Genomic DNA, 115,343 nt, shown 5'->3' with positions numbered 1-115,343 from the left:
CCGAGACGGACTCGCTTTGGTTCCAGCCGATGCTTTCATAGATATCGACAAATTCACCGACCGTTTCATAGGTCATGTCGATTTCTTCGGCCTCTGCCGCCGCCAGATGTGCCGCACCGTCAGTTCCGTAATCAATGAACTCGATCCGGTCCAGATAGGCGCCTTCACCCCACCATTCGTGGTCTGTGTTTTTTTCTAGCACGACCTTTTCGCCAACTAGGTATTCAACAAGCTTGTAAGGTCCGGTGCCAACCGGATCGTTCGCGGGATCACCGGACCAGCCATCGGGAACGATGGCGGCGGGGTATTCGGTCACGGCCGGAATAATGGTGATATCTGGTCTCGTGAGCTTCAGTTTCAGCGTCAGATCATCGACAACTTCCAACGCACCCTCTGCCGGACCGTCCCCGGCTTCATTTTGCAAGGACCCCATACGCGCGGCCATGGAGTTGCCTTCCCAACTGCCGTCGCACCAACGCTTGAAATTATACGCGACATCCTTGGCCGTAAGCGTTCCGCGCCCGTCATTCCAGTTCACCCCCGGACGTACACGCAAAAGATATTCGGTCGCGTCATCGTTAACTTCCCAGCTTTCCAGAAGTCGCGGTTCGAACGTACCGTCAGCGTTGTATTGTACGAGATACTCCAGAAATCCCCGCACCACGTTACCAAGTTGTGGCCAGTTATATAGTGGCGGATCAAGCTGGGCGCGCACGACTTGCTGGATTCGAATTGTCCCTCCGGGCTGGATATTCGCGGCGGCTTGCGCCGGTTGCGCCAAGCCAATCATCGAATAAGCGGCCGAAGCAGATATGCCGAGCGCTGTGGCGCGGGTCAGGAACTCGCGCCGACTGAGGGTGCCACTTGCCACTTCTTCAGCATGCATATGTACCGCGGGGTGAATGATATCTTTGCGACTGTAGTTCATCAACTTCGGCTCCAATAATTCTCTCGCAAGGCTGCTTACGCGGCCCTTGCCGCAATTTTTGGTACAAATCTGATCCATTTTGCAGTAGTCGAGTGTTTATGGATGACATTAACAGGGTTAATACCAACCTCAGTCGCAACCTGGTGGCGCTTTATGCGTTTGAGTTGGTCGCTCACCACGGAAATTTCACGAGTGCCGGGGAAGCCCTGGGTCTGACACAATCCTCGGTCTCTCAAAGGATCAAGGGCTTGGAGATCGATCTTGGGGTTGTTCTGTTCAAGCGAGAGCATCGCGGCGTCTCTCTGACAAATGAGGGTCTCAGGCTTTTGAACGTGGTCCGGCCGGCAATGACGCAGATGGGCTACGCTGTCGGCAGTTTGATGGAACGCAAGTCAAAACCCCGGGTCCGGATATCAGCCGATTTCGCATTTTCAACCTTTTGGTTGCTGCCGCGTCTGACTTATCTGCGCGAAGAAATCGGCGACGAGATTGAAATTCAGATTCTGGCGTCCACCGTTCCACCGAGCTTTGATGACGAAGACTGTGATATCAAGATTCACGTTGCTCACAAAAGTCGGATGAACCGAGGCGACATATTGCTGTTGGAAGAGACTGTTGCTGCTGTTTGCAGTCCACAGCTATTAGAAAAAATAACGCCAATGCGGTCTTCCGCCGATCTTTTGGACGTTCAGCTTCTTAGTCTTTCAAAGCCTGCGGCAGCCGAGTGGCAAACTTGGCAAGGTTGGTTTGATAGCCTGGGAATTACGGGTGAAAGAAAGAAGAACTACATCAGTTTCAATAACTACGACATGATCACTCAAGCTGCTGTGGCCGGCGATGGCGTCGCCTTGGGCTGGATCGGGCTTATTGATGACCTGATACAAAAGGGAAGGCTGGTGACTGTTACGGATGACGTGGTTGTCAGCAACGCCGGATACATCATGTCAAGGGACCAAACCAATTTGGGCAGCGGTCCTCGTCAGGTATTTGAATGGATAGCCGATCAGGTTTTTGCGGCGCCTTCCGGCTAGCAATCATAGCCGTCTCAAGAGAAGGGTTTGACGTTGGGGACGATGCAGCACTGTTGGGAGGCTTCGAAAACCTGCTGGAAAAACGGCAAAAGACTGCATTTTGCGTAAGTCTTCGAAAAGGCATCAGGAATTGCGCCGACCAGAAAGAAGACCAAAATTGGTACACGGTGAAACTACTTAACGCTTTCGTCTGAAATCGCTTCAGCACCGGGGTTTGCATTGATTTCGCTTAACATCTTCAGAACTTCGACCTTCCACCCTGCCTTTATCTTAAGGGCTAATTGTGAAGGTGGCCGATGGACGGGCACGAGGATCGCATATTCGTATCTCAGCGGCTCCTTGAAGGGCACGAAGACCACTCGGCCATTGGAAAGGTTCAGCTCCGCTTCGGTAGCAACAGTTAACGGATCTACGATGGTGCAACATTGTCCAGAACTGACAAACGGGATCAGCGGTAGAAAATACTGACACGTGACGGTTGGATTGTAATTGGCTGACGCTTTTTGGAATTCCTGCCTGATCTTTCGCTGGAAAGGGTGAGTGGCATACAAACCGCCCATCGGAATGCCGTCCAGATCAGAAATCGTGACACTCTTTTCCGCAGCCAGTCGGTGGTCACGGTCCACGGCGCAAAAACAATCTCCTCTGACAATCTCGGCTGAAAATTGAGGCTGTCTACCGGTCGCATGTTCGAAATCAGCAAATCCAAAGTCGATGTTCTGAGTACCTGCCAGCTCCATGATCTGCGGTGAACTGCGTGTAGAAAGCGTAATCCGGATATCCGGGTTTTCGCCAACTGACTCGCTGATAAAGCGAGGGAACAGAAAGGCAGATGGGCCAGGCATTGTGGCGATATTCAAACTACCCAAGTGACCTTTGAGCAAACCGTCCATCGTATTGGAAATCGTTGAAATCCGGTCCAATATTCCTGTTGCTTCGGCAAGCAGGTATTGGGCTTCGGGCACCGGTACCAGTCGCCGCCCTCGACGCTCGAACAGAGTCAGGCCCAAGCTTTTTTCAAGGTTCTTAATCGCCAGGCTGATCGCTGGTTGCGTGCGATTCAACTTTTTTGCGGTCTGAGAGATGGAGCCGGTTTCCATCACCTCACGAAAAACGGTGAGCTGCGAAAGGTTCATTTTCTCTATATAAGGTAAACTTTAGTTTTGTGAAATATAACAAATTTGTTTTTATGAAAATTGCCTCTACGCTTGGGAGATCGAAATTCGGGCAAACCGAATCCAACGATTCCTAACTGGGAGATGACAATGAAACTCGTGAAATACCTTACTGGAATTGCCTTGGCCGGCGCGCTTGCGGCGCCTGCTCTGGCGCAGGACCCGACATTCTTTCGCATCGGCACAGGTGGCGCAGGCGGAACCTATTTCCCCATCGGCGGGACTATCGCTAACGGCATCTCGGCGCCTCCGGGATCGCGCCCCTGTGAAGAAGGCGGTCAGTGCGGCGTACCGGGTTTGATTGCAATTGCGCAATCAACCACCGCCTCAGTATTCAACAACGCAGCCGTTCAAAACGGCGAGTTGGAAGCTGGTCTTGCTGCAGCTGACGTTACCCGTTCTATGTATCTGGGGGAGGGGAAGTTCGACGGAAAACCTCATCCTAAGCTGCGTATCGTGGCAAATCTGTTCCCCGAAGACCTACACTTGGTGTTGCCCGCCGGATCAACGATCAACGATCTGAGCGACTTGGAAGGCAAGCGCGTTGGTATTGCGCAAGCAGGTTCGGGCACACAGGTTGCGGTTCTGCAAATGCTGGACGCCTGGGGCGTAAACCGTGACAACATGGATGAGGCGGAGCTGAACAACAGCCAAAGCGCTGAGCGCTTGGCGGATGGTCAGTTGGATGCGTATTTCTATGCGGCTGGTTGGCCGGTCGCCGCGATGGTTCAGTTGTCCTCGACCAAGGGCATGAACCTGCATTCCTTCTCGGACGATGACCTCGCCAAGATCAACGAGATCATTCCGGCATACATCCCCTCGGCCATTCCGGGCGGCGTTTATGAAGGCATTGATGCCGAGACCAAAACCCCTGCGGTCAGCGCTATGCTGGTGGTATCGTCGGATCTGTCGGATGATCTGGTCTATGAACTGACCAAAGCCTTGTGGAACGATAATACCCGCAAATTGCTGGATAACGGTCATGCCAAAGGTAAACAAATAACTTCGGATACTGCACTTGACGGTGTCGAAGCCCTCGGCGTTCCGCTGCACCCTGGCGCTGAGAAGTTCTACAAAGAAGCTGGTCTTCTTCAGTAGCCTGATCACAGCGCTACCTAAGCACTCGGTGCCCCAAAGGGGCACCGTATTCTCGAAACTTGCGAAATCAGGGGGCCATCATGTCCGATACTCCGAATCTTGATGACCACGAACTCACAGCCGAAGAATTGGCAGCTATCGAAGAACAGTTCGACGAAGGTGCCGCCGTACGGCAGGTTACGCCGACAACCGGCAAGGTCCTGCGCGTTGTAGCCCTGATCTTTGCGTTCTACGAATTCTTTACTGCGGGCTTCGGCCTGCCAGCTGATCATTGGCACATGGGCATCTACCTGGCCCTGCTGTTCATTTTGGTTTATGCTACGATCCCGATTATCGGAGTCAAAAGCCTTTATGCGCTTAAGGTCAGCCGGTTCCGGATAGGCAACATCCCCCTTTACGATCTGGTCTTCATGGCGCTTGGCATCATTGCAGCGCTTTATGTCGGCCTTGCCTGGCGCGGCATTCCGTTTCTGGGCATCGAGGAACAGACGTTCCGAATGGGTAACCCGAACAGTTATGACGTGGTGCTGGGTGTTGTCATCATTCTGCTGGTGCTCGATATCGCGCGGAGAACACTGGGCTGGGTGCTGCCTCTGATCATTTGTGGGTTCATCTCCTATGCATTGCTCGGGCCATATTTCCCCGGCTTGCTGCAACATCCCGGCGTGAACTTCAAAACCTTCGTGTCTTCGATGTATTTCCCGCAGGAAGGCATTTATGGGGTCACGTTGTGGGTCGTCTCGACCATAGTCTTCCACTTTGTGCTGTTTGGCGTGATCGCGCAGCGCACGGGGCTAGGTCAGTTATTCATCGACAACGCAACCATTCTTGCCGGGCGCTATACAGGTGGGCCTGCGAAGGTATCGGTAGTATCCTCTGCCTTTTTCGGCACAATTTCCGGGTCATCGGTCGCAAACACCGTGTCGACTGGTGCGCTGACCATTCCGAACATGAAGCGGCTCGGGTATCCCGGCCACTTTGCGGGTGGCGTTGAGGCCGCGTCCTCAGCCGGCGGGCAGATAACGCCTCCGATCATGGGGGCAGCAGCCTTCATCATGGCAGAGTTCCTTGAGGTGCCCTATACGACTATTGTAATTGCGGCGATTTTCCCTGCTCTCCTGCACTATGTCGGCGTATTTGCGGTTGTGCACCTGATGGCGCGCAAGCTGAACCTGAAGGGTTTGGCCAAAGAGCAACTACCGCAACTTAAAGCCGTGTGGAGCGAAGGTTGGGCCAACATCGTGCCCCTGATTGGGCTGCTTGTCGTGCTGTTTACTGGCTATACGCCTTTCATGTCCGCATTCTGCGGCATCTCGCTGGCAGTGATTGCAGGAATGTCACGCCTGAAACAGCCACCAACGCTGATCTACGCCGCGGCGTTCCTGGCGTTTGTTTTGTGGAAGTTCTCAGATGGCGGGTTTGATCTGACTATGACAACCATTCTGTGCGCACTGTCGGTGGTTGCAACGCTGAACCCGCAGAAACGCATCGAAGTTCCCGAAATGCTTCAGGCGATCGAGTTGGGCGTGAAATACTCGCTGGCGGTCGGCGCTGCTGCCGCTGCTGTGGGCATTGTCGTCGGTGTGATCAACACGACGGGCATCGGGTTCCGCATCGGCTTCATGGTGACGCAGGGGGCGGGAAACCTGGCGTCGGATATGTATAACCTGTTGTCCTTTGACAGTTTCCAGCTGTTTGCGGTCGAAGACCTTCAACTGTTCATCTCGCTGATCTTTATCGCAATCGTTTGTATCCTGATGGGTGCCGGTATCCCCACAACCGCGCTTTACATTATGCTGGTCTCTGTTGCACAGCCCGCGTTGGCACAACTGGGCGTACCGCCGATCGCAAGCCACTTGTTCGTGCTCTACTATGGTGTCGTGTCCGAAATTACGCCACCGGTCTGCACTTCGGCCTACGCGGCAGCGGCCATCGCAAACTCGAACCCATTCCGAACTGGATTGTCCGCCTTCACGCTGGGCTTGGGGAAAGTCATTGCCCCTATGGCATTTGTCTACGCTCCGGTTCTGCTGTTTGTGTCCTCAACCGGGTTCAATCTGTGGGAGTTCACCTATACTGCGACCAGCTGTATCGCAGGGGTCATTGCGTTGTCGGCGGCTGTGGTCGGGTACTGGCTGACACCCCTGAACGTGGCTTCGCGGATACTGATGGCCATCGCAGGCGTAATCTTCGTGGCGCCGACTTTGACCGCCGATTTGGTCGCATTGGTGGTCGCGTCGCCAGTGATCGTCACCCAGTTGCTCGCCCGCAACCGCAGCCATTCCACGGTCTGACAAGATGGCCGAACAAGTCACCATAATTGGCGCTGGTATCGTCGGCATCTGCTGTGCTTTGTCGTTGCAGGAACGCGGTATCCCGGTTCGGCTGGTCGACAAGGGGGAACCTGGTCAGGAAACGTCGTTCGGAAACGCGGGCGTCGTTTCACCGTGGTCGATTATTCCACAATCCTTGCCGGGCATTTGGAAAAAGCTGCCAGCAATGTTGCTGGACCGAAAAAGCGCCCTGTCGGTTCGGTTGTCCTTCTGGCCAAAAATGGTGCCGTGGGGGATGCGGTTTCTTGGGAATTCCCGTGAAAAGACCGTTCGCGAGATTGCGGACGCGATGGAGCTGTTATGCAGGCCGTCTATCGATTTATATCGCCGGCACCTGCAGGGTACAGGGCAAGAGAACCTGATCACCGACAGCTACTACGTTCACGCTTTTCGCCGACCCGAACAGGCCAATCTGGACGGGTTGGATTATCTTATCCGGTTGGAAAAAGGCGGTCAGTTGGAGCGCATCAATGGCGACGAGCTGCAGCGCATAGAACCTGCTCTGACGCGTGAGTATAAAGCGGCGGTTCTGATCAAAGGGCAGGCGCGGATTACGTCACCGGGGCGGATTGGCGCGGTTCTGGCGGAAAAAGCGCGCAGTCAGGGTGCCGAGATCATAAGGACCGAGATTACTGGTTTGACCCGCGCAGAGGCCGGCGGTTGGCACCTGGCCACGCCCGGAGAAACACTCCACGCGGCCAATGTGGTTCTTGCAGCAGGCGTCTGGTCTGCGGACCTTCTCAAACCACTGGGCATTTCCGTTCCGCTGGTAGCAGAGCGCGGATACCATGTTGAATTCCCAACCCCGTCTGTCTGCTTGAACAATTCGATTATGGATGTGGATGCAAAGGTGGTCGCAAGTTCAATGCAAGATGGCCTCCGGGTCGCGGGAACGGCTGAATTCGCGAGTATTGACGCACCACCAGACCCCCGTAAGCAAGCGACCCTGACGGGGCAGGCAAAAGCAATGGTGCCGGACCTCGATACCAGTCAGGCACTATTTTGGATGGGGCGGCGCCCATCCTTTCCTGACAGCCTGCCAGCGATTGGGCAACTTGATGGGGAATCTGGCCTTTATAGCGCCTTTGGGCATTCGCACTACGGGTTAATGATGGCGCCAAAAACGGGGGAATTAGTGGCGGATCTTTTGTCTGGTCGCCACCTTAATATCAACCTGGACCAGTTTTCTCTGGCTCGGTTCTGAGCTTCACCGCGTTTACATCTGAAGGACTTGGGTAATATGCCGATATACAATGGCGGACAGAACATCTGCGGGGCATCGATCGGTGTGCTGTGTCTAGAGAGCTATTTTCCGAAACCCCCCGGACACATAAAGAACCCGTCGAGTCTGCCGTTTCCGGTTCTCTATGAAATGATTGACGGGGTCACGGTTCCTGCCTTGTTGAATAACCCCACGCCTGATCTGTTGGTGCCCTTTATCAAGGGGGCTCAACGATTGGAGGCTGAGGGCGTACGAGCCATCACCGGCAGTTGCGGTTTTCTGGCCTTGTTTCAAAAAGAGCTCGCGGCCGCCGTTTCCATTCCTGTTTTCGCGTCAAGCCTGATTCAGGTGCCCTTGGCCTATCACATGACCGGTGCCAGCGCGCCGGTTGGAATACTGACTGCCAACGCTGCTGCATTGACGTCTCGGCATTTTGAAGGTGTGGGCGCAGAAGGCATCCCGGTGGCGGTAAAAGGGCTGGAAGATACCAGTGAATTTGCCGATGTGATCCTGCGAAACACACGAACAAGGATGGATACAGACCTGATCGAAGCCGAAGTTCTGAACGCGGCTCGCAGCCTTAAGCGCGAAGCGCCGGAAATACGTTCTCTGGTTTTGGAGTGCACGGATTTGCCGCCTTATGCCGCGCGTATTCAGGAAGAGCTCAAACTGCCGGTTTTCGACCTTACAACTCTGGCGCAAATGGCTCATTCAGTTGCAACTCGAGCACCATATTCGGGGCTGATGCCCTGGGCTTAGCCTGCCGGCTTATCCGGGACGGATCATTGGGGCGTATTGAGAGTTGCCAATACAAGCTGGGCCAAAGCTTGCTTGATTGGACACTTTAGCCTTCGCCCGGTACGAACGTGCCAATGGGAGTTTGAATTGTCCGTAGAAATATCCATCCTTTTGATAGCTATCTGCCTGGGCGCAGTACTTCAGGTTGGAGTGGGAATAGGCTTCAGCATTGTTGCAGGTCCACCCATGATGATCTTGCTGGGTACGGCGGCCGCGGTCCCTCTGTTGCTATTGTTAAATACAATCGTTTCAGCAGTCGCTACGGACAGGCGCATTCTGGCAGTCGAACGAAAAACGATTGGCACTGCAATCACCGGATGTTTGATCGGTGTGGTGCTTGGATTAGCCATCTATCCATATTTAAGCGAGCCTTTCGTGTTGGCATTGACTGGGTGTCTTTTGCTGATTGGCCTGTTGACGACAATGATCCCGACGCATACCGCAATGGGAACCGCTGGTTTTACTGCCGTGTCAGGCTTATCCGGGTTGGCCACTGTCTGGGCCGCGACACCGGGGCCTCTCATGGTTTTCGGGCTGATTGCGAAAGGTCGAACTGCTCGGGATGTAGCCAAGCTGGTTCAACCCATAGCTCTTGTTGCTTACGGCGTCGCCTTTCTGCTGCATAGTTTCTCGGATTGGCAGTCTACTCAATTTGGACCGCAGGTTTGGGCCTTTGTTGGTGTCACAATGATCGGCAGCCTGTGCGGGCGTGCCGCCCGGGCATACCTGCCCCAATCTCTAATAAAATCCACAATACGCTTAATTTCACTTGTGGCTTGCTATGTTCTTTTCCAACGCGCCTATGTGATGGCGTAATTCCAATGGGCGGACGATGACACGCATGGATTTGCTTTCCAAGTTTCCACGGGCCCAGCTCATGTCGGGTATAACTCCGCTAGAGCGCTTAGACCGGATATCACAGGAGTTGCGAATTGATCTCTGGCTCAAACGTGATGACCTGACCGGACTAGGCTTTGGCGGCAACAAGACAAGGCAGCTTGAGTTTTATCTCGGCGATGCGCTTGCGAAGGGGGCCGACACCATACTGATCACGGGCGCTGTTCAATCCAACTTTGTACGCTCCGCGGCGGCAGCAGCAGCGGCCTTGGGCCTCAAGTCGGTCTTGCAGCTGGAAGAGCGCGTTCCGGATATGGGCAAAGATTATTACACGTCTGGCAATGTCCTGCTGGCCAAAATTCTGGGTGCCGAACACATGAGCTATCCTGTCGGCGAGGACGAAGCCGGCGCGGATGCCGCGCTACATGCGCGTGCGGATAAGTTGAGAGCGCAAGGCCGCAAGCCGTATGTCATACATCTGGGGCTAAATCACCCGCCGCTTGGCGCGCTGGGCTACGTTGAAGCAGGCCATGAGCTTTGCCAACAGATGCCGGATTTTGATGCTGTAGTCGTTCCATCCGGCAGCGGTGCGACCCACGCTGGATTGCTAGCAGGGGTTAGGCTGTCAGGGGTTTCCGCTCCTGTGTTTGGCGTTTGCGTGCGTCGGAGTCGTCAAATGCAACATGAACGGTTGAATGTTGTTTTGGAAAAACTGTCGGACCTGTTGAGCATTGATCCGGCTTTGGTTCTGGGAGATATCAGTGTTTCAGACGGAGCATTGGATCCGGGCTACGGTAAGTTGGGGCATAAGGCTCGGTCCGCATTGAAGATGATGGCTCGGAAAGAAGGTGTTTTCCTTGATCCTGTCTATAGCGCAAAGACTTTTGCGGGACTGCTGGATCTGGTTCGGGAAGGCCGCATCCAAACCGGTCAGAAAATAGTGATGATCCACACTGGTGGATTGCCTGCGTTGTTTGGATACCAAAGCGCGCTAGAAGATATCTAACGAACGAATGCCAAAGTCGTTTTGTTGGTCTGAGCCGCGAATTTGAAATCGACAATACTTGGTTATTCAATGCTGGGCTATAAGTGGTTCGAGTATCCCTATGAATCGCTGCGCCTCGCCTAGGCGAGGCAAGTAGCTATAGACCCTGAAGCGTCTTGCAGTTTAGGGAACTGGGTTGCCAGGACGGATGCCGCACTGGATGTCTGGCAATAATTGGTGGCAGTTGGTTCAAGCAAGGTGTTGCGGCGGTAATACGGCTCCAGTTCACCTCGCCAAGACGACGCGGCATCAGATGAAAAGTCGCGATTGACTGAGGTATGTAATTCGTGTTGCGTGACTAAACCAATCAATTCTAGAATGTAGCATGACAATTTGGTTTCCTAACCCCGACACGTTAACTTCGCCGTTACATGCCAGTCTGGCCCAGGCTATTGCTAAGGCTATTTCAGATGGGCGATTGCCAAAGGGTACGCAATTGCCGACGCACCGGAAGATGGCTGAGAAGCTGAACCTTAGCATCCATACGGTCAGTAAGGCCTATGACAGTCTGCGGCGGCAACGGCTGATTGATGGACAAGTCGGCCGTGGCAGTTATGTCCTGGATCCCGATACGGCCAATGACCAGCCTTTCAAACTGAGCTCGGACCGAGATGGCGGGTTTGATCTGTCGATTTCCCGTCCCGCTTTCTCGCAGGAACATGTTGATCGGTTTCGGCAAGTTCTGAAGGAACTGCCTGAAGGTTTGGACCCTAGCTATTTCCTGTCTTGTCGGCCGAATGCAGGACATGATGCGCATCGCAAGGCCGGGGAGATTTGGTTAAAACACTGCGGGTTGGACGTCGGGTCCGAGCGGATCATTATGACCAATGGGGTCAGTCACGGTATGTCGGCGGCACTATCTGCGCTGGCGCGCGCCGGTGACACTGTGGTGACTGGCAAGACGACCCATCATTTGTTGGTTTCTGGTTGTTCCTATCTTGGTCTGAACCTCGAAGGTCTGGATGTGGACGGCGAGGGCATTGTGCCAGACGCCCTTGAGAAATTTTGCCGTGAGAATACAGCCAAAATATTGTTTCTGCTGCCATCTTTGGCAAATTCTACGGTGGAGATGATGTCAGAAGAACGCCGGAGAGCGATTGTCGAGATTGCGCGGCGGCACGACCTTCACATCATCGAAAATGATGCTTTCGGACCCGTGGCCGAGGATCGCCCGACACCTGTCGCTGCGCTCGCCCCTGAGCGTACGATTTACCTCACAACATTTACTAAATGCACAGTGTCGGGATTGCGTGCCGGATATATGGTTGCGCCCGAACATCTGCTTCCGGCTTTGACCGGTAGAATTGTCGTGTTTGGCTGGATGGCCACTCCGCTGATGTGCGAGATTGCAACGCGCTGGGTGCTGGACGGCACAGCGCTGGAGCTCGCAAAGTGGCAACGCAATGCGTTGAGAAAACGCTACGAAGTTGCCTGTGAGGCGCTGCGAGGTTTGCAATGGCGCGGCCATCCGTCAGCCCTGCATCTATGGTTGTCTTTGCCGGAAGGGTGGCGCACAGATGCATTCGTTCAATACGCTCGGCAGCTAAAAGTGTCTGTCTCACCAGACACGCCGTTCCTTACGCCAAAGACACCCTCGCAAAACGCTATAAGGATTTCTCTTGGAAGCATTCAGGACCCCGACCGTTTCCGGCAGGGGTTGGATTTGATTTCAAGCTTGGTGACTCAATCCGCCGAAGCGCTGGCGCCGCACGAATATTGATATTGTCACGCGACAATAAAAAAATTGACATGCAGTACAATTTTTCCCAATACCTGTCGCAGCGGCGTTCACAAGCCGACGTGACATGGAGGAAATCATGGCTCAATCAGTCAAATTTACGCTCGGGGCCATTACGGCTGCCGGAATTGCACTTACTGCCGTAACAGCAGCACAAGCGGATACCTGGCGATACGCTTTTGAAGAGGCGATGGCCGACGTTCAGGGGGTTTACGCCCAAAAGTTCAAAGAAGAGATCGAGGCGAACTCGGATCACGAAATCCAACTGTTCCCTTATGGTACCTTGGGTGAATCCGCTGACATTATGGAGCAGACCCAGGACGGTATCCTGCAATTCGTTGACCAGTCCCCAGGCTTCACCGGCTCACTGATCCCCGAAGCTCAAGTGTTTTTCGTCCCATATCTTCTGCCCACCGATCAGGATCATCTGGCGCGTTTTTATAAAGAGAGCAAAGCCATCAACGATATGTTCAAACCACTTTACGCCGATCAAGGGCTGGAGTTGTTGAACATGTTCCCCGAAGGTGAGGTCGCGATGACGACCAAGACGCCGGTTGCCACCTGTTCCGATCTTAACGAGGTCAAGTTCCGCGTCATGACCAACCCGCTGCTGGTGGAAAGCTACAAGGCCTTTGGCGCAACGCCGACCCCGCTGCCTTGGGGCGAAGTCTACGGTGGTTTGCAGACCAACGTGATTCAGGGGCAGGAGAACCCGACTTTCTTTCTGTACTCGACCAAGATCTACGAAGTTACCGATTACATCGCCTATGCGGGTCACAACAATTTCACGACCGCAGTGATGGCAAACAAAGACTTCTATGACGGGTTGAGCGCCGAGGATCAGCAAGTGGTCCAGAATGCTGCAAAAGCTGCTTATGACCACGTGGTGGTCTACCAGCAGCAAGCGGCAGAAACCGAGTTGGCGAAAATCATGGAAGCCAAGCCCGAGATGAATGTCACCGTGTTGTCTGACGAGCAGCGTGCCTGCTTCAAAGAAGCAGCCGCCGAGGTCGAGGCGAAGTTCATCGAAATGACCGGGGACAATGGTGCAGCTATCCTTGAGCAGATGAAAGCGGATCTGGCTGCCACTGCAAACTAACGATCTTTGATGAAAATGGCGGGCCAGATCATTGACTGGCTCGCCATCAGGTGACGGGGAAGATCATGGACAATCCGCACGACACGGCCCTTCCGGGCTTTCTGGGCGTTCTGGACAGTGCAATCAGTCGCATTGAATCGTTTTTGCTGGCGGCAGGCGTGTTGCTTATGGCGGTCAACACTGTGGCGAATGTCGTTGGCCGGTTTGTACTGGGAAACTCGATCTTCTTTTCCGAGGAGCTGAACCGAATTCTGATTATCCTGATCACATTTGCAGGGATCAGCTATGCTGCACGGCACGCAAGGCACATTCGCATGTCGGCAATTTACGACGCGCTGCCCGCCAAAGCACGCAAGGGCCTGATGGTGGCGATTGCCGTGATCACTGCCGCGTTTATGTTCCTGCTTTGCTATTACTCCGTGAAATACATCGGGGCACAGGCTGCGCGGGGCAGGGTGCTGCCTGCGCTGCAAATCCCTGTCTGGATCATTCTTGTGTGGGTGCCTGCCGGGTTTTTCATGACCGGAACACAATACCTGCTGACCGCAATACGAAACTTTACGTCATTCGGCATCTACCTCTCGACCCATGTCCAAGAAGGGTACGAGAGCGAAGAAGAAATCGAAATCTGAGGGCAATCCGATGGCTGCAACGATCTTTCTGACCATGATTGTCCTGCTTCTGCTGGGCTTCCCGATGATGATCCCCCTGATTGCGGGGGCGCTTGTGGGTTTTCTGATGCTGTTTGGCGATCTGGGCCGAACCGAGACAATGGTGCAGCAGATGATGGCGGGCATACGTCCAGCCTCGCTGATTGCTGTGCCAATGTTCATCTTCGCCGCCGACATCATGACGCGCGGCCAATCGGCAGGTCGGCTGATCAATGTGGTGATGGCTTATGTCGGTCATATCCGTGGTGGTCTGGCGATTTCAACCGCCGCGGCTTGCACCATGTTTGGCGCGGTATCGGGTTCAACTCAGGCGACAGTTGTGGCGATCGGTTCACCTCTGCGGCCGCGCATGCTGAAGGCGGGTTACAAAGACAGTTTCGTACTGGCGCTGATTGTAAATGCCAGTGATATCGCCTTTCTGATCCCTCCTTCGATCGGCATGATTATCTACGGCGTGGTGTCCAGCACTTCGATTGCCGAGCTTTTTATCGCCGGTATAGGGCCTGGCCTGCTGATATTGTTCCTGTTCTCTGTCTACAGCTACATCTACGCGGTCCGAAATAATGTGCCGACAGAACCTAAAGCCAGCTGGTCTGAGCGGTTGAAAACAATGCGCGAGGCGCTGTGGCCAATGGGTTTCCCGGTAATCATCATCGGTGGCATCTACGGGGGCGTTTTCAGCCCGACCGAAGCAGCGGCAGCCTGTGTTCTGTACGCGCTGGTACTAGAAGTGGGCGTATTCCGTTCGATGACGATTGCCAACGTGTATGACACGGCCAAGTCGACGGGGCTGGTTACCGCCATCGTCTTCATCCTAGTGGGCGCGGGCGCCGCGTTTTCATGGGTGATCTCCTTCGCACAGGTGCCGCAACAGATCCTTGGCGCAATCGGAGTGGCGGATATGGGAGCTATTGGGGTTCTCTTCGTGATCTCAATCGCTTTCTTCATTGGCTGCATGTTCGTGGACCCGATTGTCGTCATCCTTATTTTGGTGCCTGTCTTCGCGCCGGTCGTTCAGTCCGTTGGTCTGGACCCGGTACTGGTTGGCACGATCATCACGCTGCAGGTCGCTATAGGTTCGGCCACGCCACCGTTCGGATGCGATATCTTTACCGCAATCGCCGTATTCAAGCGCCCGTATGCCGAAGTGGTACGTGGCACGCCGCCATTTATCGTGATGCTGTTGGCGGTGTCCGTGGCGCTGATCTTCTTCCCGCAGATCGCCCTGTTCCTGCGTGATCTGGCCTTTGCGAAGTAATGGAGAGAGGCCGCTGATGTTCAACTCAATCCTTGTTCCCTTCGACGGTTCAAAAGGGGGCGAAGCTGCCCTGAAGAAGGCTGCTGAACTGGCTAAGTTGTGCAGCGCCGAACTCACCTTGTTGACGGTCTACAGGCACCACTCGCTGCTTGAGGCATCGATGCATGTGGTGCGTTCGGATACACCAGACGATCTGGATGACATCATGTGTGGGCACGCGAAAGAGGTAGCCGAACTCGGTAAATCCATCGCATCGAAGGTTGGCGTTCAGAACTTGCGCGCTTTTGTAAAAGCAGGGCCAGTTGCGCGCACCATTACCAAATTCGCAAATGAGCATGGCAACGACCTGATCGTGATCGGCAGTCGAGGGCTGGGCTCGCTTGAAGGGGCGTTGTTGGGCAGCGTGTCCCACAAAGTTACAAGCTTGGCGGAAACGCCAGTTCTGATTGTTTAAGGAACAAAGATGGCACTCGATATCTCCTCAACCCCGTCGCGCGTGTCCGCCCGGTTGGATGACCGACCGGTCCGTAAGCGGATTGCTCTGGTCGCGCTGGCAACCGATCACACGTCCGAGCGTGATTTTTCCCGCATTTGCGACCCTGACCGTGTCGGCGTGTATGTAAACCGTATAGGGTTCGAGAATCCGACGACCAAGGAAACCCTCATGCGAACCGGCCCCCGGTTGACTGAGGCGGCGGCGCAGATTTTGCCAGGTGAGGATGTGGACGTGATCGCGTATTGTTGTACTGCGGCGTCAATCGTGCTTGGCAATGACGCGGTCACCCGACACCTGAACGCAGCCAAACCAGATACACCTTGCGTTACCCCTAGTTCAGCCGCTTTCGACGCTTTCAAGACCTTGGAGGCCAGCCGTGTGTCGGTGCTTACACCTTATAGCGCCGAGGTGACTGATGAGCTGGCACAGTATTTCGGGACCTACGGCCCGGACGTGATCAACGCCAGCCATTTTGGTCTGACGGATGATCGTGAAATGGCACGGATTTCCGAGGACTGCATCATCGAGGCAGGTATCGCCGCTTGCGATCCGCGCGCGGATGCCCTGTTTCTGTCCTGCACCGGCTTACGCGCCGCCACCTGCGCGCAACGGATCGAAGACCGGTTGGGCAAGCCCGTTGTCACGTCAAATCAGGCCATGGTCTGGCGTTGTCTGCGTCTGGTCGGGCTAAATGAACCAGTGCCAGGATATGGCAAGCTTTTTGAACTCTAATCAGGCAAGATACACCCAATGACACCGAAACTCACGCTTCAGGACAGTTTCTGCGCGCGCGCCCTCATCGACAGGCGTGTTCGGCGGACAGCAACGATCAGCTCACCGTCTCTTAGTGCGATCACCGGCGGAAAAGTATCGCTTAAACTGGAGCAAACGCAGATCACTGGCAGCTTCAAACTACGCGGTGCAACGAATGCGATACTGTCGCTAACGGATGAACAGCGTGCTGCGGGTGTTGTTGGCGTTTCCACCGGCAATCATGGCCGAGGTCTGGCATATGCAGCTGCACAGGCCGGGGTGCGTTGCATCATCTGCATGTCCGAGCTTGTGCCTCAAAACAAAGTCGAAGGCATCAAATCTCACGGGGCCGAAGTGCGCATTGTCGGCCAGTCGCAGGACGACGCGCAGGTTGAGGTCGACAAGCTGGTAGCCGATGGAATGGTTATGCTGCCCCCCTTCGACCATCGCGACATCATTGCGGGTCAAAGCACGATTGCACTGGAGCTGCTGGAACAGACGCCGGATCTGGACACGGTTTTGGTGCCCCTGTCAGGCGGTGGTCTGATTTCCGGTGTGGCCATTGTGATGAAGGCGGTTAACCCTGATATCCGTGTCATCGGCATCTCGATGGAACGTGGTGCGGCCATGTACCAGTGTCTGCAGGCGGGCAGGCCGATCCTGGTTCCCGAGGAGGCAACGCTAGCCGACAGCCTTGGCGGCGGGATTGGTCTGGACAATGCCTACACGTTCGAGATGACGAAATCTCTGGTCGATGACATCGTTCTGGTGAGTGAGGTCGAAATCGCCGACGCTATCCGTCACGCATACTTCATAGAGCGGCAGGTGATCGAGGGCTCCGGCAGCGTTGGAATTGCAGCGCTTCTGTCAGGTAAGATCGGCCCGTTTAATCATTGCGTATCCCTGATCACTGGTCAGAATATCGACATGGCCCTCCACAAACGCCTGATCGACGGGGAAAATGTCGACGTGGCAGCGGAAGCTAAGGCTTAAGGAGGCGCAGATGCCAGATATCAACATCCTGACCGAAGCGGAATTGCGCGCGCTGATGCCATTGGACCTTTCCGCGATCGATTGTGTGGAAGGCGGGTTCAAGGTGCTGGCCGGTGGGCAGGTCCAAATGCCGCCCATTCTTTCGATGCCAATCCCTGACCACAACGGAGAAATTGACGTTAAAACCGCCTATGTGCCGGGATTGGACAGTTTCGCGATCAAGATGAGCCCCGGCTTTTTTGACAATCCAAAGCTGGGCCTACCCAGCACATCCGGCCTTATGGTGCTGTTTGCTGCCAAAACCGGGATGTTAGAGGCTCTCTTGTTGGATAACGGTTATCTGACAGATGTCCGTACTGCGGCGGCGGGGGCTGTGGCCGCGCGCCATCTGTCGCGTGAAGATGCAAAATCCGCCTGTATCCTGGGGTCTGGTATGCAGGCACGTTTGCAGCTCAAGGCGCTGTCGCTGGTTCGCCCGATCACAAAAGCGACCATCTGGGCACGGGACTTTGCTAAGGCCCAGCAGTGTGCCTCCGAAATGAGCGCAGAGCTGGGATTTGAGGTTAACGCCAGCAAAGATGCTGCGGCCTCGGTTTCCTCAGCGGATGTCGTCGTTACCACGACTCCGTCCACTTCTCCGATTGTTCAGGCAGATTGGTTGCGCCCCGGTCAACATATCACGGCGATGGGGTCGGACCAGGACCACAAAAACGAACTGGAGCCCAAATGTTTGGCTCGGGCGGACTTATACGTCCCGGATCGCCAATCACAGACGGAAAGGATGGGGGAATTGCGTAGCGCTATTGCCGCTGGTCTGGTCAAGGCAGACCTCAAGTTCGCCGAGTTGGGCGACATCGCAAGCGGGCAGCGTTCGGGCCGAAAGTCGGACACTGACATAACCATCGCTGATCTAACCGGAACCGGTGTCCAGGACACTGCAATTGCCACCTTCGCCCGACAGCGCGCACAGGACGCGGGTCTGGGAACGATTTTCACCAGCTAAGAGAGTCAAAGATGCCGACACCCACGTTGCATTTCTCCACATCAGAGTTTCAGGCCCGGATCGACAAGACCCGTTCTGAAATGGCCCGACGGGGTATCGACACGCTCATCGTGACCGATCCGTCGAACATGAACTGGCTGACCGGCTATGACGGCTGGTCTTTCTACGTGCATCAATGTGTCGTTCTGACCATGAATGGAGAACCGATCTGGTTCGGGCGCGGTCAGGATGCCAACGGCGCCGTGCGAACCTGCTTTATGGATCCGTCGAATATCATCGGCTACCCTGATCACTACGTCCAATCGACAGAGCGGCATCCGATGGATTACCTGTCCGCTCAATTGACGGATCGGGGTGCAGGTGCCGGCACAATCGGTGTGGAGATGGACAACTACTGGTTCACTGCCGCTGCCTATGCATCACTGCAAAGGAACCTGCCGAATGCTAAATTCAGCGATGCCAACGCGTTGGTCAACTGGCAACGCGCGGTAAAGTCCGAAGCCGAGCTGACCTATATGCGACAGGCCGGGAAGATCGTCGAACGGATGCATCAACGCATTTTCGATAAAGTTGAACCGGGTATTCGCAAGTGTGATCTGGTGGCCGAGATTTACGACGCCGGATTGCGCTATGACGCAGGGATGGGTTTTGGCGGAGACTACCCCGCCATTGTGCCTCTGCTGCCTTCCGGGTCAGATGCGGCGGCACCGCATCTCACCTGGGACGATCAGAAGATGAAGTCCGGCGAGGGCACGTTTTTTGAAATTGCTGGAGCTGTTCATCGTTACCATTGCCCACTGTCTCGCACTGTCTTTCTAGGCAAGCCAACGCAAACATTTCTGGACGCAGAAGTTGCTGTATTAGAAGGCATGGAGGCCGGGCTTGAGATGGCTAAGGCCGGAAACACCTGTGAAGATATCGCTAAGGCGTTTTTCAAAGTGCTGAAGAAATATGGCATCGAAAAAGACAACCGTACGGGTTATCCGATTGGCGTCAGCTACCCGCCCGACTGGGGCGAGCGCACTATGTCTTTGCGCCCCGGCGACACTACGATTTTGCAGGAAAACATGACCTTCCATTTCATGACCGGTCTTTGGATGGAAGATTGGGGTTTTGAGATCACCGAAACTATCCGCATCGGGGAAACAGGTCCCGAATGCCTGTCGAACGTACCTCGCAAGATGTTGGTGAAGGACTGATTGATGAAAGCGAATCCGATTTCACCAACCATTCCGCTGGAACAGGACGGCGTACATCATGGCTTCCTGAAGCTGTCCTACAGCCGGGACGACAGCGCCTGGGGGTCCGTAATGATCCCGCTGACGGTGATTCAGAACGGCAACGGCCCGACCGCACTGTTGACCGGCGCCAATCACGGCGACGAATACGAAGGCCCGGTCGCGCTGCATGAGCTGGCCGCGAATACCCGTGCCGAGGAGGTGACAGGTCGGCTGATCATCGTTCCGGCATTCAATTACCCTGCGTTCCGGGCGGGCACTCGCACTTCTCCCATCGACAAAGGCAACATGAACCGGTCTTTCCCCGGTCGCCCCGATGGCACAGTAACCGAGAAGATTGCCGACTATTTCCAGCGCACGTTGTTGCCGATGGCGGATGTAGCCGTGGACTTTCACTCCGGTGGTAAAACGCTCGACTTTGTGCCCTTTGCGGCTGCCCACATTTTGGATGACAAAGAAACGCAAAGGGCGTGCTTTGCCGCGATGAAAGCGTTCAATGCGCCGTATTCCGTGGAGCTGTTGGAAATCGATAATGTCGGTATGTACGACACTGCTGTGGAGGAAATGGGCAAAGTTCTGGTCACCACCGAGTTGGGGGGCGGAGGGTCATCCACGGCACGCAGCAATGCGATCGCCAAGAAAGGCCTGCGCAATGTGCTGATCCACGCCGGAATCCTGCAGGGAGAAATGCAGCTGGATGAGACCGTGAACCTGACGATGCCGGATGACGATTGTTTCCTGTTCAGCGAAGGTGACGGGCTATACGAGGCAATGATCGATCTTGGTGACCCGGTTTCAAAAGGTGATCTAGTTGCACGGGTCTGGCCATTGGATCGCACCGGACAAGCGCCACAGGAATACCGCGCCCTCCGCGATGGTCTTTTGATCAGCCGCCATTTTCCCGGCCTGATCAAATCTGGCGATTGTGTCGCCGTGCTCGGCGTGACCTGAGCCCATGCAGTTGGACCAACGCGATCTGGACATTCTGCGTGTGCTGTCAACCGAAGGCCGCATCACCAAGGCTGCATTGGCCGATCAGATTGGTCTTTCGGCTACACCCTGCTGGGACAGGCTAAAGAAACTGGAGCAGGCCGGTCTGATCGAAGGATATGGCGCCCGGATCAATCTTAAGAAACTGGCGCCTCACGTGACGGTGTTTGTCGCTGCCGAAATCGCGGACCACACCGCCGCCAGCTTTCGCGCATTTGAAGCTGCAATGCAGCGGTACGATGAGGTTGTGGCCTGCTGGGCGCTGGGCGGCGGCTTTGACTATCTGTTGCAAATCGTCACCCGCGATATCGACGCCTATCAACGCTTGATCGATGAGATGCTGGACGCCCGGATCGGGCTGTCGCGGTATTTCACTTATGTAGTGACCAAGCCGGTGAAAGGCGGCGGTGCACCACCGTTGGACTTACTACTAAAAGGCAGTTGATTCCTCTGCGATCAAAGCAATGTTCAGTCACATCTTCTGCACAGGATAGGCAGATTCTCTTGTAAATACAGGAGAGGAATCATGTTGGATACAGCTCTGTCCGCACGTGTGAATATTCAGGATAAGGCTTTGGTGCGTTCGTTTTCCTACGTAAATGGGAAATGGTGCGCGTCAACAACCGGTGACAGTTTCAGTGTGACTGATCCAGCCAGCGGCGACTATCTGGGCGACGTGACGGCGATGACCGCAGAGGAATCTTCTGCCGCAGTAGACGCGGCAGAGGCAGCCTTTTCGGCTTGGTCCGGTTTATTACCGCAGGAGCGCGCAGCCATCCTGCGTCGCTGGTTCGAATTACAGATCGAACATAAGGAAGATCTGGCCCGCATCATGGTGCTAGAACAAGGCAAACCGATTTCGGAAGCCCGCGGTGAAATCGACTATGGCGCAGCTTTTGTCGAATTCTATGCAGAGGAGGCAAAACGCCCCAATATCGAAGGCATCACCAGTCATCTGCCGGATGCCGAGGTTGAGCTGTGGCGTGAACCAGTAGGTGTCGCAGCTCTGATTACTCCGTGGAATTTCCCGTCGGCTATGTTAACACGTAAGGCCGCGGCGGCACTGGCGGCTGGCTGTACCGTGGTTGCACATCCATCGGGTGAAACACCATTCAGCGCGCTGGCGTTGGCCGAATTGGCTGAACGCGCCGGCATACCCGCGGGCGTATTCAATGTGGTGACAGGATCCGCACCAACCGTGGTGGAGCCATGGACGCGCGATCCACGCGTTCGTGCGCTGTCTTTCACCGGGTCGACGGAGATTGGCAAGTTGCTCTACCGACAATCGGCCGAGACGGTTAAGCGGTTGGTGATGGAACTGGGCGGCCACGCGCCGGTTATTGTATTCAAAGGCACTGATTTGGACGTAGCTGTCGCAGAGACAATTAAAGCCAAGTTTGCCACGTCGGGTCAGGACTGTCTGGGTGCAAACCGAATATTTGTAGAACGTCCTGTTTATGACGAGTTCTGCGTCAAATTCACCGAGGCTGCGCAAAAGCTAACTGTTGGATTCGGGGTGGATGACCCGGATATTGGCCCGCTGATGAATGAAAATGCGGTTGCGAAACAGGAAGATCATGTGGCCGACGCGCTGGACAAAGGCGCGAAACTGGCTTGTGGTGGCAAAAGGCATTCGCTTGGTCCGCTGTTTTATGAACCAACAGTACTGGTCGATGTACCGGCCGATGCGCGCATCCTGTCCGAGGAAACATTTGGCCCGGTCGCCCCCATCACTCCGTTCGATACCGAGGACGAGGTGATCGCCCGTGCAAATGACGGCGAATATGGTCTGGTTGCCTATCTCCACAGCCATGATCCGCGTCGCATCTACCGTGTGAGCCGCGCGCTGCAATTTGGCATGGTGGCCGTCAACCGTACCAAAGTGACCGGTGCGCCCATTCCTTTTGGTGGCACCAAGCAATCCGGGCTGGGCCGCGAGGGCGCGCGCCAGGGAATGGAAGAATTCACCGACATCAAATACGTCTGCCGTGATTGGGCGTGAGAAAGGACTAAAACATGCTTAGGAACGATCAACTCGACCAATGGGACCGCGAGAATTTCTTTCATCCGTCTACTCATCTGGCACAACATGCCAGAGGCGAAAGTCTGAACCGGATCATTAAGACCGCTAGCGGTGTATTCATCGAAGACCGCGACGGTACCAAACTGTTGGATGCTTTCGCCGGCCTTTATTGCGTCAATGTTGGCTATGGTCGTCAGGACATCGCCGATGCCATCGCGGATCAGGCACGTGAACTGGCTTATTACCACTCTTATGTAGGTCACGGCACCGAAGCCTCGATCACGCTGTCGAAAATGATCCTCGACCGGGCGCCTGCGAACATGTCCAAGGTGTATTTTGGCCTCGGCGGATCGGACGCGAATGAGACCAACGTCAAGCTGCTCTGGTATTACAACAACATACTGGGACGCTCTGAAAAGAAAAAGATCATCTCGCGCTGGCGAGGATACCATGGGTCTGGGTTGGTGACGGGATCGCTGACAGGGTTGGAGTTGTTTCATAAGAAGTTCGACCTGCCTGTGGAGCAAGTGATCCACACCGAGGCACCATACTACTACCGCCGCGTAGACCTTGATCAGACTGAAGAGCAGTTCGTAGCCCACTGTGCAACTGAGCTTGAAGCGCTGATTGAGCGTGAAGGGGCTGACACAATTGCTGCATTCATCGGAGAACCCATTCTGGGTACCGGCGGTATCGTTCCTCCGCCCGAGGGGTATTGGGCCGCGATCCAGGCCGTTCTGAAAAAGCACGACATTCTTCTGGTCGCTGACGAGGTTGTGACTGGGTTTGGACGCCTCGGGACAATGTTCGGATCGGATCACTATGGAATAGAGCCCGATATCATTACCATCGCCAAGGGCCTGACGTCCGCATATGCTCCACTTTCGGGGTCAATCGTCAGTGACAAGGTCTGGAATGTGTTAGAGCAAGGCACTGATGAGAACGGACCCATAGGGCATGGCTGGACCTATTCGGCGCATCCAATCGGGGCCGCCGCCGGTGTTGCGAACTTGAATCTGATCGACGAGTTGAACCTTGTCAGCAATGCAGGCGATGTTGGGGCTTATCTGAACACCACCATGACCGAAGCGCTGGCGGATCATCCACAAGTGGGCGACGTGCGCGGTGAGGGTATGCTGTGTGCAGTAGAATTCGTGAAGGACAAGGACAACCGTGCCTTCTTCGATGCGGCGGACAAGATTGGACCACAAATCTCTGCGAAACTTCTGGATCAGGACAAGATCATCGCCCGAGCCATGCCTCAGGGCGACATACTCGGGTTCGCACCGCCCTTCTGTCTAACCCGAAAGGAAGCCGATCGAGTGGTAGAAGGCACGGTACGCGCCGTTAACGCCGTATTGGGGTAGAGGATTATTCCTTTAAGTAGTTTGACCGGGTTCTCTCGCAACCCGGTCAAAATCGACTGTCAGCTTTTGCAAGGCGACAGAAACAGCATTTAGGCTTGGCAATTGGTGATCTAAGTCTGAGATGATTGGCGACCGTTCTGAGCCTGAGTTTTTGCCAAACGTGAAAATCTGTCGTTTCCGAATTTAATTCTGTCCGAAACAACGAGTGAATAACGCACCGGGGTGCGCGCAAATTGGAGGCTGCTGTGAACAGGAGCTTTCATGCGATACTCAGCTCTGAAGATCTTAAAAGAGGCGGTGACTGGCCACAAAGGTTGGACCCCGCAATGGCGTGACGTCGCGCCTGGCAGAGCCTATGACTATGTCATAATCGGCGGTGGCGGCCACGGGTTGGCGACAGCCTATTACCTAGCCAATGAATTCGGAGCCGCGCGCATTGCGGTTCTGGAGAAAGGTTGGATTGGAGGCGGTAACGTCGGGCGGAACACGACGATTATCCGGTCGAATTACCTGCTGGACGGGAATGAGCCGTTTTATGAGTTTTCCCTCAAACTGTGGGAAAATCTTGAGCAGGAACTCAATTACAATGCGATGGTCAGCCAGCGCGGTATCCTGAACCTCGTGCATTCGGATGCGCAGCGGGATGCGGCGCGGCGGCGGGGCAATGCGATGATCCTGAACGGGTCCGATGCCGAGTTGTTGGATGCCGAAGGCGTACGCGCGATGTACCCGTTTCTGAATTTCAATAATGCGCGGTTTCCGATCAAGGGCGGGTTGTTGCACCGGCGTGGAGGAACCGTTCGCCACGATGCGGTCGCTTGGGGGTTTGCACGCGGCGCGGATATGCGCGGCGTGGATATCATTCAGAACTGCGAAGTCACAGGCTTTCGGATTGAGGGCGGCAAGGTTTTGGGCGTCGAGACCACTCGCGGCTATATCGGCGCGAAAAAGGTGGGCGTCTCTGTCGCGGGCAATTCCAGTCGTGTGATGGCGATGGCGGGAATGCGCCTTCCGATTGAAAGTCACGTTTTGCAGGCGTTTGTCTCAGAGGGGCTCAAGCCTTTCATCCCTGGGGTGATCACCTATGGCGTGGGTCATTTCTATTGCAGCCAGTCCGACAAGGGTGGGTTGGTCTTCGGTGGCGATCTGGACATGTACAATTCCTACGCTCAACGCGGAAACCTGCCGGTGGTCGAGGATGTAGTCGAAAGTGGGATGTCATTGATACCAGCTCTTGGGCGTGCTCGTCTGTTGCGCAGCTGGGGCGGGATCATGGATATGTCCATGGATGGATCGCCCTTCATCGATAAAACGCATATCGACGGGCTCTATTTCAATGGTGGCTGGTGTTATGGCGGCTTCAAGGCGACGCCAGCGTCCGGCTACTGTTTCGCCCATCTTCTGAAGACTGACCGCCCGCATGAAACCGCGACAGCCTATCGGCTGGACCGGTTCATGACCGGGCACATGATCGACGAAAAAGGGCAGGGCGCCCAACCGAACCTGCACTGAGGGGTTTATCAGATGATTATCAACCATCCTTTGCTTGGCCCGCGTGACGCGCAGGAATTCACCTATCTGGGCGACGCGTCCCTCATCAACCGCCCCGACTGGCAGGCTGAGAATGCGGCGCAGGCGTTTCACGATTACCTCTACCTACGCGACAACCCGGCCGGCGAACATCGCGAATTGTGGTTCCACGAACAAGGCGACCGGTCGTGGCTGGTGGTCACTCGCAACACGGTGACGCACGAAATTCTGAAAGTCGAGCTGGCGCGAGATGTCGCCAAAGCCGCAAGGAAGGCTGCCCAATGATACAACACAATCGTCTGAATGGTGGCCTGATCAACCGTGACGCCAGCCTGAGCTTCAAATTCGACGGCAAGTCTTATCAGGGGTTTGAAGGCGACACACTGGCCTCGGCCCTGCTGGCCAATGGCGTGCGGCTGATGGGCCGGTCGTTCAAATATCACCGTCCGCGCGGGCCGCTGACAGCGGGTAGCGAAGAGCCGAATGCGCTGGTCGAGCTGCGCTCGGGCGGGCGGCAGGAACCCAACACGCGTGCCACCGTGGCCGAGCTTTATGACGGGTTGAACGCCAACTCGCAGAACCGCTGGCCGTCGCTGGAACGCGACTTTATGGCGATCAACGACCGGTTCTCGAATTTTCTGACCGCGGGCTTCTATTATAAGACGTTCATGTGGCCCAAGGCGTTCTGGGAAAAGCTGTATGAGCCGATCATCCGCAAGGCCGCTGGTCTGGGCAGCCTGACCGGAGAGGATGATCCGGATGCTTATGACAAAGGGTTTCTGCACTGCGATCTGCTGATCGTCGGGGCTGGGCCGACAGGTTTGACGGCAGCTTTGACCGCAGGGCGTGCGGGCGCGCAGGTCATTCTGGCCGATGAAGACTTCCGCTTAGGCGGACGCCTGATCGCTGAAACGGGGTCTCTGGCTGACATGTCCGGCGCAGATTGGGTTGCGCAGACGCTGGCCGAGCTGGCGTCGATGAAGAATGTGCGAGTGATGCCGCGCACGACAGTTTTTGGTGCTTATGACCATGGAATTTACGGTGCCGTTGAACGCAATGCGGATCACGTGATCGCGCCCGATGCATATAAACCGCGTCAAACCTTGTGGCGTATCTACTCCAAACGCGCGCTTATCGCGACCGGGGCTATTGAGCGGCCCATCGCGTTCGAGAACAACGATCGGCCTGGCATTCTGCTGGCCGGAGCGGTGCGGGCCTATGCCAACCGTTGGGCCGCAACGCCCGCACAATCGGTTGTGGTGTTTGCCAACAATGACGATGCACACCAGACGGCGCGCGATTTGATGGCGCAGGGCGTCCAGGTCCCGGCTATTGTGGATACGCGACCCGATGCACCTGACGGTGAAGGTGCCGAGGTCCTGAAAGGGGCCGAGATCATTAACACCTCGGGTCGTCTGGGGCTGACCTCGGTGCAAGTGCGCACCGACAAAGGCTATACCCGCGAACTGCATTGTGAGGCGCTGGCGATATCCGGCGGTTGGAACCCGAATCTGGGCCTGACGTGCCATCAGCGCGGCCGCCCGGTCTGGAGCGGTGATATTCATGCCTTTGTTCCGGGAGAGGGCCTGCCCGTTGGCCAGATCGTGGCCGGGGCTGCCAAGGGTGACCTGACCACGGATGCGGCGCTGCAAGGTGGCGCGGCGGTGGCTGTGAACGCGCTGGAGGAACTGGGGATCACCGCAACGCCTGTTGACTTGCCCACAGCAGCGGACGCGCCTGTTTCGATCACGCCGTTCTGGCATGTCAAAGGCGCCAACCGCGCGTGGCTGGATTACCAGAACGATGTGACCGTCAAGGACGTCAAGCTGGCGCATCAAGAGAACTTTACCTCGGTCGAGCATCTCAAGCGCTATACCACGCTGGGCATGGCAACGGATCAAGGCAAGACATCCAACGTCGGTGCTCTGGCGGTGATGGCCGAGCTGACAGGTAAGTCAATCCCGGAAACCGGTACGACGATTTTCCGCCCACCCTATACGCCTGTGGCAATGGGGGCCCTTGGTGGTCGCGCGGTCGGCAAGGATTTCCACCCGACCCGCCTGACACCCAGCCACAAATGGGCCGAGGAACAGGGCGCGGTGTTTGTCGAGGTCGGCAATTGGCTGCGCGCCCAATGGTTCCCCCGTAAGGGTGAGACCCATTGGCGGCAATCGGTGGACCGCGAGGTTCTGCAGACCCGCAATTCGGTCGGCGTGTGCGATGTGACAACGCTGGGTAAGATCGACGTGCAGGGTGCAGATGCCGCTGCTTTCCTCAACAAGATCTATGCCAACGGCTTTGCCAAACTGTCCGTCGGCAAGGTGCGCTATGGCCTGATGCTGCGCGAGGATGGCGTGGCCTATGACGACGGCACTGCCGCACGTCTGTCCGAAGACCATTTTGTCGTGACCACGACCACCGCTAACGCGGTTCTGGTCTATCGCAACATGGAATTCGTGCGCCAATGCCTGTGCCCGGATATGGACGTGCAACTGATTTCGACCACCGAGGCCTGGGCGCAGTATGCGGTCGCTGGTCCCAACAGCCGCAAGCTGCTGCAAAAGATCGTGGATCCCGAATTCGACATCTCGAACGAGGCGCTCCCCTTCATGGCCTGCGGTGAGATCACCGTCTGCGGCGGCCTGCGAGCGCGGCTGTTCCGTATCTCATTTTCGGGCGAGCTGGCTTACGAAATTGCCGTGCCCACGCGTTACGGCGATGGCTTGATGCGTGCGCTGATGGAAGCTGGTGAAGAGTTCGATGTAGTTCCTTACGGCACCGAGGCGTTGGGCGTCATGCGGATCGAAAAGGGCCACGCTGCGGGCAACGAGCTGAACGGGACGACAACGGCGCTGAACCTCGGCCTTGGTCGTATGGTCAGCACAAAGAAGGACTGTATCGGCAATGTGCTCAGCCGCCGTGAGGGGATGAACACCCCGGATGCGCTGGCTTTGGTCGGGCTGATGCCGGTGAACGCCAAAGATAGCGTTCCGGCTGGGGGGCACCTGATGAACAAGGACGGGCCAATCGATGCGGGCCATGATCAGGGCTATGTCACCTCGGCGGCCTTTTCGCCGATCCTGAACAGCTCCATTGGTCTGGGCTTTGTCAAAGGCGGTTTCGACCGCATGGGAGAGCAATTGCGTCTGGTCAACCCGCTGGAAGGCCAGGAGGTACTGGTCGAAATTGTCAGCGCTCATTTCGTGGACCCGGAAGGGGAGAAGCTTCGTGCATAAACTGAAACCTATCACCGCGCTGGGGGGCGACACGCCGCGCAGGGATGAAATCGGGGCGATCACAATCACCGAGGTTGCGGATCAAGCCTTGGCCTCGATTGCGGTGCGCGCAGGTCAGCTAGATACCGTGAAGCAGGTGCTGGCTGATAAGATTGGTCTGAACTTGCCGGTGGTCGGCCAATCCGCACAGGCTGGGCCATACGCCGCCTTCTGGACCGGAGCAGAGCAATGGATGATCACGGCCTCGCATGACAGCCACGAACTGTTGGCATTGGAATTGAAGCAAATCGTTGGCGACAATGCATCAGTTGTCGAGCAGACAGATGGATGGTGCCGGTTCGACGTCGCAGGGGAGGGGCTGTGCGATCTGTTTGAGCGTCTGAGCAATGCGCCGGTACGCACAATGGAGACAGGCACCGCGTTGCGTACCACGGCAGAGCATCTGGGTGTGTTCCTATGGCGTCTGGCCGAAGACCGCATAGCGGTCATCGCCCCCCGATCTTCGGCCGGGTCATTGCATCACGGGATGTTGGCCGCAGCCTGGTCGATTGCTTGACCTTCAGCCCGAGGGCAGAACGTCATCGCTGCCGACCCGCATCGAGTTCTTGGCGCGCCGGTCACTAATCGGCGTCACACCAAAAGTTTCGCGATAATGTCGCATAAACGCACCGGGCGTGGCATATCCGACCATATAGGCAACTTCGGCGATCGGGTCGTTGGTGTATAGAACCAGTTGCCTCGCTTGGTTCATCCGCATCTTACGGTAGTAGCTTAGCGGGCTTTGGCCTGTTGCCTTTTTGAATCCGCGTTCCAGTGACCGCGGTGACAGGCCGACTGCCTCGGCCACTTCGCTGATCTGGATCGGGCTTTCGATATGTTCGGCAAAATGCTGAATGGCGCGTGCGACCTGTTTTGGCAGCAAGTCCTGGCTTTTGGCGGTAGAGATTGCGGGAACCTTCTGCGACATGGCCGCGCTGCGGATGAAAGGATGCTGAAACCAGCAGGCGACCTCGGCCATGATGTCGCCACCAAGCCGTTCTTCGATCAACGTGAGCATATGGTCAAACACGGCGGATGCACCGGAAATGGTTGTGAATGCGCCTTCATCGTGAATGACGGTGCCCTGTATCGGGATTTCAGGAAACTCGGCCCGAAAGGCGGCCTCGTAACACCAATGAACCGAGAGCGGGTGAGCTCCGGTCAGCTGCGTTCTGGCCAACGGAAACACGCCGCCGCTGATCGCACCGAGGCGCGTTTTGTTGCGCAACATTCTTTGAAGAGCAGCGTTTGCTTTGGAGGGTTTGGTAAATTTACCGTTGGGGCTGGAGGCAAATAACAAGTGATCTAGCGATTGTAACTCTGCCAAGGTGCAATCAGGTGCAAAGGTAACCCCAGCAGAGGATTGCACTGGCTCGTTGCTTTCAGCAATCACTGTCCAGCTGAACGCGTCCTGACCCGAGATCTCATTGGCTGCTCGCAATGGTTCGATGCAAGAGGTCAGACACGCCATGGGGAACCCGGGAAAGACCAGGATGCCAAGCGATGTGGTGTTTGTAGCTTCTGACATTTTCAGATCATTACCTCTTTGTGCCTATTCCCGATGGGCGCATCAGGTGATCGAATGGAGTCATCTTGTCCGCAGTCATTTTTACAGATTCAGCAGATGTTTTCATTCAATTGAAAGGCGTACCCGATGTAGTTTCCTTGCACATAGCCAACGGCTGCAATATTGTTGCGCACCTGTGCTTCTGCAAATCCGAAGTCTGCTTGATCAATGCGTCACATACTTCTGGCCCCACTATATGTTCCAAGCGGCGCCAAACGCTGGATGCTTGGACGTACGCCAGTTTCCAGAGTTTCCACAGCGACGTGACCAAGGATTGCAGGCGCTGGTTCAGTTCCACGTACTGCTGAGACTCAGGACGTTCTCTCAGGACCAGAGCACGTTTATGGATCGAGAGCACTTCGTCGCGGTGGTGAGTTTCAGCAGCGACCGGTGACAGCTCTCCGATCATATTGGCCAGTACCATTCTCATTTCGCAAAGGTGCCGTTTGAGCTCGTCCGAAAGCTTGGTAACCACCGTCCCGACACCGTTGCGTGTTTCGTCCAGCCCAAGATGACCGACGTGTGCGATCGCATCTCTGGCAGGTTTTCTGCTTACGCCAAATTCCTTGGCAAGCACAGCCACTTTCAAACGGTCGCCAAGCCGGTAGAACGCAAAGCGGATAGGTTCAAGAGTTTGCTCCTGAATCTGATCTACAGTCGATTTATCGGGTGAATCGTTTCGCAATTCCGCAGGGGTCAAGGCTTTGGACCTTCTGTGTTAGCAGGGGCTGGTCTTTTGATCTCAGATCAGGGTTCCTTCAACAATCTCAGCCTTTCTTACCATGATTGGATTTCAGACCCGGACCAAAGCAGCAATGGCAAAGGCAAGAGCTAATTCTACATTCAACGTTTCTCAATTCGGAAGCGCCAGGACGCTGGTGAGCGTCGATGTCGTGATCAGTACGAATAGAATAATTACTGCTTCGATCTCGACCGAGCGCGCGAGTTGACGCGCCGCCTCGGCTTCTCCGGCCTGTATGGCTGGAACGAAACGGAGCTTGTTTACAGCGGCCAAGCTCAGGACCGCTGCCACAAGCAGAACTTTGACCAACAAAGCTTGACCATAACCAGTCAGGAAGAGGGCATTCAGAGTACCCAATAGTGACCAGGCCATCCAAAGCCCTGCCAAGATCAGGGCCGGGACTATCAGGGAAGCGGCTTGCCCGAACCTGTATCCCAGCAGCCCTGCGTTTTCCGATTGCTCAGGCTGGCGAGACATACCCCACAGCGGGCCAAGGACCCCAATCCAAAATGCTATACCCAGAAGGTGCAGCAGGAGGAGGAGACGGAATCCGGTACGGTCCAACGCAGGAACGTGCCCTATCTGCACAAAGGACCATAGGGCCAAGATACCGCCAGCAAGGGCAATCCAATGGCCAAAGCGTGGGATGAACAGTCCTGCAATGATCAATGCAGAGCCAGCAACACGGTAGATTAGGGCGTCACCAACTGAGGTTTGCCACAGCAATCCAAGCATCTCCGGATCGGTCAAACCGTGAATTTCGCCCGCCAATGCGGCTCCGCGCAACATGAACCCAACGATTGTCGCAGTAAGCGCAAGCGCTGCCAGGAAGATGGCCAGCTTCCGCATTCGGCTAAACTGCGGAGCCACTAAGCCGGGATACACGCATCTGATGATCATAAGCCCCGTCGACCCCGCGAAGCCGACATGAAGCATCGTCTTCACGAGGATCGCGGCCATTCCCCAGAGGTCTGGCATTTTCATTGTACAGTAAGGGAGAATTCGCCCTACATTACGTGGCCGTCTTCACCCAAACCGCGCCACTCAATGAGATAAGTCCCAGCGCCGCGTCCCTGAATAGGTATCATGAACACCTGATCAAAGCTCGTCTGACCGATCAAATCGAGTTGAACAGGTGGGTCATCTTCATGGGCTAACTCTACTCGGGTCAGACGAATGTTCTTCGTAAAGTTGAGAGCAATTTCACTCGGTGCATTCGCAATCTTTGTACCGTCGGCCGGTGTTGTTGTTTCCACACTGGAATGTGCAAAAGCGGCACTGGCAAACCCCACTATCAAGGCAAATACGACGACCTTTTTCATGGTGTTTTCCTTAGTTTATTCCGTTGGCACGCTGGATTTCACGAATGTATGCGATCACCATGGCCACGTCACCACGTGTCAGGCCTTCTACGGGCAGCATATCTCCAAATTGCCAGTGATGGCTTCTGACACCCACGGCGACAGCACGCTGAAAGGCCTCATCAGCGTGATGGTTTGGTTCGTAGATGATGTGGATCAACGGTGGTCCAACTCCTTCTTTACCAACTGCGTTGGTTCCGTGGCAGGACGCACAGGAATTTTCAAAGATGCGCTGGCCAATCGCGGCATTGCCTTCAATGCTTGGCAATTGAATTTCAACCATGGCGCCGTCTTCAGATGGTGCGGATTGCGTGATTAGCTTAGCGGGTTCGGGGCGAAGGGCCGCGTATGCAGCCGCGGCGGCCGCGGCGAAAGCGCCAAGTATGAGGATTTTTCGGTTCATGGAGTGATCCCAACCTAATGAAAACGGAATAGGCCGCAATTTTTCAGCGACCACATTTTTAGCTGATCACATTCGTGAACAGCGAAGTTCATTCGGTTTAAAAGTTAGGCGGCTTAAAAGGATTATCTGTGCCAGTCCGATGTGCGAGGGCCTGGAAACGGAAAGCCAAATCAATCTCGATCAGGTTCAGAACCGCATCTGGACTCAGAGGGGTAACTGCCAATACGTGGCACAAAGACGGGTTGCACTCGTCGTGATCTGCGCTGTTGGGCTCGTTTTGATTGCCGTGGTTGAGCCCCACATGAAGGCCATCGACCGACGCGGAGATATGTTCATCACAATGTGCGCCAACGCAATCGTTTGACAAAGCGTGCGCAACGCCGCCGATCCCGGTCAAGATGACTAGAATACCAACCAAAAGCGCCGATGTGATTTGGCGTATGAACATAGGCGGGGAAACTATTGCACTAACCGGGGCAATACAATGCCAGTATCACGTGTCCAACCAAATTACGGCGATTGCGTTTTGAAGAACGTGTAAACCATACACGTGTTGCAATGGCCGAATTGCCAGTTCACTTTTCTGCAAGGATTTTTCGGATATTTCACACATTCAACGCTACGACTGATGACGCTGAATGGTTTCACTATTCCCGGAACTGGAATGCTGGCGCAGTATCAATTGTCGCAAAAGGGGGGGCTCGGCCCGATCCTTACTTTGGTGTAAGCCGAGAGAGGGTCTGCCATGGACGACTCAGCAGTCGTCGCAACCGGTTTCTTTGCGTTGGTAGTCCACGATATTGCCCCTTGCATCCACTGAAAAGTCGCAGCAGTTTTCAAAGAGCTTACGCAATTGTCGCCGGCTGGCTTGGACTTGGGACTTGAGAGTTGAGTAGCTTACGCCAAGCTCTGCCGCATAGTCCTTTTGCGATACGCCTTGCATATCTATCCGGTGTAACAATTGACCCATACCAGGCGGCAGTGCGTCAATGAATGGGACAACACAGTTTTCCAGGACATGTTGGTCGCTCTTACTCAGATCGTCGTACCACAGATCTTCTGGGTGAATCGCTGCAGAACGCCCGTTGCTCCGATAGAAATCAGTGATTGTGTTGTTCGCGATCTGAAAAAGCCATGCTTTCAAGTTTTCGACTTTGTCGAGGCCGCTGATGCCCTTGTGAGTTTTTAGCAGGATACTCTGAAGCAAATCGTCAGCGTCATCAGGGTTGGATACCTTCGAACGAAGGAATGCCAGCAAACTGGTGCGGTACTCTGACCATATTCTCTCAAGATCCGGGTTCGCTTGTTTCATTGGTACAGGTTCCTTGAGTTCCGTGTGCGTCTTCAAAACAAACAACAATATCAGCGATTTTTTTCCTGAAAGGTTCGTCTTTTCGCGTCGACGCTCGTCTTACAAGTCAGATCAACCAAGAAGGACCACAGACATGATCAAGATCGTTAGTTTCAAAATCTGCCCATTCGTTCAGCGCGTTACAGCATTGCTGGAGGCCAAGCAGATTCCCTATGATATTGAATATATTGACCTGAAGAACAAGCCCGAGTGGTTTCTGGACATGTCCCCTACAGGCCAGGTGCCACTGCTGATAACCGCGAGCGGTCGACCGCTGTTCGAGTCAGACGCGATTGTAGAATATATAGATGAAGTCACTGCCCCGCTACAGGATGGTTTGACACCGGAGCAACGCGCGATAAATCGGGCATGGAGCTATCAAGCCACCAAACACTATCTGACGCAGTGCAGTACAATGCAGAGCGCAGACAAAGACCTGTTTGACGAACGTATGGCGAAACTCGGCAAGTCCTTTGACAAGGCAGAACGTCAATTGGGACACGGCCCTTTTTTCTCAGGCAAAACTTTGGGGAACGTGGATATCGCCTGGTTGCCACTGTTGCATCGCGCGGCCATTGTTGAGAAGCACAGTGGTTACGACATGCTCACCAATTACCCGAAGGTAAAAGCCTGGCAGCAAACTCTGTTGAACAGCGGCATCCCCGTGAAGTCAGTGCCGGAAGACTTTCATCAAAGGTTCTCGGACTTTTATTTGGCTGAACGGACCTGGCTGGGGCGCGGAGCCAATCTGAACGAACCACCAGGCGAGCCCTCACAATCCAATACGAGCGGGTGCTGCGGTTGACCCTTTCCGTCAAGTCCCGCCCATTTGCCATGTGCAGGTGGGCGGGCGCATAGTTGGACAAATGACAAGACACAAAACCGAGGGAAAAATGGACAAATGGGTCGTGGGTGCTATCACCAAGATCAACGCAGACGCACACAGGTCAGCGGATACGCACCTGTTCAAGCTGTCGGTTCCAAACCTGGATGGGGTGGATATCTACCTAAAGGATGAAAGCACCCATCCGACCGGTAGCCTGAAACACAGGCTAGCTCGGTCTCTTTTTCTTTACGCCTTGTGCAACGGCAAGATCAAAGAAGGCACGACGATCATTGAGGCATCTTCGGGCAGCACGGCGGTTTCCGAGGCTTATTTTGCACGCATGATCGGTGTGCCATTCATCGCAGTCATCCCCAAAAGTACAGCTCACAGCAAAATTCGACTGATTGAGTTTTATGGTGGTCAAACGCATTTCGTGGACACGGCGTCCGAAATGCACGGTACATCGGTCGAACTGGCAAATTCTATCGGCGGGTACTTCATGGATCAGTTTACCTATGCCGAGCGCGCAACTGATTGGCGTGGTAACAATAACATTGCCGAAAGCATTTTCCGGCAAATGGAATGCGAGCCGCATCCCGTACCAACGACGCTGGTGATGAGCGCAGGCACCGGCGGAACTTCAGCCACGCTGGGCCGGTACCTCCGGTACCGTGGATTCGATACTGCCCTGACGGTCGTCGATCCTGAGAATTCTGTGTTCTACGACAGCTACCAGACCGGAGATCGAACTCTGACGTCAGACCGGTCCAGCAGGATTGAAGGTATTGGTCGACCCAAAGTCGAAAATTCTTTCCAACCGGATGTCATTGACCGGATGATCAAAGTACCCGATGCGGCGAGTGTGGCCACGATGCTTTGGCTGGAAAAACAGATTGGCCGGCGGCCAGGTGCCTCAACCGGGACCAACCTTTGGGGGACACTCCAGACCGCCAATGAGATGATGCGTAACAACGAGAAGGGGTCGATCGTCTCGCTGCTGTGTGACAGTGGTGACCGATATCTGGACACCTACTATGACCCGGATTGGGTCAGTGCACATATTGGAGATATCCGGCCTTTTTCTGAAGACCTGGAATGCTGGTCTACTCCTAGGTGATGATCTTATTAAGTGTTCGTGCGCTTTCAGAAAACGACACAGCCCTTTGCCCTATGAAAGAAGGAGTATTGTGGGATACGGTTGTTGGCTGACGGGCTGGTCACGGACATCGAGACTGGCCTTGACGGTGCCGATACTCTCGGTTGATCAGTTGGACGTTATGCTCAAGCGCATCGCGATTGACTATTTTGACTTGCTTCACGTTTCTCGCAATGCCGAGGACTTCATTTCAGGGATTACTGCATCAAATCAGTTAGAGCTGGAGCTCGGAGCTCGCCGAAAAACAATAGTTCTCTCCGGGATCGAAAAGCCAACGCGAACCAGATCAAAGGACGGGTCCGGCCGACTGTCAGCTATGGGGGGCAGATCGCAATTCGATCCGAACGCACTTTTACTTAAGCGCCGCGATTTGTTGGGTTGAAGCATTCGTTTGATTTTTTTGTTGCCGAAACCGGTTTCGGAGCAAACAAATGAACAAATGATGACGAATCCCAAGATGCAGAAATACGATACACCACTCCGGCGAACCTCTGTTGCCCAGAGGGTGAAGCTGGACGAACTGGCGGACCATCTTGGTTTGTCAAAGAGTACTGTGTCCCGCGCATTGAACGGATACTCGGACATTTCGGATGCAACGCGAAAGAGAGTAGAGACCACCGCGCGGAAGATGGGCTATCGGCCGCTGAGCCACGCGCAGGCTATTCGAACAGGCAAAGTGCGGGCCATTGCCATGGTCATCAACAGCGAAGAACCAGACCGGCACAATCCGTTTCTTCAGGACTTTCTTGCGGGCGCCTGTGAAGCGGCAAGTTCATTTGATTGGACCATGACGATATCTACAGCAAAGTCCGAAAAGGACATGCTCACGGTGTTGGGGCGACTTGTAGAAGAACGCAAGGCTGACGGGTTCATCCTGCCTCGGACAGAAGTTAGCGACGCGCGTGTCGAATACCTTAGGGAGTTGAAGGTTCCTTTTATCCTCTACGGTCGGACAGGATATGGGCAATCGGATCCTCAGGATGACACATCCTGGTTTGATATCTCCGGCGAAACGGCAATCCGTAATGCGGTCGATCGTTTGGTCGGTTTTGGCCATAGCCGCATCGGTTACGTCGGAAGCGATCCGAAGTTCAACTATAGCCACCTGCGCCGTGACGGTTATGTCGAAGGATTGCGATCCGCCGGCTTACCTGTCGATTCAAAGTTGGTTCGGGATGGTGCGCGTACGCGCGAAGAAGGGGCAGTGGAAGCAAAGGCGCTATTGAAGCTGAAACACCCACCGACTGCCATAGTATTTGCGACTGATTTGGCAGCACTGGGTTGTTATCCGGTTTGCGCTAACCTGGGCCTCGAAATCGGACATGACGTTTCCGTCATCGGATATGACGGCATCCCTGAATGCCAATACGTCAATCCGAGGCTGACAACCTTCAGTGTAGACTCTCAGCGGGCAGGCGAACGCCTTGCCACGCTGCTTATCCGCCAGACACGAGGCGAAGAGCCTGCAAACTTACGCGAACTCAGCGACGCTGTCCTAATCGAGGGTGAATCTGATGGGCCACCGCAGCTTACACCCGAGGAACTGGCGCGAAAGGCTGAACAATTCAATGATCATTAGCGGGGAGGAGACCGACTATGAAGCTTACACATAACGCGTCCAGACTGATGCTTGGAACATCTCTGGCGCTGATTTTGACAGCCGTGTCCGCTCAGGCGGATACAATTCGGTTTTGGACGACTGAGGAACAGCCCGAGCGACTGGCAAAGCAACAGGAAATGGCGGACCAGTTCAAAGCGGAAACCGGAACATCTGTTGAGGTAATCCCGGTTACTGAAACCGATCTCGGTACACGCGCAACAGCGGCCTTTGCGGCCGGTGATTTGCCGGATGTGGTTTATCACCCGTTGCAGTACGCATTGCCGTGGGCAGAAGCAGGGATTTTGGACACCGAAGCAGCAACCGAAGTGGTCGAGGACCTTGGCGCCGACACTTTTGCGCCCGGCGCGTTGGCCATGGCAGCATTTAACGGCGAAACGGCTTCCGTACCCGTTGACGGCTGGACCCAAATGGTCGTCTACCGCAAGGATTTGTTTGACGAAAACGGGTTGGACGCGCCCAGTTCCTTTGCTGCAGTCGAGGCTGCGCTTGAGGCGTTGCACAACCCACCGGAGATGTACGGTTTCGTTGCTGCCACAAAAGTGGACGAGAACTTTATGAGTCAGGTGCTGGAACACGTCTTTCTTGCGAACGGCGTCAGCCCGGTCGGTCCGGACGGATTCCAACCGCTTGACGAGGCAAAGACCGCTGAAGTCCTGGACTTCTACAAGGCCATTGCCAAAGCATCGCCTCCGGGTGAGCTGTATTGGAAACAGTCACGCGAGTTGTACTTCGACGGCAAGGCGGCGATGATCATCTGGTCCCCGTTCATTCTGGACGAGTTGGCTGGTCTGCGCGACAGCGCTCCGCCGACGATCAACGACGACCCTACTTCGCGCGACCTGGCCGCCAAGACGGGGATTGTGACCAACTTTTCAGGCCCGTCCAACCCGGATGGCGCGGCTTGGGGTGACGTACGGTACTTTGGCATTACCAATGATGCAGATACCGATGCGGCCATTGATTTCGTCAAATACGCCATGGATCAGGGCTATACCCAAACATTGGCCATCGCGCCCGAAGGCAAATTCCCGGTTCGTCGTGGTAATGCCGACAACCCGACCGCATTCTCCGAGGCCTGGGCAGAACTGCCTGTTGGCGTAGACCGCAAGGCGCCTCTGGGCGAACTCTATGACCAGACGATGATCGACGAAATTGTCGGTGGTCTGGATGTTGCTCAGCGCTGGGGTGTGACCGAAGGTCAGCTCTCGCTGGCGTCTAAAATGATTAACAGCCAGGCGATCAACCGCGTTGTCCGCCAGTACATTGATGATGAAGTCGACGCTGCCGCCGCTGTTGCTGCGATGAACGAAGAACTCGCCAAGGTTCAGTAAACCCGGCCCGTTTTTCACGCGGCGGCGTTCGCGCCGCTGCCCCAACCCTTTGAGGTATCCCATGTCTTCGGCCATTCCCCCGACCGGCACGGGAGCGCTTGCGAAACGCGAGGCACGTTTGGCATGGGCGCTTCTGGCTCCGACCGTGATCAGCGTGTCACTTGTGGTGATCCTGCCCCTGTTTGCCATCATCTGGATTAGCTTCAAGCCCTTTACCCTGTCCGACCTGCGTCCGCCTGCACCAGTTGTTCGCGAAAGCTTGCGTGGATCGGGGGATGACTTGCGGATCGAGTACCGCTTGCGCAACTCGAGTCAGGAGATTGCCATCGCGGGCGTAACCATCAGCGACACACTTCCAGAGGGCGTGACGCCAACAGCAGAAATAGTGGCACCTTGCCAGTTGGAGGGTCGGAACCTATTCTGCGACTTCGGCAGTCTCGAGGGCGGTCAACGCGAACGCATCCGTATTCCGGTTGCAATTGATGGCGACACTGACACCTTCGAGGAGTTGGTTGAAGGGTCGGAACCGACACTTACTGGCAGTGGCCCCAGCATACTGACCAATTTCGAATTCAGCCTTGAGAACTTTGCACGCGTCTTTGATGGCTCGGAATTCTGGGGCGTTCTGTGGGTTACTTTGTTCTATACCGTCTTTGGCACCATCGGGGCTTTGGTTATGGGGTTGTTCGCGGCCTTGCTGCTGAACAAAAGCTTCAGGGGGCAGGGGGTCATCCGCGGTCTCTACCTTTTCCCCTATGTTGCTCCGGTCATCGCCGTTGCATTCACCTGGGTCACGCTGTTTGATCCGTTTTCAGGCTCGGCTAATGCATTGTTGGTTCAAATGGGGCTAAGCAGCGACCCGATCAACTTTTTCGGTGAACGTCCACTGGCGCTGATCATGGTCACAGTCTTCGAGATATGGCGCTATTTTCCACTGTCGTTCCTGTTCATCCTGGCGCGGATGCAGTCCATCGACTCGAGCATGTACGAGGCGGCAGATATGGATGGTGCCTCTCCATTTCAAAAGTTCTGGCTGCTGAGCATTCCGCAATTGTTGGGCATCCTATCGGTATTGTTCCTGTTGCGCTTCATTTGGACGTTCAACAAGTTCGACGACATTTTCCTGCTGACTGGCGGCAATGCAGGCACTCGCACTTTGACCGTGAATGTCTATGAACAGGCCTTCGCGATCTCAAATATCGGTGCCGGCGCCGCTGTGGCCGTCGTGATCTTGTTGTGCCTGATTGCGTTCAGCTTTGTCTTCTTTCGGTTCATCAGCCGTGAGGAGGGTTTGTGATGCGCAATGGCTTTGTAACTGGGCCGGTTCTGGGCGCACTGTGGCTGGTGGTGATTGCCACTACCGTCGCGGTCACCATGTCTTTTGCCACCGGCGCGGCATTCCGCCCACAAGTTTTGATGAGCCTGTTGTGGGGCGCGATTATCGGCCTGACTTCTGTCCGGTTCCCGGCCCGATATGCGCCGGTGCGACTTGGCGTAGCCGCGTTAGCTGGCCTGTCATGTCTGACTGGGTTCGGCCCAGTATTGATCGGACCCGAAACCTCGGTTCAGGCGACACTAATCACGGTAATTGCGATCGCAGCGGTTATGCAGGTTTCTATGGCTGAAATCCTCAAAGAGGTACCTTTCGGGGAACTGACTCGGCATGAGTTCGAAGATGCGGTGATCCGCTTTTGCACCGGCTTCGGCTACATCTTCTTCACCGCAATCGTGGTCATCCCGTTCTATGTGATGGTGATGACCAGCTTGAAATCTCAGCAGGCTTTGTTGCAGAACCCGCTCGATTTCTCGGTCGACTTTAGTCAGGGAACAGCTCTGTTCCGCAGCTATACCGAGCTGTTTCGCGACTTCAATTTCGGAACGTACCTGTGGACTTCGTTCTATGTTTCGGTCCTGACGGTATTCATAACACTGCTGTTCAGCGTACCTGGGGCCTATGCGGTGGCTCGGTTCCGGTTCCAGGGGCAAAAGGCGTTCTCGCGCTCGATCCTGTTGATCTACATGGTGCCGATGATTGTTCTGGCGCTGCCGATTTATATCGCCTTCTCGTTGACTGGGCTGCGCAACTCGATCCTGGGTATCGTAATGATCTACCCGGTCACGACGATCCCGGTGGCGCTTTATATGCTGCAGGGTTACTTTCGCGGCCTGCCAACCGAAGTGGAAGAGGCCGGCCTTATGGATGGCCTGTCGCGCCTTGCCGTGATCTGGAAGATCACTTTGCCACTCAGCCTGCCGGCGCTGGCCTCGGTATCGCTATATGTCTTCATGATCGCATGGAATGAATTCCTGCTGGCCTTCATGCTGCTGGATGACCCGTCGAAATTTACCCTGACCCGAGGCGTCACGATGCTGAATTCCTCAGAAATTCCCCGTCAGCACCTGATGGCCGGTGCCGTCATTGCCACTGTCCCGATCATGGCGCTGTTTCTGGGGCTTGAACGTTTCATGACAAAGGGCCTGACTGCGGGGTCCGTCAAAGGATGACACAGATGAACCAGCATACGAATCCAGATCGCGAAGCGCGCAATATCCTGATTGCCAATGATCGCGGCGGTTACACTATCCCGACCGAGGGGTTGTATCCGTATCAGTGGAACTGGGATAGCGCGATCGCCGCGCTTGGCTTTGCCGAGTTTGACATCAACCGGGCCTGGACCGAAATCGAAACGCTGTTTACCGGCCAATGGGATGACGGCATGGTGCCGCATATCTTGTTCCACCAGCAGGACGACGGGTACTATCCCGGTCCGGATGTCTGGGGCTGCAGCGGTCCAATCCCGTCCTCCGGTATCATCCAACCCCCCATTGCCGCGACGATGGCGCGTAAGATCTGGGAGCAGGATACCGAGGTTGGTGACGCGCGCCTTCGGGCACTGTTTCCTAAAATGTTGGCATGGCACCGTTGGATCATGAAATGGCGCCTTGATGATCAGGGGGCTGTCTGCACAACCCATCCTTGGGAGGCAGGTCGTGACAATGCGCCCGATTGGGACAAGGCGATGGCGCGGGTGGATGCCTCTGATGTGGGTGAGTATCAACGCCGCGACACAAGTCACGTGAACAGTGAAGATCGACCGACAAAGTTCGACTATGATCGCTACATCAAACTGGTTCAGATCGGCCGGCAGGTAAAATGGGATCAACAGGCTCTTTTATCCCGGAATCCGTTTCGTGTAGCCGATCCGACGATGACATTCACAACGCTTCGCGCCGCGAGGGACTTGCTGGCAGTCAGCGAACAACTTGGTCTGGATGCAGGCACTTTGAGCATTGATATCTCAAAACTCGAACAAGGTGCACATTCACTTTGGAACGAGGATCTGGGCTTTTTCGACTCCCGCGACGCACACACAGGGGAATGGGCCGGCAGCATCTCGAACGCTTCATATCTGTGTTGGTACGCGGGTATTGAATCCGCAAAGATGCTGGAGCGTTTGCAATCGGTATTGGCAACCGTTCCCTATCCAGTTCCAAGCTACGATACGTCCATGCCGAATTTTGATGCGCGCAGATATTGGCGCGGTCCGACATGGGCCTTCATGAACATGATGATTGCGTTCGGATTGGCCGAAATGGGCCACGTGCAACAAGTAGAAGAGCTTCGCCGAAAGACCGCAGATCTGATCTCGATCTACGGGTTTGCAGAGTATTTCGACCCCATTTCTGGAAACCCCGCCGGGGGCAATGCATTCACCTGGACAGCCGCGGTCTGGCTTCACTGGGCAGGGAGGAACTAATGGGCAGCATTGAACTTAAGTCCGTCGAAAAATGGTTTGGCTCTGCGCAGGTCATCAAAGGCATCGACCTCAAGATTGAAGAGGGAGAATTTGTTGTCTTTGTCGGCCCATCGGGCTGTGGGAAATCTACTCTGTTGCGCATGATCGGGGGTCTCGAAGACATCTCGCGGGGGGCATTACTGATCAACGGCAACGATGTTACGGATCATCCACCCTCCAAGCGAGGGCTGACAATGGTGTTCCAATCCTATGCGCTTTACCCACATCTGACCGTTGCCGAAAACATGGGCTTTTCGCTCAAGGTTGCTGGTGTCCAGAAAACGGAAATAAACGAGCAGGTCAATAAGGCGGCCGATGTCCTTAAACTGGGACCATTTCTGGAACGACGACCGAAAGATCTTTCCGGCGGGCAGCGGCAACGGGTTGCCATTGGCCGTTCTATCGTGCGTGACCCCACGGCTTTTCTATTCGATGAGCCGCTCTCGAATCTTGATGCGGCTCTTCGCGTCGAGATGCGCTACGAAATTGCAAAGCTGCATCAGAATCTGAAGCGTACGATGATTTACGTGACGCATGATCAGGTTGAGGCAATGACACTTGCCGATCGGATCGTCGTTCTGGAATTTGGTAAGATTGCGCAGGTGGGTACGCCTCGTCAGCTTTATGAAAGCCCCGCCAATCTATTTGTGGCACAGTTCATTGGCAGCCCGAAAATGAACATCCTGCCATGCACGACACAAAATGGCAGGTACAGCCTAAAACAAGGTGGCAGTGGTGATTTCGCTCTGCCCGGTGAAGCCACTGATCTCGGTATTCGACCCGAGCATATCGGCGTGGTCGCGGCTGGCGAAGGTCAAAGCGATGGTGTCATCGAGGTTATCGAATATCTGGGGGCAGACACGTTTCTGATCGTTGATTGTGGTGTGGAGGAGAAAGTAACGGTTCGCCTTAACGGGGATACGAATCTTGAGCCTGGGGCTAGGATTGGCCTGCAATTTCCTTCGGAAAAACTACATTTCTTTGATGAAAACGGGCGGGCGCTGGTATCCGCTGACTAGCTGGTTCCGTTGGTTTGAAACTCCAAAAGAAAGAAAAATGAGGTGCGCCATCTGCGGTTTGGACGTTAGGTCGGGAATCTGAGTGCGGGCAGCCTGCAAACCCTGCGGTCTTAGCGATGACTTCTTGCGTCAACTATGCTCCGGCTCTCGGGTCGTGGCTTACGACAAACGGAACAAGTTAGGATATTCAGCCTGCCAATGAGGCTGAGCGTCGTAATAAGGTGCAAATCACAACCGGCGAGGAAGGCTGAGCGTCAGACTTGCGCCTTTGGAAACGTTGTTAATTGACAGTTGGCCATTGTGGCGTTGCGCAACGGCCAAAGCGATTGAAAGCCCAAGTCCACTGCCTGCTGAATGGTCCAGCTGAGTGAAGCGACGAAATGCCATTTCACTTTGTTCTGGTAAAAGGCCTCTGCCGTCATCTGTTATCGTAACTGATGCGCGATCCGGGTCACCAGTCAACACTACTGAAATTTTGCTAAGGGGCTCGCCGCCATGTTTCAATGAGTTGTCCAACAGGTTCTTAATCGCCTCGCTCAGAAATACTCTATCGCCAGGCACAAGTATCCTCTCAGCCGGTATCGACACGTCGAAATCGACGCCCATGGCGAGTACCTGTACACCCATATCTGCGCAGACCTCTTCGACAACTCTGCAGAGATCCACTTCTTCCAAACGGTCTTGATGGGATGGTTGTCTGAGCCGCTCAAGGGACAAAAGCTGCTCGGCGACAGTTGCCGAGTTCTTCGCGGCCTTCACCAGTTCGGCGATGCGCTTTTCCTTGTCATCATCGGTATTTGCATCCTGCAATGCTTCGGCCATTGATTGCACGGCCGCCGCCGGATTGCGCAGCTGATGTGCAGCTTCTGAGATGAAGGTTTGGTGGTCGCTGATACTCTTTTCCACCTGGCCGAACAATCTGTTCAGTGTTCTTACGACGCCCTCTACCTCGGATGGGACAGGCCGCCGGATCACGCTGAGATCGTCCGGCGAACGCAAAGCAATTGCGCTCTGCAAGTCGAGCAGGGGACGCAGGCCGCGTTTGACGCCGAACCACACGACAAGAGCAAGGGTTATTAATAGTGCACCCATCAGGATTGCGGCGCGTATCGACAATTGATTGGCGAAGGATTGGCGGTCAGCCATCAGTTGCCACACGGTGACTGTCGCATCACCCACCAGATTGTCCAAAGTGACGCGCTCGGTCATTCGGAGGACGCGGACAGGTTCATTGCGGTAGATCGCTTCGAAAAAATCGGGTTTGTATGGGTCCTGAGATTCACTGGCCCCGGACACGGGCGGGTAGGCATATCCCGTAACGTAGTATCCTCCGGGTCCCGTGACGTGATAGAAAACTTCGCCTCCAGAGGCGTCGCGGATCATGTTGCGCGTCGACGGTAACAGAGCATCGCCGCCAGATATTGCCACGTCGCGCGAAATCGCGAGGCCTGCTGCCAGCAGGCTGTCGTCAAAAAGCTCTTCGGTCGTGTTTTGCGCCACCATGACGCGCCAGAAGCCCAATACCACCGACAGCAACACCAATGGCGTCAAAATAAGAAGAAAAAGACGCAGTCTGAGTGATCTGGTCCTGATCACTTCTGTACCTCGAGCAGATAGCCCAGCCCGCGCGCGGTTTTGATTCCGATGCCGAATTCCTTCAGCCGCTTACGCAAACGAGAGACATGCGGTTCAACCGCCGTGTCGTCCACATCTGCACCAACGCCGTACACATGATCGGTCAGTTGACCTTTGGACACAATGCGACCGCGCCGTTCCAGTAGGCATTCCAGCACCGCCATCTCGCGTCGTGGAACGTCAAGAACCGTACCCTGCGAACTGACCTGACGGTTGGCACGGTCAAATTCCAGCCCACCCACTTGTTCTCGCACACCGTAGTCAAGGTCCTTGCGGCGTGACAGAGCACGAATGCGCGCTTCAAGTTCGTCCATCTCGAAAGGTTTGACCAGGTAGTCGTCGGCGCCCATATCCAGCCCGGTGACCCGGTCGCTTGTTTCTGACCGTGCTGTCAACAGGATGACTGGTGTACTTTCGCCGCGCTGACGCAGCGCATGCAGGATATTCAGCCCTGAACGGCCGGGCAGGTTGATGTCCAGCACAATCAGATCGGCGCCTTCGTGCATCAGGAACGTGTCCGCCTGATCGCCATCGTGCAGGACATCCGCAGAATGCCCTCGATCCCGCAGGCGATAGGCAATGGCGTTGGCAAGGGTTTCGTTGTCCTCGATGATGACGATCCGCATCCGTGCTCCCGCAAGTTTCACGCAAGGTTGGCCCCTCATGATTGCCAGATGGGAGGGGGAATCAACCCCACAGTTTCATTTGCGATCACGGTGGCGCGAAAGGCACCGTCGTGGTTGTTTGGTCAACAGGGAGGAACCAATGACCAATTCCAACTTCACCCGCCGTGCCGTCGTGGGGCTGATCGCCGCCGCAGGTCTCGCCGCGCCCGCTGCCGCTGAGGTCGATTTCTCGGGCAAGACCGTCGAATGGGTCATTCCGTTCTCGGAAACAGGGGGTTCAGCAAAATGGGCAAATTTCTTTGCCCCGCTTCTGTCCGAGGCGCTACCGGGCCAACCGACCGTTGTCGTGAAATTCATGCCGGGTGCCGGGTCGACCAAAGGCGCAAACTGGTTCCAAGAGCAAAATCATGAGGATGGAACCCTACTGTTCGGGACGTCCGGATCGACTCAATTTCCTTACCTTCTGAGCGACCCGCGCGTGCGTTACGAATATAATGACTGGATACCGGTTATGGCATCGGGGACGGGTGGTGTTGCTTATATCAACCCTGAAGATGGCGCCAAATTTGATGGCTCTGCAAACGGGCTCAAAGACACCAGTTTTATCTATGGCTCGCAGGGGGCAACCCGTCTTGACCTGGTGCCGCTGCTGGCCTGGCAAATGCTGGGTATGAATGTAGAACCGGTTTTCGGTATCAAAGGTCGGGGTGACGGCCGTCTGATGTTCGAGCGTGGCGAGGCCAATATCGATTACCAGACCTCATCCGGCTACCTGGGGGGCTCAGTGCCTCTGGTCGAAGCGGGCCAAGCTGTACCAATGATGACCTGGGGCGCCCTGGACGCGGATGGCAACATCGTACGCGACCCGACATTTCCAGAGATCCCGACATTCAAGGAAGTTTGCGAAGCCACTGACGGTTGCGAAACCAGCGGCGAGGCTTGGGACGCTTGGAAGGCGTTCTTCGTCGCCGGTTTCCCTGTTCAGAAACTTGCATTCCTTCCGGGCGACACACCTCAGGACGTCGTCGATACATACACAGCTGCATTCCAGGCTGTCACAGAGCGCGCGGATTTTGGCGAGATTTCATCTAAGCGCGTAGGTAAATACCCCGTGTTTGTCGGTGATGGCTCTAAAGCCGCACTGCAGACTGCGACCAACGTTGATGACAATGCCAAGGCCTATGTCCTGAACTGGCTCAAAGAAGCCTATGGCGTGGAATTAAACTGAGCCGAACGCTCACGGCGCGTGCCCTGAACTCAGGGCGCGCTCTTTTCAAATAATATCAAAAGATATGAAAGGCGGCCGCTATGGAGGTTTTCGCCACAGCTCTTCCTGCGCTTGGTGATGCGTGGAGTCTGATCCTGCAACCTGTTGTTCTGGGTTATCTGGTTCTCGGAGTCGTCATGGGGCTAGCCGTTGGGGTTTTTCCGGGGCTCGGTGGTATTGCAGGATTGTCCCTGTTGCTGCCTTTCATGTTTGGAATGGACCCAATCCTGGGTCTGGCGTTGATGATCGGGATGGTCGCGGTTGTTCCGACATCCGATACGTTCGCGTCGGTTCTGATGGGCATACCGGGCAGCTCGGCTTCTCAGGCCACTGTCCTGGATGGGTTCCCGATGGCCAAAAAAGGTGAGGCCGCGCGGGCCCTGTCAGCGGCCTTTGCGTCATCATTGTTTGGCGGGCTGGTCGGCGCAACTTTCCTGACAATGTTTATTCTGGTCGCAAGGCCGATTGTCCTGGCATTCGGTCTGCCAGAGATGTTGATGATCACAATCCTGGGCCTTTCAATGGTTGCCATTCTCGCTGGTCGCATTCCGCTGAAAGGAGTAGCGGCTGCCGGACTTGGCTTGATGGTCGGAACAATCGGCGAGGCGGATGCCGGCGGATCGCTGCGTATGGCGACCTATGACATTCCATACCTCACGGATGGGTTGAAGCTCGTCATCGTGGGTTTAGGCATTTTCGCCGTGCCTGAAATCGTCTCGCTGCTTAGGCAGGATCGTTCAATTGCCAAAGGGGCTTCACTTGGAGCCGGTTGGTTGGACGGCGTCAAAGACTGGTTCGCCAATATCTGGCTTTCAGTTAGGTGTTCAATCATTGGCGTAGTCGTCGGCGTCATACCTGGGCTGGGAGGATCGGTCGTCGACTGGATCGCTTATGGTCACACCGTTCAATCAACCAGAGACAAGAGCAATTTCGGCAGCGGCGAAGTCCGTGGCGTGATCGGCCCGGAAAGTTCGAACAATGCGAAGGAAGGCGGTGGTCTGGTGCCAACGCTTCTGTTCGGTATTCCCGGGTCGGGTTCGATGGCGATCTTTATTGGTGCGGTTGCCCTGCTGGGGTCAGGCGATATTGAAGTCGGACCGAGCATGCTTCAGGACAATCTCGACATCACGTATTCGATTGTCTGGCTGTTGGCTCTGGCCAATGTCGTCGGCACAATTCTTTGTATTGCAGCCTCGGGCGGTATCGCAAAGCTGACCACAATCCGTTTCACGTATCTGGCGCCGTTCCTGTTCATGCTGATCAGTTTCGCTGCCTTTCAATCGGGTCAGAACTTCGAAGATTTGCTGGCCCTTTTTGTCATCGGGTTGATTGGCATTTTCCTACGCCGCTTTGATTGGTCGCGTCCGGCCTTTCTGATCGGCTTCGTACTTTCAAACCCGGTGGAAAAATTCACGAACCAAGCTTTCCAAATCGCATCGTTCCGTTTCCGCAAGAGCTTTGAAGAGGGAATGGAGTACGTTTTCAGCCCCATCGTAATTGTGCTTATCGTCGTCACCGTCATCTCAGTCATTCTGGGCATCCGCCAGGCAAAAATGATAATGGCCGAGGGCGATGTGCAGTCAGGTAGCAAACGCGCGCCATTGATCTTCCTATTGTCGATTATGGCGTATCTGATTGTCGCCCTGGTCAACGCTAATGCGATCCCCGATTACAACATGACTGACAAGATCATACCGCTGGTGATCGGAGGCGTTTCGCTGCTTTGTTGTGTGATCCTGCTGATCCAGATGATGCGGCGGCCTGAAGGCGATGCGATATTCGCCGACAAGGAAGTCGCTGGTGAAGACGCCAGTGCACCCCATGGTCTCTGGTCTACATTGGCTTGGTTTGCAGCGCTGATTGCGGCCACTTGGGTCGTGGGCTTTATCCTCGCTCTGATCGGATTCCTGATCGGGTTCCTCCGTGTTCGCGCCGGATCCAGCTGGCAGATGACGCTGATCCTGACTGCCTGTGGCATCGGATTCATGTGCTTCATGGCGGGTGCGTTGAACCGGGACTTCCCTCCAGGGCTGCTGCAGGACATGGTGAGCTTGCCGTGGCCCCTGAAATGAGTGATCCCCTCAAGTTGCGCTGCCTCGAAGGTGACGGCGTAGGTCCAGAAATCACGGCCGCATCACTGGCGTTTCCGCATGCGGCCAAACCCAACCTGTGTCGGGACCTCGAGATCGAGCATCAGGAATTAGGTATCGCGGCTCTGGCGGCGAACCGGTCGACAATTCCGAACTCTGTTTTCGCTGCCGCAAAAGCGGAAGATGGCTTTATTCTTGGATCCGTTAATCACAACGATTATCCGCCGGTAGAGAAAGGCAGCCGTAACCCTTCGGGCGTCCAGCGCAAGGAATTGGAGTTGCACGACAATCTCTGCCCAGTCATGACAGGGTTTGGGGTGGATGTGCCGTCGAATAAATCGTTCGATCTCGCGGAAACTTGTTCAGCTCAACATGTGACAGCGTTCCACGAAACAAACGCAATGCGTTTGTTCGACGAGATTTTCCTGGACTGTACCCGGTCCATAACGGCCGAGTATCCCTGCATCGCCTGCGATGAATTGCATGTAGATGCCACCGCCGCTGATCTTATTCCCTCATCTGTGGGCACCGCTCTAACCGTGCCAGAAACGCGACATCGCGATCTGCATGGCGGACTTGAGGCGCGTGAAATCACCGAAGTTCACATAAAGCTCATCACGGAGGTTACGCGGTGACACAAACAGCAATCCCTTATGTTTTCATACGCGGAGGCACCTCGCGCGGTCCGTATTTTCATCGGCCCGCTCTACCGGTCGATCTGGAAACTCTGACTGAAGTACTGATCGCAGCGGTAGGGGCCGGGCATCCACTTAACATCGATGGGATCGGTGGTGGCGCGGCAGTTACGACAAAAGTCGCCATGCTGTCTGTCAGCGACGACGACTGGGCCGACATCGACTATTTCTTTGCGCAGGTTTCAGTGGAAGACAAGCTTGTCGATTTCAAACCTACCTGCGGGAATATACTTTCTGGGGTCGGTCCGGCGGCGATCGAAATGGGTTTGATTAAGCCACAAGGCGACGAAACCGAAATTCGTATTCGTGCAGTCAACACAGGCGCACAAGTCGTGGCCAAGGTGCAGACACCGGGTGGTGACCTGACTTATGATGGCAACACCGAGATTGCAGGGGTTCCGGGGCATGCGGCACCGGTGCAACTGAGCTTCATGGGGGTTGTAGGGTCATCCACGGGCGCCTTTTTACCCACTGGAAAGCTGCGCAACACTATTCAAGGGATTGAATTAACCTGCATGGATGTCGCGATGCCCATGGCTATTGCGCGCGCTGCGGATTTTGGTTTGACAGGCCATGAGAGCGCCGAAGAACTGGATGCCAACCGAAGTTTCTTTGAACGTATGGAAACCGTGCGGATCGAAGCAGGGCATTTGATGGGTATGGGCGATGTCTCGCAATCCGTGACACCGAAGTTCGGATTGTTCGCGCCAGCCAAAGACGGTGGGACCGTTGCGGTGCGGTACTTCATGCCCTGGAAAACGCACCCGACAATGGCGGTCACCGGTGCTCAATGCATGGCGTCGTGTGCCCTGACTCCGGGAACTGTCGCAGATGGCCTTCTGGATCGAATGGATTCACGCCCAGCCGAAGTCATACTAGAGCACGCATCTGGAAAAATTGACGTCCTTGTGGACTATGAAACCGACAATGGGTTTGTCCTGAATGCGGCAGGTTTGGTTCGTACAGCGCGTAAGCTTGCAGATGGGCAAATTTATGTGCCGCGCAGCGTGTGGGGCGGGCATTGATCGGATTTCCTAAAAATAGTATACCTTGGTATACAATTTGGGAGGCCACAATGGACACGTATTCTGAATGCATAGACATTGCCCGGCAGGAACTTAAGTTGGCTCTGGCCGCATTGCGGCGCGACATGGCGGAATACCCGACACCAATCGCCGGATGTGACGAGCAATTCAACTATTTGCTGGACCAGAGCCAGCGTGTTCGCAATGCGCTGGCGGCACTTGAGGCTCCGCATTTCGTACCAACGCCCAGGAAGCTGGAACTAGGGCGGGGCATCGAAAACCGATGAAGGTGCACATTCTTGATGATTGGTTTGACACCCTGCGCAACTTGCCTTGTTTTGCGAAGCTATCTGGTCAGGATGTCACGGTTTGGACAGATCACGTCGAAGACACGTTTCAACTTGCTGCGCGCCTTCAGGATGCGGACGTGCTCGTTCTCTTTCGTGAGCGAACAAAGGTTACCCGCGACCTGCTCGAGAATCTGCCGAATTTAAAGCTTATCAGTCAGCGCAGCGTATATCCGCACGTGGATGTGCAAGCTTGTACAGATCACGGCGTCCTGCTGTGTTCGAACATGCATAGCGGCACACCTTCTTATGCTGCGGCAGAGTTGACTTGGGCTTTGATCATGGCGGGGATGCGCGATTTGCCGGCTCAGATGGCGTCGGCCAAAGCCGGACGATGGCAGGCAGGTGTCGGCAAAACGCTAAGGGGTCGGCAGTTGGGCCTGTACGGCTACGGCCGAATTGCGCGCGCAGTTGCGGGTTATGCCGAGGCGTTTGGAATGAAAGTCGTTTGGTGGTCGTCTGAAGAGGGGAGATCGCGGGCGAAAGGAGATGGTGCATGCGTCGCCCGCAACCGCCAAGCCTTCTTTTCAGAAAGTGACGTCGTTTCTGTGCACGTACGACTCAAACCGGAAACAATGGGTATAATCACTCCGGTCGATTTTGCAGCCATGCAACCCGCATCTCTTTTCGTGAACACTTCGCGAGCCGGATTGATCGCTCCCGGTGCACTGCTTGACGCGCTCAATGCCGGGCATCCAGGTAAAGCAGCAATTGATGTATTTGACACGGAACCGATGACTGAGCCCAGCGACCCGCTGTTGTCTCATTCAAACTTGATTGCGACGCCCCATATCGGCTTTGTCACAGAAGACGAGTTCGACCTGCAGTTCGCGGACATCTTCGATCAGGTCATCGCCTATGCGAAAGGAGCACCGACCCATATGATCAATCCCGAGGTTTGGACCAGCGCAAAATGAGATTGGCAACAATTGGTGCGCCGATGATCACCAGCACAATCCGTGTCAGGTGGTGGGTGATCACAAAGCCCAGATCCGCACCGGAAACGATAGCCAGCACTGTCATTTCTGCCTGACCGCCCGGAGCAAAGGCGAGGAAAGCTTCGACCGGGTGGCCAAGCCCAAGCGTTGTGACAACCGCTGTGAAAGCTGCCGCAAGAATAGCCAGCACGACCACGTATGCGACGCCTGCTGCAACAATCCGCCGTAATTCTGCCAGCGTCACACCCACGAACTGAACGCCAATTCCGCAACCGATGAAGAACTGGGCCATGAGAATCGCCTCACGCGGCGGTCGTGAATGTATGAGATCCGAAAGCGACAAGGCAGCAGTCAGGATCATAGGGCCTAGAATAGACGCGCCAAACAGTCCAATTTTCTCTCCGCCCTTCCATCCAGCGATCGCTGCCATGATCATCAATAACAGTTCGTGAACCGGCAAATCGCGTGCGGGTTCACCAATGGGGTTCGTCAGCTCGGCGCCGTAAAACACCGTTAGAAACAGGGGTGCTAATGTGACAATGATCAGAACGCGTGTGCCATGAATCAATGACAAAGTCCGCGGGTTCGCACCGGCCTCGGTGCCAAAGATGACCATATCCTGTAACCCGCCGGGCATCGCCGCATAAAACGCGGTTTTGTCGTCAAATCCCCAGATCTTGCGAAAAAATGGCACGCCAACCAGCCCGATCAGGATGATGAAGAACGGGACCAGCGTGATCGACGCCGCCATCTTCGGCAGCTCCGCAAATAATGCAGGTGTGATCGAAGCCCCTACGGCGACGCCAAGGATTGTACGGGCTCCGACTGAAACCTGACCGAACCCTTTAAGTGGAGCATGGGCCAATGCTGCGATCAGGCAGGCGGACATCGGGCCAAACAAGAACGGCAAAGGCAGGTCCAGCGCCCAAAACACCAGTGTGCCCAATACCGCAAGACTGATGGTGAACAACCTCTGCAACACCTGTGTTTTTTGGGCGGACAAAATGGGGTTTCCGTTTCGGTTGACTCGCTATGTATCCAAGTGTATACAATTGGACGCAATATGCAAGTGTGAGTGCCATGACCCTCCAGGACGACCAGATTCAGCCGGGCCCACAAGGGAATTCTGCGTATCAACGGATGCTGGACGAGATTCGAGCCGGTGCCTTGCTGCCAGGGGATCGGCTGCGGGAAATTGAATTGTCCGAACGGCTGGGTGTCAGCCGCACACCAGTGCGTGAGGCGATCCGGCAGCTTGAGGCAGACGGGCTTGTCACGCATGTCCCGAGACAGGGCGCTACGGTTCGCAGCCTGGATTATGCCGAGGTCATGGAGCTGTATGAGATGCGTGCTGTGCTTGAAGGCACCGCAGCGAGGTTGGCTGCGAGGGCGGCGTCGGATGTAGAGATGGATGAGCTGGAAGTTCTGAATGATCGTCTGGCTGAAGCAGGTACAGGGCCGGACGCGGCGCAGATCAATCGTATTTTTCATGCCACGCTACTGGACGCTGCCAAGAACCGATTTCTCGCAAAATCGATGTTGTCACTTCAAAAGGCTCTCCTGATCTTAGGCCCTTCGCAACTGTTGGATGGTGATCGTGCCGAGGTAGCCGTGACTGAGCATCGACGTGTCATGACGGCACTGAAGGCACGAGACGGAGCGACAGCAGAGACAGAAATGCGCGCTCACATTCAAGCCGCACAGCGGATGCGTATTCGCGCCCTGCAAGAGCGTGATCGCACAATCGACCAGAACTGACAGAAAGACCGGACATGTCCACCAGAATGGAAGCTTACGATATCGCGGTCATAGGAGGCGGCAATGCCGCGTTGTGCGCTGCTATGACCGCGGCTGAAGCCGGGGCAAAAGTCTTGATCCTCGAAACGGCACCCAAGCCGTATCGGGGTGGAAACTCCCGCCATACGCGCAACTTTCGTTGCATGCATGCTGGCCCGCTGGGTCCGCTGGTCGAGGAATACAGCGAAGACGAGTACCTCTCGGACCTGATGAAGGTTACCGGCGGCAAGACTGAAGAACATCTGGCGCGACTTGCGATCCGAACCTCAGAAGAATGCCTGCCCTGGATGGAGAACCGAGGTGTCCGTTTCCAGCCTTCTCTTTCAGGTACCCTTTCTCTTGCGCGAACCAATGCGTTCTTCATGGGCGGCGGTAAATCGCTGGTAAATGCTTATTACCGGACGGCCGAAGGCTTGGGCGTGGATGTCCTGTACGAAGCAGCTGTTACACATCTGGAGTTGAACGAAGACCAAGTGGAATGGGTCGACTATTCTTATGAGGGCGAGTCACATCGCATAACACCCAAGGCCGTGATTGTCGCCTCGGGCGGGTTTCAGGCTGACACCGATTGGCTGACCCGTGCCTGGGGACCTGCCGCACAGAACTTTTTGATCCGAGGTACACCCTACAATCGTGGCGTTGTACTGGCGGATCTTCTGGATCAAGGTATCGAGAGCGTCGGTGACCCGACCCAATGCCACGCCGTGGCGATTGATGGGCGGGCTCCAAAATTCGACGGCGGCATCGTGACCCGTCTGGACTGTGTGCCCTTCTCTATCGTTGTGAACAAAGACGCTCAGCGATTTTATGACGAGGGCGAAGACGTCTGGCCCAAGCGCTATGCGATTTGGGGACGTCTCGTCGCAGCACAACCCGATCAGGTAGGCTATGTTATCATCGATGCCAAATCGCTGAACCTGTTCATGCCATCGGTGTTTCCACCGCTCAAGGCGGATACGCTGGACGAACTGGCGGATATGATGGGACTGCCGGCCAACAAACTGAATGCTACTGTTGCGGCATTCAACGCGGCCTGTGGAGAAACCAGCGCCTTCCATCCGACCGAGCTGGATGGGGTTGCGACAACCGGGTTAGAACCACCCAAAACCAATTGGGCCCGTCCGATCACTGAACCTCCATTTTATGGCTATTCGCTGCGCACTGGCGTGACCTTCACCTACCTGGGGTTGAAGGTCGACGACACCGCACAGTGTTCAACACCTTCGGGCAAAGTCAGGAACCTTTGGGCCGCAGGCGAAACCATGGCCGGATCGATTCTGGGGCAGGGGTATCTCGCTGGTTTTGGCATGACCATCGGAACCGTTTTTGGACGTATTGCAGGACGTGAGGCCGCTGCTTATGCAAACTGATCTCATACAGGAAGCCCGTCGTCAGGCAGAAATCTGCAATGCCTGCCGTTATTGCGAGGGCTATTGCTCAGTCTTCCCCTCCCTTCACGCCGAACGCGCATTCTCGGACGGCGACATCACGCAGTTGGCCAATCTCTGTCACAACTGCCGAGGGTGCTATTATGCGTGCCAATACACGGCTCCGCACGAATTCGATCTTAATCTGCCCAAAGCGCTTGCCGAAGTGCGTCGGGACAGTTGGGAAAACCTTGCGTGGCCCCAAACACTGGCGCACAAGTTTCACACGCACGGTGCTGCCATCGCTTTGGCGCTGGTCATCGGCTTTGCTGTCCTGTTCTGGGCAATACATGCGATTGGTTCGACCGGCGGCCGTGGTTTCTATGCTGTCCTTTCTCATAACGCGATGGTGGCGATATTCGCGCCGGCATTCCTTTTGCCGCTGTTCAGCATTGCCATCAGTATGCGCCGTTATTGGCGCGCTGTGGGCGGCGAACCCATTCAATTGACCGATCTATTAGCGGCCTTTAGGCGGGCAAGCAAAATGCAGGATCTGGCAGCAGGGCACGGAGAAGGCTGCAATTTCGAGGACGAGGATCGGTTCAGCCAAGCGCGCCGTCACGTGCATCAGGCAATCATGTACGGCTTCCTTCTCTGCTTTGCCTCTACATCGGTGGCCACGGTAATGCACTATTTCTTTGGGTTGCATGCCCCTTACGGATTCTGGTCACTGCCCAAGCTCTTCGGGATATCGGGTGGTATTCTCTTGACCGTTGGCTGCGTCGCGATGGTCCTGCTGAAACAGAGGTCGGATCGCGAGCTTGGCGACAGTTCGGCATGGGGTGGTGATATCGGGTTCACTCTGCTGCTGGGTTTCGTCGGTTTCAGTGGACTTGTTTTGTACGGTCTTGGGCACACCGCCCTTATGCCAGAAATGCTGGCGATTCACCTCGCGTCTGTCCTGGCTTTTTTTCTGCTGACGCCGTTCACAAAGATGGCTCATGGGTTCTATAGGCTGGCAGCGCTTGTAAGAGATGCGCAACGGAAGAGGAACGCCTAAACAGGCATGTTTGCTTCAGCTTCTTTTGGTAAAACAGGTTCGCGGCTTCCAGCCGGGATTAGTCAGCAATAAGAACAACCTCTAAAACTGTGTAGGTTACGTGCCGTGCGTGCTCCAAATTGGGCTCAGAAAGACGACTTTCCGGTTCGAACACCTTCCAACTGTGCTAATTGTTGTCCCACAGAAGGCACCGATCACCACGACCGGTTCTTCCCCATGCTGCGCTGCCAAGTCAGTCATGACCGTCGGAAATCCACCCGTATCAACCCGACGCTTCCAGCGATTGTAGAACAGCAGCGCGGATTGGAATGCCGCCAATTGGTCATCGACAAGTGCGAATTCGCTGCAACTGCATAAACGACACCTAACCGGGCAATGATTTGGTGGTCAAAATTTTGGGCGTAAGCAACATAGCTCTACATGCGATCAGAATATCTGATGCCTTTGGCTAGCCTCCAGATTGCGCTTGCACTCAGGCTCAGTCGTCGTATGACGATAAATGAAGTTGCCGCGAGGGAAGTTTGTAATGCAAATGCTTGGCACATTCATCAAGCCGATGCACCCCGAGGGCATCAAGTTTGTCGGGATTTTCGCACTGGTCACCTTGGGGCTGTTTCTGCTTTCGCCTGTTTTGGGTTGGGTTGGTATTGGCCTGACGATCTGGTGTTACTATTTCTTCCGCGATCCCAAACGCATTACACCCACTCGCCCCGGACTGATCGTAAGCCCGGCGGATGGTATCGTATCACTGATCGAACCCGCGGCTCCGCCAGCGGAGCTTGGCATGGCGGAGACGCCGCTCACGCGTGTCAGCGTTTTCATGAGCGTTTTCAATTGTCACGTGAACCGGAGCCCGGTTGCTGGCGAGATCACGTCCGTCGCCTATCGCCCCGGCAAGTTTTTCAACGCCTCTTTGGACAAAGCCAGCACCGACAATGAGCGTAACGGCCTGTGTATTCGGATGCCAAACGGGCAGGAACTTGCAGTGGTCCAGATCGCTGGTCTGGTGGCTCGCCGTATCGTCTGTTTTGTGGCCTGCGGCACGCAAATGCAGACGGGTGAGCGTTTCGGCCTGATCCGGTTTGGCTCACGCTTGGATGTCTATCTGCCGCCCGGTGTGACACCGTTGGTCAGTATTGGCCAGACTATGATTGCGGGCGAAACCGTGTTGGCCGAATTGCCCGCCTCTGATGACGGATCGAGGACAGAACGGTGAATGGCGGTCGGGACAAGGCCATCACGGATTTTGCGCTGGTTCAGCTGATCCCGAACATGCTGACAATTGCAGCGATCTGCGCCGGCTTGTCGGCAATACGGTTTGGGATTCAGGGCAATCAGGTGTTGGCCGTGCAACTGATCGTGGCCGCCTGTGTTCTGGACGGGCTTGACGGGCGTATTGCGCGCCTGCTGAGCAGCGACAGCAAGATGGGGGCTGAACTCGATTCTCTGGCGGATTTTTTGAACTTTGGTATCGCACCGCCGCTGGTCCTCTATCTCTGGGCACTCCAGGATATGCGCAGCGCGGGTTGGATATCGGTCCTGGTCTTCGCCGTCTGTTGTGTCATGCGTCTGGCCCGGTTCAATGTCAGCAACAAGGCGGACGAAGATGAGACATCAAACGATTATTTTATCGGCGTGCCTGCGCCGGCCGGTGCGCTGCTGGTCCTGTTGCCGATGTCTGTTTCGTTTGCCTTTGCCAACACGCCTCTTCTGCCGGGTATCGTCATCTGCGCCTATATGGTCCTGATCGGCTTTCTGATGATCAGTCGTATTCCGACCTGGTCGTTCAAATCCGTCAGTGTGTCGCGGGACAACGTAAAAATATTTCTGGTGGGTTTCGCTTTTGTCGGAGCGGCGGTTCTAACCTACGCCTGGACTACTTTGGTTGTCCTGTGCGTCGGGTATGTTGGGATAGTTCTTTGGCATCTTTGTTTCAGAGGATCCCGCGCACTCACTCAACCGATCAGGAAGGGGAAGTAAGTTGAAAATCGAGGCGGTTCAAACCTCATATGCCCGCTGGGCACCGGTATATGACAAAACCTTCGGTGCAGTGACCAATGTAGGCAGACGTCGGGCAGTGGACTACATCAACACCTGCGCGGGGTCGGTGCTTGAGGTCGGTGTGGGGACCGGACTTTCACTGCAGCACTACAAAGCCGATCTGCAGGTGACCGGCATCGATTTCAGCAGCCAGATGCTGGCCAAAGCCCAAAGCAAAGTACAGCACCTGGGATTGAAGCAGGTCGTGGCACTAAAGCAGATGGATGCCCGTTCACTCGAATTTCCTGACAATTCTTTCGATATCATTGCCGCAATGCATGTGCTTTCGGTCGTACCCGACCCCGAACAAGTCATGTCCGAGATTGCCCGCGTACTCAAACCGGGTGGCAAGGTCGTCATCACTAACCACTTTGTACGCAGCCAGGGCGTGCTGGCCATTCTGGAACGGATTTCCGCCCCCTTCGCCAACATCATAGGTTGGCATTCGGATTTCGAAATCGAAACGGTCCTGCAAGAGCCCAGCCTTGCGGTCGAAGAGCAGAAATCTTTGCCTCCACTGGGTATGATGACTTTTCTGGTTCTGACCAAAACTGCAAGAACCTGATTTGCTCAACGGCTGATCGCGGCCAGACGCAGTTCGCGCGGACCATATAGATGTCTGTGTCAGCTAATAGCGTTTTGCTTCTTAATCCCAGATGCATGGCTTCATCGCGATTTGGGCTCAATGCGCCATACAAATAGATAGCTTCAATTGCCTATCTCCGACCAAAATGGTCTCGTCTTATGAACCTGCTTACTGGTCTAATCGTTGAGGCAGGCTAGAATCGCATTCTGCGTTGTTTTTCAGCAAATCCGTACATTTTGCTGACAGGTTGGGCGCGACACACGTGTTTTAGTCGTTGCCTGAGCCGGTGGCATTGTCTCTACCTAAGCCGTTGCCCAACCCGGTGGGCATGAACCGCAATTTGACCGTCGTAGTAGTTGAACAAAACCGTGACCGTGCTTTCGCGATTGTCGATGCACTGAAAGAGTCTGGTAACGTCGACGTATATGTGATCGGAAATGTCTCGGGGCTTGCACGCAAGATCGCCACCCACAGCCCGGATATTGTGCTGATCGATATCGATAACCCTTCGCGCGATATGCTTGAAGAGCTTACAATCGCCTCTGGTCCAATGGAGAGGCCAGTGGCGATGTTCGTGACCGGTGCCGCCGGGGGGCTTGCCAAAGACGCAGTTGAGGCAGGTGTTTCGGCATATGTCGTCGACGGGCTGCAAGCTGAGAGGATCAAGCCTGTCATAGATACGGCGATTGCCAGGTTTCAGGTCCTGCGCCAGATGCGCACGGAACTTGCCGAGACACAACGCGCGCTGGAGGAGCGAAAAGTCATCGACAGGGCGAAGGGATTGCTGATGAAAGCCAAAGGCATCCAAGAAGACGAAGCCTACGCTCTTCTACGCAAGACTGCGATGAACCAGAACCGCCGGGTTGCCGATGTGGCCGAAGCCCTTGTAACGGCGTCCGGGCTGTTATCATGAGAACGGTCTCTCTTCCCGTTGCGTATATGCCGCTAGTCGACGCGGCTCCATTGATCGTTGCAAGAGAAATGGGGTTTGACCATGCCGAGGGGGTGTCGCTGGAGCTGCACCCGGCGCCGTCCTGGTCATCACTGCGGGACATGTTGGCCTTTGGACATGTCGATGCAGCACATCTTCTATCTCCGATCCCGATTGCTACGAGATTGGGCCTGGGCGGCATCGCAACGCCCCTGTCGGCTGTTTCGGTTCTCTCGCTGAATGGAAATGTCATCGGAGTTGGACGCACGCTGGAACAGTCGCTTCGCGCTCAGGGTTACTCATTTGATTTCCATGATGCGAAAGCCGCTGGAGCCGCACTCGCGCGGGTCGCGGATGGCACGCTGGTGTTTGGTGTACCGTTTCCGTTTTCCATGCATGTCGAGCTTTTGCGGTATTGGGTAGAAGGAACCGAATTGGAATCGACGCAAGTCGAGATTCGAACCGTTCCGCCACCGTTGATGGCTCAGGCACTCGCGGCGGGTGAGATTGACGCCTTTTGTGTTGGAGAGCCTTGGGGGTCCGCCTCTGTCGAGGATCAAGCCGGTGCATTACTGCTGCCCGGGCGCGCGATCTGGTCGTGTGCGCCCGAAAAGGTACTGGCAGTCAGGTCGGGATGGGCTGACACCGAGCCGCATTTGCTAGGCAGCCTGATGCGCGCGGTTTGGCGCGCTGGTCGCTGGCTTTCGAGCACAGGTAGCAGGACAACGGCTACGGAAATGCTGGCGCGTAAATCCCATCTGAATGTATCCCCGGAACTGATTGACCGTGCGTTGTCAGGAGCGTTCACGATTTCTTCCCGAGGTGAGCAACGTCATGTCGATCGATTTGTTGAATTCTATGACGGCGCAGCCACCTTCCCCTGGCGCAGTCAAGCTAAGTGGATTGCGCATCGTCTGGCGAAAAGAAACGGTCTGAACGCCTCGGATGCAGAGCATCGGGTCGCCGGGATTTTCCGCAGTGACCTGTACCGACGTGAGTTGCAAAACACAGGGGCAGAATTGCCGGGCGCTTCGGCAAAGCTGGAAGGCGCGAATCCCCATGCGAATGCCGTAGCATCGGCCCAAGGCGGTCTGATCCTGCCTCCAAACGTGTTTTTTGACCGCCAAATTTTTGAGCCGTCCGAATAGCTCTGCACAATCTTTTTGCACTGCAGCATAGAAAGATGCTGCGACGCAGAAAAAACCAAGCCCCAGTACCTGTTTTGGGATGACGGCACACATCGACGATGGCTTAATTTGATTATCGGAAGGCAACGACGCCTGCCGAAGGAATTCACCCGAAGACGACGGGTACCAATCAAGAGCAAAGCCGCTCGACCAACCGCCAACTCCTCCTGGCGGTGTGTGTCGGCGGCTTTTTTGTTTGCCCGAGAAGGGCAGGACCGAAAGGGACCAAGATGAATAGACTTCTTCTAAGCCTTGCTGCGACAACAGCGCTGGCCACGCCGTCATTTGCCGAATTGCTGGAGCTGGAGAAAGACGAACTGACTTTTGGCTTCATTAAGCTGACCGATATGGCGCCTCTGGCCGTGGCGTACGAGCAGGGGTATTTTCTGGATGAGGGCCTGTTTGTGACCTTGGAAGCGCAGGCCAACTGGAAAGTCTTGCTGGATGGTGTGATCGACGGGCAACTGGATGGTGCCCACATGCTGGCGGGTCAGCCCTTGGCCGCGACCATCGGATACGGGACTGAGGCACACATAGTCACGCCGTTTTCGATGGACCTGAACGGCAACGGCATCACCGTGTCAAACGAAATCTGGGAAGAAATGAAGCCCAACATTCCGGTGATGGACGACGGCCGCCCTCAGCACCCGATCAGCGCCGAGGCTTTGGCCCCGGTGGTGGAAAAATACAAATCCGAAGGCAAGCCCTTCAACATGGGCATGGTCTTCCCGGTTTCGACCCACAATTACGAGCTTCGGTATTGGCTGGCAGCCGGTGGACTGCACCCAGGTTATTACAGCCCCGATGACGTGACTGGTCAGATCGGTGCGGATGTATTCCTGTCAGTGACCCCTCCGCCGCAGATGCCCGCCACTTTGGAGGCCGGAACAATCTACGGCTATTGTGTGGGAGAGCCTTGGAACCAGCAAGCGGTGTTCAAGGGCATCGGTGTGCCGGTCATCACAGATTACGAGCTGTGGAAGAACAACCCCGAAAAGGTTTTTGGCATCACCGCAGAATTTGCCGAAGAGTATCCGAATACCACCTTGGCTGTGACGAAGGCGCTGATCCGTGCGGCGATGTGGCTGGACGAAAACGACAACGCCAACCGACCCGAAGCTGTCGAAATACTCAGCCGACCTGAATATGTAGGCGCGGATTATGATGTCATCGCAAACTCGATGACCGGTACTTTCGAATATGAAAAGGGCGACAAGCGCGAAGTTCCGGATTTCAACGTGTTCTTTCGCTACAACGCGACTTATCCGTTCTACTCGGACGCTGTCTGGTACCTGACTCAAATGCGCCGTTGGGGTCAGATTGCCGACGCCAAGCCCGATAGCTGGTACGACGAAGTCGCCAAGTCGGTTTACAAGCCTGAGGTCTACCTCGCCGCGGCCCGCCTGCTGGTGGACGAAGGTCTGGCGAATGAGGCTGATTTTCCCTGGGACAGCGATGGTTACAAGGCGCCGACACCAGCTGCGGATATCATCGACGGCATCGTCTATGACGGCCGCTTGCCTAACGCCTACCTCGAAAGCCTGTCCATCGGTCTGAAGGGCGATCAGAAGATCGTCGGCTCGGACGTACGAGGCTAATCCCGAAACGCCGCGCCCGGCTTTGATCGGGCGTGGCCCCCCAGGTTCCGCCCGCCAGTGCAAGGACACATCAAATGACAACGGTCGATCCAGAATTTAACGCAGACGCCGCCCGCGAAGAGCGTCGCGCCCGCCTTTTCACCCGCATTAATGCCGCCGACAAATGGTTCCAGGTACTGGGTCTCAGCTGGGCTACCCCGATCCTGAAGGCCGCTGCCGGAGACAATCCGCGTGCCCAGTTGGGCCAGATATGGAAGCTGCTGATTGTGCCTTTGCTGTCAATCTGCGTCTTCTTGCTGCTGTGGGCGACACTGGCGCCCAAGGTGCAGACGTCGTTGGGCGCAGTACCCGGACCAGCGCAGGTCTGGGAAGAGATGGTCAGCCTAAATAAAGACGCCCAGGCCAAGGCTGCAAAACGCGCCAAATTCGAGGAGATGGTTGAAAAGCGGAACCAGAAGTTCATTGACGCCGGTCAGCCTGAAAAGGTGAAGGACGTCGCCTTTACCGGCGCGCCGTCCTACTACCAGCAAATCTGGACCTCGATTAAGACCGTATTTTTCGGCTTTGTGGTTGCGACCGTTGTGGCCGTACCGCTTGGAATCGCCGCAGGCCTGTCTCCGACAGCAAATGCCGCCTTGAACCCACTTATTCAGATCTTCAAACCGGTCTCGCCGCTCGCTTGGTTGCCCATCGTCACCATGATCGTTTCCGCAGTTTACGTCACCAATGACGGTTGGTTTGCCAAGTCGTTCCTGATCTCGGCAATCACTGTGACCCTGTGTTCGCTGTGGCCGACTCTGATCAACACGTCACTGGGTGTCGCGTCGATCGACAAGGATCTGGTGAACGTTTCGAAGGTTCTGAAGATGAACACCTACACCAAGATCACCAAGTTGGTGCTGCCGTCGGCCCTGCCGCTGATCTTCACCGGCTTGCGCCTCAGTCTGGGCGTCGGCTGGATGGTTCTGATCGCGGCCGAAATGCTTGCGCAAAACCCCGGTCTGGGCAAATTCGTCTGGGATGAATTCCAGAACGGCTCGTCCAGTTCGCTGGCCAAGATCATGGTTGCGGTCTTCACCATCGGTATCATCGGCTTCCTGCTGGACCGAGTGATGTACGCGCTGCAATCCCTCTTTACCTTTACCAACAACCGGTGAGCGCGATGAGCATTCTAAGCTTCAAGAACGCCTCGAAATCCTTCGGCGAAGGGACTGCCCGTACCGATGTGCTGAAAGGTATCGACCTTGACGTGCAAGAGGGCGAGTTTCTGGTGATCCTCGGTTTCTCGGGCACCGGCAAAACTACCCTGATCAATCTGATGGCCGGGCTGGATACCCCGACTGACGGTGAGATCTTGTTTAAGGGCGCCTCGATCCAAGGACCGGGCCCGGAACGGGGGGTGATTTTCCAGAACTATTCGCTGATGCCGTGGCTGACGGTCAGCGGGAATGTCGGGCTGGCGGTTGATACGGTTTTTCCGGGTCTCAGCAAGGCCGAAAAGGCCGAGAAGATCGCGCAATACGTCAAGATGGTGGGTCTCAGCCACGCAGCGACGCGCCGTCCGGCGGAACTGTCAGGTGGGATGCGCCAGCGGGTCAACGTGGCTCGTGCGCTGTCGATGAACCCCGAGGTTCTGCTGCTGGATGAGCCGTTGTCGGCGCTCGACGCCCTGACGCGTGCCAATCTGGCGGATGAGATTGAACATATCTGGGAAGCCGACAAGAAGACCTGTGTGCTGATCACCAATGACGTGGACGAGGCCATCGTCCTGGCCGACCGCATCATCGCGCTGAACCCCGATGGCACGCTGGGGCAGGAGTTTCGTGTGTCGATCCCGCGCCCGCGCGACCGGGGGGCGATGAACAATGATGAGATCTTTAAACAGCTGCGAGCAGACGTCACCAAATATCTGATGGATGTGGGGATCGAAGCCAAGGTTGAAGGCTCGCGCATCCTGCCAGATGTGACACCGATCCATGGCGTGCCGACAGCGGTGGCAGAGGCGCAAAAAGGGTTGATTGAGAACCGCTTCCTCGACTTCTCTCAATTGCACAAGGTCTATCCGACGCCCAAAGGGCCGTTGACTGTAGTCGAGGATTTCGATCTGAAGATCGACAAGGGTGAGTTCATCTCGCTGATCGGCCATTCCGGGTGTGGCAAATCCACGGTTCTGACGATGGCGGCGGGGCTGAACGAAATCTCGAAAGGTGCGATCAAGCTGGATGGCCGCCATGTCGAAGGGGCTGATCCAGAACGCGCCGTGGTGTTCCAATCCCCCAACCTGTTCCCTTGGCTCAGCGCCAAAGAGAACGTCGCGATTGGTGTCGACAAGGTCTATCCCAAAGCCAGCATCGCCGAGCGGCAGGACGTAGTTGAATATTACTTAGAACGGGTCGGTCTGGCCGATGCGATGGATAAATCAGCCTCTGATCTGTCGAACGGCATGAAGCAACGCGTCGGCATCGCCCGCGCCTTTGCCCTGTCGCCCAAACTGCTGTTGTTGGACGAGCCCTTTGGGATGCTCGACAGCCTGACGCGCTGGGAATTGCAGGAAGTGCTGATGGAGGTCTGGTCCCGCACCAAGGTCACCGCGATCTGCGTGACCCATGACGTGGATGAGGCGATCCTGCTAGCCGACCGCGTGGTGATGATGACCAACGGCCCGCAGGCGACCATTGGCAAGATCACCAAGGTCGATCTACCTCGTCCACGGACACGCAAGGCGTTGCTGGAACATCCCGATTACTACACCTACCGGCAGGAAGTTCTCAGTTTTCTTGAAGAGTACGAACACGGCGCCAAGCCGAAATCGCCCGCCCCCAAGGCGATTGCAGCGGAGTGATGATATGAAACAAAGACTAGTCGTAATAGGCGCCGGAATGGCCTCGGGCAGGGTGCTGGAGCACTTGACAGACGCCGCGCCCGAAAGGTTCGACATTACCCTGTTCAACGCAGAACCGCGTGGGAACTACAACCGCATCATGCTCAGCCCGGTCCTGTCGGGAGAGAAAACGTACGAAGAGATCGTTACCCATGATGATGACTGGTACGCGGAACGGAACGTAAACTGTCGTTTTGGCGAGCAGGTGGTGAAGATCGACCGCGAGATGAAGGTGGTCGAGGGCACGAATGGGCATGTGCCCTACGACAAGTTGGTGATCGCGACCGGATCGAACCCGTTCATTATCCCGTTGCCCGGTCACGATCTGGACGGCGTGATCGCCTATCGCGATCTGGAAGATACCCAGCAGATGATGGGTATGGGTCCGGACAATAAGGTTGTCGTGATCGGCGGCGGCTTGCTGGGGCTTGAGGCTGCTGCGGGCATGGCTGCCCATGGCGTTGACGTGACCGTGGTTCACATCATGGGTCACCTGATGGAGCGGCAGCTGGATGAAGCCGCCGGATACTTGCTAAAAAAGTCTCTGGAGGACAAAGGCATAAAGATCTGCCTTCAGGCGAATTCCAAGGAAATCCTCGGGCAGGGCGGCAAGGTCCGTGCACTGCTGCTGGAGGATGGCACCGAGCTGCCCTGCGATCTACTGGTCATGGCCGTGGGCATCCGTCCCAACACTTCGCTCGCGCAAGAGGCAGGGTTGGCTACCGGGCGGGGTATACATGTGGATGATCAGATGCTGACTTCTGACCCGGATGTCTACGCCCTGGGCGAATGTGTTGAGCATGACGGGGCTGTCTTCGGTCTCGTCGCGCCGCTCTACGATCAGGCCAAGGTGGCCTCGCGGTCTCTGTTGGGTGAAGATGCTGCTTTCGTGCAGAAAACCTTGTCGACAAAGCTGAAAGTCACCGGCTGCGATCTGTTCAGCGCTGGTGATTTCACCGATGGCCCAAGGCGCGAGGATATTGTTTTCCGTGACCCTTCGCGCGGGATCTACAAGCGCCTTGTCATTGAAGAAGACCGCCTGATCGGTGCGGTGATGTATGGTGACACTGCTGACGGCAGCTGGTTCTTCGGCCTGATCAAGGACGGTACCAGCGTCGAAGAAATGCGTGAGACGCTGATCTTTGGTCCAGCCTATCAGGGGGGCGATACTGCGGACCCTCTCTCAGCCGTTGCAGCATTGCCGCCTGAGGCGGAGATTTGCGGCTGCAACGGCGTATGCAAAGGCGACATTGTCGAGGCGATCGGCGCAGGCGCCCACGATCTTGGTGCCGTGCGAACAACCACCAAGGCCAGCGCGTCTTGCGGGACCTGTACGGGACTGGTCGAACAGTTGCTGCAGGTCACACTGGGCGACGGGTTCGAAATACCGACGGCCCAGCCGATTTGTGGCTGCACAGATCTGACGCATGAAGACGTGCGCCGTCTGATCAAGGGGCAGGAACTGAAAAGCCAGGCTGCCGTCTGGCAGGAACTCGGCTGGACCACGCCCAATGGCTGTCATGTCTGCCGTCCGGCAATCAACTATTACCTGCTAGCGGATTGGCCTCTGGACTACAGGGACGACCCGCAAAGCCGGTTCGTCAATGAACGCAAGCACGCCAACATTCAGAAGGACGGTACCTTCAGCGTCGTGCCACGTATGTGGGGTGGGATTACCACTCCGGAAGAACTGCGCGCCATCGCAGATGCAGCTGACAAATACGACGTGCCAACCGTCAAGGTCACAGGCGGTCAGCGCATCGACCTGCTGGGTGTCAAGGGCGAGGACCTGCCTTCGATCTGGTCGGATCTGAACAAGGCGGGACTGGTTTCGGGCCATGCCTATTCCAAGGGCCTGCGTACGGTCAAAACCTGTGTTGGGACCGATCACTGCCGGTTTGGGACGCAGGACAGCACGGGGTTGGGCATCAAGCTTGAGAAAATCCTGTGGGGATCTTGGACGCCACACAAACTGAAATTGGCCGTGTCGGGTTGCCCGCGCAACTGTGCCGAGGCGACCTGCAAGGACATCGGTGTGGTCTGCGTGGACTCAGGATTTCAGATCAGCATTGGCGGTGCTGCGGGCATGGACGTGAAGGAGACCGAACTGCTGTGTCAAGTTCCCACGGAGCAGGAGGCGATCGAGGTCGTGATGGCCGTTACGCAGGCGTATCGTGAAGGCGGTAAGTATCTGGATCGACTTTATAAATGGTTGGGTAAGGTCGGCATGGACTGGGTAAAGGGGCAGGTGGTCGACGACGTTGAAAACCGTGCCGCCTTGGTCGCCCGATTTGAAGTGTCGCAAAGTGTTTACCGCAAGGACCCTTGGGCAGAGCACGTGCGGGAGAAGGCGCAGTGCTACGCTCCGATTGCAGATTTCACATTGGAGGCCGCGGAATGAGCTGGATCGACATTGGACATATCGACGACATTCCCCTTCGCGGCGCGCGTTTGGTGAAAACCCATATCGGCTGCATTGCCGTCTTTCGCACTGCTGAGGCCGAGGTGTTTGCCGCCACCAACAGTTGCCCGCACAAGGGTGGCCCTCTGTCAGAAGGGATCGTTCATGGCCAGTCGGTGACCTGCCCGTTGCACAACTGGGTCTTCGATCTGAACACGGGCGAAGCGCAGGGCGCAGATGATGGTCGGATCACCACATACCCCGTTCGGATCGAGGCAGGGCGCATTCTGATGGACGACAGCGCCGTAACCCAACGGAGTGCCGCTTGATGGACGGAACAGGCCTGCCAGAGGTTCGATCGACCTGTGCATATTGCGGCGTGGGATGCGGAGTCCTGCTGCGTCCGGACGGCGCCGGAGGGCTGACGGTACGCGGCGATCCGGACCACCCTGCAAACTACGGTCGGTTATGTTCCAAAGGCTCCGCCTTGGGTGAAACTGTTGGCTTAGAACACCGCCTGCTGGCGCCGCGCGCTTTTGGGCGGGACACAAATTGGGACGATGCTTTGCAATTGGTCGCGGACCGGTTTTCCAGCGCGATTGCTGAACATGGCCCTGACAGTGTGGCCTTCTACGTTTCGGGGCAATTGCTGACCGAAGACTATTACGTCGCCAACAAGCTGATGAAGGGCTTCATGGGCTCGGCCAACATCGACACCAACTCGCGGTTATGCATGGCGTCGACCGTTGCAGGGCATAAAAGAGCCTTCGGCGCGGATACAGTGCCAGGCACCTACGAGGATCTGGACGAGGCCGATCTTGTCGTCCTTGTGGGCTCAAACCTCGCATGGTGCCATCCGGTGTTGTATCAACGCATACTGGCTGCACGTCAGGCGCGCGGCACAAAGATCGTCGTGATCGACCCGCGGCGCACTGCAAGTTGTGATCAGGCCGACCTGCATCTGGCGTTACGACCGGGCAGCGACGTCGCGCTTTTTAATCGGCTTTTGGTGAGAATTAACGATGCCGGCCATGTCGCCCCAGATTTTCTCAAGCAGACCGTAGGCTTCTCTGAGGCACTGAATGCTGCAGGGCAAGATGACCCGGCAGTGACTGGTTTGACACAGGATGAAATCAATAGGTTTTGCGATCTATGGGTAAAAACCGAACGCGTTGTCACGATCTTCAGCCAAGGCGTGAATCAATCGTCCAGCGGGACGGACAAAGTGAACGCAATCCTCAACTGTCACCTTGCTACGGGTCGGATCGGTCGCCCCGGCATGGGTCCTTTTTCGGTCACCGGACAACCTAACGCGATGGGCGGGCGCGAGGTCGGCGGCCTGGCCAACATGCTGGCCTGTCATCTGGACATTGAGAACGCCGATCACCGCGCCGCCGTTCAGCAGTTCTGGAATGCTCCGTCGATGCCCAACAGGCCAGGATTAAAGGCGGTGGATCTATTCCACGCGGTTAATGAAGGTCAGATCAAAGCGTTGTGGATCATTCACACCAACCCGGCTGTCACCATGCCCGATGCCGACAAGGTTGCAAACGCCATAGCAGAATGCCCTTTCACCGTGGTCAGCGATGTTACCGATAAAACTGACACCGCACGTTTGGCGGATGTCCTTCTTCCCGCTGCCGGTTGGGCAGAAAAAAGCGGCACCGTCACGAATTCCGACCGCACCATAAGCCGTCAACGTGCGGTCTTGCTTCCGCCAGGACACGCGCGGCCCGATTGGGACATTCTGGCTGAAGTTGGGCGCCGTATGGGGTGGGACATGGCATTCGACTATCGGTCTCCCGCCGAAATCTTTAGAGAATATGCGGTGCTTTCGTCGGTCGCGAGCGGGTTTGGAAGGGACTTCGACATTTCCGGGTTGGCGGACATCACCGATGCTGCTTACACAGAATTGGAGCCTGTAAAATGGCCGGTCTCCAAAAACCGCAACGGCGGAAGGTTTTTCCGCCGCGGGGGGTTCTTTCATCCGGACGGTAAGGCGCGGTTTGTGCCGGTACATCACAGACCGCCCGCAACGAAGACTGATCAGAAGTATCCCTTTCGCCTGAACACCGGTCGCATACGGGATCAGTGGCACACGATGACCCGCAGCGGATTGTCGCCCCGCCTGTCGACGCACCTTGCCGAACCGTTTTTGGACATTCACCCCGAAGATGCAAGACGCCTTGACCTGTCCCCTGCAGATCTTGTTGAGGCCGAAAGCTCTGTGGGTCGCGCGATATTTCGGGCGCGCGTGACTGATGCAGTGGCGCCGGGTCAGGTTTTTGCGCCGATTCACTGGACCGGTGAGACGGCACCGTCTGCACGCGTAGATATGCTGGTTCCCAGCGTGACCGATCCAATTTCCGGGCAGCCGGAAAGCAAGGCCACCGCAGTTTCCGTTCGTGGCGTGAAAGCCGCCTGGTATGGTTTTGCCGTTTCAACGGAACCAATGTCACCACCCGTTGAATATTGGGCGACAGCCAGATCAGAAAAGGGATATCGCACGGAACTGGCTGGGGACGCGCTCGTCAAAGATTGGGAAAAAACAGCACGCGACTGGTTTGGGTTGCCGGACGCGGCAGTCATATCAATTACCGATCCAGCACGGGGATCCTATCGCCTTGCCTTGGCAGAAGGGAACCGGCTGAAAGCGGTCTTATTCATCGCGCGGGAACCGGTGAAGGTGATGCGCGACTATGTATCGACACTGCTTGAAACAGCGCCCGAGCAGGTTTTAACCGGCCGCGCACCTCTGACATTTGAAGATGCCGGCCCAATAATCTGCTCGTGTTTTGGGGTTGGGCTGAACACGATTACTCGCGCTATCGACACGAAACGATTGGTCAGTGTGGATGAAATTGGAGCGATGCTTCAAGCGGGATCAAACTGCGGCTCCTGTCGTCCTGAGCTCGCCGAATTGCTCAAGAAACGTTCAGTTTGCGGAAGCCGCGCATCGCAGATCAAGCCACAACACAATATCGCATAGAGCGGTCGGAATACGGCCAGTACAAAGTCATGTACAACCGTTGGAAGGGGTGGAATGAAAAGCGCCTTTACCTGGTTCCATCAGGACGTCCCGCCGAACCTGCTCGTCGCTGACGTGTGCCCAGAAATCTGAGGTAGCGTTCGGCAGGTAACAGCCCTCTGCGGGTATTCGCTAAACAAAGAGTCTTTGGCATCTCTGCGGGGCAAAGCAGATACTCGATAGGGTCGATACAGCAAACCGTGTCAGGGGTTTGCCATGGAGAATACGACGCCAAGTGCCGGGCCAAGGCGCCGGACATCCGTTTGTCGTTATGTCAAAACAAATAGTGCCAACTCTATGCACTTCGAATGCCCTTTTAATGCGACTAGGTCTACGACGACGTCGTTGAAGCATACACCTACTACACTCCGACGCCGGACTTCTCGCTACCGGGCAGAGTAGGGAATTGCGCGATAGCGATATTGTTCGTGCCGCAAACTCACGCGGAGCAAAAAACGAATTCACAGTATCGGCTATTTCCAGGCTTTCTCTGCAACTTGAAGGAAAGGCTGGTAGCAGCCCTAAGCTGAAATTGAGTTCCAGTACCCTTGGCGCGATGCAATCTTCCGGAACAACCGAAAAGTCCCTGCCGGATTTGTCATATGCGGGTGCTTGCTATGATCGGTCGCAATGCTTGCCCGATACTATTCTGCATTATGAAGCTTCCACATGTTAGAGCATACCTTCCGACTTCCAGTCGGACCCGCCTCATCCCGAGTAAGATCATGCAGAACAACACCGGGAAGCACTGCGTTTTCTGTCGCTGCTATCACATCTTTTGGTTGGCGAAGTATTGCTATCTGGTGAGTGACATTGGCCGACAGAATGAGGTCGGTATCTTGCGCAGAGTGCCTCCCCTCGGTCACGTGTATATGTTTGCGCTAGCACTGCTGGGGCCGTAGGTTCTGGCGGCTCAGCTAGCGGAATAACAAGATCGGATCCGCTGGCTACAACAATGACTAGTCTGAGAATTGGCGCCTTTTTGCAGCGCGGATTTCACGCGATTGTCGTTCCTGACCTACGCGGAAGGAGGTCTCGACAAAATCCATGTGCTGCCGGGCTGCGGCTTCGGCCCGGGTAGGGTCGCCGTCGATGATGGCTTGCGCAATCTCTTTGTGCTGTTCCAATAGCGCCTCGCCCGATCCGTCCATCGTGCGCAGAAACCTGCGATTATAAAACACCCCCTGACGGGTAAGGTCATAGATCGAGGCCATCATATGAATTAGGGTCGTATTCTGGCTGGCATCGACGACCGCTGCATGCAGTCGAAAGTCAGCATCTTCGCTGGCGTCATTGTCATCTTCTTCCCAGGCCTTTTGCAAATCGTTGATGATTTCCGCGATACGTTCTTTGTCGGACTGAGTGGCACGCTGCGCAGCCAGGCGGCTGGCAAAGACTTCCTGCTCGCGGCGATATTCAAGATAATCGTAAAATGCATCGCCATGGCGGGCATAAAGCGACAACAGGGCAGGGGACATGGCCCGTCCGGTTAGCGGGGCGATAAAAGTACCTTCGCCATGACGCACGGTGACCAAGCCGCGGTTTTCCAGCGTTTGAAGTGCTTCGCGCAATTTGGGACGCGAAACTCCCATGGCTTCGGCGAGGTCTCGTTCTGAGGGAATTTTTCGGCCCTCTTTCAGGATACCGTCGACGATCATCGTCTCGATTTGCTCGACGACGGCATCGGCGATTGATTCGTGACCCACGGGATCAAATAGGCTGTTGGCGCTCATGGTTCTTGTCCGGTGCTGAATACGTGGGGCACATAGGTTGTTCTTAAAATTTACCACTGATCTATTGTATTGCAAGCGAAACTACCCAAAAATACGGATAAAAGTTTTTTGAGTAACTATTTGTTTTTAAATAAATATATCGAGATCCAAGAGAATTGAGGAAAAAATTGCAAAATCTGATGTTCGCTCACAGTCAATTGTTTTGGGATCAAGTGGTAAATTAAATTGTTGACTGGTAGATGTGGTAAAGAATATTTACCAGGTGTGCCGCTGACGCGGTGAGACTGGCAGCCGGACTATTGGCTGACCCGCACCTTGGAGGAGAAATCATGAAAACCACCCTGACCTCGATTGCCGTCGCTGCCTCACTGCTGGCAGCGCCGGTTGCTCATGCGGCAGATAAGATGTTGCTCAAGACCCCAATCGCGTTCTCAACCGCGCTGCCGGGTCTGGGATCGCCAATTCCGCGCGTGGCCGAACAACTGGACTTGATGTCCGGCGGCACGCTGAAAATGAAGGTTTATGAGCCGGGCAAACTGGTTCCGCCATTCGAAATACTGGACGCTGTGTCCTCGGGCAAGATCAACTCGGGCTACACCACGGCTGGATACTGGGCCGGCAAAATTCCCGCTGCTCCGCTGTTTTCCGCTGTCCCGTTTGGCCCCGAGGCGGGCGAATACATGGCCTGGCTGTATTATGGCAACGGCATGAGCCTGTATCAGGAGATGTATGACCAGGCGGGCTTCAACGTGCACGTCATTCCATGCGCCATTATCGCCCCCGAAACATCGGGTTGGTTCGCGACAGAAATCAATAGCCCCGAAGATCTGAATGGCCTGAAGATGCGCTTCTTTGGTCTGGGTGGTGAAGTCATGCAGAAGTTGGGCGTTGCCACGTCACTGCTGCCGGGCGGCGAAATCTTCCCTGCGCTGGAAAAAGGCGCCATCGACGCGACTGAGTTTTCGATGCCAGCCATCGACGCGCGTCTGGGGTTCCACAAGCTGGTCAAGTACAACTATTTCCCCGGCTGGCACCAACAGGCCACCGTGTTTGAGCTGATGATCAACAAGGACGTTTGGAACGAAGCCAGCGACCAGCACAAGTCGATCATCGAAAATGCCTGCAAGGCATCGATGGCCGATAGTTTTGCAGAAGGTGAGGCAATCCAGCATGCGGCCTTGCTCGACAACGTTGAAAACAACGGCGTTCAGATCAAGCAATGGAATGACGAGATGCTCGAGACGTTCCGCGCAACCTGGGAAGAGGTTGCAGCCGAGCAGGCCGCCAACGACGCATTTTTTGCCAAGGTTCTGGCCGACATGAACGAATTCCGCGATGGCTATGCCGTCTGGAAAGAGAACGCGTTCCTCCCCCGCAAGTGATCAACCACTTGCGACTGTCCGGAGGCGGCACGATCCGCCGCCTCCGGATCTCCTGATTTTCTTCACTTTTAGTACATACCGGGCGCATTCACGTCCCCACCGCCTAATTCTCGAGGAGGAGACCATGGCCGAGATACACCGTCATCAGGACGACCCGATTGAAGTCTATGAAAGCATCCTTGAGCACGGCGAGCCTGATCGTCAGGCATTGGCCGTCGCCATCGACAAAGGCGTCAAGGGTATCAGCCATGTTGTCATGTGGGCCAACCTGCTTCTGGTCGCTGCCATCGTTTCACAGGTGGCTATGCGTTATCTGTTCAATCAAAACTATCCCAAGCTGGATGAAATTCAGTGGCATTTCTATGGGTTGGTAACGATGATCGGTATTTCGTATGCGCTGGTCACCGACAGCCATGTTCGCGTCGATCTGCTGCACATGCAGCTCAGTCTGCGGGCCCGTCGGATTATTGAAATAATCGGTATCTTTGCCCTTCTGGTCCCGTTCATCTACCTGATGGTCGATCAGGGCTATGATTACTTCTACGAAAGCTGGCGCGTGAATGAATCCTCGGACAGCCCTACCGGTTTGCCTGCCCGCTGGGCCTTGAAGGCGGTGATCCCGATCAGTTTTGTCCTGCTTGCTTTGGCTGCAGGCGCACGTTTGATCCACGACATTCACGCGCTGATCGCCAATCTCGAGGAAGAACGTCGGGGCAAGGGCCTGCGCCTGATATTCTGGGCGCTAATGGGATTTGCCGTTGTGGCCACCGCGCTGACGTTCCTTGTCGAGACGACCGAAGAAAAGCTCGTCATCGCAATGTTCCTGACCTTCATCGCGCTTTTGTTCACCGGCTTCCCGGTGGCATGGACGCTGGCCGGGGTAGGGGTCGCCTATTGCGGTCTGGCCTATCTGTTCGACAACGGCATGATGAACTGGACGGGTCTAGAGGAAACGCTGACCGGTCTCGATTACCTGACACTGGGTGCGGTGGTGAACCGAGTCTATGCCACCATGTCCAATGCGGTGCTTGTGGCGCTTCCGATGTTTATCTTCATGGGCCTGATGCTGGACGAATCCGGCGTGGCCGAGCGGTTGATGTCGTCGATGCAGCGCCTGTTTGGCACAGTTCGGGGTGGGCTGGCGATCACGGTCACAATGATTGGGATTATCCTGGCTGCTTCAACGGGTATAATCGGCGCCTCCGTCGTTCTGCTGGGCGTGTTGTCGCTGCCCTCGATGATGGAGCAGAAATACAGCCCTTCTCTGGCGGCAGGCGTAGTCTCGGCAAGTGGCACGCTGGGCATCCTGATTCCACCATCGATCATGTTGGTCATCATGGCCGACCAGATGGCCTTGTCCGTGGGTGATCTGTTCATGGCCGCAGTATTCCCCGGGGTGATCATTGGCGCACTGTATCTGACCTATATCTTCGTGGTTGCCCTGATCAAACGCGATGTAGCTCCGGTGCCTGAAGGCGCGACCCGTCCCGATTGGGCAGCTGTCAAAGATGTGTTGATTGCTGTCCTGCCTACTCTGGCACTGATCCTGGCGGTTTTGGGATCGATCTTTGCAGGCCTCACGACACCAACCGAAGCCTCGGGCGTCGGCGCATTGGGCGCGACCCTACTGGCGCTGGGGTATCGCAAGCTGACACTGGCCAAGCTGGTGAATGTTTTGAAAGCCACGTTCAATACGACCGCCTATATTTTCGCGATCTTCCTTGGCGCGACCGTATTTTCCTATGTCCTGCGTGAGCTGGGCGGAGATGCGCTGATCGAAGAGATGATCCAGGGCACGGGTTTTGGCCCCAACGGCACCGTTTTCATGATCCTGTTCATCGTCTTCCTGCTGGGCTTCGTTCTGGACTGGATCGAGATCACGCTAATCGTGCTGCCTCTGATGCGTCCGATCGTCAACGGGCTGGGTCTGGACATCGATGGATTCGGCGTCATCGATGAGCCGGCACTGGTGTGGTTCGTGATACTCGTCGCGGTGACACTGCAAACCTCGTTCCTTACGCCGCCCGTGGGCTTTGCGCTGTTCTACCTGAAAGGTGTATGCCCTCCCGAAATCAAGCTGACCGATATCTACAAGGGCATCATTCCGTTCGTGATCCTGCAGCTTACTGGCTTGTTCTTTGTCTTCCTATGGCCTCAATTGGCGACGTGGCTTCCTTCGGTCGCGTATTAAGGAGGGCCTCGGGATGACCGACATCGACCTGATCAAGCAGTTACAGGCCATTTGCGGGCGACGGCATGTGTTGACTTCTGCCCGCAGCACCCGCCGCTTCCGCCGGGGTTTCCGATCCGGTGAGGGGGATGCATTGGCAGTCGTCCAGCCTGGGACATTGCTTGAGCAGTGGCAGGTGCTTGAGGCCTGCGTTGACGCCGACAAGATCGTTATCATGCAGGCCGCCAATACCGGCCTGACCGAAGGATCCACGCCTAAAGGGCAGTACGATCGGGATGTGGTGCTGATCAACACGCGTCGCATGGATCAGCTGCACCTGATCAACGATGGCCATCAAGTGATCAGCTTTCCGGGCAGCACCCTGTTTGCGCTGGAAAAACTTTTGGCCCCGATTGGCCGACAACCCCATTCGGTGATAGGGTCGTCCTGCATCGGAGCATCGGTGGTTGGCGGTGTCTGCAACAACTCGGGCGGTTCTCTGGTCGAGCGTGGGCCCTCCTACACCGAACTGTCTCTGTATGCCCGCATCACAAAGGATGGTGTTTTGGAACTTGTCAATCATCTGGGCGTTCGCCTGGGTGACACACCGGAAGAGATCCTGACCCGGTTGCAAACAGGCGAATTCAGCGCCGAAGACATTGAGACCGATAATCGAAAAGCCTCGGATACTGATTACGCCCGTCGTGTACGCAACGTGGACGCCGACACCCCGGCTCGTTTCAACGCCGACAAGTCGCGGTTGTACGAAGCAGCGGGTTGCGCGGGTAAACTGGCTGTTTTTGCAGTGCGGCTGGACACGTATGCCAAGAACGAAACCGAGCGTACATTCTTTATCGGAGCACAAGACACCGCAGCACTGACCGAACTGCGTCGGCGTATCCTTTCAGATTTCAAAACGCTGCCAGTTAGCGCCGAATACATGCATCAGGAAGTTTTTGATATCTCGGATCGATATGGCAAAGACACGATGGTCATGATCGACAAGCTGGGAACCGACCGTTTGCCGACTTTTTTTGCCATCAAGGGCGCGGTGGATTCACGGCTCGAAGGTGTTCCGGTCCTTGCCAATTTCACCGACCGGTTCATGCAGTTTGCAATGCGCTTTTGGCCGGACATCCTGCCGCGCCGGATGCGGGCTTATCGGGATCGGTTCCCACATCACCTGATCCTCAAGATGCGCGATGACGGTATTGAAGAAGCCCGGAATCTGCTCGACGGTATGACCGCGGATAGCAAGCTGGATTTCTTCGAGTGCGACACACGTGAGGCCAAGATCGCTGGGCTGCACCGCTTCGCTGCAGCAGGGGCCGCCATTCGTTACATGAAAGTGCATGCGCACGAAGTGGAAGACATCATCGCGCTCGATATCGCGCTACGGCGCAACGATACAGATTGGTTCGAGGATTTACCGACGGAAATCGCCGACCAATTGGTGAGCAAGCTATATTACGGCCATTTCATGTGCCATGTGCTGCATCAGGACTACATCGTCAAGAAAGGCGCCGACCCCAAAGCGCTCAAATCCGCGATGTTGGACATATTGGATAAACGCGGCGCTGAATACCCGGCTGAGCACAATGTCGGGCATCTTTATGCGGCCAAACCTGCACTTTCTGCGTTCTACAAATCGGTCGACCCAACAAACAGCATGAATCCAGGAATCGGCAAAATGTCTCGCAACAGGAACTACTTGTAAAAACTTTCTCTGTCGAAGGCGCTGTCGCCGACTGGAATGCAAGAGGACTGAACGGGATCAAACGAAAAACAATCGAAACACGATGTATGCTTCACCGTAAATCCGCCGCATAACCAATCCAACCAGTGGAGCCAATTCCCTCTTAGATCAGACTGCTCTCTGGCCCGAAATCCCCGACAACGGACAATTGCTCAGGGCTAAATCCGGACTTTGATATCTTCAGAGCGTTTGTCCGAGTGGACTGGGGCCGATGTGCATCGCGTTGTCAAAGAACTCCTGACGTTTTCATCTCCGTTTCAGCATCGCAAGCGCTGTGCCGGGGCAAAACTCATCATTGGCAACAAGCTGGCGGAATCAGGCGAAACCTGCTGCGATATCGCTCGGGCCCACCGGCAATTTGAGCAGGCATGATCTGGCAACGCCTTCGGCGAAATTCCTGCTGCCGAAGGCGTTTCCAAACGCCGTATACTGCATCTGATTGAGCTGGCGTCACCAAGGCCCCAACTTTTTTTGATCACCAAACAGGCCAGCAAAAAGAAAAAGCTCAATCGGGCACTCTGTGGCGTCGGAGAGGGTACGCAGCTTCGTGGTCACACTGCCAATCGTCCGGGTGATCAGTTTGCCACTTGCCCTTTCTTCAACCGCACGCAGAAGAATGTGCTGTGCTCCTTGAAGTAGGTTGTTTAAATCATGATCGTCCAGTTGTCTGTGTCCCCAGCAGCTAAACAGTCAACGATTTTAACAAATACGCTCATATTGCTTCGCCGCTTCCATCGGTTGTAAATCGTCTTTGACAGTCTATATCCACGAGTCGCATCCGACCACTGAGCCTCCCCAACTGAACTGACCCATCCCTATGTTTGGGGTTGGCGGCGTGCCAATTCTTCCACCCGAGGCATTTTGGCGGCGACGCGTTGGGATGTTCCCAGGTCATTCTTAAGTCACGATTTGAGACCGCCGTGAGATCTTGCTTCGTCAGCTTTAAATGACCGCTTATGCGGACCTGGGGGAGGATATTAGCAGGTGCCGCGAAATCACGCTTTCCGCTCGCCACGCTGAGAATCGGCTGGTTTTCCGTCTGCACGAGAGCCTCAGACGTGTGCGAATTTTTGAACGGCAACTTCGACGCTGAAAGCGTGCTCAAATTGCCTGTGTCTTGGATTTTGAAACGGAAATTCTATTCTTGCCCGGACAAGTTTCCAAGTCTCATAGGGCAGGTTCCAGATTTCGCCGGATATCAAGAATGAAAATCATGGCTGGGGTGGTAGGATTCGAACCTACGATACACGGTACCAAAAACCGCTGCCTTACCACTTGGCTACACCCCAACGGTGAGCGGCTATCTACGACTGTTGCTTTCCGGGTTCAAGAGCTTTTTGGACAAAAATATTTCGTAACTCGCAATTTATTTCAGGTGCGTTCTATTGGATTCTTTCACGCTAACGAATTTGAGGAATCCGTTGCAAGCAGGCTGACTTTCAATGGCTATTTGCTCCTACAGTTCTGGCCTAAAATGCTGTTGGGATCGACACATGAATCAATGGTAAGCGGGAGGGTGCACAGTCTGGAGTGAACCAAAAGGCCAAGAAACACAGCACACCTAGAAACCTGAACTTGTTTCAAGCCGAAAATTACCATCTGTAACGCGTCAAAGACAGGACCCGTGTGAATGATGTCGCCTGATGTAACCGCCGAAGGTTGTTGACGCGGGATATGGGCTTGGAGCTGTTTGTCGCAGTAAGGACTCGAATTGCTTCTAAGCGGCGGCTGCTATTCGCGAATCTCGGACAGGTTGACGCCCCACAGGTTGGTTTTCAGGGTCCACCCTCGATACCCGCCAGCTGAGATTTGGCACCAATCATTCGTGCAACTGCCCAGTCGCGCGACCACGCCGGTTTCGAAATGTGCGTTTACCTGTGAGTTTGGGTCAGGCATTGCAAAGATCGGCAACAAGTCGGGCTCGATCAGTACTGTGCGAACACCAGACAGAAGTGCGTAGTGTACCCAACCGCCTGCGCCGTCACGATCCTGAACCCTGCGCCAGTTGCCGTATTCGGCGGTGACCTGCAATGGCATGCCGCGCCGTTTGAACACCCAATCGATTCGATGAGTCAGCGACGGCCCGCGGCGGACGTTACCCTCGGCGGCTTTCATTGACACATAGCGTGGCAAGGGCAAGTTGGTGACCGGCCCGCGATTGTCCTGCGCGTTTGCCGACAAAGCACCGAACGCGACCAGAAACGCGAAAATCAGCGCCAAACCGCGGCGTTTCACCGAAAAAATAGCACTCACTGCCTGCCTGCTCTTATGCCTGTTTATCGTGTTTCGAAAAAAGGTTGCGTCAATGCACATGGGGTTCTTGTGCCCCGCCTGTTCCTGAGCCACGATGCCATGGCGCGCGACTGTTTGCAAAGCAGTAGGAGGGCTGAGGTGCCAAGAGAACGTCTGAGTGTTGTCGTTACGCGACGGTTGCCCGAGGCCGTGGAAACAAGATTGAGCGAGCTTTTCGATGTGCGTCTGCGCGACGACGATACGCCAATGTCTCGCGAAGAACTTGTTGCTGCGGTGAAAAATGCGGACGTGTTGGTGCCAACCATCACCGACATGATTGACGGCGGGATTCTGGGGCAGGCCGGAGAAAACCTGCGGCTGATCGCCAACTACGGGGCAGGGGTCGACAATATCGACGTTGCTACTGCCCGGCAGCGTGGAATCCTGGTCTCGAACACGCCGGGCGTGCTGACGGATGACACGGCAGATATGACCATGGCACTGATCCTGTCGGTCACACGCCGTATCCCCGAAGGCCTGGGCCTTATGCAAAAGGGTGACTGGTCTGGCTGGGCTCCTACAGCGCTGTTGGGAGGACGGGTAGGTGGTCGCCGATTGGGGATTCTAGGTATGGGCCGGATCGGGCAGGCCGTTGCTCGACGCGCCAGCGCGTTTGGAATGCAGATTCATTACCACAATCGCCGCAGGCTGCGGCCCGAGATAGAACAGGAACTGGAAGCAACCTACTGGGAAAGCCTGGACCAGATGGTTGCGCGCATGGATGTCATATCGGTTAATTGCCCGTCGACCCCTTCGACATTTCACTTGATGAATGCGCGAAGATTGAAGTTGATGAAGCCTTCGGCAGTGATCGTAAATACTTCGCGTGGCGAAGTTATCGACGAGAACGCGTTGACGAGAATGATTCGCACAGGCGAGATCGCGGGTGCGGGTCTGGATGTATATGAACACGGGACCGATGTGAATCCGCGCCTGCGGCAAATGCCTAACGTGGTGCTGCTTCCTCATATGGGGTCGGCCACGCTCGAAGGCCGGATTGAGATGGGTGAGAAAGTCATTATCAACATCAAGACATTTGAAGATGGTCACCGCCCGCCGGATCAGGTCGTACCCGCCATGCTGTAGTAAACCCTGACTGTCGGCCAAGCGTCGTCTGCTGTGCTGGGTGAGTGTGTTGTAAGGCTAGTGGGAACGCTGGGCTGGTCAAAGTTGCGTTTATTTTGAATGGGAGTAAGCACATGCGTGCCAATTGGATTTCATTTACTTTACTGGCAACCACGATTTTCACCGCGCCTGCATTGGCGCAGGAAGCTGCCGATTCCGTATCGCCAGAAGTTGCGACAGAGGGGCAAATTCAGGGCCTGACGGAACAAGTAATCGCCGCGCTCGAAGCCAAGGCTGCCGGTGTGCCAGTTGAAGCCGAGAACTGGATGGTGGCTGCGGCAAACCCGTTGGCAGCCGAGGCCGGAGCCCGCGTTCTGAGCGCCGGCGGTACGGCGGCAGATGCAATGGTAGCCGTTCAGGTTGTTCTGGGTCTGGTCGAGCCGCAGTCCTCCGGCCTTGGTGGGGGTGCCTTCCTGGTCTGGTATGATGCCGCCAGCGGCACTTTGACCACTCTGGACGGGCGCGAAACCGCACCGCTTGCTGCAACTCCTACGTTGTTTCAGGATGAAAACGGAGAGCCCTTGAAATTCTTCGATGCCGTAGTGGGTGGTCTGTCCGTTGGGACGCCCGGTACGCCTGCATTGCTGGAAGAGGCGCATCGGCGCTGGGGTCGTAGCCCGTGGCCGACATTGTTCGAGGACGGTATCAGGTTGGCGGACGAGGGGTTTCTTGTTTCGCCGCGTCTGGCTGGGCTGGTTGAGAATGACGCTGATCGTTTGTCGCGCTTTCCGGCAACCGCCGCGTATTTCCTGCCCGAAGGTCAACCCTTGGCCCAGGGTCAGCGTCTGACGAATCCAGCCTACGCAACGACACTTCGGGTTTTGGCTGCCGAGGGTGCCGCCGGATTCTATGGCGGTGATGTTGCTGCCGGAATCGTCAACACGGTTCGCACAGCGCCAGGTAATCCGGGGGTGCTGTCGGGGACGGATCTAGCCCTTTATCAGGTGATCGAGCGTGAGCCGGTCTGCGCCCCCTATCGCGTTTACGAGGTTTGCGGAATGGGACCGCCCTCTTCGGGGGCTCTGACGGTCGGGCAGATTCTGGGCATGTTGCAGGGCTATGATCTTGCTTCGATGGGCGCGGAAAATGCAGAAGCGTGGCGGCTGATCGGTGATGCCTCGCGGCTGGCGTTCGCGGACCGTGGCCGATACATGGCCGACAGTGATTACGTTCCCGTGCCCACCAAGGGTCTTGTTGATCCTGAATACTTGTCTCAGCGTGGGGCCTTGCTTTCAGAAAGTAACGCTCTGTCCGACGTTTCGCCTGGAAACCCCGAATTCGATCACGCCTCGAACTGGGCGGACGATGTGTCGCTTGAGCTACCGTCGACTTCTCACATCTCAATCGTGGATGCCTATGGCAACGTATTGTCAATGACGACGACGATCGAAAACGGCTTTGGCTCGCGCCTGATGACCAACGGGTTTCTGCTGAATAACGAGCTGACGGATTTCTCGTTCAGCACGCATACCGGTGGTGTGCCAATCGCGAACAGACTTGAACCGGGCAAGCGCCCTCGTTCTTCTATGAGCCCGACAATTGTATTGCAGGACGGAGTACCGGTGCTGGCAATTGGCTCGCCCGGAGGTAGCCGCATTATCGGATATGTGGCCAAGTCGATTATCGCTTGGGCAGATTGGGATATGAACATCCAGCAAGCCCTGATGCTGCCGCACCTGGTCAACCGATTTGGTACTTATGATTTGGAAATTGATACAGCCGCAGAAGGGCATGGGGACACGCTGATCGCCATGGGGTTTGAGGTTAATCCGCGCGACCTGACTTCGGGCCTGCATGCCATCGAAATCGGAGAGGTTCTGAAAGGCGGTGCCGATCCGCGGCGCGAGGGGATCGCACTTGGCGACTAAAACCTCAGCGATTGTGGGTATTGCCCCAACCCGGAGGGGCACTTAGTCATGGACCTAAGGACCCGTTTCTGGGTCAGGCCGCAGGAGAAAAGCTATGGTGCAGGCTACGACTTTGCCAAGGAACGATGATGGGATTGAAACTGCCATCAGCATCCTGAAGCAACGGTTCGGCGATCGGTTGCAAACCGGTGCCGCGATACGCGAGCAGCACGGCCACACCACGACATGGATCGAGAACCAGAGTCCTGATGCGGTGGTCTTTCCCCAATCGACCGAAGAGGTGTCAGAGATTGTCAGGACATGCGCCGCCCACAAGGTGCCTGTCATTCCTTTTGGCACCGGGACTTCCCTTGAGGGTCACGTGAACGCACCCGCAGGCGGCATCTCGGTCGATCTCAGCCAGATGAACAAGGTATTGGCCGTCAATGCGGGTGATCTGGATTGCGTCGTGCAACCCGGTGTGACCCGCGAGGACCTGAACACCAATCTGCGCGATCAGGGCTTGTTTTTCCCTATCGATCCCGGAGCCAATGCCTCGCTCGGTGGAATGGCGGCAACGCGTGCCTCTGGCACCAACGCGGTGCGCTATGGAACCATGAAGGACAACGTCGTGAGTCTTGAGGCCGTCATGCCAGACGGTCAGATAATTCGAACTGGACATCGCGCGAAAAAGTCATCTGCCGGGTACGACCTGACCCGCTTGCTTGTCGGCGCAGAGGGCACACTTGGTATAATCACCGAACTCACGCTGCGCCTGCAAGGTATCCCCGAGGCCATCTCTTCGGCTCGCTGTTCCTTCCCGACGGTCGACGCCGCCTGTCAGGCTGTGATGATGACGATCCAATACGGTATCCCAGTGGCGCGGATCGAGCTGCTGGACGAAATGTCGGTGCGGGCTGCCAATGCATATTCCGGGTTGGAGCTGCCGGAGTCACCACTGCTTTTACTGGAGTTCCACGGATCACAGAACGGTGCAGCCGAACAAGCCGAAACATTTGGGCAAATCGCCGAGGAATTTGGTGGAACCGATTTCGCGGCGACTTCGACCACCGAAGAGCGTAGCAAGCTGTGGCAGGCCCGGCATGATATGTATTGGGCCTGTCTGCAATTGCGCCCCGGTGCGCAAGGAATGTCGACGGATGTTTGCGTTCCGATCTCGCGCCTTGCCGAATGCGTAACCGAGACCCAGGAAAAAGCGGCGGACCTCGGATTGCTTGCGCCTATGGTGGGGCATGTGGGTGACGGAAACTTTCACACGCTGTTGCTGATCGACATGGAAAATGCGGACGAAGTTTCAAAAGCCGAAGGCTTCGTCGGCTGGCTGAACGATCTCGCCATCTCGATGGAGGGGACGTGCACCGGTGAGCATGGCATCGGACAGGGCAAGCGTCCCTATCTGGTCAAAGAGCTTGGCGCGGCGACAACCTATATGTCTGCGATAAAAGCGGCATTAGATCCTGATAACATCATGAATCCGGGTAAGATTTTGTCCTGACACTATCCAGAAATTCTGCCGTTTGAGGCCATAACGGCGCCTTAATTCCATGTGATTAAATCCATCAGAGCAGTATATTGATTCCGAGGTTTTCAATGGATTTGTTGCGTTTCTTTGGATTCGCGTTGGTCGCAATAATAGTTGTTAGCGGCCTGGACTATTACCAGCAGGATAAGAAACACGAAGGTACGCTTTCTGTGGACGGCTATATCGCGACGATTAACGATCGCTTCAACCTGTACCAAAAGGAACAGGCCGCCGAGGAGATCGAACAGGACAGGCAGAAACGATGGCGCGCCGGCGGTAAACCTTACCTTCCCGAATCTGGTGAAAAATGGGTGCGCCGCGCGATTGCAGATCATGATTTCACCGTTGACGCCCGTCTTGGTGAGGATCAGGCCAAGGCAAGCGATGCCGCGCGCCCATTGGCCATTGAAGTTGCCGTGCAAGAGGCGAAAACACGCGCCCGGAAGCTGGATCGCATCGGCTGGGTCTACGAAAACGGCGACAACGCGATCTGGCTGCAGATCTCATTGGTTAACCGGGCGAATACCAAAACTCTTGCGGGAAACATTGCGCAGTCGATCGCTTCGATGAATTTCTCTAACACCGATTATGTGCCTCTTGGGGTCATTGGCGGGGTCGCATATTTTCAGGCGATACAGGACGAATACTATGATGTGTCCAAGACGACGCGCCGGGATTGGGCAATGATCAAGAAGAAAGTGGCTGAGACCGGAGTGACAGTTAGCTTCAACACCTTTGTTGCAACGATTGGATTTGGTCAGGAAGTCCGCTTGCTGGTCCGATCAGATGCACCAGTTAACGAAGTTTACGAATTTCTCGGGCAGTTGAATTATGATGGCCTGAACGCTTTGCTCAGCCTGCCGGTGCCCGGTGTCGGAAACGATACGCAGGTGGATAAAGCAACCGAAGCCGAACTAGCCGTTGAAATGGCAAATCTGCGCAGTGAGTTCGTCAAGCTGAGGGGTGAATTGGCGAGCATGCGGATTCAGAATCTGGATAGTCTTTCACTGGTCGCGAATACACTTGCTGGACAGTATGGCCTGCCAAATGACGCCTTCGATCTGACCGCAAACAAAATATCCTCACCCAATGATCTGATGCAGATAGGGTACCGCAAAGGGTTGAATGATCTGATGACAGCAGAAACAGAACAAGCGAGTTCCGAAGGAAAAGGTCTATTGGGTCGTTTGATGGCAAATATCAAAGGCGACGGTCCCGCTGCCGAGGAACAGAACCAGGAAACCTCGGGCGGGTTGTTGGCAGGTCTTACGTCCATGTTTGAGGGTTCAGGCGCCGAACAGGATAAGTCCGCAGGGGTTACCGTACGAAAGGGTGGTAGCGGCAGCAACTCTTGCTCTCTTGTTGGAAGCAGCAAACGCTGCGCCGTTGGAAGCAACTGATCCAATTTGCAACCAAAACGACGGCCCGCAGCACCTGCGGGTCGTTTTTTTTATATCACTGGTCGGATGAATGTCGCGCCGGTCGACTCAAATGCGCCATATGGTGTCAACTGAATTCAAGGGGAGACGCCCGGTTATGAAAACCCAAGTCAAAGCACTGGTCGTTGGCGGTGGCGCCGTCGGCACCTCGATTGCCTATCATCTGGCCAAGGCGGGCTGGGACGATGTGATGTTGATCGAACGGGACGAGCTGACCTCTGGCTCGACCTGGCACGCAGCAGGTCTGCTGCCATTGTTCAACATGTCCTACGCGACAACCCACATCCACAAATACTCGGTCGACTTCTACAAGCAGCTCGAGGAAGAGACGGGCCTGAACGCGGGCTTCGCCGTGGTGGGCAACCTGCGTATGGCACAGACGCAAGAGCGTATGGACGAATACATGCTCTATGCGTCCACAGCCGAGACCTGTGACGTTGCCTATGAGTGGCTGACGCCTGAGCAGATCAAGGAACGTTGGCCGCTGATCGAGACCTCGGATCTGAAGGGCGCGATCTATCACACCGAAGACGGCTACATTAACCCCGCCGATGTGACCCAGGCGATGGCCAAGGGTGCGCGTCAGCGCGGCGTCGAAATCGTCCGCAAGATGCAGGCCGACGCCTTCCACTGGAACGGTACCCATTGGGAAGTCACCTGCACCAAGATGGTCGAAAAAGGCGGTAACCTGGTCGAGAGCGACGAAAAAGTGGTGATCACTGCCGAGCATGTCGTGACCGCATCGGGCAACCACGCACAGCGCACCGCCAAGATGCTGGGTATCAAAATGCCTGCCATTCCGGTCGAGCACACCTTCATCGTCATGGACAAGGATCCAGAGCTGGTCAAATGGCGCGAGGCGGGCAACCCCGAACACCCCGTTGTGCGCGACGCAGATAACGAATCCTATGCACGAGAAGAACGCGGCGGCTGGATTCTGGGGATTTACGAACACGGCGCACCCGCGCGGTTCGAACACGGCGTGCCGGACAGCTTCCGCGCCGACCTGTTCCCGCTGGATCTGGACCGAATCGCCGATCAGTACATGGCGATGGCCGAACGTGTGCCGTCCTGTGCCGAATCCGGCCTGAAAGACGATTTCAACGGCCCGATCTGCTACACCCCCGACGGCAACCCGCTGGTTGGTCCGGCTCCGGGTCTGCGCAACATGTGGCTAGCTGAAGGGTTCTCGTTCGGTATCACCGCAGCGGGCGGAACCGGATACTATCTGGCGCAGATGATGGTCGATGGCGAAGCCGAGATCGACATGGCCTCGCTGGACCCCAAACGTTACTCGTCCAACTGGATGACCACCGAATTCGCGGCGCGCAAGAACGAAGAGTGCTACGAGCACGTCTATATCCTGCACCACCCCGACGAAGAGCGTGCAGCCTGCCGCCCGCTGCGCACCGTTCCGGCTTACGATCGTCAGAAAGCTCGTGGCGCACAGTTTGGCTGGGTCAACGGTTGGGAACGCCCAAACTACTTCGGTCCGCTGGATGCACCCGAGAACTTCGACCATGACGCCCGCTCATTCCGTCGCGGTGGTTGGTGGCAATACGCTGTCGACGAAGCAAAAGCCATCCGCGAAGGCGTTGGCCTGATCGACGCGTCGGCCTTCACCAAGCATGTCGTCAAAGGCCCCGGTGCGACTCAGTTCCTGGATTGGTTCACCTGCAACAAGTTGCCCAAGGTCGGTCGTATCAACCTGACCTACGCGCTGACCTCGCACGGCACCACCCGCACCGAATACACCATAGTCCGCAATGGTGAGAACAACTACTATATCGTCTCTGCCGGTGCCTGGACCGAGTACGACGCCGACTTCCTTCGCAAGGCGGCCGAGGACAAGATGGAGGAGTTCGGCTACATCGAGATTCAGGACGTAACCACGCAGTGGGGCGTCTTCGCCATCGCCGGACCCAAGTCGCGTGACGTTTTGAAAGAGGTCATCAAGGACGCCGATCCGGAGACCGCACTGTCCAACAAGCGCTTCCCATGGCTGTCGGCCCGCCAGATCGAACTGGGCATGTGCCCCGTCAACGCGATCCGTGTGGCCTATACCGGTGAGTTGGGCTGGGAACTGCACCACCCGATCGAGATGCAGAACTACTTGTTCGACCTGCTTGAGAAGGCCGGTGAGAAGCATGGTATGAAGCTGGTCGGCGCCCGCGCCCAAAACTGGCTGCGTCAGGAGAAATCCTATCGTGCCTTCGGCAACGAACTGGGTCGCGATGCGAACCCGCTGGAAGCCGATCTGCCGCGCTTTGTCGATTTGAACAAAGAATTCCACGGCAAGGATAAGATGGTCGAAACCGGCGTGCGCGTGAAATGCTGCACCCTGCTGATCGACGGTCCCGAAGATGCCGATCCTTGGGGTCGCGAGGTGCTGTACACACCGGAAGGTGAGCGTGTGGGTCGTCTGACCTCGGGCGGTTACTCGGTGGCGTTCGAGAAATCCATCGGCATGGGGTATGTGAAACCTGATCTGGCCGTGGAAGGCACCAAGCTGAAGGTCAAGATACAGGATAAGTTGTGGGATGCGGTCGTCACCTGCGACAGCCCCTATGATCCGAAAAACGAGGTCATCCGCAAGGACGGCTGATTTGAAAAGGCCCCGGAGAGATCCGGGGCCTTTTTTCAGGATTGTTCGAAATCTATCTGGCTGACAGCGCCGTCTTTGTTGATGTCCAACGCTCGCAGCCACATGTCGGTTCCGCTCAGAAATTCCTCGCGGCTGACTTGGCCATCCTGATTGGTGTCGTTGAATTCACGCTTCAGCGTGTTTACCGCGATCATGGCCTTGCTTGGCACGCCTTCGGTTTGGGATGCCGCGGCCCGTGTGGCATCGAACTGGTCATATTCGACACTGTCGAGAATGCCATTTTCATCGCTGTCGAACATGTAAAAGAGGTCTTCGCGCTGTTCAGTTGCCTCGGACAAAGTAATGACCCCGTCGCTGTTCAGATCCCAGCTTTCAAGGAAGTGTTCCAGACCTTCATCCATATCGCTGGCGCTGAGTGCGACGCTTGCGGAAAAGGTTATGGCCAGTGCGGGCATAATAGGTTTCATTGCGGTCTTCTCCGTCTTTGATGGGGCGCTTCCAGTATTGAAACGTGCCAGCCCCGCCTGTCCGGCGGAGGCAGATTGACGCAGTTTACCCAGCGGTCAGTTCGTCAAAGCATTCCAACGCTTTGGCTGCGTACATCATGGACGGTCCACCGCCCATCTGGATGGCCATAGACAAAACATCCGATACTTCCTCCCGGGTTGCGCCAGCTTTGATCAAAGCCTCGGTGTGCAGCGAAATACAAGGTTCGCATCGAACAGCGATGGACATTCCCAAGGCGATGAATTCCTTGGTCTTGTAGTCCAGCGTACCGCCTTCCTTGACTGACTTTCCCAATGCCCCAAAGGCACGGGCGGTGTCAGGGATCGCGGTATTGAGATTGCGTAGCCCTTTACGCGTATCAGAAAGTTTTTCCTGCCAGGCCATGATGAGTTCCTCATTATACATACAGTAATTCGCATATGATGGAGGAGGCGTGGTGCAGGCCTTGATCTTGGTCAGGTGCTCGGATTTTTTGCAACAAAAGCCAGATTGTTGGCAGGCATTTCGATAGCTTCGGCCAGGTCCAGACCGCATTCCTGAAAAAGAGTAAGGATTTGCGTGTCATCCTTGTAGCCGATCTCGGGGTCTTCTGCGGTCAAAGCTTCATGAAAACGCCGGTCGCCTTCGCTGGTCAGACGGCCCGAGCGTTTGAACGGTCCATACAGCACGAGGCAACCGGATGGACACAGGGCCAGCGCTGCCTCGGCGACCAGCGTTTTGACCATGGGCCAGTTGATCAGATGTAAGAGATTAATGAGTACGATCAAATCCTGCCCGCCAAACGACTTGTGCCAATCTGGTAAGGTTGCATCCAGATGCGCGGCGTCAGCGACATTTGCCAGATCAATGTTGTAGGCGTCGATGCTGGCTCGACGTTCCTGCGCAATCTCTGTGGGTTGCCAAGTCAAACCCGGTAGGCGCTGGGCGAAAGCCATGACGTGTTGCCCTGTACCGCTCGCCAGTTCCAAGGCTCGGCCTTGCTCGGGTGCAATGCGCTCAATCAGGTTGCACAGAGCTTCGACATTTCGATTGGCGGCCGGGGCGACCAGCTTGTCGCCTTCGCTTTGGATCACGACGCTGGCTTTTGGTGGCGGTCGTCGGGTCATCTGCGCAACCTATCCGGCTTCAGGGCCGCAAGAAATTCGGGCCCTAGATTCGTGCCATGTCCAATCGTGAGATCTGCCACCAGTTGGGATGCGGCTGGGGCGGTCTGAAAGCCGTACCCACCCTGACCGGCGGACCAGATAAAGGATGAATCAGATGGGTCCGGGCCCAAGACCAATGTTCCATCCGGGGCGAAGCTGCGTAACCCGGCCCAGTTGGTTTCGACCCGCGTCACGGGTTCTGTGACCATCGCTTCATATCGCGCCAGTCCTTCTGCCAAAACCATGTCATCAGCATAAGCATCGTGGGGCGTAGTGGCGTCCACCTCGGAAGGGGACACTAACAGCTTTCCGGCGTCGGGCTTGGCATACCACCCTTCGCCAGCGCCAAGCATCATGGGCCAACCCGTCACGTCATGCCCGCCCGGTGCAGGGATGCGCGCCATGGATCGGCGATGGGGCAGAATCCCGATAGGTGTTATTCCTGCCATTTCTGCGATTTCGTCCACCCAGGCCCCCGCCGCGTTTACAAGATATCGGGCTTCGAACACTTGGGCCGCTTCGGCTGTCCAGTGCCCCAATTTTCGTATACTGGTTACTTTTTGGCGGGTCAGGACCGACCCCCCATTGGCGCGAATGGTGCGGGCAAAGTCCTGCAGCATGCGGTCGGTGTCTATGTCGAATGCAGCTTCGCTTACTGCAGTAAACCCGACCGTGTCCGGATTCAGGATGGGCACGCGAGATAGCGCATGCTCAACTGAAATGCCCTGCATATTCAGGCTGGTCAAATCTCTGTTGAACAACTCTGCCTGATCTTTGCCACCGAGCAGCATTAGCCCGCGGGGGGTCAGGTAGCCGCCATTTTCTGATTTCAGGAAATCCGCCCCGGCCTTGTTCAGGGCGACAACGGAAGGTGGGCCATAGCTTTCCTCGAATAACGCCGCCGACCGACCCGAGGCGTGATAGCCAAGGGCGTCTTCGGCCTCGAGCACAGTGACGGAACCGTGCGACGATAACCGCGCGCCAGCGCTGAGGCCCGCAATCCCGCCGCCCACAACAAGAAAATCGATCATTGATCTTTGGCCGCAGGGCAGGCTTCGGACGGGTGTGTATCAGTAAACATTTGTTTCTCTGGATTGTTTTGCGGAACCGTTCAGTTGGCTTGCAAACTATAAGCAGGCTTGAAATTGTGCATCAACCCATCCAAAGAAGGAACATACAGGAGACAGGAGGGCAGGGTGAACACTGCGGAGATACACCCGATGGCCACAGGACATGTTCCGTCCTATGTGGTTCAGGCCGATGGCAGCGATTTTCTTTTCACGTTTATGCTGGTTTTCACGGTCGTCGTGATCGTATTGATCGGCGTTGCATATTTCACCTTGCACTCGATCCCCGAAAAAATCGCACATGAGTCAAATCACCCTCAGTTCCAGCTTGTGGGAATTTTGGCGCTTCTCGCATTGTTTACCCATAATGGCCTATTCTGGGTGGCGGCTATTCTGGTGGCGGGCTTTCAGTTCCCCGATTTTGCCGCGCCGTTACGCGCTATCGCCGACGCCATCCGCTCGCTCGCGCCGCAAAGTACGTCAGCGCCACCCGTCGAAGAGTCGCCTGCTGACCCTAACCCACAAACAGCCGCGCCGCAGGAGCACTAGAACATGCTGGAAACACTGATGTGCGCGCTTGTGACCGTGCTGCCCGATTTCCTTTTTCGGCGCTTTGTGCAGGGTAAGCGGATTGGCCATGAAATCACGCTGTTCACCATGTGGTACGAGTTGCGGTGGGGGTTAACGACCTGCGCCATTATGGCACTCACGGTGATCACGACGCTGTTCTATTTTCACCCGTCCAGCAGCGCTGCGGCGTCCTTTTTTCGTACCGTAACCATCTTGCCGCAGCTGGGCGGTCGCGTGTCCGAAGTATATGTTGTCAACAACCAGACCGTGACAGCGGGCCAGCCGATTTTTCGGATCGAGGATTTCACCCAGACAGCTCAGGTTGAAGCTGCGCATGCGCAGATCGCACAGGTTCAGGCGTCGTTGAAAGTAGCACAGACGGATCTTGCCAATGCAGATGCCGGCATTGCAGGCGCCCGCGCTGCGCTGGATCAGGCGAAAGAAGACCTGGAGCGAAACACGACCCTGCGCGACGAAGGCTCCAGCGCGGTTCGTCTGGCGGAAATCGATCGGCTTGAAAATCTGGTGGCCGAACGTGAAGCCCAGGTTGTCGCGGCCCAGTCCCAACGCGCAGCCGTCGTTCAGCAGATCGAAGAACTGATCCCCGCCCAACTCGCCAGCGCTAATGCGCAGCTCGATGCCGCCCTGACCGAGTTGGATAAGACTGTGATCAACGCAGGTGTGACGGGCCGTATCGAACAATTCGGGTTGCAGGTTGGTGATTACGTCAGCCCCTTGCTGCGACCAGCAGGCATTCTGGTGCCTTCGTCGTCCGGCCACGACCGGTTTCAGGCGGCGTTCAATCAATTGTCCGCACAGGTCATCAAGCCGGGCATGATTGGCGAACTGGGATGCATGACCAAGCCATTCACAGTTATCCCAGTTGTAGTGGTCCAAGTTCAGGACGTGATCCCGTCTGGGCAGATTCGTCCTTCCGACGAATTGCGCGACGTTCAGACAAACACAATTCCGGGCTCGATTCTGGTCTATCTTGAACCTTTGTACAAAGGCATGGCGGACCGGATTCCACCTGGCAGTAACTGTCTGGCCAATGTCTATACCGACAACCATGCCAAGCTCGAAGATGAAAACCTTGGGTTCTGGGAAAAAGCGTTTCTGCATGTTGTCGACACTATTGGCGTTGTACACGCCGCCGGATTGCGCCTGCGCCTGATCCTGATGCCGGTGAACACGCTGGTTCTCAGCGGGCACTAAGTGGCATTCACAGCACGCGCCTCGCGGTAATGTGTCTGGTCATGATCGATAAGTGCGGTTAACTGCCGCTCATGTTCGATGCGCAGATCCGACCGATAATTGACCCGGCCCTGAATGCTCAGGGCCGCTTACTGGCCCGGTTGGGGTTTACGGCAAATCAGGTGACGTTGATCGGGCTGGCGCTTGGTCTGCTTGCCGCAGGGTTGATCGTGGCGGGTGAAACCTATTGGGCGTTGGGTCCAATGCTGTTGTCACGTCTTGCTGACGGTTTGGACGGAGCGGTCGCGCGGGCACGGGGCGGAACGGATTTTGGCGGGTATTTGGATATTACCTGCGACTTCCTGTTTTACGGCGCAATCCCGCTGGGGTTCATTTTGGCTGATCCGGTCACGAATGGGGCGGCCGGGGGCTTTTTACTGCTGTCGTTCTATTTCAATGGGGCGAGTTTTCTTGGGTTTTCGCTGCTGGCGGATCGGCACGGCCTGAAGACCCATGCACGCGGAGAAAAGGCACTGTATTTCACGGGCGGTCTTTTGGAAGGCGCCGAAACGATCGCCTTTTTCACCCTGCTGTGTTTAGTGCCGAATGCCTTTTCGTTCATGTCGTGGATTTTCGGAGGTTTGTGTTTCTTGACCGCGATTTCCCGGATCATTCTGGCTTGGCGAATATTCGGACTTCACGATCAGAAATGATAAAGCCCGCCGGTAGTGGCGGGCTTTAACTGTGTCGTTAGATCGAGTTTATTGCGGAATTTCGCCTTCAAGTCCTTCGACGTAGAAGTTCATACCAGCCAGTGTGCCGTCATCGGCAGTTTCACCTTCGCCCAGCCAGTCGCTGCCGTCCTGCTTTTTCAGCGGGCCTGTGAAGGGGTGGTAGCTGCCATCGGCAATGGACGCCTTCAGGGCCAGTGCCTCTTCTTTGAGGTCTGCCGGAACAGCATCCGAAATTTCACCAATTTCCACCATTCCTTCTGCGATGCCGTCCCAAGTGTTCACAGTTTCCCAGGAGCCATCCATCACGGCTTTGGTGCGCGCGATGTAGTAAGGTGCCCAGTTGTCGATGATCGACGAAACACGCGGCATCGGAGCATATTCGCTCATATCCGAAGCTTGGCCAAAGGTGATCACGTTACCCGCCTCTTGTGCAGCCGCTTGCGGAGCGGTCGAGTCGGTGTGCTGCAGGATCACGTCTGCGCCCTGTTCGATCAGAACGGTGGCGGCATCAGCCTCTTTTGCCGGGTCAAACCAAGTGTAGGCCCAGACGATCTTGAACTCGACATCCGGGTTGACCTTCTTGGCGTGGATATAGGCCGAGTTGATGCCACGGATCACTTCGGGGATCGGGTAGGAACCGATATAACCGACAGTGTTCGATTTGGTCATCTTCCCCGCGATATGGCCCTGAACTGCGCGACCTTCATAAAACCGGGCGGAATAGACCGAAACGTTCGGCGCTGTTTTATAGCCGGTGGCGTGCTCGAACTTAACGTTCGGGAACTTCTTGGCAACGTTAATGGTCGGGTCCATGTAACCAAACGAGGTGGTGAAAATCAGATCAGCACCTTCCAACGCCATCTGGGTCATCACACGCTCTGCATCCGGTCCTTCGGGTACGGATTCAACGAACACGGTTTCGACCTTGTCACCGAATTCTTCCTCAACAGCCAGACGGCCTTTGTTATGTTCATAAGTCCAGCCGCCATCTCCGACCGGGCCGACAAACACGAAGCCGACCTTTGTTTTGTCTTGGGCCATGGCGCCCGTTGCCAGACCCAGCGCCATCGCGGCGCTTGTCAGAATTGAAGTGAATTTCATGTGGTTACTCCCCAAGTTGGTTCAATTGGCCCCGCCTAGTGCGAGGCATGGAAGATACGGCCCAGTGAGGCAGGTGCGCTGCTCTTGTCGGCCGAAAGGATCACAAGCACAAGGATTGTGATAATATAGGGTGACATTGCCAGATACTCGACGGGAATGGCAACGCCCGCTGCCTGCAGATTAAGCTGCAACACTGTGATTCCGCCAAACAAATACGCACCCAGCAATGCACGCCATGGTTTCCAGCTGGCGAATACAACCAGTGCAAGCGCGATCCAGCCGACACCGGCCGTCATGCCTTCGGTCCACTGCGGGACGCGGATCAGGCTGATATAGGCACCACCCAACCCGGCACAGGCACCACCGAACAGGATTGCCAGAATGCGGATCTTGATCACCTTGTAGCCCAATGCATGTGCCGCATCGTGGTTTTCACCCACCGCTCGCAGGATCAATCCTACGCGGGTGTATTTCAGGACAGCCCAGACCGCGGCGGTCAATGCGATGCCGACATAGAGGATCGGATCATGCTGGAACAGGATCGGGCCAAGGACCGGAATATCGCTGACCAGCGGGATATGGATTTCTCCCATGCTGGGCGGTTTGACACCTACATAGCTTTGTCCCAACAGGGCACTGAACCCAAGGCCGAACAGTGTCAGTGCCAGACCGCTGGCTACCTGATTTGCCAGCGCAACCTGTGTCAATAACACGAACAGCAAGGACAACACTGCGCCTCCGATGGCCGCAGCGATAAAACCGAGCCAGGGTGAGCCGGTCTCGACGGAGATGGCAAAGCCGCTGATTGCGCCGACGATCATCATGCCTTCGACGCCAAGGTTCAGGACGCCGGCCTTTTCGACGACCAGTTCCCCAATCGCGGCCAAAAGTAGTGGGGTTGCTGCGACCATAAGGGAGGCCAGCAAAAGGACGGGGTTGATTTCAGTAAGGTCCATGGATCAAGCCACCTCGCTACGGGCCGCACGGATGCGGTAGTTGGTCAAAAGATCGAAGGCGAGCAGGAAGAACAGAAGCATGCCCTGGAACACCTGAATGGCAGCGGCGGGCAGACCTAGTTGAGACTGCGCGATCTCGCCACCAATATAAGTCAGCGCCATCAGGCCACCGGCCAGAAGAATGCCCACAGGATGCAGACGGCCCAGAAAGGCGACAATGATCGCGGTAAAGCCGTAGCCGACGTTGAAGTCGATGCTGACCACGCCCGAGGGTCCGGACACTTCGAACATACCTGCCAGCCCGGCAAGAGCTCCGGACAAACCAAGGCAGAACAGGATTAGCCGCGCCGGATTCACGCCAGCGAACTTCGCCGCGCGCGGGGCTTCACCCGTCAGGCGGATGTGAAAGCCCAGCATATGGCGATTCAGCAGAACATAGGCAAAGATCACGGCAATCAGGGCTGTAACGACACCCCAATGCATACCCGATCCCACGATAAGCTCGGCATTGTGGGCGCTCTCATAGGATTGCAGGTTGCGTGATCCAGGAAAGCCAAAGCCTTCGGGGTTTTTCAGCAGGCCCAGGGAAACCGACGCCAGCATCTGCTCGGCGACATAAACCAGCATCAATGAGACAAGGATCTCGTTGGTGCCGAAACGCACTTTCAGAAAGGCAGGGATCATCGCCCAGAGCCACCCGCCAAATGCGCCAGCGATTACCATGATCGGGAAAACGTACCACGCATCAAGCGGGTAAAACGCAAGACCGGCCCCCGCACCAAAAATGGCACCCATGATGTACTGACCTTCGGCACCAATGTTCCAGATACCTGCACGAAAGCCCAGCGACAGGCCGATGGCGATCAAAACCAACGGCGCACCTTTCACCAGCAATTGCGGACGGTAATAGAACGCAAACTCTCCGAACAAAGGCTCCCAGAAAATAGTTCCGATGGCCTGAATGGGGTTTTTGCCCAGAATGGCGAATAACAGCCCGCCAAAAAACATTGTCGCCAGCACGGCCACCAAAGGGGTCGCATAGGACCACGCTTTGGACGGCTGTGGCCGTTTCTCCAATACAATCATATGCTCATCCCCCCGTATACATTATCTTTTTTGAGTCTTGTCACTGGCTTACACATGGGCCACCTCCATGCCATGTGCTCCGCCCATCATCAGGCCGATTTCGTCGACCGTCAGACCTGTTGTTGTGCGCGGCGCGCTCAGCCGGCCTTCGTTCAGGGCGGCGAAGCTGTCCGATATTTCCATCAGTTCATCCAGATCCTGGCTGATGCAAACAACTGCCGTGCCTTTGGCCGCCAGATCCAGAATTGCCTGACGGATCGAAGCAGCAGCGGCAGCGTCGACGCCCCAAGTCGGCTGGTTCACCACCAGCACGTCGGGGTTTTGTAGAACTTCACGGCCAATCACGAATTTCTGCAGGTTCCCTCCCGACAATGATCGTGCCGCGTTCTCGGGGCCCGGCGTGCGGACATCAAAGTCTTCAATGATCCTCTCGGCAAAGCTCTGCGTTTCGGCCCATTTCAGGAACCCGTTGTTCTCAAGGCCTTCGCGTACCGAACCGGTAAGCAATGCGTTCTCGGTCAAGCTCATATCCGGTGCAGCCGCGTGGCCCAGCCGTTCTTCGGGTGCCGTCAGTACACCCAGGCTGCGGCGCGCAGTCGGGCCTAGTTTGCCAATCTTCTGACCGTTGAACTTGATCGCGTCCGCAGCGGTCGGAATTTCACCGGACAAAACGCCCAGCAGCTCATCCTGTCCATTGCCAGCAACGCCGCCGATGCCCAGTACTTCGCCCTTGCGCACTGTCATATGGACGTTTTGCAGAGCGGTGCCGAATTCCGATGGTGACGGAACAGACAGGCCACTTACGTCCAGTGCAACCTCGCCGAACTCACGCCCCGAGCGTTCCGGTGTTTGCAGAGTCGAGCCCACCATCATTTCGGCCATATCACGCGCAGAGGTTTCGTTTGGAACACACTCGCCCACGTTCTTGCCCAAGCGCAGGATTGTGGCGTGATCACAAAGCGTGCGGATTTCTTCCAGCTTGTGCGAGATATAGAGGATCGAAGTGCCCTCGGATCGCAACTTGTTCAGCGTTTCAAAGAGGATATCCACCTCTTGTGGTGTCAGAACCGAGGTCGGCTCATCCATGATCAGCAGTTTGGGATCCTGTAGAAGACAGCGAATAATCTCGACCCGCTGGCGTTCTCCGGCAGACAGGTCGCCGACCGTGCGGTAAGGATCAAGGGGCAGGCCGTATGTCTCGGAAACTTCCCGAATTCGAGAGGCCAGATCACCCATGGCTGGTGGTTTCTCCATACCAAGTGCGATGTTCTCGGCCACGTTCAGCGCGTCGAACAGCGAGAAGTGTTGGAACACCATTGCGATCCCATCCGCCCGCGCAGCACGGGGTTCAGGTGGTGCAAAAGTCTGTCCGCGCAGCAGCATCGTGCCGCTGTCGGGTTTCACCAGCCCGTAGATCATTTTCACCAGCGTGGATTTTCCCGCGCCGTTCTCGCCCAGCAGGGCATGAACTTCGCCTTCACCGATGTCAAAGGACACCTGATCATTGGCCACGACGCCGGGATAGGCTTTGGTCAGCCCTTGCAAACTCAATAATGGAGTGGTCACGCGCTCAGGTCCTTCTTCAAGTCGTTCTGCCGGGCAGGGCGCAGGATTTGCGCTGCGACGCCGACGGCGATCATCTGCGGGTGTTTGCCCAGTGACGGATCGCCAATCGGGCAAGTGATCCGGGTTATCCGTTCGGGCGGGTGCCCGAGGGTGGCCAGCCGCGACCGGAATCGCGCCCATTTGGTAGCCGAGCCGATCAAGCCCGCAAAGCGGAAATCGTGCAAAAGCAGCCTGTTGCACAGTTCCAGATCCAGATTGTGTGAATATGTCAGCACAAGGTGTTCGGCATCGCGCGGCGCATAGCGCACCAGCTTGGCTGGTTTCGCCGCTGGCGCGACGGTGACACCGCTCGGTACCGTTTCGGGGAACCGTTCTGGTCCTGTATCGACCCAGGTGATCGCCAGATCGGGCAGCGGTGACAGAACATCGACCAGAGCACGGCCTACGTGACCGGCGCCCCAGATCCACAAGTTGCGCTCCGGTTTATGCACCGGCTCTACCATCCAGCCGTCGATCAGTTGCGTGTCCGGCTGAACGCCCTGGCCACGGGCCTGCGTCTGCAGGCGTTTGACCGAAAGGGGCATTTCGCCGCCTGAGGTCGGGCGAGCGATCAGTGTGTCGTCCAACTTGTTTACGGTGTCGCGATCATAGATTTCACTGAACAGTGTTACCGCACCTCCGCAGCATTGTCCCAAGTCGGGGCCAAGCGCATGTTGCGTCAGGCGGGACGACTTGGTCTGAGACCGCGCTGCCTCGGCGGCCTGAAACTCCAGCGTTCCGCCACCGATAGTGCCTGATTGCCCGTCCTCCCAAACAAGCATAGCTGCACCAACTTCGCGGGGTGACGAACCTTTGATCCCGGCAATGACCACCCGGACCACTTTTCCGTGGGTTTTGACCGCCTCCCTCAATGCTTCCCGATCAAATCCCATTAGGTACCTCCCTTAACTCTTTGGACGCCGTGCCAGACTTCTTCCGCCGTGGCCGGTGCGTCCAATGCGGGATAGCTGTCTCCGCAGGCCGCCACCGCGTTCGACAGCGCCAGCCAGGCGGATATGCCCAGCATGAACGGCGGCTCTCCTACCGCCTTGGAGCGATAGATCGTGTCCTCACGGTTCGCGCCATCCCACAAAGCCACGTTGAAAACGTCGGGCCGGTCGGAACAGGCCGGAATTTTGTAGGTCGACGGCGCATGCGTGCGCAGGTTGCCCTTGCCATCCCAGACCAGTTCCTCGGTTGTCAGCCAGCCTGCGCCTTGCACATACCCGCCCTCAACCTGACCGACATCCAGTGCCGGGTTCAGCGAGGCACCTGCGTCATGCAGGATATCTGTGCGCAGAATTCGGTTTTCTCCGGTCAGCGTATCAACAGCAACTTCGGTGATAGATGCACCATAAGCGAAGTAGAAGAACGGTCGGCCGCGACCTTTGATCCGGTCCCATTCGATCTTGGGAGTCTTGTAGAACCCGGTCGCCGACAAGCTCACACGGCCCTGATAAGTCAACGCGGCGGCTTCGGCGAAGGGATAGGTCTCTTCGCCGACCGTGACCTGACCATCCGCAAATGTGACCGTTGATGGATCAGCCTGATGCCGTTCTGCCAGATAATCCGCCATCCGGTCGCGGATCGTCTCACAGGCAGCCTTGACCGCCATACCATTCAGGTCACTGCCCGAAGACGCCGCCGTAGCAGACGTGTTGGGCACCTTGGCTGTGTCTGTCGCCGTGATCTTAACCATCTCTAACGGAATGCCAAAGCGAGACGCAGCAACTTGAGCGACTTTCTGGAACAGTCCCTGGCCCATTTCCGTGCCACCGTGGTTCAGGTGAACCGAGCCGTCCTGATACACGTGCACCAGCGCCCCCGCCTGGTTCAGATGGGTCAGCGTGAATGAAATGCCGAACTTGACCGGAGAGAAGGCGATGCCTTTCTTGATAACGGAATTCTTGGCGTTCCACTTCTCGATCGCTGCCTTACGGGAGGCATAATCGCTGGATTTCAGCAACGCCTCTGTCATCTCATGCAGTTCGAAATCAGTGACTTCCATGCCGTAGGGCGTTGTATTGCCGCCTTCTGGCACCGGCCGAACAGGTGGCGCAGTCTTTACCTGCTCCACTGCACCCAAACTTGTCAGATCCTCGTGCGGGTCGACATGGCCCAAGGGACGGGTCGCTAGGTGCGTGGGTTCCATGGTTGGCACATGTGCTGGGTCATAGTAGTTCCGGCGACGCAGTTCGACCGGATCCAAACCCATCACGTGCGCGGCGTGATCCATCACCCGCTCAATGGCGACCATGCCCTGAGGCCCGCCAAAGCCGCGATAGGCGGTGGCAGATTGGGTGTTGGTTTTCAGCCGGTGGCTTTCGATCCGGGCATTCGGTAGCAGATAGGCGTTATCCGAATGCAACATCGCGCGGTCAGCCACGGGCAGGGATAGGTCCTGCGCCCAGCCGCAGATCGCGTATTGCAGGAAGGAAACGCCCTGAATATGCCCGTACTCATCAAATCCGGCCTTGTACGAAATGCGAAACGCATGGCGCTTGCCGGTGATGATCATGTCATCGTCACGGTCATAGCGCATTTTGCAGGCCTTGCCGGTTGCACGAGCCGCGACGGCACAGGCAACGGCCAGAGCATTGCCCTGACTTTCCTTTCCGCCAAACCCGCCGCCCATGCGGCGCGTTTCAACCCGAACGGCGTGCATAGGAACACCCAATGCGTCCGCAACTTTGTGCTGAATCTCGGTCGGGTGTTGGGTCGAGGAGTGCACCAGCATATCCGCGCCTTCATTTGGCACGGCCAAAGCGGCCTGTCCTTCCAGATAGAAGTGCTCCTGCCCGCCAAGTTCGAAACCGCCCTCAATCACATGAGCAGACCCGCCAATGGCGGCGTCCGCATCCCCTTTGGCATAAATTCGGGGGCCTTCTTCGAACCGGCTGTCCGCTGCCAAGGCATCCTCGACTGTCAGGATCGGAGTTTCTTCGGCATAATCGATCTTGTCCAAACGTGTCGCTTTACGCGCCGCAAGATGGCTTGTTGCGACCACGAGGAAGACCGGCTGGCCGATGTAGTTGACCGTACCATCCGACAGCAAAGGCTCGTCATGGATGGACGGAGAGACGTCATTGGCAAAGGGCAGGTCCTCGGCGGTCATCACCATGACGACCCCTTCGGCGGCTTTTACAGCCGACAGATCCATCGCCGTGATCTTACCCTTGGCGATCGGGCTTTGGCCAAAAGCCAGATGCAGCGATCCTTTGGGCGTCGGGATGTCGTCCACATAACGTGCAGTACCAGAGACATGCAGCGGCGCGGCGTCGTGGGGGAGTGGTTTTGTCACGCTCATGCCGTCACCTCCAGCACGTTAGTTACCTCGCCCTGATCTTCGAGGAAGTATCGTTCGAGCATCGCCTTGGCCGTTTCCAGCCGATACGTGGCCGAGGCGCGCATGTCCGTCATCGGGGTAAAATCGTCAGCAAAAGCAGGGATCGCGGCCCGAATGGTTTCGTGCGTCCATGGCTTGCCGGCCAAAGCGGCCTCGACGTTCGAGGCTCGTTTCGGAATTCCAGCCATTCCGCCAAAAGCGATGCGTGCCTGCGTGACGATGCAGTTCGAAACGGTGATGTTGAAACACCCGCACACGGCCGAGATATCCTGATCGAAGCGCTTGCTGAGTTTATAGGTTTTCAGACGGTCGACCTGACGCGGGAAGCTGACGGCTTCGACAAATTCGCCCGGGGTGCGATCTTGCTTGCCGTAGTCGATGAAGAACTCTTCCAGCGGAACCGAACGACGCGCATCTCCCTTGCGGAGGTGCAGCGTTGCATCCAGAGCAATCAGCGCGGGCGGATTGTCTCCGATAGGTGAGCCATTGGCGATGTTTCCACCAACGGTGGCCGCGTGCCGGACCTGAACGCTGGCATAGCGGCGGATCATCTCGGCGTAGGAAGGATGCAGGTCGGCTAGCGCCGCGCCCATGCGGTTCATGTCGACCATGGCGCCGAAGCGGACTTCGTCATCTGTGATGTCAATTTCCTTCAGATCGTCACAGCGGTTCAGGAAAATGACCGGGTCCAGATTCCGCAGTTGCTTGGTGACCCACAAACCTACGTCGGTTGCTCCTGCTACCAGTGTGGCATCCGGGTGCTCGGCAAAAACGGCGGCCAATTCGTCTGAGGATTCCGGCAACATGGGTGAGGCCGCCCGCGTCGCTACAGGCTTGTCCCGAACCCAGACCGGAACAGGGTGTTTTTCAACAGCTTCCGCCGCGCGAATGATCGGTGCATAGCCCGTGCAGCGGCAAAGATTGCCAGCAAGCTGAGTGTCGTGATCTGTTGCGCCAGTGGCATGGCTTGCCACCATCGACATCACGAAACCGGGGGTGCAGAAACCGCATTGCGAACCATGCAGGTCGACCATGGCCTGTTGAACGGGATGCGCTTCACCATTCGGACCACAAGCACCTTCGACCGTACGCACCGCCTTGCCGTGCAATTGGGGCAGGAACAGGATGCAGGAATTCAGCGCTTTGTGGCCGCCTTCATCCGTCACCATCACGGTGCAGGCACCGCAATCGCCCTCGTTGCAGCCTTCTTTGGTGCCGGTCAGGCCGCGGTCCTCGCGCAGCCAGTCCAGCAGGGTCGCTGTCGGATCGACATCCGCCAGCTCCACTGTCTCTCCGTTCAGAAGAAACGTGATATTCATACGAGAAACCCGTCGCCTTACCCGGTTGTGCCCTTCGGTGCTCTCCTTCGATGCGACGTAGAAAGAGTAGCGGGCTGGTAGCTTGCCGTAAGATGTTAGAAACAGCGCAGGTTGTCTGGCAAGAAAAACTGCCCCTGCGATGCACCAATACCGCCAAACGGCGTGAATTATTCAACCAACTGTATTGCTCAGTGTTTTGAAACTAAAGTGTTTTCTGTTTGGCGAAGAACTTCCCACCCGAAGCACCTTCTGAAAAAACCGAATAATCGCCGTCGATTATTTTGACAGTTCGTGGCTCAGGTTCTGGCTTTTGCGTGGTCGCTGGCTGAGGTAGCCTGCCGGTCATGAGCAGTATTCCCCGATTCATTCACCTCCGCGTTCACACCGAATATTCACTGCTGGAAGGTGCCGTGCGCCTGAAAAAGCTGCCGGCTCTTTGCGAGCAGATGGAGATGCCGGCCGTCGCTGTGACCGACACAAACAGTATGTTTTCGGCGCTCGAGTTTTCGGTCACCGCCAGCGGGGCGGGCGTGCAGCCGATCATGGGGTGCCAGGTCGACTTGACTTACGTGCAGGCGCAACCGGGTGAGAAGCCAAAAGCACCCGCGCCGCTGTTGCTGCTGGCACAATCTGAGGTTGGGTATGAAAACCTGATGAAGCTCAGCTCTTGCCTCTATGTGGACAAGGGCGGACAACTGCCGCAAGTGACGCTGGAGGAGTTGGCGGACCGATCAGATGGCCTGATCTGCCTGTCCGGTGGGCCCGATGGCCCGGTGGGACGGCTTTTGCAGCAAGGTCAGCGTCCGGCGGCAGAGGTTTTAATAGATAGGCTGGCGACGATGTTCCCGGATCGCCTGTATATAGAATTGCAACGTCATCCGGGTGAGGGTGGCCAGCCCGAAGCCGAACGCCTGACTGAACGTGGTCATGTCGAGATGGCCTATGCCAAGAACCTGCCACTGGTTGCCACCAACGACGTCTATTTCCCGACCTCGGATATGTACGAGGCGCATGATGCGTTGATCTGTATCTCTGAAGGGGCCTATGTCGACCAGCAAGACGGTCGCCGTCGTCTGACCGCACAGCATTATTTCAAGTCGCAGCAAGAGATGGTGACTCTGTTTGCCGATCTGCCCGAGGCCATCGAGAACACCGTCGAGATTGCCAAACGCTGTGCGTTCATGGCCTATCGTCGCGACCCGATCCTGCCAAAATTCGCTGATGATGAGGTCGCCGAACTGCGCCGCATTGCGAATGAAGGACTGCAAAAGCGTCTGGCGGTGATCCCGCATGCTGTGACGCCCGAGGAGTATCAAGAGCGGCTGGATTTCGAGCTCGACATTATCGAAGGGATGGGTTTCCCGGGCTACTTCCTGATCGTTGCGGACTTTATCCAATGGTCCAAAGATCAGGATATTCCTGTGGGGCCGGGTCGGGGCTCGGGTGCGGGCTCGCTGGTTGCTTATGCGCTGACGATCACCGACCTTGATCCATTGCGCTACAGCCTTCTGTTCGAACGCTTCCTGAACCCCGAAAGGGTTTCGATGCCAGACTTCGATATCGACTTCTGCATGGACCGTCGGGAAGAAGTAATCCGCTATGTGCAGCAGAAATACGGCCGCGACAAAGTGGGGCAGATCATCACCTTTGGTGCGCTCTTGTCGAAGGCGGCCGTGCGTGACATCGGACGAGTTCTGCAAATGCCTTACGGGCAGGTGGACCGGCTGTCCAAGATGATCCCCGTCGAAGGCGTCAAACCCGTATCCATCGAAAAAGCGTTGAAAGACGAACCGCGCCTGCGCGAAGAAGCCCGCAACGAAGAGGTTGTGGATCGTCTGCTGACATACGGCCAGCAGGTCGAGGGTCTGCTGCGGAACGCTTCGACGCACGCGGCGGGGGTGGTGATTGGCGACCGACCGCTGGATGCGCTGGTACCGCTTTATCAGGACCCGCGCTCGGATATGCCTGCAACCCAGTTCAACATGAAGTGGGTGGAGCAAGCCGGGCTGGTGAAGTTCGACTTTCTGGGTCTGAAAACCCTGACCGTGATCCAAAACGCTATGGATCTGATCTTTAAGTCCGGGCGCCCGCTGCACGTCACCGCTGATGGCACGGAACTCTATGAACCAGCCGAGGGGGCCGAGAACCAGATCAACGCAATCCCTCTGGACGACGAGGCGACATATAAGCTCTACTCGGCGGCCAAGACGGTCGCAGTGTTCCAGGTGGAATCCTCGGGCATGATGGACGCGCTCAAGCGTATGAAACCCACGTGTATCGAGGACATCGTTGCTCTTGTGGCGTTGTACCGCCCCGGTCCAATGGAGAACATTCCAACCTATTGCGAGGTCAAGAACGGGCTGCGGAAAATCGAGTCCGTACATCCGCTGATTGACCATATCCTTGAAGAAACCCAGGGCATCATCGTTTATCAGGAACAGGTGATGCAGATCGCGCAGGTCATGGCAGGGTATAGCCTTGGCGGTGCCGACCTGCTGCGCCGTGCGATGGGTAAGAAGATCAAAGAGGCGATGGACGCCGAACGCCCGAAATTCGAAAAGGGCGCGGGCGAAAATGGAGTGGATGCCAAGAAGGCGTCTGAGGTCTTCGACCTGCTCGAAAAATTCGCGAACTATGGCTTCAACAAATCGCACGCGGCTGCTTATGCGGTGGTCAGCTATCAGACCGGCTGGCTGAAGGCGAACCACCCGGTTGAGTTCATGGCGGGCGTCATGAACTGCGATATCCACCTGACCGACAAGCTGGCGGTCTATTTCGAGGAAGTCCGTAAAGGCCTGGAACTTCCCTACGTGCCGCCCTGCGTGAACCGCTCGCTGGCGACGTTCGACGTGGTCGAGGGGCACTTGGTCTATGCGCTGGGCGCGCTCAAGAATGTAGGCGTCGAAGCGATGAACCTTGTGGTCGAAGGGCGCGCGGAAAAGCCATTTGTGAACCTGTTCGATTTTGCCCGCCGCGTCGACCTGAAGAAAGTGGGCAAGCGCCCTCTGGAAATGCTGGCGCGGGCCGGGGCTTTTGATCAGCTCGACAAGAACCGCCGTCGTGTATTCGAAAGCCTTGATCCGCTTGTGCAATACTCGGCGGCAATCCATGAACAGAAGAACTCGAACCAGGTGTCCTTGTTCGGTGAGGCTGGCGACGACCTGCCCGAGCCGCGCCTGTCGCAGTCGCCGGACTGGCTGCCGGCGGAGCGGTTGAGCGAAGAATTTAAGGCCATCGGCTTTTACTTGTCGGGTCACCCCCTGGACGACTACATGCCGGCGCTAAAGCGGCGTGACGTCATGACTCTGGATCAGGTCATCGAGCATGTCAGGCACAAAGGGATGATGCTTGCCAAAATGGCAGGGGTGGTTTCCGGGAGACAAGAGAGGAAATCGGCAAAGGGTAACCGCTTTGCCTTTGCCCAGCTTTCCGATCCGACCGGCGCTTACGAAGTCACGCTGTTCTCGGATACTTTGGAAAAGTCGCGTGAGTTTCTGGAGACCGGCGCGCAGGTTGTCCTGACCGCCGAGGCGACGATGGAGGCGGACCAGCTGAAACTGCTCGGCCGCTCCGTCGGTCCGGTTGACGCCGTAGTAGCCGAAGCCGGTGCAACCGGGCTCAAGATTTTTGTGGAAGAACCGCAGGTTTTGCCGACAGTGGCAAAAGTGCTTGAGGACGCGGCCAGCGCGGCCAAAAACGCTTCGAAGGGTCCGATTCAGCTGTGCCTGATGGACCCTGGCTTGCCCGGAGAAGTTGAAATGGAGTTAGGTCAGGATTTCCCGATCAACCCACAGATCAAGGGCGCAATTAAATCGTTGGACGGAGTCATGTCAGTCGAGGAGATCTAACGCCCACCGTTTTGTTGCCAGTACATTGGCGCCTCGTTAGGCTTACCCCAAAGGTAATTGCTCAGGTCATGCCATGGGAGGGCATCCACATGACGATTTCAGGAATTGGATTAAGAACAGTTGCATTTGCCGCAACAACGTCGCTGGCTTTGATCTCGGCCACAGCGGGGTTGGCGGATGACAAAGAGAAAAAAGCGGTAAAGGGCGCGTTGATCGGTGCGGGGGTCGGCGCTCTGGTTGGTGATGGCAAAGGGGCCGCTGCAGGGGCGGTCGTTGGCGCGCTCATCGGCGCGAATTCAAAGTAATCGGAGGGGTATGAGATGCGTATTTTCGCTATTCAGATAATGACCGCCGCTCTTATTTCTGTTCCGGTCCTGGTGCAGGCTGACGAGGCAGCTAAGCAGATGGTACAGGAAGCCCTGCCGATGATGTACCACACCTGTGCCTCCGTCATCGAAGAGGCCGATGGGAGCGACGAATACGTTCTGGACGTGGTCAGCAAGATGACGGCCCTTTCGCTCTATAACCGACAGATCAATATCGAGGACTACGCGTCGTCTGATGAGGATAAGGCCAAACTGCGTGAGACATTTTTGGCCGCTCTGACTGAGGGTTGCGCGGGGGACGAGAATGCGTTGCTGGGCGGTGTCGTTGATGATGCCGTAAAATCGACTTTGGGTTTGTAGGATCTCAATAGTGAGGCGGGCGTTCGTCTCCCAAGATAACGCCGCCGGATCCTTCCTGTGCGCGCTCAGCTTCGCGCTGTAACAGCATTTCAACCCGACGGGTCAGGCGGTCGATTTCGTCCTGTTGCCGAGTGACGACTGTGTTCAGCTCTTCGACCGTGCGGGTCAAATGGGCGATCTGTTCTTCCAGATGCTGCATGGGACGCTCCTGTCTCTGAGCCGGTCATAGCGGCCTGCTGTCTCCAAGGCCAGAGAAAGAACGCCTGCGGCAGAGGGTTGGCTTGCCCCGATCCGGGCCATGGGATAGACCGCGCGCGGAACAGGAAAATCCCAAGGACGCCCCAAATGGCCAAGCCCAAGAAACAGCCCCGCCCCAAGGCAGTCACGCCGAAAGGGTTTCGTGACTATTTCGGCTCGGAAGTCACGCAGCGCACCGAGATGCTGCGGACCATTGCTGGCGTCTATCATCGCTATGGTTTTGATGCGCTTGAAAGTAGTGCAGTCGAAACCGTCGAGGCGTTGGGCAAGTTCCTGCCCGACGTCGACCGCCCGAACGAAGGCGTGTTCGCATGGCAGGAATTCGATGAGAACGACAATGGCGACTGGATGGCCCTGCGCTACGATCTGACCGCGCCTTTGGCACGCGTCTATGCGCAGCACCGCAACGATCTGCCGACACCCTATCGCCGCTATGCGATGGGTCCGGTTTGGCGCAACGAAAAGCCCGGCCCGGGTCGGTATCGCCAATTTTATCAGTGTGATGCGGATACTGTGGGGACGGCCTCGATGGCGGCCGATGCCGAGATCTGCGCAATGCTATCGGACACGTTGGAGACCGTCGGTATTCCGCGCGGTGACTATCTGGTGCGCGTGAACAACCGCAAGGTTCTGAATGGCGTGCTCGAGGCGATGGGTCTGGGCGAAGACGCGGCGGCCCGCGATAACGTTCTGCGCACCATCGACAAGTTCGACAAGGTGGGGGAGCAGGGCGTGCGAGAGTTGCTGACCCAGGGTCGTCTGGATGCATCGGGGGCGTTCATTGACGGCGTTGGCCTCAGTGACGATCAAGCCGAGCCGGTGATTGCCTTTCTGACATCCAAGGCCGCTGACACTGCCGGGACGCTGGCTAATCTGCGGGCCGCCGTTGGCGACAGCATGATGGGTGCGGATGGTATCGCCGAGCTGGAACAGATCGGCGCCTTGCTGGATGCGGGCGGCTATGGTGCGGACAGGATCGAGATCGACCCTTCGGTCGTGCGCGGTTTGGGCTACTACACCGGGCCGGTTTATGAAGCTGAACTGACCTTTGAGATTTTCGACGAGAAAGGCCGTAAGCGCCAATTCGGGTCGGTCTCGGGCGGTGGGCGCTATGACGATCTGGTCAAGCGGTTCACGGGGCAGGAAGTTCCTGCCACGGGTATATCCATTGGAGTTGACCGCCTTCTGGCGGCGCTGCGCGAAAAGGGTCGGATCAGTGCCAGGGCCAAGGGCCCTGTGGTTGTCACCGTTATGGATCGGGATCGGATGGGCGATTATCAGACAATGGTGGCTGAATTGCGCAGTGCAGGTATCCGGGCTGAGGTCTATCTGGGAAACCCTAAGAATTTCGGCAACCAGTTGAAATATGCGGACAAGCGCAACTCTCCTATCGCTGTGATCGAGGGCGGTGATGAAAAGGCTAACGGCATCGTGCAGATCAAGGACCTGATCCTCGGCGCCAAGATCGCCGAAAGTGCCACGCTTGAGGAATGGAAAGAGCGCCCCAGCCAGTTCGAAGTACCGCGCGGTGATCTGGTCGCCAAAGTACGTGAAATTCTGGACAGTCAGGACTGACCCATGGCCAACCGTTCCCAGATACAGACGCGCGCCGCGATGATGCGTGTCCGGTTCGAGGCCGCCGGGGCGTTGGTCGTGGACCCACCGCTGCTACAACCGGCTGAAACTCTGCTGGACCTTTATGGCGAGGACATCCGAGCCCGCGCATATGTGACCTCTGACGCCTTGCGCGGTGAGCAGATGCTCCGACCGGATTTCACGCTGCCCGTAGTGCAAATGCATATGAGCGAAGGCGCAGAGCCTGCGCGTTACACCTACTCCGGCGAAGTCTTCCGACGGCAAGAGCACGACCCGGATCGTGCCAACGAGTATATTCAGGTGGGGTACGAGGTCTTTGACCGCGATGATCCCGCCGGGGCTGATGCCGAGGTGTTTTCTCTTTTCGCTCTGCAATTGCGCGGCTTGCCCCTGCGTGCCGCGACTGGCGATATCGGCATTCTGACAGCCGCTGTTGAGGGTTTGCGCACGACGGATCGGCGGAAGGCCGCATTGATGCGGCACCTGTGGCGCCCGCGCCGGTTCCGTGTGTTGCTGGATCGATTTGCCGGTCGAAAGCCCGCCCCGGAAGGACGTGACGCCTTGCTTGATGCAGCCGATCCGATGGCTTTTGAATTTCCTATTATCGGCAAACGCCGAGCGCCGGAGATTGCTGCGCGCATCGAAGCCTTGTGCGAAGACCGCGACACGCCTCCGGTTTCTGACAACGAGTTGGCTGGGCTGGAAACACTACTGAATGTGAGGGAAACCATGCCCTTCGCGCTGGAACAATTGCGCGATGTTGCGGTGGACCTTCCGCAGATCACTCCAGCACTGGATCGCCTTGAGGCGCGGATTGCGTCTCTGCAAGCACGCGGCGTTAACGTGGAACGGTTGGATTTTGAGGCCGCCTATGGGCGCACGTCGATGGAATATTACGACGGTTTCGTTTTTGGCTTTTATGCTGAGGGTCGGCCCGATTTGCCGCCCATTGCCACTGGCGGGCGTTATGACGCGCTGACGCGGCAATTGGGGAACGGAGCGGAGATTCCGGCCGTTGGAGGCGTCATTCGCCCGGATCTGATGCTCGAGATCGAGGAGGCGATGCAATGAGCCTGAAACTGGGCGTACCATCCAAGGGCCGGTTGATGGAGAAGACCTTCTCGTGGTTCGAAAAGCGCGGCATTTCTCTGTCACGCAGCGGATCGGATCGGGAATATGCCGGTAAGGTCGAAGGAATCGATGGGGTTTCCCTGATCCTGCTTTCCGCAGGAGAAATCCCGCGGGAACTGGCCGCTGGCCGTATCCATTTGGGCGTCACTGGCGTTGATCTGGTGCAAGAAAAGTTGCCGCGCTGGGAACAGCAGGTAGAAGAGATCTCACAACTGGGGTTCGGCAAAGCCGATCTGATCATCGCAACACCCGCCTGCTGGGTGGACGTGGACACGCTGGACGATCTGGACGCGGCGGCGGCTGCGTTCCGCAAAACGCATGGCCATCGGCTTAGGATTGCGACCAAATACCATAGGCTGGTGCGGGAATTCCTGACCGACGCAGGTGTGGCTGACTATACACTGGTTGATAGCCAGGGCGCGACTGAAGGCACCGTGATGAACGAGACCGCCGAGGCGATTGCGGATATCACATCAACTGGCGAAACCTTGCGGGCAAACCACCTGAAAATCCTGTCTGATGGGCTGATCCTGCAATCTCAGGCCACTCTTTGGCGCAGCCGCGTGGCGAAATATGACGCTGAAGGTAAATCAGTTTTGTCCGGGCTATTGGATCAATTGGGATAACTACAGCACGCCGATATCCGCCAGTGCCCGATTCAAGTCTTCGGGCAGGGCATCGTCTTGTTCGCGCCCTTTCGGCAGGTCGGCCGGGGTATCTTCGGGTTTAAGGTAACGCCAACCCTGAAAGGGGCGTTTCAGGGCGTTCTGAGTGCGATGCACTTCGGGATCCAGAACAATGGCGCAGCGACGGATACCGTCTTCTCCCCGGACCTCGTCCAGTCGCAGGATGCGCTGACGGCATTGCACGACGCCTTTGATTACCCAATAGATTGACCCACCGTTCAGAATCTCGGCCTCGCGCTTGGGCCACATGCGGGTGACATGGCGTGGTAAGCCGTCCTCGTACAGCGGTTTTCGGCTGTCCTGCCACGCGATCAGCGTATCGACGCTTTCAGAGCCGACGGATAGTTTTATGAGGTTTACGAGTTTATCCACAGTTTTCCCACAGAGTCGTCCCGAGGCCTTGCTTGATATTGTAGAGCAACAGGAAAAGGCATCAAGTTGTTGTGGCATTTGTCGGCACATTTAGTCTATCTTGGATTCCTCTTTGCTAAATAGGAATCACCAATGAGCCGCTTTGCCGCCCCCATCGCCGAGCAGATCTGGGACATGAAGTACCGTTTCAAACAAGCGGATGGTACGCCCATAGACAAGACTGTTGAGGACAGCTGGCGGCGTATTGCGCGCGATCTGGCGCGAGTTGAAAAGGACGCTGCGCATTGGGAAGAAAAGTTCTTCGAGGCGCTGGAGGACTTTAAATACCTTCCGGCCGGTCGCATCACCGCGGGTGCCGGCACTGCCCGGCAGGTGACCCTGTTCAATTGCTTCGTCATGGGGACGGTTCCCGACAGCATGGGCGGCATATTTGACATGCTGAAAGAGGCCGCGCTGACTATGCAGCAGGGTGGGGGGATCGGTTACGATTTCTCGACCATCCGCCCACGTGGCGCGGATGTGCATGGGGTGGCCGCGGATGCTTCTGGGCCGCTCAGCTTCATGGATGTCTGGGACGCGATGTGCCGCACGATCATGTCAGCGGGCTCGCGCCGCGGCGCTATGATGGCCACGATGCGGTGTGATCACCCAGATATCGAGCAGTTCATCACCGCCAAATCCGACCCTGCCCGCTTGCGCATGTTCAACATGTCGGTGCTGGTGACAGATGCCTTCATGGAAGCGGTCAAGGCAGATGGCTCATGGGAACTAGTGTTCGGCGACAAGGTCTATCACACCGTTCAGGCGCGTGATCTGTGGAACAAGATCATGCAGGCGACCTATGATTATGCGGAACCGGGCGTGATCTTTATCGACCGGATCAACAAGGCCAATAACCTGAGCTATGTCGAAACCATCGCGGCTACGAACCCTTGCGGTGAACAGCCGTTACCGCCTTATGGCGCCTGTCTGCTTGGTTCGATTAATCTGGCGCGGTTAGTGGCTGAACCGTTTGAGAACGGTGCTCATCTGGATGAAGCAGCGATGCAGGAGCTGGTCTCTACCGCTGTCCGGATGATGGACAACGTGGTTGATGCTTCGAAATTCCCATTGCCGGAACAGGCTGCCGAGGCGCAGGCCAAGCGCCGTATCGGTTTGGGTGTCACAGGTTTGGCAGATGCATTGCTGATGTTGGGCCTGCGCTATGGATCCGACGAGGCGGCGCGTCAGACCGAGCTTTGGCTGCAAGCAATCGCTCGCGCCGCATATCTGGCTTCGGTGGATTTGGCACGCGAGAAGGGGGCTTTCCCGTTGTTCGACGCCGAGAAGTACCTGGCCAGTGGCACAATGCAGCAAATGGATGAGGACGTGCGTGATGCAATCAGGGAAAACGGTATACGCAACGCGCTGCTGACGTCGATTGCACCGACCGGCACGATTTCGTTGTACGCCGGAAATGTCTCATCAGGGATCGAACCTGTCTTTGCTTATGCTTACACGCGCAAGGTTCTGCAAAAAGATGGATCGCGCACCGAAGAAGAGGTGGTGGACTACGCTGTTCAATTGTGGCGCGACAAGTTCGGTGATAAGGAGTTGCCTGACTTTTTCGTCAACGCACAGACCTTGTCCCCGTCCGATCACGTCAAGATGCAGGCAGCAGCGCAGAAATGGATCGACAGCTCGATTTCAAAGACGATCAACTGCCCTGAGGACATTAGTTTTGATGCGTTCAAGGATGTTTACATGCAGGCTTGGGATCAAGGCTGCAAAGGGTGCACAACCTATCGTCCAAACGATGTGACCGGTTCGGTTCTGACAGTTTCTGAAAGTTCGGAAAAGGTTCCGGGCGAAAGTGCCGACGCCCCGCATGAAGTCGAAGGTGGCGACGTTATCTATATGTCGGAACCGCTGGACCGCCCTCAGTCACTGGAGGGATCGACATACAAGCTGAAGTGGCCAGACAGCGAGCATGCGATTTATTTGACCATCAACGATATCGTCATCAGCGGGCGTCGGCGACCGTTTGAAGTTTTCATCAACTCCAAAAACATGGAGCACTATGCCTGGACGCTTGCGCTGACCAGAATGATCTCGGCCGTGTTCCGTCGTGGTGGGGATGTTTCCTTTGTCGTCGAGGAACTGAAGGCCGTGTTCGACCCGCGCGGCGGCGCCTGGGTCAAGGGCAAGTACATCCCGTCCATCCTGGCTGCGATCGGCGGAGTGATCGAGCAGCACATGATTGCGATCGGGTTTTTGGAGGGTGAAGGCATGGGGCTGAAATCCGACCCTCAGGCGCAGGTGGTAAACATGGATGCGCCACGCGGCAAAGCCTGTCCGTCCTGCGGGCAATTTGACATGGTCATGATCGAAGGTTGCATGACATGTCGAAGCTGTGGGCATTCCAAATGTGATGGTTGAAATTCTATGTAATTTTTTGTTGATGTGAAAATCAGGATCGGTTTGCAATTTATCGAGCTCAAGCTGAAACTTTGGCCATCAAAACTTTGCCACCGCTAAACGAGGCGGTGGCATTGTCGTTGAATTTGGAATGTATTGAAGGTCGTTGTCGTTGTCGTTGTCGTTGTGGGAGGGCATGGCGGATCGTAGGATCAGCGATGGAAACACCAAACTTGCCTGCCATTCGCGCGCTTCGTCCAGTTTGAAACAAGG

96 protein-coding genes, 1 tRNA gene and 1 pseudogene (1 of these 98 running past the window's edge) are annotated in these 115,343 nt (G+C 56.1%); 71 read left to right on the top strand and 27 right to left on the bottom strand.

Annotated elements, in window-relative coordinates; translation table 11 throughout:
• On the bottom strand, positions 1–928 hold the 5' portion of the coding sequence (locus AC2TCY_RS17260; RefSeq protein WP_480849212.1) for an ABC transporter substrate-binding protein. Its footprint begins 725 nt before the window's first position; the window shows 928 of its 1,653 coding nt (coding positions 1–928); its start codon is at positions 926–928; its stop codon lies beyond the left edge, outside the window.
• 98 nt (positions 929–1,026) lie between these two features.
• On the opposite strand from AC2TCY_RS17260, the pseudogene AC2TCY_RS17255 reads away from it, so the two are divergent.
• Both AC2TCY_RS17255 and AC2TCY_RS17250 read left to right on the top strand, forming a co-directional pair.
• A pseudogene (locus AC2TCY_RS17255) lies at positions 1,027–1,233 on the top strand (helix-turn-helix domain-containing protein); the annotation flags it as partial.
• A 42-nt stretch (positions 1,234–1,275) separates the two neighbouring features.
• Positions 1,276–1,959, top strand: coding sequence for a LysR substrate-binding domain-containing protein (locus AC2TCY_RS17250; RefSeq protein ID WP_480849324.1), 684 nt, complete (start codon positions 1,276–1,278; stop codon positions 1,957–1,959).
• Positions 1,960–2,132: 173 nt separating this feature from the next.
• Here the strand turns inward: AC2TCY_RS17250 and AC2TCY_RS17245 are convergent, their stop codons facing one another.
• Positions 2,133–3,095, bottom strand: a complete 963-nt coding sequence (locus AC2TCY_RS17245) for a LysR family transcriptional regulator (RefSeq protein WP_480849210.1) — start codon at positions 3,093–3,095, stop codon at positions 2,133–2,135.
• Positions 3,096–3,224: 129 nt separating this feature from the next.
• Between AC2TCY_RS17245 and AC2TCY_RS17240 the strand changes: the two genes are divergently transcribed.
• From AC2TCY_RS17240 to AC2TCY_RS17130, 23 genes are all read left to right on the top strand, one after another.
• Positions 3,225–4,232, top strand: a complete 1,008-nt coding sequence (locus AC2TCY_RS17240) for a TAXI family TRAP transporter solute-binding subunit (protein ID WP_480849208.1) — start codon at positions 3,225–3,227, stop codon at positions 4,230–4,232.
• An 80-nt stretch (positions 4,233–4,312) separates the two neighbouring features.
• Positions 4,313–6,526, top strand: a complete 2,214-nt coding sequence (locus tag AC2TCY_RS17235) for a TRAP transporter permease (RefSeq protein ID WP_480849207.1) — start codon at positions 4,313–4,315, stop codon at positions 6,524–6,526.
• Between the two features lie 4 nt (positions 6,527–6,530).
• Complete coding sequence (locus AC2TCY_RS17230) at positions 6,531–7,769, top strand: NAD(P)/FAD-dependent oxidoreductase (RefSeq protein WP_480849205.1); 1,239 nt, start codon at positions 6,531–6,533, stop codon at positions 7,767–7,769.
• Between the two features lie 36 nt (positions 7,770–7,805).
• Positions 7,806–8,546 carry an aspartate/glutamate racemase family protein gene (locus AC2TCY_RS17225; RefSeq protein ID WP_480849203.1) on the top strand — a complete coding sequence of 247 codons (741 nt, stop codon included), beginning with the start codon at positions 7,806–7,808 and terminating at the stop codon, positions 8,544–8,546.
• A 36-nt stretch (positions 8,547–8,582) separates the two neighbouring features.
• A complete protein-coding gene (locus AC2TCY_RS17220) occupies positions 8,583–9,401 on the top strand; it encodes a TSUP family transporter (protein ID WP_480849201.1) in 819 nt (272 codons plus the stop codon).
• Positions 9,402–9,462: 61 nt separating this feature from the next.
• Positions 9,463–10,428: a D-cysteine desulfhydrase family protein gene (locus AC2TCY_RS17215; RefSeq protein ID WP_480849200.1), complete on the top strand. Its 966-nt coding sequence runs from the start codon at positions 9,463–9,465 to the stop codon at positions 10,426–10,428.
• 364 nt (positions 10,429–10,792) lie between these two features.
• Complete coding sequence (gene ehuR / locus AC2TCY_RS17210) at positions 10,793–12,187, top strand: MocR-like ectoine utilization transcription factor EhuR (RefSeq protein ID WP_480849198.1); 1,395 nt, start codon at positions 10,793–10,795, stop codon at positions 12,185–12,187.
• Between the two features lie 97 nt (positions 12,188–12,284).
• A complete protein-coding gene (locus AC2TCY_RS17205; RefSeq protein ID WP_480849196.1) occupies positions 12,285–13,304 on the top strand; it encodes a TRAP transporter substrate-binding protein in 1,020 nt (339 codons plus the stop codon).
• Between the two features lie 65 nt (positions 13,305–13,369).
• Positions 13,370–13,936 (top strand): TRAP transporter small permease, encoded by a 567-nt coding sequence (locus tag AC2TCY_RS17200; RefSeq protein ID WP_480849194.1) that lies wholly within the window; start codon positions 13,370–13,372, stop codon positions 13,934–13,936.
• A 10-nt stretch (positions 13,937–13,946) separates the two neighbouring features.
• On the top strand, positions 13,947–15,233 hold the full coding sequence (locus AC2TCY_RS17195) for a TRAP transporter large permease (RefSeq protein WP_480849192.1): 1,287 nt from the start codon (positions 13,947–13,949) through the stop codon (positions 15,231–15,233).
• Between the two features lie 16 nt (positions 15,234–15,249).
• Positions 15,250–15,687: a universal stress protein gene (locus tag AC2TCY_RS17190; RefSeq protein ID WP_480849190.1), complete on the top strand. Its 438-nt coding sequence runs from the start codon at positions 15,250–15,252 to the stop codon at positions 15,685–15,687.
• Positions 15,688–15,696: 9 nt separating this feature from the next.
• The gene (gene eutA, locus AC2TCY_RS17185) at positions 15,697–16,461 is read left to right on the top strand and encodes an ectoine utilization protein EutA (RefSeq protein ID WP_480849189.1); all 765 of its coding nucleotides are present in this window, start codon (positions 15,697–15,699) and stop codon (positions 16,459–16,461) included.
• Between the two features lie 18 nt (positions 16,462–16,479).
• Positions 16,480–17,475, top strand: a complete 996-nt coding sequence (gene eutB, locus AC2TCY_RS17180; RefSeq protein ID WP_480849188.1) for a hydroxyectoine utilization dehydratase EutB — start codon at positions 16,480–16,482, stop codon at positions 17,473–17,475.
• Between the two features lie 10 nt (positions 17,476–17,485).
• Complete coding sequence (eutC, locus tag AC2TCY_RS17175; RefSeq protein WP_480849186.1) at positions 17,486–18,478, top strand: ectoine utilization protein EutC; 993 nt, start codon at positions 17,486–17,488, stop codon at positions 18,476–18,478.
• Between the two features lie 11 nt (positions 18,479–18,489).
• The gene (doeA, locus tag AC2TCY_RS17170; protein WP_480849184.1) at positions 18,490–19,677 is read left to right on the top strand and encodes an ectoine hydrolase DoeA; all 1,188 of its coding nucleotides are present in this window, start codon (positions 18,490–18,492) and stop codon (positions 19,675–19,677) included.
• Positions 19,678–19,680: 3 nt separating this feature from the next.
• The gene (gene doeB / locus AC2TCY_RS17165; RefSeq protein WP_480849183.1) at positions 19,681–20,667 is read left to right on the top strand and encodes a N(2)-acetyl-L-2,4-diaminobutanoate deacetylase DoeB; all 987 of its coding nucleotides are present in this window, start codon (positions 19,681–19,683) and stop codon (positions 20,665–20,667) included.
• Between the two features lie 4 nt (positions 20,668–20,671).
• Positions 20,672–21,151 carry an Lrp/AsnC family transcriptional regulator gene (locus tag AC2TCY_RS17160; RefSeq protein ID WP_480849182.1) on the top strand — a complete coding sequence of 160 codons (480 nt, stop codon included), beginning with the start codon at positions 20,672–20,674 and terminating at the stop codon, positions 21,149–21,151.
• A gap of 81 nt (positions 21,152–21,232) precedes the next feature.
• Complete coding sequence (locus AC2TCY_RS17155; RefSeq protein ID WP_480849180.1) at positions 21,233–22,708, top strand: NAD-dependent succinate-semialdehyde dehydrogenase; 1,476 nt, start codon at positions 21,233–21,235, stop codon at positions 22,706–22,708.
• A 14-nt stretch (positions 22,709–22,722) separates the two neighbouring features.
• Complete coding sequence (locus tag AC2TCY_RS17150) at positions 22,723–24,096, top strand: aminotransferase (RefSeq protein ID WP_480849178.1); 1,374 nt, start codon at positions 22,723–22,725, stop codon at positions 24,094–24,096.
• 261 nt (positions 24,097–24,357) lie between these two features.
• Positions 24,358–25,608, top strand: a complete 1,251-nt coding sequence (locus AC2TCY_RS17145; protein WP_480849177.1) for a sarcosine oxidase subunit beta family protein — start codon at positions 24,358–24,360, stop codon at positions 25,606–25,608.
• A 12-nt stretch (positions 25,609–25,620) separates the two neighbouring features.
• Positions 25,621–25,911, top strand: a complete 291-nt coding sequence (locus tag AC2TCY_RS17140) for a sarcosine oxidase subunit delta (RefSeq protein ID WP_480849175.1) — start codon at positions 25,621–25,623, stop codon at positions 25,909–25,911.
• Complete coding sequence (locus tag AC2TCY_RS17135) at positions 25,908–28,862, top strand: sarcosine oxidase subunit alpha family protein (protein WP_480849174.1); 2,955 nt, start codon at positions 25,908–25,910, stop codon at positions 28,860–28,862. The genes AC2TCY_RS17140 and AC2TCY_RS17135 overlap by 4 nt, the downstream gene beginning before the upstream one ends.
• A complete protein-coding gene (locus AC2TCY_RS17130; RefSeq protein WP_480849172.1) occupies positions 28,855–29,418 on the top strand; it encodes a sarcosine oxidase subunit gamma in 564 nt (187 codons plus the stop codon). Before AC2TCY_RS17135 ends, AC2TCY_RS17130 begins: the two co-directional genes overlap by 8 nt.
• A 3-nt stretch (positions 29,419–29,421) precedes the next feature.
• On the opposite strand, the gene AC2TCY_RS17125 is transcribed toward AC2TCY_RS17130, so the two are convergent.
• The 6 genes from AC2TCY_RS17125 to sigZ all read right to left on the bottom strand — a co-directional run bounded on the left by AC2TCY_RS17125 (position 29,422) and on the right by sigZ (position 34,286).
• Positions 29,422–30,429, bottom strand: a complete 1,008-nt coding sequence (locus AC2TCY_RS17125; RefSeq protein WP_480849170.1) for a GlxA family transcriptional regulator — start codon at positions 30,427–30,429, stop codon at positions 29,422–29,424.
• A 106-nt stretch (positions 30,430–30,535) separates the two neighbouring features.
• Complete coding sequence (locus tag AC2TCY_RS17120) at positions 30,536–31,168, bottom strand: GntR family transcriptional regulator (RefSeq protein ID WP_480849169.1); 633 nt, start codon at positions 31,166–31,168, stop codon at positions 30,536–30,538.
• A 153-nt stretch (positions 31,169–31,321) separates the two neighbouring features.
• Complete coding sequence (locus tag AC2TCY_RS17115) at positions 31,322–32,059, bottom strand: copper resistance D family protein (RefSeq protein WP_480849167.1); 738 nt, start codon at positions 32,057–32,059, stop codon at positions 31,322–31,324.
• Positions 32,060–32,217: 158 nt separating this feature from the next.
• Positions 32,218–32,532: a copper resistance CopC family protein gene (locus AC2TCY_RS17110; protein WP_480849166.1), complete on the bottom strand. Its 315-nt coding sequence runs from the start codon at positions 32,530–32,532 to the stop codon at positions 32,218–32,220.
• A gap of 10 nt (positions 32,533–32,542) precedes the next feature.
• Positions 32,543–32,974 carry a cytochrome c gene (locus AC2TCY_RS17105; protein ID WP_480849164.1) on the bottom strand — a complete coding sequence of 144 codons (432 nt, stop codon included), beginning with the start codon at positions 32,972–32,974 and terminating at the stop codon, positions 32,543–32,545.
• Between the two features lie 754 nt (positions 32,975–33,728).
• A complete protein-coding gene (sigZ, locus tag AC2TCY_RS17100; RefSeq protein WP_480849163.1) occupies positions 33,729–34,286 on the bottom strand; it encodes an RNA polymerase sigma factor SigZ in 558 nt (185 codons plus the stop codon).
• A gap of 133 nt (positions 34,287–34,419) precedes the next feature.
• Here sigZ and AC2TCY_RS17095 point away from each other — a divergent pair, with 133 nt between their 5' ends.
• From AC2TCY_RS17095 to AC2TCY_RS17060, 8 genes are all read left to right on the top strand, one after another.
• Positions 34,420–35,130: a glutathione S-transferase family protein gene (locus AC2TCY_RS17095; RefSeq protein ID WP_480849161.1), complete on the top strand. Its 711-nt coding sequence runs from the start codon at positions 34,420–34,422 to the stop codon at positions 35,128–35,130.
• Between the two features lie 88 nt (positions 35,131–35,218).
• Complete coding sequence (locus AC2TCY_RS17090) at positions 35,219–36,268, top strand: PLP-dependent cysteine synthase family protein (protein ID WP_480849159.1); 1,050 nt, start codon at positions 35,219–35,221, stop codon at positions 36,266–36,268.
• Between the two features lie 481 nt (positions 36,269–36,749).
• Positions 36,750–37,886, top strand: coding sequence for a LacI family DNA-binding transcriptional regulator (locus tag AC2TCY_RS17085; RefSeq protein WP_480849158.1), 1,137 nt, complete (start codon positions 36,750–36,752; stop codon positions 37,884–37,886).
• 17 nt (positions 37,887–37,903) lie between these two features.
• Positions 37,904–39,259: an ABC transporter substrate-binding protein gene (locus tag AC2TCY_RS17080; RefSeq protein ID WP_480849156.1), complete on the top strand. Its 1,356-nt coding sequence runs from the start codon at positions 37,904–37,906 to the stop codon at positions 39,257–39,259.
• A 61-nt stretch (positions 39,260–39,320) separates the two neighbouring features.
• Positions 39,321–40,556: a carbohydrate ABC transporter permease gene (locus AC2TCY_RS17075; protein WP_480849155.1), complete on the top strand. Its 1,236-nt coding sequence runs from the start codon at positions 39,321–39,323 to the stop codon at positions 40,554–40,556.
• Positions 40,556–41,764 (top strand): carbohydrate ABC transporter permease, encoded by a 1,209-nt coding sequence (locus AC2TCY_RS17070; RefSeq protein ID WP_480849153.1) that lies wholly within the window; start codon positions 40,556–40,558, stop codon positions 41,762–41,764. The genes AC2TCY_RS17075 and AC2TCY_RS17070 overlap by 1 nt, the downstream gene beginning before the upstream one ends.
• Before the next feature lie 5 nt (positions 41,765–41,769).
• Positions 41,770–43,017, top strand: coding sequence for an MGH1-like glycoside hydrolase domain-containing protein (locus AC2TCY_RS17065; protein ID WP_480849152.1), 1,248 nt, complete (start codon positions 41,770–41,772; stop codon positions 43,015–43,017).
• Positions 43,017–44,075, top strand: coding sequence for an ABC transporter ATP-binding protein (locus AC2TCY_RS17060; protein ID WP_480849150.1), 1,059 nt, complete (start codon positions 43,017–43,019; stop codon positions 44,073–44,075). The genes AC2TCY_RS17065 and AC2TCY_RS17060 overlap by 1 nt, the downstream gene beginning before the upstream one ends.
• Positions 44,076–44,303: 228 nt before the next feature.
• On the opposite strand, the gene AC2TCY_RS17055 is transcribed toward AC2TCY_RS17060, so the two are convergent.
• Both AC2TCY_RS17055 and AC2TCY_RS17050 read right to left on the bottom strand, forming a co-directional pair.
• Positions 44,304–45,671, bottom strand: coding sequence for a sensor histidine kinase (locus AC2TCY_RS17055; protein ID WP_480849149.1), 1,368 nt, complete (start codon positions 45,669–45,671; stop codon positions 44,304–44,306).
• A complete protein-coding gene (locus AC2TCY_RS17050; protein ID WP_480849148.1) occupies positions 45,668–46,336 on the bottom strand; it encodes a response regulator transcription factor in 669 nt (222 codons plus the stop codon). Before AC2TCY_RS17050 ends, AC2TCY_RS17055 begins: the two co-directional genes overlap by 4 nt.
• A 139-nt stretch (positions 46,337–46,475) precedes the next feature.
• Between AC2TCY_RS17050 and AC2TCY_RS17045 the strand changes: the two genes are divergently transcribed.
• The 6 genes from AC2TCY_RS17045 to AC2TCY_RS17020 all read left to right on the top strand — a co-directional run bounded on the left by AC2TCY_RS17045 (position 46,476) and on the right by AC2TCY_RS17020 (position 52,677).
• Entirely contained in the window at positions 46,476–47,564 is a 1,089-nt protein-coding gene (locus AC2TCY_RS17045; RefSeq protein ID WP_480849147.1) for a tricarboxylate transporter, read from the top strand.
• Between the two features lie 80 nt (positions 47,565–47,644).
• On the top strand, positions 47,645–49,675 hold the full coding sequence (locus AC2TCY_RS17040) for a tripartite tricarboxylate transporter permease (protein WP_480849145.1): 2,031 nt from the start codon (positions 47,645–47,647) through the stop codon (positions 49,673–49,675).
• Positions 49,672–50,328: an isocitrate/isopropylmalate family dehydrogenase gene (locus AC2TCY_RS17035; protein ID WP_480849143.1), complete on the top strand. Its 657-nt coding sequence runs from the start codon at positions 49,672–49,674 to the stop codon at positions 50,326–50,328. The genes AC2TCY_RS17040 and AC2TCY_RS17035 overlap by 4 nt, the downstream gene beginning before the upstream one ends.
• Positions 50,325–51,413 carry a 4-oxalomesaconate tautomerase gene (locus tag AC2TCY_RS17030; protein WP_480849141.1) on the top strand — a complete coding sequence of 363 codons (1,089 nt, stop codon included), beginning with the start codon at positions 50,325–50,327 and terminating at the stop codon, positions 51,411–51,413. Before AC2TCY_RS17035 ends, AC2TCY_RS17030 begins: the two co-directional genes overlap by 4 nt.
• 50 nt (positions 51,414–51,463) lie before the next feature.
• Entirely contained in the window at positions 51,464–51,700 is a 237-nt protein-coding gene (locus tag AC2TCY_RS17025) for a hypothetical protein (RefSeq protein WP_480849140.1), read from the top strand.
• The gene (locus AC2TCY_RS17020) at positions 51,697–52,677 is read left to right on the top strand and encodes a D-2-hydroxyacid dehydrogenase family protein (protein WP_480849139.1); all 981 of its coding nucleotides are present in this window, start codon (positions 51,697–51,699) and stop codon (positions 52,675–52,677) included. The genes AC2TCY_RS17025 and AC2TCY_RS17020 overlap by 4 nt, the downstream gene beginning before the upstream one ends.
• Here AC2TCY_RS17020 and AC2TCY_RS17015 read toward each other — a convergent pair.
• The gene (locus tag AC2TCY_RS17015) at positions 52,646–53,701 is read right to left on the bottom strand and encodes an AbrB family transcriptional regulator (protein ID WP_480849137.1); all 1,056 of its coding nucleotides are present in this window, start codon (positions 53,699–53,701) and stop codon (positions 52,646–52,648) included. The genes AC2TCY_RS17020 and AC2TCY_RS17015 overlap by 32 nt on opposite strands.
• 77 nt (positions 53,702–53,778) lie before the next feature.
• Here AC2TCY_RS17015 and AC2TCY_RS17010 point away from each other — a divergent pair, with 77 nt between their 5' ends.
• The 14 genes from AC2TCY_RS17010 to AC2TCY_RS16945 all read left to right on the top strand — a co-directional run bounded on the left by AC2TCY_RS17010 (position 53,779) and on the right by AC2TCY_RS16945 (position 71,535).
• Positions 53,779–54,456: a GntR family transcriptional regulator gene (locus tag AC2TCY_RS17010; RefSeq protein ID WP_480849136.1), complete on the top strand. Its 678-nt coding sequence runs from the start codon at positions 53,779–53,781 to the stop codon at positions 54,454–54,456.
• Between the two features lie 14 nt (positions 54,457–54,470).
• Positions 54,471–55,865 (top strand): FAD-dependent tricarballylate dehydrogenase TcuA, encoded by a 1,395-nt coding sequence (gene tcuA, locus AC2TCY_RS17005; protein WP_480849135.1) that lies wholly within the window; start codon positions 54,471–54,473, stop codon positions 55,863–55,865.
• On the top strand, positions 55,855–56,922 hold the full coding sequence (tcuB, locus tag AC2TCY_RS17000; RefSeq protein WP_480849133.1) for a tricarballylate utilization 4Fe-4S protein TcuB: 1,068 nt from the start codon (positions 55,855–55,857) through the stop codon (positions 56,920–56,922). Before tcuA ends, tcuB begins: the two co-directional genes overlap by 11 nt.
• 526 nt (positions 56,923–57,448) lie before the next feature.
• Positions 57,449–58,138: a phosphatidylserine decarboxylase gene (locus AC2TCY_RS16995; protein ID WP_480849132.1), complete on the top strand. Its 690-nt coding sequence runs from the start codon at positions 57,449–57,451 to the stop codon at positions 58,136–58,138.
• 56 nt (positions 58,139–58,194) lie between these two features.
• The gene (pssA, locus tag AC2TCY_RS16990) at positions 58,195–58,902 is read left to right on the top strand and encodes a CDP-diacylglycerol--serine O-phosphatidyltransferase (protein ID WP_480849322.1); all 708 of its coding nucleotides are present in this window, start codon (positions 58,195–58,197) and stop codon (positions 58,900–58,902) included.
• 1 nt (position 58,903) lies between these two features.
• Positions 58,904–59,527, top strand: coding sequence for a class I SAM-dependent methyltransferase (locus AC2TCY_RS16985; protein WP_480849130.1), 624 nt, complete (start codon positions 58,904–58,906; stop codon positions 59,525–59,527).
• Between the two features lie 349 nt (positions 59,528–59,876).
• Positions 59,877–60,461: an ANTAR domain-containing response regulator gene (locus AC2TCY_RS16980; RefSeq protein WP_480849128.1), complete on the top strand. Its 585-nt coding sequence runs from the start codon at positions 59,877–59,879 to the stop codon at positions 60,459–60,461.
• On the top strand, positions 60,458–61,627 hold the full coding sequence (locus AC2TCY_RS16975; protein ID WP_480849127.1) for an ABC transporter substrate-binding protein: 1,170 nt from the start codon (positions 60,458–60,460) through the stop codon (positions 61,625–61,627). Before AC2TCY_RS16980 ends, AC2TCY_RS16975 begins: the two co-directional genes overlap by 4 nt.
• Before the next feature lie 269 nt (positions 61,628–61,896).
• A complete protein-coding gene (locus tag AC2TCY_RS16970) occupies positions 61,897–63,264 on the top strand; it encodes a CmpA/NrtA family ABC transporter substrate-binding protein (protein ID WP_480849125.1) in 1,368 nt (455 codons plus the stop codon).
• Positions 63,265–63,338: 74 nt separating this feature from the next.
• Positions 63,339–64,421, top strand: coding sequence for an ABC transporter permease (locus AC2TCY_RS16965; RefSeq protein WP_480849124.1), 1,083 nt, complete (start codon positions 63,339–63,341; stop codon positions 64,419–64,421).
• 5 nt (positions 64,422–64,426) lie between these two features.
• Positions 64,427–66,106 (top strand): ABC transporter ATP-binding protein, encoded by a 1,680-nt coding sequence (locus AC2TCY_RS16960; protein ID WP_480849122.1) that lies wholly within the window; start codon positions 64,427–64,429, stop codon positions 66,104–66,106.
• A 4-nt stretch (positions 66,107–66,110) separates the two neighbouring features.
• The gene (nirB, locus tag AC2TCY_RS16955) at positions 66,111–68,546 is read left to right on the top strand and encodes a nitrite reductase large subunit NirB (RefSeq protein ID WP_480849121.1); all 2,436 of its coding nucleotides are present in this window, start codon (positions 66,111–66,113) and stop codon (positions 68,544–68,546) included.
• Complete coding sequence (nirD, locus tag AC2TCY_RS16950) at positions 68,543–68,875, top strand: nitrite reductase small subunit NirD (RefSeq protein ID WP_480849120.1); 333 nt, start codon at positions 68,543–68,545, stop codon at positions 68,873–68,875. Before nirB ends, nirD begins: the two co-directional genes overlap by 4 nt.
• Positions 68,875–71,535 (top strand): molybdopterin-dependent oxidoreductase, encoded by a 2,661-nt coding sequence (locus AC2TCY_RS16945; RefSeq protein ID WP_480849321.1) that lies wholly within the window; start codon positions 68,875–68,877, stop codon positions 71,533–71,535. Before nirD ends, AC2TCY_RS16945 begins: the two co-directional genes overlap by 1 nt.
• Positions 71,536–72,533: 998 nt before the next feature.
• On the opposite strand, the gene AC2TCY_RS16940 is transcribed toward AC2TCY_RS16945, so the two are convergent.
• Positions 72,534–73,307, bottom strand: coding sequence for a FadR/GntR family transcriptional regulator (locus tag AC2TCY_RS16940; protein ID WP_480849118.1), 774 nt, complete (start codon positions 73,305–73,307; stop codon positions 72,534–72,536).
• 329 nt (positions 73,308–73,636) lie between these two features.
• Here AC2TCY_RS16940 and AC2TCY_RS16935 point away from each other — a divergent pair, with 329 nt between their 5' ends.
• From AC2TCY_RS16935 to dld, 3 genes are all read left to right on the top strand, one after another.
• Positions 73,637–74,689, top strand: a complete 1,053-nt coding sequence (locus AC2TCY_RS16935; RefSeq protein ID WP_480849117.1) for a TRAP transporter substrate-binding protein — start codon at positions 73,637–73,639, stop codon at positions 74,687–74,689.
• A gap of 124 nt (positions 74,690–74,813) precedes the next feature.
• Entirely contained in the window at positions 74,814–76,880 is a 2,067-nt protein-coding gene (locus AC2TCY_RS16930; protein ID WP_480849115.1) for a TRAP transporter large permease subunit, read from the top strand.
• 13 nt (positions 76,881–76,893) lie between these two features.
• Positions 76,894–78,576 carry a D-lactate dehydrogenase gene (dld, locus tag AC2TCY_RS16925; RefSeq protein WP_480849114.1) on the top strand — a complete coding sequence of 561 codons (1,683 nt, stop codon included), beginning with the start codon at positions 76,894–76,896 and terminating at the stop codon, positions 78,574–78,576.
• A gap of 1,253 nt (positions 78,577–79,829) precedes the next feature.
• Here dld and AC2TCY_RS16920 read toward each other — a convergent pair.
• Positions 79,830–79,904 (bottom strand) — tRNA-Gln (locus tag AC2TCY_RS16920).
• A 442-nt stretch (positions 79,905–80,346) separates the two neighbouring features.
• Positions 80,347–80,868 (bottom strand): SH3 domain-containing protein, encoded by a 522-nt coding sequence (locus tag AC2TCY_RS16915; RefSeq protein ID WP_480849112.1) that lies wholly within the window; start codon positions 80,866–80,868, stop codon positions 80,347–80,349.
• 138 nt (positions 80,869–81,006) lie between these two features.
• On the opposite strand from AC2TCY_RS16915, the gene AC2TCY_RS16910 reads away from it, so the two are divergent.
• The 5 genes from AC2TCY_RS16910 (at position 81,007) to AC2TCY_RS16890 (ending at position 89,466) form a co-directional block, all read left to right on the top strand.
• Complete coding sequence (locus AC2TCY_RS16910; RefSeq protein ID WP_480849110.1) at positions 81,007–81,993, top strand: 2-hydroxyacid dehydrogenase; 987 nt, start codon at positions 81,007–81,009, stop codon at positions 81,991–81,993.
• A gap of 113 nt (positions 81,994–82,106) precedes the next feature.
• Positions 82,107–83,900: a gamma-glutamyltransferase gene (ggt, locus tag AC2TCY_RS16905; protein ID WP_480849109.1), complete on the top strand. Its 1,794-nt coding sequence runs from the start codon at positions 82,107–82,109 to the stop codon at positions 83,898–83,900.
• A gap of 94 nt (positions 83,901–83,994) precedes the next feature.
• On the top strand, positions 83,995–85,395 hold the full coding sequence (locus AC2TCY_RS16900; RefSeq protein WP_480849108.1) for an FAD-binding oxidoreductase: 1,401 nt from the start codon (positions 83,995–83,997) through the stop codon (positions 85,393–85,395).
• Between the two features lie 95 nt (positions 85,396–85,490).
• The gene (locus AC2TCY_RS16895; protein ID WP_480849106.1) at positions 85,491–86,822 is read left to right on the top strand and encodes a hypothetical protein; all 1,332 of its coding nucleotides are present in this window, start codon (positions 85,491–85,493) and stop codon (positions 86,820–86,822) included.
• Between the two features lie 136 nt (positions 86,823–86,958).
• On the top strand, positions 86,959–89,466 hold the full coding sequence (locus AC2TCY_RS16890) for a GcvT family protein (RefSeq protein WP_480849104.1): 2,508 nt from the start codon (positions 86,959–86,961) through the stop codon (positions 89,464–89,466).
• A 35-nt stretch (positions 89,467–89,501) separates the two neighbouring features.
• On the opposite strand, the gene AC2TCY_RS16885 is transcribed toward AC2TCY_RS16890, so the two are convergent.
• The 4 genes from AC2TCY_RS16885 to AC2TCY_RS16870 all read right to left on the bottom strand — a co-directional run bounded on the left by AC2TCY_RS16885 (position 89,502) and on the right by AC2TCY_RS16870 (position 92,149).
• Positions 89,502–89,933 (bottom strand): EF-hand domain-containing protein, encoded by a 432-nt coding sequence (locus AC2TCY_RS16885; RefSeq protein WP_480849102.1) that lies wholly within the window; start codon positions 89,931–89,933, stop codon positions 89,502–89,504.
• Between the two features lie 85 nt (positions 89,934–90,018).
• Positions 90,019–90,357 (bottom strand): carboxymuconolactone decarboxylase family protein, encoded by a 339-nt coding sequence (locus AC2TCY_RS16880; RefSeq protein ID WP_480849101.1) that lies wholly within the window; start codon positions 90,355–90,357, stop codon positions 90,019–90,021.
• Positions 90,358–90,428: 71 nt separating this feature from the next.
• Complete coding sequence (locus AC2TCY_RS16875; RefSeq protein ID WP_480849099.1) at positions 90,429–91,079, bottom strand: DUF938 domain-containing protein; 651 nt, start codon at positions 91,077–91,079, stop codon at positions 90,429–90,431.
• Positions 91,076–92,149, bottom strand: a complete 1,074-nt coding sequence (locus tag AC2TCY_RS16870) for an NAD(P)/FAD-dependent oxidoreductase (RefSeq protein WP_480849098.1) — start codon at positions 92,147–92,149, stop codon at positions 91,076–91,078. Before AC2TCY_RS16870 ends, AC2TCY_RS16875 begins: the two co-directional genes overlap by 4 nt.
• A 189-nt stretch (positions 92,150–92,338) precedes the next feature.
• Between AC2TCY_RS16870 and AC2TCY_RS16865 the strand changes: the two genes are divergently transcribed.
• The 3 genes from AC2TCY_RS16865 to AC2TCY_RS16855 all read left to right on the top strand — a co-directional run bounded on the left by AC2TCY_RS16865 (position 92,339) and on the right by AC2TCY_RS16855 (position 94,662).
• Positions 92,339–92,734, top strand: coding sequence for a hypothetical protein (locus tag AC2TCY_RS16865; protein WP_480849320.1), 396 nt, complete (start codon positions 92,339–92,341; stop codon positions 92,732–92,734).
• A gap of 3 nt (positions 92,735–92,737) precedes the next feature.
• Entirely contained in the window at positions 92,738–93,970 is a 1,233-nt protein-coding gene (locus AC2TCY_RS16860) for an HlyD family secretion protein (RefSeq protein WP_480849096.1), read from the top strand.
• A 71-nt stretch (positions 93,971–94,041) separates the two neighbouring features.
• A complete protein-coding gene (locus AC2TCY_RS16855; RefSeq protein ID WP_480849095.1) occupies positions 94,042–94,662 on the top strand; it encodes a CDP-alcohol phosphatidyltransferase family protein in 621 nt (206 codons plus the stop codon).
• Positions 94,663–94,710: 48 nt separating this feature from the next.
• Here AC2TCY_RS16855 and AC2TCY_RS16850 read toward each other — a convergent pair whose 3' ends face one another.
• Genes AC2TCY_RS16850 through xdhA form a run of 7 tightly spaced genes read right to left on the bottom strand, consistent with a single transcriptional unit; the run spans position 94,711 to position 104,096 of the window.
• A complete protein-coding gene (locus AC2TCY_RS16850) occupies positions 94,711–95,784 on the bottom strand; it encodes a BMP family ABC transporter substrate-binding protein (RefSeq protein ID WP_480849093.1) in 1,074 nt (357 codons plus the stop codon).
• Positions 95,785–95,819: 35 nt separating this feature from the next.
• Positions 95,820–96,740: an ABC transporter permease gene (locus tag AC2TCY_RS16845; RefSeq protein WP_480849091.1), complete on the bottom strand. Its 921-nt coding sequence runs from the start codon at positions 96,738–96,740 to the stop codon at positions 95,820–95,822.
• 3 nt (positions 96,741–96,743) lie between these two features.
• The gene (locus tag AC2TCY_RS16840; RefSeq protein ID WP_480849089.1) at positions 96,744–97,826 is read right to left on the bottom strand and encodes an ABC transporter permease; all 1,083 of its coding nucleotides are present in this window, start codon (positions 97,824–97,826) and stop codon (positions 96,744–96,746) included.
• Between the two features lie 48 nt (positions 97,827–97,874).
• The gene (locus AC2TCY_RS16835) at positions 97,875–99,392 is read right to left on the bottom strand and encodes an ABC transporter ATP-binding protein (protein WP_480849088.1); all 1,518 of its coding nucleotides are present in this window, start codon (positions 99,390–99,392) and stop codon (positions 97,875–97,877) included.
• Positions 99,389–100,324, bottom strand: coding sequence for a xanthine dehydrogenase accessory protein XdhC (gene xdhC, locus AC2TCY_RS16830; protein WP_480849086.1), 936 nt, complete (start codon positions 100,322–100,324; stop codon positions 99,389–99,391). Before xdhC ends, AC2TCY_RS16835 begins: the two co-directional genes overlap by 4 nt.
• Entirely contained in the window at positions 100,324–102,738 is a 2,415-nt protein-coding gene (xdhB, locus tag AC2TCY_RS16825; protein ID WP_480849084.1) for a xanthine dehydrogenase molybdopterin binding subunit, read from the bottom strand. The genes xdhC and xdhB overlap by 1 nt, the downstream gene beginning before the upstream one ends.
• The gene (xdhA, locus tag AC2TCY_RS16820) at positions 102,735–104,096 is read right to left on the bottom strand and encodes a xanthine dehydrogenase small subunit (protein WP_480849083.1); all 1,362 of its coding nucleotides are present in this window, start codon (positions 104,094–104,096) and stop codon (positions 102,735–102,737) included. Before xdhA ends, xdhB begins: the two co-directional genes overlap by 4 nt.
• A 344-nt stretch (positions 104,097–104,440) precedes the next feature.
• Between xdhA and dnaE the strand changes: the two genes are divergently transcribed.
• The 3 genes from dnaE to AC2TCY_RS16805 all read left to right on the top strand — a co-directional run bounded on the left by dnaE (position 104,441) and on the right by AC2TCY_RS16805 (position 108,630).
• Complete coding sequence (dnaE, locus tag AC2TCY_RS16815; RefSeq protein WP_480849081.1) at positions 104,441–107,944, top strand: DNA polymerase III subunit alpha; 3,504 nt, start codon at positions 104,441–104,443, stop codon at positions 107,942–107,944.
• An 89-nt stretch (positions 107,945–108,033) separates the two neighbouring features.
• On the top strand, positions 108,034–108,249 hold the full coding sequence (locus tag AC2TCY_RS16810; RefSeq protein WP_480849079.1) for a YMGG-like glycine zipper-containing protein: 216 nt from the start codon (positions 108,034–108,036) through the stop codon (positions 108,247–108,249).
• 15 nt (positions 108,250–108,264) lie between these two features.
• Positions 108,265–108,630: a hypothetical protein gene (locus tag AC2TCY_RS16805; protein WP_480849078.1), complete on the top strand. Its 366-nt coding sequence runs from the start codon at positions 108,265–108,267 to the stop codon at positions 108,628–108,630.
• A gap of 4 nt (positions 108,631–108,634) precedes the next feature.
• Here the strand turns inward: AC2TCY_RS16805 and AC2TCY_RS16800 are convergent, their stop codons facing one another.
• Positions 108,635–108,829 carry a SlyX family protein gene (locus tag AC2TCY_RS16800; RefSeq protein ID WP_480849077.1) on the bottom strand — a complete coding sequence of 65 codons (195 nt, stop codon included), beginning with the start codon at positions 108,827–108,829 and terminating at the stop codon, positions 108,635–108,637.
• A 146-nt stretch (positions 108,830–108,975) separates the two neighbouring features.
• On the opposite strand from AC2TCY_RS16800, the gene hisS reads away from it, so the two are divergent.
• Genes hisS through hisG form a run of 3 tightly spaced genes read left to right on the top strand, consistent with a single transcriptional unit; the run spans position 108,976 to position 112,241 of the window.
• Complete coding sequence (hisS, locus tag AC2TCY_RS16795) at positions 108,976–110,463, top strand: histidine--tRNA ligase (RefSeq protein WP_480849075.1); 1,488 nt, start codon at positions 108,976–108,978, stop codon at positions 110,461–110,463.
• 3 nt (positions 110,464–110,466) lie between these two features.
• Entirely contained in the window at positions 110,467–111,555 is a 1,089-nt protein-coding gene (locus tag AC2TCY_RS16790) for an ATP phosphoribosyltransferase regulatory subunit (protein ID WP_480849073.1), read from the top strand.
• Positions 111,552–112,241: an ATP phosphoribosyltransferase gene (hisG, locus tag AC2TCY_RS16785; protein ID WP_480849072.1), complete on the top strand. Its 690-nt coding sequence runs from the start codon at positions 111,552–111,554 to the stop codon at positions 112,239–112,241. The genes AC2TCY_RS16790 and hisG overlap by 4 nt, the downstream gene beginning before the upstream one ends.
• Here hisG and AC2TCY_RS16780 read toward each other — a convergent pair whose 3' ends face one another.
• Complete coding sequence (locus AC2TCY_RS16780; RefSeq protein WP_480849070.1) at positions 112,242–112,673, bottom strand: DUF1489 family protein; 432 nt, start codon at positions 112,671–112,673, stop codon at positions 112,242–112,244. It lies immediately after the preceding gene.
• Between the two features lie 132 nt (positions 112,674–112,805).
• Between AC2TCY_RS16780 and AC2TCY_RS16775 the strand changes: the two genes are divergently transcribed.
• The gene (locus tag AC2TCY_RS16775) at positions 112,806–115,091 is read left to right on the top strand and encodes an adenosylcobalamin-dependent ribonucleoside-diphosphate reductase (RefSeq protein WP_480849068.1); all 2,286 of its coding nucleotides are present in this window, start codon (positions 112,806–112,808) and stop codon (positions 115,089–115,091) included.
• Positions 115,092–115,343 lie beyond the last annotated feature (252 nt).

This window comes from Ruegeria sp. HKCCD7181 (assembly GCF_057221055.1).
The sequence above is the reverse complement of the archived record's forward strand: the minus strand, read 5'-3'. Positions and strand labels throughout refer to the sequence as shown.

Bases quoted from the DNA above. Each gene is read 5' to 3' on its own strand.
- sigZ (WP_480849163.1), bottom strand. From the start codon at position 34,286: ATGAAACAAGCGAACCCGGATCTTGAGAGAATATGGTCAGAGTACCGC.
- AC2TCY_RS17040 (WP_480849145.1), top strand. From the start codon at position 47,645: ATGGAGGTTTTCGCCACAGCTCTTCCTGCGCTTGGTGATGCGTGGAGT.
- AC2TCY_RS16885 (WP_480849102.1), bottom strand. From the start codon at position 89,933: ATGAAACCTATTATGCCCGCACTGGCCATAACCTTTTCCGCAAGCGTC.
- AC2TCY_RS17105 (WP_480849164.1), bottom strand. From the start codon at position 32,974: ATGAACCGAAAAATCCTCATACTTGGCGCTTTCGCCGCGGCCGCCGCG.
- AC2TCY_RS16800 (WP_480849077.1), bottom strand. From the start codon at position 108,829: ATGCAGCATCTGGAAGAACAGATCGCCCATTTGACCCGCACGGTCGAA.
- AC2TCY_RS17195 (WP_480849192.1), top strand. From the start codon at position 13,947: ATGGCTGCAACGATCTTTCTGACCATGATTGTCCTGCTTCTGCTGGGC.
- AC2TCY_RS17245 (WP_480849210.1), bottom strand. From the start codon at position 3,095: ATGAACCTTTCGCAGCTCACCGTTTTTCGTGAGGTGATGGAAACCGGC.
- AC2TCY_RS16880 (WP_480849101.1), bottom strand. From the start codon at position 90,357: ATGGCCTGGCAGGAAAAACTTTCTGATACGCGTAAAGGGCTACGCAAT.
- AC2TCY_RS16900 (WP_480849108.1), top strand. From the start codon at position 83,995: ATGGTGCAGGCTACGACTTTGCCAAGGAACGATGATGGGATTGAAACT.
- AC2TCY_RS16845 (WP_480849091.1), bottom strand. From the start codon at position 96,740: ATGGACCTTACTGAAATCAACCCCGTCCTTTTGCTGGCCTCCCTTATG.
- AC2TCY_RS17250 (WP_480849324.1), top strand. From the start codon at position 1,276: ATGACGCAGATGGGCTACGCTGTCGGCAGTTTGATGGAACGCAAGTCA.
- AC2TCY_RS16930 (WP_480849115.1), top strand. From the start codon at position 74,814: ATGGCCGAGATACACCGTCATCAGGACGACCCGATTGAAGTCTATGAA.
- AC2TCY_RS16810 (WP_480849079.1), top strand. From the start codon at position 108,034: ATGACGATTTCAGGAATTGGATTAAGAACAGTTGCATTTGCCGCAACA.
- doeA (WP_480849184.1), top strand. From the start codon at position 18,490: ATGCCGACACCCACGTTGCATTTCTCCACATCAGAGTTTCAGGCCCGG.
- xdhA (WP_480849083.1), bottom strand. From the start codon at position 104,096: ATGAATATCACGTTTCTTCTGAACGGAGAGACAGTGGAGCTGGCGGAT.
- AC2TCY_RS17020 (WP_480849139.1), top strand. From the start codon at position 51,697: ATGAAGGTGCACATTCTTGATGATTGGTTTGACACCCTGCGCAACTTG.
- AC2TCY_RS17150 (WP_480849178.1), top strand. From the start codon at position 22,723: ATGCTTAGGAACGATCAACTCGACCAATGGGACCGCGAGAATTTCTTT.
- AC2TCY_RS16960 (WP_480849122.1), top strand. From the start codon at position 64,427: ATGAGCATTCTAAGCTTCAAGAACGCCTCGAAATCCTTCGGCGAAGGG.
- AC2TCY_RS17060 (WP_480849150.1), top strand. From the start codon at position 43,017: ATGGGCAGCATTGAACTTAAGTCCGTCGAAAAATGGTTTGGCTCTGCG.
- AC2TCY_RS17155 (WP_480849180.1), top strand. From the start codon at position 21,233: ATGTTGGATACAGCTCTGTCCGCACGTGTGAATATTCAGGATAAGGCT.
- AC2TCY_RS17025 (WP_480849140.1), top strand. From the start codon at position 51,464: ATGGACACGTATTCTGAATGCATAGACATTGCCCGGCAGGAACTTAAG.
- AC2TCY_RS16890 (WP_480849104.1), top strand. From the start codon at position 86,959: ATGAAAACCCAAGTCAAAGCACTGGTCGTTGGCGGTGGCGCCGTCGGC.
- AC2TCY_RS16790 (WP_480849073.1), top strand. From the start codon at position 110,467: ATGGCCAACCGTTCCCAGATACAGACGCGCGCCGCGATGATGCGTGTC.
- AC2TCY_RS16895 (WP_480849106.1), top strand. From the start codon at position 85,491: ATGGATTTGTTGCGTTTCTTTGGATTCGCGTTGGTCGCAATAATAGTT.
- ggt (WP_480849109.1), top strand. From the start codon at position 82,107: ATGCGTGCCAATTGGATTTCATTTACTTTACTGGCAACCACGATTTTC.
- AC2TCY_RS16970 (WP_480849125.1), top strand. From the start codon at position 61,897: ATGAATAGACTTCTTCTAAGCCTTGCTGCGACAACAGCGCTGGCCACG.
- AC2TCY_RS16980 (WP_480849128.1), top strand. From the start codon at position 59,877: ATGAACCGCAATTTGACCGTCGTAGTAGTTGAACAAAACCGTGACCGT.
- AC2TCY_RS17085 (WP_480849158.1), top strand. From the start codon at position 36,750: ATGACGAATCCCAAGATGCAGAAATACGATACACCACTCCGGCGAACC.
- doeB (WP_480849183.1), top strand. From the start codon at position 19,681: ATGAAAGCGAATCCGATTTCACCAACCATTCCGCTGGAACAGGACGGC.
- AC2TCY_RS17075 (WP_480849155.1), top strand. From the start codon at position 39,321: ATGTCTTCGGCCATTCCCCCGACCGGCACGGGAGCGCTTGCGAAACGC.
- AC2TCY_RS16940 (WP_480849118.1), bottom strand. From the start codon at position 73,307: ATGAGCGCCAACAGCCTATTTGATCCCGTGGGTCACGAATCAATCGCC.
- AC2TCY_RS17115 (WP_480849167.1), bottom strand. From the start codon at position 32,059: ATGCGGAAGCTGGCCATCTTCCTGGCAGCGCTTGCGCTTACTGCGACA.
- AC2TCY_RS16935 (WP_480849117.1), top strand. From the start codon at position 73,637: ATGAAAACCACCCTGACCTCGATTGCCGTCGCTGCCTCACTGCTGGCA.
- AC2TCY_RS17205 (WP_480849196.1), top strand. From the start codon at position 12,285: ATGGCTCAATCAGTCAAATTTACGCTCGGGGCCATTACGGCTGCCGGA.
- AC2TCY_RS17035 (WP_480849143.1), top strand. From the start codon at position 49,672: ATGAGTGATCCCCTCAAGTTGCGCTGCCTCGAAGGTGACGGCGTAGGT.
- tcuA (WP_480849135.1), top strand. From the start codon at position 54,471: ATGTCCACCAGAATGGAAGCTTACGATATCGCGGTCATAGGAGGCGGC.
- AC2TCY_RS17240 (WP_480849208.1), top strand. From the start codon at position 3,225: ATGAAACTCGTGAAATACCTTACTGGAATTGCCTTGGCCGGCGCGCTT.
- AC2TCY_RS17230 (WP_480849205.1), top strand. From the start codon at position 6,531: ATGGCCGAACAAGTCACCATAATTGGCGCTGGTATCGTCGGCATCTGC.
- dnaE (WP_480849081.1), top strand. From the start codon at position 104,441: ATGAGCAGTATTCCCCGATTCATTCACCTCCGCGTTCACACCGAATAT.
- AC2TCY_RS16775 (WP_480849068.1), top strand. From the start codon at position 112,806: ATGAGCCGCTTTGCCGCCCCCATCGCCGAGCAGATCTGGGACATGAAG.
- AC2TCY_RS17160 (WP_480849182.1), top strand. From the start codon at position 20,672: ATGCAGTTGGACCAACGCGATCTGGACATTCTGCGTGTGCTGTCAACC.
- nirD (WP_480849120.1), top strand. From the start codon at position 68,543: ATGAGCTGGATCGACATTGGACATATCGACGACATTCCCCTTCGCGGC.
- xdhC (WP_480849086.1), bottom strand. From the start codon at position 100,324: ATGGGATTTGATCGGGAAGCATTGAGGGAGGCGGTCAAAACCCACGGA.
- AC2TCY_RS17200 (WP_480849194.1), top strand. From the start codon at position 13,370: ATGGACAATCCGCACGACACGGCCCTTCCGGGCTTTCTGGGCGTTCTG.
- nirB (WP_480849121.1), top strand. From the start codon at position 66,111: ATGAAACAAAGACTAGTCGTAATAGGCGCCGGAATGGCCTCGGGCAGG.
- AC2TCY_RS16945 (WP_480849321.1), top strand. From the start codon at position 68,875: ATGGACGGAACAGGCCTGCCAGAGGTTCGATCGACCTGTGCATATTGC.
- AC2TCY_RS16865 (WP_480849320.1), top strand. From the start codon at position 92,339: ATGGCCACAGGACATGTTCCGTCCTATGTGGTTCAGGCCGATGGCAGC.
- dld (WP_480849114.1), top strand. From the start codon at position 76,894: ATGACCGACATCGACCTGATCAAGCAGTTACAGGCCATTTGCGGGCGA.
- hisG (WP_480849072.1), top strand. From the start codon at position 111,552: ATGAGCCTGAAACTGGGCGTACCATCCAAGGGCCGGTTGATGGAGAAG.
- AC2TCY_RS17110 (WP_480849166.1), bottom strand. From the start codon at position 32,532: ATGAAAAAGGTCGTCGTATTTGCCTTGATAGTGGGGTTTGCCAGTGCC.
- AC2TCY_RS17070 (WP_480849153.1), top strand. From the start codon at position 40,556: ATGCGCAATGGCTTTGTAACTGGGCCGGTTCTGGGCGCACTGTGGCTG.
- tcuB (WP_480849133.1), top strand. From the start codon at position 55,855: ATGCAAACTGATCTCATACAGGAAGCCCGTCGTCAGGCAGAAATCTGC.
- AC2TCY_RS17190 (WP_480849190.1), top strand. From the start codon at position 15,250: ATGTTCAACTCAATCCTTGTTCCCTTCGACGGTTCAAAAGGGGGCGAA.
- AC2TCY_RS17135 (WP_480849174.1), top strand. From the start codon at position 25,908: ATGATACAACACAATCGTCTGAATGGTGGCCTGATCAACCGTGACGCC.
- eutA (WP_480849189.1), top strand. From the start codon at position 15,697: ATGGCACTCGATATCTCCTCAACCCCGTCGCGCGTGTCCGCCCGGTTG.
- AC2TCY_RS17235 (WP_480849207.1), top strand. From the start codon at position 4,313: ATGTCCGATACTCCGAATCTTGATGACCACGAACTCACAGCCGAAGAA.
- AC2TCY_RS16860 (WP_480849096.1), top strand. From the start codon at position 92,738: ATGCTGGAAACACTGATGTGCGCGCTTGTGACCGTGCTGCCCGATTTC.
- eutC (WP_480849186.1), top strand. From the start codon at position 17,486: ATGCCAGATATCAACATCCTGACCGAAGCGGAATTGCGCGCGCTGATG.
- AC2TCY_RS16840 (WP_480849089.1), bottom strand. From the start codon at position 97,826: ATGATTGTATTGGAGAAACGGCCACAGCCGTCCAAAGCGTGGTCCTAT.
- AC2TCY_RS16975 (WP_480849127.1), top strand. From the start codon at position 60,458: ATGAGAACGGTCTCTCTTCCCGTTGCGTATATGCCGCTAGTCGACGCG.
- AC2TCY_RS17140 (WP_480849175.1), top strand. From the start codon at position 25,621: ATGATTATCAACCATCCTTTGCTTGGCCCGCGTGACGCGCAGGAATTC.
- AC2TCY_RS16805 (WP_480849078.1), top strand. From the start codon at position 108,265: ATGCGTATTTTCGCTATTCAGATAATGACCGCCGCTCTTATTTCTGTT.
- AC2TCY_RS16870 (WP_480849098.1), bottom strand. From the start codon at position 92,149: ATGATCGATTTTCTTGTTGTGGGCGGCGGGATTGCGGGCCTCAGCGCT.
- AC2TCY_RS17125 (WP_480849170.1), bottom strand. From the start codon at position 30,429: ATGTCAGAAGCTACAAACACCACATCGCTTGGCATCCTGGTCTTTCCC.
- AC2TCY_RS17050 (WP_480849148.1), bottom strand. From the start codon at position 46,336: ATGCGGATCGTCATCATCGAGGACAACGAAACCCTTGCCAACGCCATT.
- AC2TCY_RS17145 (WP_480849177.1), top strand. From the start codon at position 24,358: ATGCGATACTCAGCTCTGAAGATCTTAAAAGAGGCGGTGACTGGCCAC.
- AC2TCY_RS16855 (WP_480849095.1), top strand. From the start codon at position 94,042: ATGTTCGATGCGCAGATCCGACCGATAATTGACCCGGCCCTGAATGCT.
- AC2TCY_RS17095 (WP_480849161.1), top strand. From the start codon at position 34,420: ATGATCAAGATCGTTAGTTTCAAAATCTGCCCATTCGTTCAGCGCGTT.
- AC2TCY_RS16965 (WP_480849124.1), top strand. From the start codon at position 63,339: ATGACAACGGTCGATCCAGAATTTAACGCAGACGCCGCCCGCGAAGAG.
- eutB (WP_480849188.1), top strand. From the start codon at position 16,480: ATGACACCGAAACTCACGCTTCAGGACAGTTTCTGCGCGCGCGCCCTC.
- AC2TCY_RS17215 (WP_480849200.1), top strand. From the start codon at position 9,463: ATGTCGGGTATAACTCCGCTAGAGCGCTTAGACCGGATATCACAGGAG.
- AC2TCY_RS17065 (WP_480849152.1), top strand. From the start codon at position 41,770: ATGAACCAGCATACGAATCCAGATCGCGAAGCGCGCAATATCCTGATT.
- AC2TCY_RS17225 (WP_480849203.1), top strand. From the start codon at position 7,806: ATGCCGATATACAATGGCGGACAGAACATCTGCGGGGCATCGATCGGT.
- xdhB (WP_480849084.1), bottom strand. From the start codon at position 102,738: ATGAGCGTGACAAAACCACTCCCCCACGACGCCGCGCCGCTGCATGTC.
- AC2TCY_RS17080 (WP_480849156.1), top strand. From the start codon at position 37,904: ATGAAGCTTACACATAACGCGTCCAGACTGATGCTTGGAACATCTCTG.
- AC2TCY_RS17010 (WP_480849136.1), top strand. From the start codon at position 53,779: ATGACCCTCCAGGACGACCAGATTCAGCCGGGCCCACAAGGGAATTCT.
- AC2TCY_RS17045 (WP_480849147.1), top strand. From the start codon at position 46,476: ATGACCAATTCCAACTTCACCCGCCGTGCCGTCGTGGGGCTGATCGCC.
- pssA (WP_480849322.1), top strand. From the start codon at position 58,195: ATGCTGACAATTGCAGCGATCTGCGCCGGCTTGTCGGCAATACGGTTT.
- hisS (WP_480849075.1), top strand. From the start codon at position 108,976: ATGGCCAAGCCCAAGAAACAGCCCCGCCCCAAGGCAGTCACGCCGAAA.
- AC2TCY_RS16995 (WP_480849132.1), top strand. From the start codon at position 57,449: ATGCAAATGCTTGGCACATTCATCAAGCCGATGCACCCCGAGGGCATC.
- AC2TCY_RS17090 (WP_480849159.1), top strand. From the start codon at position 35,219: ATGGACAAATGGGTCGTGGGTGCTATCACCAAGATCAACGCAGACGCA.
- AC2TCY_RS16875 (WP_480849099.1), bottom strand. From the start codon at position 91,079: ATGACCCGACGACCGCCACCAAAAGCCAGCGTCGTGATCCAAAGCGAA.
- ehuR (WP_480849198.1), top strand. From the start codon at position 10,793: ATGACAATTTGGTTTCCTAACCCCGACACGTTAACTTCGCCGTTACAT.
- AC2TCY_RS16850 (WP_480849093.1), bottom strand. From the start codon at position 95,784: ATGAAATTCACTTCAATTCTGACAAGCGCCGCGATGGCGCTGGGTCTG.